The 111,096-nt window shown below is 62.8% G+C and carries 110 protein-coding genes and 3 tRNA genes (2 of these 113 running past the window's edge); 62 read left to right on the top strand and 51 right to left on the bottom strand.

Annotated elements, in window-relative coordinates:
- The 3 genes in view from AC3WLM_RS01265 to AC3WLM_RS01275 are tightly spaced (at most 3 nt apart) and all read right to left on the bottom strand, a layout consistent with a single transcriptional unit that may run on beyond the window.
- Nucleotides 1-2,008, bottom strand: the 5' portion of a protein-coding gene (locus tag AC3WLM_RS01265) for an error-prone DNA polymerase (RefSeq protein ID WP_492476364.1). Its footprint begins 1,409 nt before the window's first position; the window shows 2,008 of its 3,417 coding nt (coding positions 1-2,008); its start codon is at nt 2,006-2,008; its stop codon lies beyond the left edge, outside the window.
- A gap of 3 nt (nt 2,009-2,011) precedes the next feature.
- On the bottom strand, nt 2,012-3,445 hold the full coding sequence (locus AC3WLM_RS01270; protein WP_492476365.1) for a UdgX family uracil-DNA binding protein: 1,434 nt from the start codon (nt 3,443-3,445) through the stop codon (nt 2,012-2,014).
- Nucleotides 3,442-4,689 (bottom strand): putative DNA modification/repair radical SAM protein, encoded by a 1,248-nt coding sequence (locus tag AC3WLM_RS01275; RefSeq protein ID WP_492476366.1) that lies wholly within the window; start codon nt 4,687-4,689, stop codon nt 3,442-3,444. Before AC3WLM_RS01275 ends, AC3WLM_RS01270 begins: the two co-directional genes overlap by 4 nt.
- A gap of 124 nt (nt 4,690-4,813) precedes the next feature.
- Here AC3WLM_RS01275 and AC3WLM_RS01280 point away from each other — a divergent pair, with 124 nt between their 5' ends.
- The gene (locus AC3WLM_RS01280; RefSeq protein ID WP_492476367.1) at nt 4,814-5,710 is read left to right on the top strand and encodes an alpha/beta fold hydrolase; all 897 of its coding nucleotides are present in this window, start codon (nt 4,814-4,816) and stop codon (nt 5,708-5,710) included.
- Between the two features lie 4 nt (nt 5,711-5,714).
- Here AC3WLM_RS01280 and AC3WLM_RS01285 read toward each other — a convergent pair whose 3' ends face one another.
- Complete coding sequence (locus AC3WLM_RS01285) at nt 5,715-7,292, bottom strand: DUF6504 family protein (protein ID WP_492476368.1); 1,578 nt, start codon at nt 7,290-7,292, stop codon at nt 5,715-5,717.
- Nucleotides 7,201-7,968, bottom strand: a complete 768-nt coding sequence (locus AC3WLM_RS01290; protein WP_492476369.1) for a hypothetical protein — start codon at nt 7,966-7,968, stop codon at nt 7,201-7,203. The genes AC3WLM_RS01285 and AC3WLM_RS01290 overlap by 92 nt, the downstream gene beginning before the upstream one ends.
- Nucleotides 7,969-8,129: 161 nt before the next feature.
- Here AC3WLM_RS01290 and AC3WLM_RS01295 point away from each other — a divergent pair, with 161 nt between their 5' ends.
- Nucleotides 8,130-8,612: a pyridoxamine 5'-phosphate oxidase family protein gene (locus AC3WLM_RS01295; protein WP_039331070.1), complete on the top strand. Its 483-nt coding sequence runs from the start codon at nt 8,130-8,132 to the stop codon at nt 8,610-8,612.
- Between the two features lie 72 nt (nt 8,613-8,684).
- On the opposite strand, the gene AC3WLM_RS01300 is transcribed toward AC3WLM_RS01295, so the two are convergent.
- Nucleotides 8,685-10,205 carry an amino acid permease gene (locus AC3WLM_RS01300; protein WP_039331072.1) on the bottom strand — a complete coding sequence of 507 codons (1,521 nt, stop codon included), beginning with the start codon at nt 10,203-10,205 and terminating at the stop codon, nt 8,685-8,687.
- Nucleotides 10,206-10,410: 205 nt separating this feature from the next.
- Here AC3WLM_RS01300 and panB point away from each other — a divergent pair, with 205 nt between their 5' ends.
- A complete protein-coding gene (panB, locus tag AC3WLM_RS01305) occupies nt 10,411-11,280 on the top strand; it encodes a 3-methyl-2-oxobutanoate hydroxymethyltransferase (RefSeq protein ID WP_039331074.1) in 870 nt (289 codons plus the stop codon).
- Between the two features lie 32 nt (nt 11,281-11,312).
- A complete protein-coding gene (locus AC3WLM_RS01310; RefSeq protein ID WP_062344439.1) occupies nt 11,313-12,380 on the top strand; it encodes a DUF475 domain-containing protein in 1,068 nt (355 codons plus the stop codon).
- A gap of 4 nt (nt 12,381-12,384) precedes the next feature.
- On the opposite strand, the gene AC3WLM_RS01315 is transcribed toward AC3WLM_RS01310, so the two are convergent.
- The 6 genes from AC3WLM_RS01315 to AC3WLM_RS01340 all read right to left on the bottom strand — a co-directional run bounded on the left by AC3WLM_RS01315 (nt 12,385) and on the right by AC3WLM_RS01340 (nt 20,464).
- Complete coding sequence (locus tag AC3WLM_RS01315) at nt 12,385-13,446, bottom strand: CaiB/BaiF CoA transferase family protein (RefSeq protein ID WP_492476370.1); 1,062 nt, start codon at nt 13,444-13,446, stop codon at nt 12,385-12,387.
- Between the two features lie 73 nt (nt 13,447-13,519).
- Nucleotides 13,520-15,115, bottom strand: coding sequence for a tetratricopeptide repeat protein (locus AC3WLM_RS01320; RefSeq protein ID WP_492476371.1), 1,596 nt, complete (start codon nt 15,113-15,115; stop codon nt 13,520-13,522).
- The gene (gene prsR, locus AC3WLM_RS01325) at nt 15,081-16,457 is read right to left on the bottom strand and encodes a PEP-CTERM-box response regulator transcription factor (RefSeq protein ID WP_492476372.1); all 1,377 of its coding nucleotides are present in this window, start codon (nt 16,455-16,457) and stop codon (nt 15,081-15,083) included. Before prsR ends, AC3WLM_RS01320 begins: the two co-directional genes overlap by 35 nt.
- Complete coding sequence (gene prsK, locus AC3WLM_RS01330; RefSeq protein WP_039331080.1) at nt 16,457-18,592, bottom strand: XrtA/PEP-CTERM system histidine kinase PrsK; 2,136 nt, start codon at nt 18,590-18,592, stop codon at nt 16,457-16,459. The genes prsR and prsK overlap by 1 nt, the downstream gene beginning before the upstream one ends.
- A 12-nt stretch (nt 18,593-18,604) precedes the next feature.
- A complete protein-coding gene (locus tag AC3WLM_RS01335) occupies nt 18,605-19,990 on the bottom strand; it encodes a TIGR03013 family XrtA/PEP-CTERM system glycosyltransferase (protein ID WP_492476373.1) in 1,386 nt (461 codons plus the stop codon).
- Between the two features lie 201 nt (nt 19,991-20,191).
- Entirely contained in the window at nt 20,192-20,464 is a 273-nt protein-coding gene (locus AC3WLM_RS01340; RefSeq protein ID WP_230487827.1) for a hypothetical protein, read from the bottom strand.
- A 128-nt stretch (nt 20,465-20,592) separates the two neighbouring features.
- On the opposite strand from AC3WLM_RS01340, the gene AC3WLM_RS01345 reads away from it, so the two are divergent.
- Nucleotides 20,593-22,902 (top strand): patatin-like protein, encoded by a 2,310-nt coding sequence (locus tag AC3WLM_RS01345; protein WP_492476374.1) that lies wholly within the window; start codon nt 20,593-20,595, stop codon nt 22,900-22,902.
- Nucleotides 22,903-23,000: 98 nt separating this feature from the next.
- Here the strand turns inward: AC3WLM_RS01345 and dnaJ are convergent, their stop codons facing one another.
- Nucleotides 23,001-24,131 (bottom strand): molecular chaperone DnaJ, encoded by a 1,131-nt coding sequence (dnaJ, locus tag AC3WLM_RS01350; RefSeq protein WP_492476375.1) that lies wholly within the window; start codon nt 24,129-24,131, stop codon nt 23,001-23,003.
- A gap of 70 nt (nt 24,132-24,201) precedes the next feature.
- On the bottom strand, nt 24,202-26,109 hold the full coding sequence (dnaK, locus tag AC3WLM_RS01355; protein ID WP_492476376.1) for a molecular chaperone DnaK: 1,908 nt from the start codon (nt 26,107-26,109) through the stop codon (nt 24,202-24,204).
- Nucleotides 26,110-26,277: 168 nt separating this feature from the next.
- On the opposite strand from dnaK, the gene AC3WLM_RS01360 reads away from it, so the two are divergent.
- Entirely contained in the window at nt 26,278-26,829 is a 552-nt protein-coding gene (locus AC3WLM_RS01360) for a copper chaperone PCu(A)C (RefSeq protein WP_492476377.1), read from the top strand.
- Nucleotides 26,826-27,320 carry a vgr related protein gene (locus AC3WLM_RS01365; RefSeq protein ID WP_492476378.1) on the top strand — a complete coding sequence of 165 codons (495 nt, stop codon included), beginning with the start codon at nt 26,826-26,828 and terminating at the stop codon, nt 27,318-27,320. Before AC3WLM_RS01360 ends, AC3WLM_RS01365 begins: the two co-directional genes overlap by 4 nt.
- Here the strand turns inward: AC3WLM_RS01365 and AC3WLM_RS01370 are convergent, their stop codons facing one another.
- A complete protein-coding gene (locus tag AC3WLM_RS01370; RefSeq protein ID WP_039331092.1) occupies nt 27,321-27,581 on the bottom strand; it encodes a YMGG-like glycine zipper-containing protein in 261 nt (86 codons plus the stop codon).
- Between the two features lie 165 nt (nt 27,582-27,746).
- Between AC3WLM_RS01370 and AC3WLM_RS01375 the strand changes: the two genes are divergently transcribed.
- A complete protein-coding gene (locus AC3WLM_RS01375; protein ID WP_492476379.1) occupies nt 27,747-28,424 on the top strand; it encodes a cysteine hydrolase family protein in 678 nt (225 codons plus the stop codon).
- 108 nt (nt 28,425-28,532) lie between these two features.
- Here AC3WLM_RS01375 and grpE read toward each other — a convergent pair whose 3' ends face one another.
- Together grpE and hrcA are read right to left on the bottom strand one after the other, a co-directional pair.
- A complete protein-coding gene (grpE, locus tag AC3WLM_RS01380) occupies nt 28,533-29,108 on the bottom strand; it encodes a nucleotide exchange factor GrpE (RefSeq protein WP_427464903.1) in 576 nt (191 codons plus the stop codon).
- Nucleotides 29,105-30,169, bottom strand: a complete 1,065-nt coding sequence (gene hrcA / locus AC3WLM_RS01385; RefSeq protein ID WP_193828171.1) for a heat-inducible transcriptional repressor HrcA — start codon at nt 30,167-30,169, stop codon at nt 29,105-29,107. Before hrcA ends, grpE begins: the two co-directional genes overlap by 4 nt.
- Nucleotides 30,170-30,246: 77 nt before the next feature.
- On the opposite strand from hrcA, the gene rph reads away from it, so the two are divergent.
- From rph to AC3WLM_RS01405, 4 genes are read left to right on the top strand one after another with little or no spacing between them, the layout of a single operon-like run.
- Nucleotides 30,247-30,963: a ribonuclease PH gene (gene rph, locus AC3WLM_RS01390; RefSeq protein WP_144907197.1), complete on the top strand. Its 717-nt coding sequence runs from the start codon at nt 30,247-30,249 to the stop codon at nt 30,961-30,963.
- Nucleotides 30,963-31,637 carry an RdgB/HAM1 family non-canonical purine NTP pyrophosphatase gene (gene rdgB, locus AC3WLM_RS01395; RefSeq protein ID WP_039331102.1) on the top strand — a complete coding sequence of 225 codons (675 nt, stop codon included), beginning with the start codon at nt 30,963-30,965 and terminating at the stop codon, nt 31,635-31,637. The genes rph and rdgB overlap by 1 nt, the downstream gene beginning before the upstream one ends.
- Nucleotides 31,638-31,647: 10 nt before the next feature.
- Nucleotides 31,648-32,799, top strand: coding sequence for a radical SAM family heme chaperone HemW (gene hemW, locus AC3WLM_RS01400; RefSeq protein WP_492476380.1), 1,152 nt, complete (start codon nt 31,648-31,650; stop codon nt 32,797-32,799).
- Nucleotides 32,796-33,689 (top strand): tyrosine recombinase XerC, encoded by an 894-nt coding sequence (locus AC3WLM_RS01405; protein ID WP_492476381.1) that lies wholly within the window; start codon nt 32,796-32,798, stop codon nt 33,687-33,689. Before hemW ends, AC3WLM_RS01405 begins: the two co-directional genes overlap by 4 nt.
- Here the strand turns inward: AC3WLM_RS01405 and AC3WLM_RS01410 are convergent, their stop codons facing one another.
- The 3 genes from AC3WLM_RS01410 to AC3WLM_RS01420 all read right to left on the bottom strand — a co-directional run bounded on the left by AC3WLM_RS01410 (nt 33,690) and on the right by AC3WLM_RS01420 (nt 36,188).
- On the bottom strand, nt 33,690-35,018 hold the full coding sequence (locus AC3WLM_RS01410; protein ID WP_230487846.1) for a sensor histidine kinase: 1,329 nt from the start codon (nt 35,016-35,018) through the stop codon (nt 33,690-33,692).
- Nucleotides 35,019-35,100: 82 nt separating this feature from the next.
- Entirely contained in the window at nt 35,101-35,778 is a 678-nt protein-coding gene (locus tag AC3WLM_RS01415) for a response regulator transcription factor (RefSeq protein ID WP_039331476.1), read from the bottom strand.
- A 113-nt stretch (nt 35,779-35,891) separates the two neighbouring features.
- Complete coding sequence (locus tag AC3WLM_RS01420) at nt 35,892-36,188, bottom strand: PepSY domain-containing protein (protein ID WP_039331477.1); 297 nt, start codon at nt 36,186-36,188, stop codon at nt 35,892-35,894.
- A gap of 111 nt (nt 36,189-36,299) precedes the next feature.
- Between AC3WLM_RS01420 and AC3WLM_RS01425 the strand changes: the two genes are divergently transcribed.
- The 3 genes from AC3WLM_RS01425 (at nt 36,300) to AC3WLM_RS01435 (ending at nt 39,955) form a co-directional block, all read left to right on the top strand.
- Entirely contained in the window at nt 36,300-38,096 is a 1,797-nt protein-coding gene (locus AC3WLM_RS01425) for an ABC-F family ATP-binding cassette domain-containing protein (RefSeq protein ID WP_492476382.1), read from the top strand.
- 97 nt (nt 38,097-38,193) lie between these two features.
- A complete protein-coding gene (locus AC3WLM_RS01430; protein WP_039331111.1) occupies nt 38,194-38,766 on the top strand; it encodes a helix-turn-helix domain-containing protein in 573 nt (190 codons plus the stop codon).
- A gap of 1 nt (nt 38,767) precedes the next feature.
- Entirely contained in the window at nt 38,768-39,955 is a 1,188-nt protein-coding gene (locus AC3WLM_RS01435; RefSeq protein WP_492476383.1) for a glycosyltransferase, read from the top strand.
- Between the two features lie 35 nt (nt 39,956-39,990).
- Here AC3WLM_RS01435 and secF read toward each other — a convergent pair whose 3' ends face one another.
- From secF to yajC, 3 genes are read right to left on the bottom strand one after another with little or no spacing between them, the layout of a single operon-like run.
- Nucleotides 39,991-40,968, bottom strand: a complete 978-nt coding sequence (gene secF, locus AC3WLM_RS01440) for a protein translocase subunit SecF (RefSeq protein ID WP_039331115.1) — start codon at nt 40,966-40,968, stop codon at nt 39,991-39,993.
- Nucleotides 40,969-40,983: 15 nt separating this feature from the next.
- Nucleotides 40,984-42,591, bottom strand: a complete 1,608-nt coding sequence (gene secD / locus AC3WLM_RS01445) for a protein translocase subunit SecD (protein ID WP_492476384.1) — start codon at nt 42,589-42,591, stop codon at nt 40,984-40,986.
- A gap of 27 nt (nt 42,592-42,618) precedes the next feature.
- Entirely contained in the window at nt 42,619-42,948 is a 330-nt protein-coding gene (gene yajC / locus AC3WLM_RS01450; RefSeq protein WP_039331119.1) for a preprotein translocase subunit YajC, read from the bottom strand.
- A gap of 228 nt (nt 42,949-43,176) precedes the next feature.
- Between yajC and AC3WLM_RS01455 the strand changes: the two genes are divergently transcribed.
- The 6 genes from AC3WLM_RS01455 (at nt 43,177) to accC (ending at nt 46,681) form a co-directional block, all read left to right on the top strand.
- Nucleotides 43,177-43,253, top strand: a tRNA-Pro gene (locus tag AC3WLM_RS01455).
- A 116-nt stretch (nt 43,254-43,369) separates the two neighbouring features.
- Nucleotides 43,370-43,783, top strand: a complete 414-nt coding sequence (locus AC3WLM_RS01460) for a holin family protein (RefSeq protein WP_039331479.1) — start codon at nt 43,370-43,372, stop codon at nt 43,781-43,783.
- A gap of 81 nt (nt 43,784-43,864) precedes the next feature.
- Complete coding sequence (locus AC3WLM_RS01465) at nt 43,865-44,206, top strand: hypothetical protein (protein WP_039331121.1); 342 nt, start codon at nt 43,865-43,867, stop codon at nt 44,204-44,206.
- Nucleotides 44,207-44,281: 75 nt separating this feature from the next.
- A complete protein-coding gene (gene aroQ, locus AC3WLM_RS01470) occupies nt 44,282-44,734 on the top strand; it encodes a type II 3-dehydroquinate dehydratase (protein WP_039331122.1) in 453 nt (150 codons plus the stop codon).
- A gap of 101 nt (nt 44,735-44,835) precedes the next feature.
- Nucleotides 44,836-45,324 (top strand): acetyl-CoA carboxylase biotin carboxyl carrier protein, encoded by a 489-nt coding sequence (accB, locus tag AC3WLM_RS01475; RefSeq protein ID WP_039331124.1) that lies wholly within the window; start codon nt 44,836-44,838, stop codon nt 45,322-45,324.
- 10 nt (nt 45,325-45,334) lie between these two features.
- Entirely contained in the window at nt 45,335-46,681 is a 1,347-nt protein-coding gene (gene accC / locus AC3WLM_RS01480) for an acetyl-CoA carboxylase biotin carboxylase subunit (protein WP_492476385.1), read from the top strand.
- 55 nt (nt 46,682-46,736) lie between these two features.
- On the opposite strand, the gene AC3WLM_RS01485 is transcribed toward accC, so the two are convergent.
- The 3 genes from AC3WLM_RS01485 to gshB form a co-directional block, all read right to left on the bottom strand.
- On the bottom strand, nt 46,737-46,961 hold the full coding sequence (locus AC3WLM_RS01485) for a hypothetical protein (protein ID WP_492476386.1): 225 nt from the start codon (nt 46,959-46,961) through the stop codon (nt 46,737-46,739).
- Nucleotides 46,962-47,044: 83 nt separating this feature from the next.
- Nucleotides 47,045-47,647, bottom strand: coding sequence for a DedA family protein (locus AC3WLM_RS01490; RefSeq protein WP_492476387.1), 603 nt, complete (start codon nt 47,645-47,647; stop codon nt 47,045-47,047).
- A 63-nt stretch (nt 47,648-47,710) separates the two neighbouring features.
- Nucleotides 47,711-48,658, bottom strand: coding sequence for a glutathione synthase (gene gshB, locus AC3WLM_RS01495; protein ID WP_062347927.1), 948 nt, complete (start codon nt 48,656-48,658; stop codon nt 47,711-47,713).
- Between the two features lie 114 nt (nt 48,659-48,772).
- On the opposite strand from gshB, the gene AC3WLM_RS01500 reads away from it, so the two are divergent.
- A complete protein-coding gene (locus AC3WLM_RS01500; RefSeq protein WP_039331135.1) occupies nt 48,773-48,961 on the top strand; it encodes a hypothetical protein in 189 nt (62 codons plus the stop codon).
- 7 nt (nt 48,962-48,968) lie between these two features.
- Here AC3WLM_RS01500 and AC3WLM_RS01505 read toward each other — a convergent pair whose 3' ends face one another.
- Both AC3WLM_RS01505 and rsmI read right to left on the bottom strand, forming a co-directional pair.
- Nucleotides 48,969-49,325 carry a YraN family protein gene (locus AC3WLM_RS01505; RefSeq protein ID WP_492476388.1) on the bottom strand — a complete coding sequence of 119 codons (357 nt, stop codon included), beginning with the start codon at nt 49,323-49,325 and terminating at the stop codon, nt 48,969-48,971.
- Nucleotides 49,322-50,158 (bottom strand): 16S rRNA (cytidine(1402)-2'-O)-methyltransferase, encoded by an 837-nt coding sequence (gene rsmI, locus AC3WLM_RS01510; protein ID WP_492476389.1) that lies wholly within the window; start codon nt 50,156-50,158, stop codon nt 49,322-49,324. Before rsmI ends, AC3WLM_RS01505 begins: the two co-directional genes overlap by 4 nt.
- A 20-nt stretch (nt 50,159-50,178) precedes the next feature.
- On the opposite strand from rsmI, the gene AC3WLM_RS01515 reads away from it, so the two are divergent.
- Both AC3WLM_RS01515 and parE read left to right on the top strand, forming a co-directional pair.
- On the top strand, nt 50,179-51,375 hold the full coding sequence (locus AC3WLM_RS01515; RefSeq protein ID WP_492476390.1) for a penicillin-binding protein activator: 1,197 nt from the start codon (nt 50,179-50,181) through the stop codon (nt 51,373-51,375).
- Between the two features lie 80 nt (nt 51,376-51,455).
- The gene (parE, locus tag AC3WLM_RS01520) at nt 51,456-53,456 is read left to right on the top strand and encodes a DNA topoisomerase IV subunit B (protein ID WP_427464941.1); all 2,001 of its coding nucleotides are present in this window, start codon (nt 51,456-51,458) and stop codon (nt 53,454-53,456) included.
- A gap of 90 nt (nt 53,457-53,546) precedes the next feature.
- On the opposite strand, the gene AC3WLM_RS01525 is transcribed toward parE, so the two are convergent.
- Together AC3WLM_RS01525 and AC3WLM_RS01530 are read right to left on the bottom strand one after the other, a co-directional pair.
- Nucleotides 53,547-54,032, bottom strand: coding sequence for a cupin domain-containing protein (locus AC3WLM_RS01525; protein ID WP_492476391.1), 486 nt, complete (start codon nt 54,030-54,032; stop codon nt 53,547-53,549).
- Between the two features lie 77 nt (nt 54,033-54,109).
- The gene (locus AC3WLM_RS01530; protein WP_492476392.1) at nt 54,110-54,889 is read right to left on the bottom strand and encodes a hypothetical protein; all 780 of its coding nucleotides are present in this window, start codon (nt 54,887-54,889) and stop codon (nt 54,110-54,112) included.
- A gap of 268 nt (nt 54,890-55,157) precedes the next feature.
- Between AC3WLM_RS01530 and AC3WLM_RS01535 the strand changes: the two genes are divergently transcribed.
- Nucleotides 55,158-56,003, top strand: coding sequence for an AAA family ATPase (locus AC3WLM_RS01535; RefSeq protein ID WP_039331145.1), 846 nt, complete (start codon nt 55,158-55,160; stop codon nt 56,001-56,003).
- 11 nt (nt 56,004-56,014) lie between these two features.
- Complete coding sequence (locus tag AC3WLM_RS01540; protein ID WP_039331147.1) at nt 56,015-56,431, top strand: GFA family protein; 417 nt, start codon at nt 56,015-56,017, stop codon at nt 56,429-56,431.
- A 30-nt stretch (nt 56,432-56,461) separates the two neighbouring features.
- Here AC3WLM_RS01540 and AC3WLM_RS01545 read toward each other — a convergent pair whose 3' ends face one another.
- Complete coding sequence (locus AC3WLM_RS01545) at nt 56,462-57,217, bottom strand: glutathione S-transferase family protein (RefSeq protein ID WP_492476393.1); 756 nt, start codon at nt 57,215-57,217, stop codon at nt 56,462-56,464.
- Between the two features lie 92 nt (nt 57,218-57,309).
- Between AC3WLM_RS01545 and AC3WLM_RS01550 the strand changes: the two genes are divergently transcribed.
- Nucleotides 57,310-57,732: a GFA family protein gene (locus tag AC3WLM_RS01550; RefSeq protein ID WP_492476394.1), complete on the top strand. Its 423-nt coding sequence runs from the start codon at nt 57,310-57,312 to the stop codon at nt 57,730-57,732.
- Between the two features lie 3 nt (nt 57,733-57,735).
- Nucleotides 57,736-58,590, top strand: coding sequence for a DUF817 domain-containing protein (locus AC3WLM_RS01555; RefSeq protein WP_492476395.1), 855 nt, complete (start codon nt 57,736-57,738; stop codon nt 58,588-58,590).
- On the opposite strand, the gene AC3WLM_RS01560 is transcribed toward AC3WLM_RS01555, so the two are convergent.
- Complete coding sequence (locus AC3WLM_RS01560; protein WP_492476396.1) at nt 58,577-59,464, bottom strand: L,D-transpeptidase family protein; 888 nt, start codon at nt 59,462-59,464, stop codon at nt 58,577-58,579. The two genes, AC3WLM_RS01555 and AC3WLM_RS01560, sit on opposite strands and share 14 nt — an antisense overlap.
- A 136-nt stretch (nt 59,465-59,600) precedes the next feature.
- Here AC3WLM_RS01560 and AC3WLM_RS01565 point away from each other — a divergent pair, with 136 nt between their 5' ends.
- From AC3WLM_RS01565 to AC3WLM_RS01585, 5 genes are all read left to right on the top strand, one after another.
- Complete coding sequence (locus tag AC3WLM_RS01565; RefSeq protein WP_492476397.1) at nt 59,601-60,782, top strand: vWA domain-containing protein; 1,182 nt, start codon at nt 59,601-59,603, stop codon at nt 60,780-60,782.
- A 16-nt stretch (nt 60,783-60,798) separates the two neighbouring features.
- Complete coding sequence (locus AC3WLM_RS01570) at nt 60,799-61,578, top strand: enoyl-CoA hydratase (protein ID WP_492476398.1); 780 nt, start codon at nt 60,799-60,801, stop codon at nt 61,576-61,578.
- A 281-nt stretch (nt 61,579-61,859) separates the two neighbouring features.
- Nucleotides 61,860-63,248 carry a tetratricopeptide repeat protein gene (locus AC3WLM_RS01575; protein WP_039331157.1) on the top strand — a complete coding sequence of 463 codons (1,389 nt, stop codon included), beginning with the start codon at nt 61,860-61,862 and terminating at the stop codon, nt 63,246-63,248.
- 138 nt (nt 63,249-63,386) lie between these two features.
- A complete protein-coding gene (locus AC3WLM_RS01580) occupies nt 63,387-63,983 on the top strand; it encodes a twin-arginine translocation pathway signal protein (RefSeq protein ID WP_492476399.1) in 597 nt (198 codons plus the stop codon).
- 75 nt (nt 63,984-64,058) lie between these two features.
- Nucleotides 64,059-65,333, top strand: a complete 1,275-nt coding sequence (locus tag AC3WLM_RS01585; protein ID WP_492476400.1) for an MFS transporter — start codon at nt 64,059-64,061, stop codon at nt 65,331-65,333.
- A gap of 6 nt (nt 65,334-65,339) precedes the next feature.
- Here the strand turns inward: AC3WLM_RS01585 and AC3WLM_RS01590 are convergent, their stop codons facing one another.
- Nucleotides 65,340-66,554, bottom strand: coding sequence for an exo-beta-N-acetylmuramidase NamZ family protein (locus AC3WLM_RS01590; protein ID WP_492476401.1), 1,215 nt, complete (start codon nt 66,552-66,554; stop codon nt 65,340-65,342).
- The gene (locus AC3WLM_RS01595; RefSeq protein ID WP_492476402.1) at nt 66,551-66,892 is read right to left on the bottom strand and encodes a DOMON domain-containing protein; all 342 of its coding nucleotides are present in this window, start codon (nt 66,890-66,892) and stop codon (nt 66,551-66,553) included. Before AC3WLM_RS01595 ends, AC3WLM_RS01590 begins: the two co-directional genes overlap by 4 nt.
- A gap of 248 nt (nt 66,893-67,140) precedes the next feature.
- Between AC3WLM_RS01595 and tyrS the strand changes: the two genes are divergently transcribed.
- The 5 genes from tyrS to AC3WLM_RS01620 all read left to right on the top strand — a co-directional run bounded on the left by tyrS (nt 67,141) and on the right by AC3WLM_RS01620 (nt 71,928).
- On the top strand, nt 67,141-68,370 hold the full coding sequence (tyrS, locus tag AC3WLM_RS01600; protein ID WP_492476403.1) for a tyrosine--tRNA ligase: 1,230 nt from the start codon (nt 67,141-67,143) through the stop codon (nt 68,368-68,370).
- Between the two features lie 142 nt (nt 68,371-68,512).
- Entirely contained in the window at nt 68,513-68,851 is a 339-nt protein-coding gene (locus tag AC3WLM_RS01605) for a PilZ domain-containing protein (RefSeq protein ID WP_492476404.1), read from the top strand.
- A gap of 96 nt (nt 68,852-68,947) precedes the next feature.
- A complete protein-coding gene (locus tag AC3WLM_RS01610; protein ID WP_370584354.1) occupies nt 68,948-70,243 on the top strand; it encodes an MFS transporter in 1,296 nt (431 codons plus the stop codon).
- Nucleotides 70,244-70,300: 57 nt separating this feature from the next.
- Nucleotides 70,301-71,218, top strand: coding sequence for a cysteine synthase A (gene cysK / locus AC3WLM_RS01615; protein WP_492476405.1), 918 nt, complete (start codon nt 70,301-70,303; stop codon nt 71,216-71,218).
- A 5-nt stretch (nt 71,219-71,223) separates the two neighbouring features.
- Nucleotides 71,224-71,928, top strand: a complete 705-nt coding sequence (locus AC3WLM_RS01620) for a dienelactone hydrolase family protein (RefSeq protein ID WP_492476406.1) — start codon at nt 71,224-71,226, stop codon at nt 71,926-71,928.
- On the opposite strand, the gene AC3WLM_RS01625 is transcribed toward AC3WLM_RS01620, so the two are convergent.
- The 5 genes from AC3WLM_RS01625 to AC3WLM_RS01645 all read right to left on the bottom strand — a co-directional run bounded on the left by AC3WLM_RS01625 (nt 71,925) and on the right by AC3WLM_RS01645 (nt 77,375).
- Nucleotides 71,925-73,382 carry a phosphotransferase gene (locus AC3WLM_RS01625; RefSeq protein WP_492476407.1) on the bottom strand — a complete coding sequence of 486 codons (1,458 nt, stop codon included), beginning with the start codon at nt 73,380-73,382 and terminating at the stop codon, nt 71,925-71,927. The two genes, AC3WLM_RS01620 and AC3WLM_RS01625, sit on opposite strands and share 4 nt — an antisense overlap.
- Nucleotides 73,383-73,461: 79 nt before the next feature.
- A complete protein-coding gene (locus AC3WLM_RS01630) occupies nt 73,462-75,264 on the bottom strand; it encodes an acyl-CoA dehydrogenase C-terminal domain-containing protein (protein WP_062347884.1) in 1,803 nt (600 codons plus the stop codon).
- A 29-nt stretch (nt 75,265-75,293) separates the two neighbouring features.
- Nucleotides 75,294-75,770, bottom strand: a complete 477-nt coding sequence (locus AC3WLM_RS01635) for a MerR family transcriptional regulator (RefSeq protein ID WP_039331172.1) — start codon at nt 75,768-75,770, stop codon at nt 75,294-75,296.
- 31 nt (nt 75,771-75,801) lie between these two features.
- Nucleotides 75,802-76,137: a phosphoribosyl-AMP cyclohydrolase gene (gene hisI / locus AC3WLM_RS01640; RefSeq protein WP_039331484.1), complete on the bottom strand. Its 336-nt coding sequence runs from the start codon at nt 76,135-76,137 to the stop codon at nt 75,802-75,804.
- A gap of 446 nt (nt 76,138-76,583) precedes the next feature.
- Nucleotides 76,584-77,375 (bottom strand): double zinc ribbon domain-containing protein, encoded by a 792-nt coding sequence (locus AC3WLM_RS01645; RefSeq protein ID WP_492476408.1) that lies wholly within the window; start codon nt 77,373-77,375, stop codon nt 76,584-76,586.
- A gap of 122 nt (nt 77,376-77,497) precedes the next feature.
- Here AC3WLM_RS01645 and AC3WLM_RS01650 point away from each other — a divergent pair, with 122 nt between their 5' ends.
- Nucleotides 77,498-78,229, top strand: a complete 732-nt coding sequence (locus AC3WLM_RS01650; RefSeq protein WP_492476409.1) for a class I SAM-dependent methyltransferase — start codon at nt 77,498-77,500, stop codon at nt 78,227-78,229.
- Between the two features lie 69 nt (nt 78,230-78,298).
- On the opposite strand, the gene ppdK is transcribed toward AC3WLM_RS01650, so the two are convergent.
- The 3 genes from ppdK to AC3WLM_RS01665 all read right to left on the bottom strand — a co-directional run bounded on the left by ppdK (nt 78,299) and on the right by AC3WLM_RS01665 (nt 84,148).
- Complete coding sequence (gene ppdK, locus AC3WLM_RS01655; RefSeq protein WP_492476410.1) at nt 78,299-80,962, bottom strand: pyruvate, phosphate dikinase; 2,664 nt, start codon at nt 80,960-80,962, stop codon at nt 78,299-78,301.
- A 64-nt stretch (nt 80,963-81,026) separates the two neighbouring features.
- Nucleotides 81,027-83,246 carry a glycine--tRNA ligase subunit beta gene (glyS, locus tag AC3WLM_RS01660; protein ID WP_492476411.1) on the bottom strand — a complete coding sequence of 740 codons (2,220 nt, stop codon included), beginning with the start codon at nt 83,244-83,246 and terminating at the stop codon, nt 81,027-81,029.
- On the bottom strand, nt 83,243-84,148 hold the full coding sequence (locus AC3WLM_RS01665; RefSeq protein WP_062347963.1) for a glycine--tRNA ligase subunit alpha: 906 nt from the start codon (nt 84,146-84,148) through the stop codon (nt 83,243-83,245). The genes glyS and AC3WLM_RS01665 overlap by 4 nt, the downstream gene beginning before the upstream one ends.
- A gap of 141 nt (nt 84,149-84,289) precedes the next feature.
- Between AC3WLM_RS01665 and AC3WLM_RS01670 the strand changes: the two genes are divergently transcribed.
- The 9 genes from AC3WLM_RS01670 (at nt 84,290) to AC3WLM_RS01710 (ending at nt 89,361) form a co-directional block, all read left to right on the top strand.
- Nucleotides 84,290-84,493, top strand: coding sequence for a helix-turn-helix transcriptional regulator (locus tag AC3WLM_RS01670; RefSeq protein WP_039331181.1), 204 nt, complete (start codon nt 84,290-84,292; stop codon nt 84,491-84,493).
- Nucleotides 84,471-84,695 carry a hypothetical protein gene (locus AC3WLM_RS01675; RefSeq protein ID WP_492476412.1) on the top strand — a complete coding sequence of 75 codons (225 nt, stop codon included), beginning with the start codon at nt 84,471-84,473 and terminating at the stop codon, nt 84,693-84,695. Before AC3WLM_RS01670 ends, AC3WLM_RS01675 begins: the two co-directional genes overlap by 23 nt.
- A gap of 72 nt (nt 84,696-84,767) precedes the next feature.
- Nucleotides 84,768-85,130 carry a hypothetical protein gene (locus AC3WLM_RS01680; RefSeq protein WP_492476413.1) on the top strand — a complete coding sequence of 121 codons (363 nt, stop codon included), beginning with the start codon at nt 84,768-84,770 and terminating at the stop codon, nt 85,128-85,130.
- 60 nt (nt 85,131-85,190) lie between these two features.
- Nucleotides 85,191-86,108, top strand: coding sequence for a TraB/GumN family protein (locus AC3WLM_RS01685; protein ID WP_492476414.1), 918 nt, complete (start codon nt 85,191-85,193; stop codon nt 86,106-86,108).
- Nucleotides 86,105-87,022 (top strand): TraB/GumN family protein, encoded by a 918-nt coding sequence (locus tag AC3WLM_RS01690; RefSeq protein WP_492476415.1) that lies wholly within the window; start codon nt 86,105-86,107, stop codon nt 87,020-87,022. The genes AC3WLM_RS01685 and AC3WLM_RS01690 overlap by 4 nt, the downstream gene beginning before the upstream one ends.
- 31 nt (nt 87,023-87,053) lie before the next feature.
- The gene (locus tag AC3WLM_RS01695) at nt 87,054-87,380 is read left to right on the top strand and encodes a hypothetical protein (protein ID WP_492476416.1); all 327 of its coding nucleotides are present in this window, start codon (nt 87,054-87,056) and stop codon (nt 87,378-87,380) included.
- 139 nt (nt 87,381-87,519) lie between these two features.
- Complete coding sequence (locus AC3WLM_RS01700; protein ID WP_039331184.1) at nt 87,520-88,125, top strand: 50S ribosomal protein L25/general stress protein Ctc; 606 nt, start codon at nt 87,520-87,522, stop codon at nt 88,123-88,125.
- A 131-nt stretch (nt 88,126-88,256) separates the two neighbouring features.
- Nucleotides 88,257-88,826, top strand: a complete 570-nt coding sequence (gene pth, locus AC3WLM_RS01705; protein WP_492476417.1) for an aminoacyl-tRNA hydrolase — start codon at nt 88,257-88,259, stop codon at nt 88,824-88,826.
- Between the two features lie 154 nt (nt 88,827-88,980).
- Nucleotides 88,981-89,361, top strand: a complete 381-nt coding sequence (locus AC3WLM_RS01710; RefSeq protein ID WP_492476418.1) for a PEP-CTERM sorting domain-containing protein — start codon at nt 88,981-88,983, stop codon at nt 89,359-89,361.
- Between the two features lie 13 nt (nt 89,362-89,374).
- On the opposite strand, the gene AC3WLM_RS01715 is transcribed toward AC3WLM_RS01710, so the two are convergent.
- Nucleotides 89,375-90,889, bottom strand: coding sequence for a tetratricopeptide repeat protein (locus AC3WLM_RS01715; RefSeq protein WP_492476419.1), 1,515 nt, complete (start codon nt 90,887-90,889; stop codon nt 89,375-89,377).
- A 182-nt stretch (nt 90,890-91,071) separates the two neighbouring features.
- Between AC3WLM_RS01715 and AC3WLM_RS01720 the strand changes: the two genes are divergently transcribed.
- Complete coding sequence (locus AC3WLM_RS01720) at nt 91,072-91,788, top strand: cistern family PEP-CTERM protein (RefSeq protein ID WP_492476420.1); 717 nt, start codon at nt 91,072-91,074, stop codon at nt 91,786-91,788.
- 58 nt (nt 91,789-91,846) lie between these two features.
- Here AC3WLM_RS01720 and AC3WLM_RS01725 read toward each other — a convergent pair whose 3' ends face one another.
- On the bottom strand, nt 91,847-93,352 hold the full coding sequence (locus AC3WLM_RS01725; protein ID WP_492476421.1) for a tetratricopeptide repeat protein: 1,506 nt from the start codon (nt 93,350-93,352) through the stop codon (nt 91,847-91,849).
- A gap of 112 nt (nt 93,353-93,464) precedes the next feature.
- On the opposite strand from AC3WLM_RS01725, the gene ychF reads away from it, so the two are divergent.
- A complete protein-coding gene (gene ychF / locus AC3WLM_RS01730; RefSeq protein ID WP_039331193.1) occupies nt 93,465-94,565 on the top strand; it encodes a redox-regulated ATPase YchF in 1,101 nt (366 codons plus the stop codon).
- A 3-nt stretch (nt 94,566-94,568) separates the two neighbouring features.
- Here the strand turns inward: ychF and AC3WLM_RS01735 are convergent, their stop codons facing one another.
- Nucleotides 94,569-94,964: a MerR family transcriptional regulator gene (locus AC3WLM_RS01735; RefSeq protein ID WP_039331195.1), complete on the bottom strand. Its 396-nt coding sequence runs from the start codon at nt 94,962-94,964 to the stop codon at nt 94,569-94,571.
- A 44-nt stretch (nt 94,965-95,008) separates the two neighbouring features.
- Between AC3WLM_RS01735 and AC3WLM_RS01740 the strand changes: the two genes are divergently transcribed.
- The 3 genes from AC3WLM_RS01740 to AC3WLM_RS01750 all read left to right on the top strand — a co-directional run bounded on the left by AC3WLM_RS01740 (nt 95,009) and on the right by AC3WLM_RS01750 (nt 97,139).
- Entirely contained in the window at nt 95,009-95,770 is a 762-nt protein-coding gene (locus tag AC3WLM_RS01740; protein WP_492476422.1) for a MauE/DoxX family redox-associated membrane protein, read from the top strand.
- 63 nt (nt 95,771-95,833) lie between these two features.
- The gene (locus AC3WLM_RS01745) at nt 95,834-96,637 is read left to right on the top strand and encodes a DUF1206 domain-containing protein (RefSeq protein ID WP_492476423.1); all 804 of its coding nucleotides are present in this window, start codon (nt 95,834-95,836) and stop codon (nt 96,635-96,637) included.
- A 43-nt stretch (nt 96,638-96,680) separates the two neighbouring features.
- Nucleotides 96,681-97,139, top strand: a complete 459-nt coding sequence (locus AC3WLM_RS01750; RefSeq protein WP_492476424.1) for a MaoC family dehydratase — start codon at nt 96,681-96,683, stop codon at nt 97,137-97,139.
- Nucleotides 97,140-97,143: 4 nt separating this feature from the next.
- Here AC3WLM_RS01750 and AC3WLM_RS01755 read toward each other — a convergent pair whose 3' ends face one another.
- Nucleotides 97,144-97,644 carry a hypothetical protein gene (locus AC3WLM_RS01755; RefSeq protein WP_039331204.1) on the bottom strand — a complete coding sequence of 167 codons (501 nt, stop codon included), beginning with the start codon at nt 97,642-97,644 and terminating at the stop codon, nt 97,144-97,146.
- Complete coding sequence (mutL, locus tag AC3WLM_RS01760) at nt 97,644-99,443, bottom strand: DNA mismatch repair endonuclease MutL (protein ID WP_062347852.1); 1,800 nt, start codon at nt 99,441-99,443, stop codon at nt 97,644-97,646. Before mutL ends, AC3WLM_RS01755 begins: the two co-directional genes overlap by 1 nt.
- A 188-nt stretch (nt 99,444-99,631) precedes the next feature.
- Between mutL and AC3WLM_RS01765 the strand changes: the two genes are divergently transcribed.
- The 8 genes from AC3WLM_RS01765 (at nt 99,632) to AC3WLM_RS01800 (ending at nt 106,120) form a co-directional block, all read left to right on the top strand.
- Nucleotides 99,632-100,678 (top strand): rod shape-determining protein, encoded by a 1,047-nt coding sequence (locus tag AC3WLM_RS01765; RefSeq protein WP_039331208.1) that lies wholly within the window; start codon nt 99,632-99,634, stop codon nt 100,676-100,678.
- A 50-nt stretch (nt 100,679-100,728) separates the two neighbouring features.
- Complete coding sequence (gene mreC / locus AC3WLM_RS01770) at nt 100,729-101,661, top strand: rod shape-determining protein MreC (RefSeq protein WP_236727041.1); 933 nt, start codon at nt 100,729-100,731, stop codon at nt 101,659-101,661.
- Nucleotides 101,661-102,212: a hypothetical protein gene (locus AC3WLM_RS01775; protein ID WP_039331212.1), complete on the top strand. Its 552-nt coding sequence runs from the start codon at nt 101,661-101,663 to the stop codon at nt 102,210-102,212. Before mreC ends, AC3WLM_RS01775 begins: the two co-directional genes overlap by 1 nt.
- Before the next feature lie 2 nt (nt 102,213-102,214).
- Nucleotides 102,215-104,296 carry a penicillin-binding protein 2 gene (gene mrdA / locus AC3WLM_RS01780; RefSeq protein WP_492476425.1) on the top strand — a complete coding sequence of 694 codons (2,082 nt, stop codon included), beginning with the start codon at nt 102,215-102,217 and terminating at the stop codon, nt 104,294-104,296.
- Nucleotides 104,296-105,411, top strand: coding sequence for a rod shape-determining protein RodA (gene rodA, locus AC3WLM_RS01785; RefSeq protein ID WP_492476426.1), 1,116 nt, complete (start codon nt 104,296-104,298; stop codon nt 105,409-105,411). The genes mrdA and rodA overlap by 1 nt, the downstream gene beginning before the upstream one ends.
- A gap of 78 nt (nt 105,412-105,489) precedes the next feature.
- A tRNA-Lys gene (locus tag AC3WLM_RS01790) sits at nt 105,490-105,565 on the top strand.
- Nucleotides 105,566-105,611: 46 nt separating this feature from the next.
- Nucleotides 105,612-105,687, top strand: a tRNA-Lys gene (locus AC3WLM_RS01795).
- A gap of 91 nt (nt 105,688-105,778) precedes the next feature.
- On the top strand, nt 105,779-106,120 hold the full coding sequence (locus AC3WLM_RS01800) for a putative quinol monooxygenase (RefSeq protein WP_193828128.1): 342 nt from the start codon (nt 105,779-105,781) through the stop codon (nt 106,118-106,120).
- A gap of 70 nt (nt 106,121-106,190) precedes the next feature.
- Here the strand turns inward: AC3WLM_RS01800 and AC3WLM_RS01805 are convergent, their stop codons facing one another.
- Complete coding sequence (locus tag AC3WLM_RS01805) at nt 106,191-109,124, bottom strand: TonB-dependent receptor (protein WP_492476427.1); 2,934 nt, start codon at nt 109,122-109,124, stop codon at nt 106,191-106,193.
- A 370-nt stretch (nt 109,125-109,494) separates the two neighbouring features.
- Between AC3WLM_RS01805 and ribH the strand changes: the two genes are divergently transcribed.
- A complete protein-coding gene (gene ribH, locus AC3WLM_RS01810) occupies nt 109,495-109,914 on the top strand; it encodes a 6,7-dimethyl-8-ribityllumazine synthase (RefSeq protein WP_039331220.1) in 420 nt (139 codons plus the stop codon).
- A 4-nt stretch (nt 109,915-109,918) separates the two neighbouring features.
- Here ribH and AC3WLM_RS01815 read toward each other — a convergent pair whose 3' ends face one another.
- The 3 genes from AC3WLM_RS01815 to AC3WLM_RS01825 form a co-directional block, all read right to left on the bottom strand.
- Nucleotides 109,919-110,356: a DUF1254 domain-containing protein gene (locus tag AC3WLM_RS01815; RefSeq protein ID WP_492476428.1), complete on the bottom strand. Its 438-nt coding sequence runs from the start codon at nt 110,354-110,356 to the stop codon at nt 109,919-109,921.
- Nucleotides 110,357-110,442: 86 nt separating this feature from the next.
- Nucleotides 110,443-111,036, bottom strand: a complete 594-nt coding sequence (locus AC3WLM_RS01820; protein WP_492476429.1) for a DUF1214 domain-containing protein — start codon at nt 111,034-111,036, stop codon at nt 110,443-110,445.
- Nucleotides 111,029-111,096, bottom strand: the 3' portion of a protein-coding gene (locus AC3WLM_RS01825) for an Rv3169 family protein (protein ID WP_492476430.1). Its footprint extends 1,027 nt past the window's final position; the window shows 68 of its 1,095 coding nt (coding positions 1,028-1,095); its start codon lies beyond the right edge, outside the window; the stop codon is at nt 111,029-111,031. Before AC3WLM_RS01825 ends, AC3WLM_RS01820 begins: the two co-directional genes overlap by 8 nt.

The raw sequence follows: 111,096 nt of genomic DNA on the forward strand, positions 1-111,096 counted from the left end.
GGATCGGCCCCGGGCGGACAATGGCAACCTGAATCACGAGATCGTAGAACTGCCGCGGCCGCAAGCGCGGCAGCATGTTCATCTGCGCACGGCTTTCCACCTGGAACACGCCAAGAGAATCCCCCTTGCACAACATGTCGTAGACCGCCGGATCCTCGCGCGGGACTGTGGCCAGCGTCAGATCACGGCCATGGTGCGCACCCAGCAGATCAAGGCACTTGCGGATGCAGGTGAGCATGCCGAGCGCGAGCACATCGACCTTGAGGATGCCAAGCGCGTCGATGTCATCCTTGTCCCATTCGATGAAGCTGCGATTGGCCATCGCGCCATTGCCGATCGGTACTGTTTCCGTCAGTGGCCCTTGTGTCAGGATGAAGCCGCCAACATGCTGGGAAAGATGGCGGGGCATTCCAATCATTTGCTGGGCTATGCTGATCACGCGCCTGAGGTAGGGATCGGTGCCGTCCAACCCGCTTTCGTTGACATTCTTCTCGCCGACTTCGGTACCCCAGCTGCCCCAGACAGTGCGAGCGAGCGCGCTGGTCACGTCTTCGGAAAGGCCCATGGCCTTGCCTACCTCGCGGATCGCCATGCGCGGCCGGTAGTGAATGACCGTCGCGCAGAGGCCTGCTCGGGTGCGACCGAAACGGCGGTAGATATACTGGATGACCTCTTCGCGTCGCTCATGCTCGAAATCGACGTCGATATCAGGCGGCTCCTTGCGCTCTTCGGAGATGAAGCGATCGAACAGCAACGCATGCTTGGCGGGATCAACGGCAGTGATGCCGAGGCAGTAACAGACCGCGGAATTGGCAGCTGAACCACGCCCTTGGCACAGGATGGGTGGATCACAATTACGGGCAAAATCAACAATATCCTTGATGGTCAGAAAGTAGGTTGCGAGGTTCAGCTTGCCGATGAGGTCAAGTTCGCGACGCAAGGTTTCACCCACGCCATCGGGCACGCCTTCGGGATAGCGTCCGCGTGCCCCTTCCCAGGTTTGCATCTCCAGCCAGGATTGCGGATCGTGGCCCTCCGGGCAGATCTCCTCGGGGTATTCGTAGCGCAACTCCCTGAGATTGAACTGGCAGGAGTCCGCCAGATTGCGCGTCGCTGCGATCGCATCGGGCCAGCGTTCGAACAGGCGCACCATATCCTGCGGAGATTTCAGGTGCCGTTCGGCATTGGGTTGGAGCAAGTGCCCGGCCTTGGCAACGGTGGTCTTGTGGCGGATTGCCGTCATCACGTCTTGAAGCGGACGGCGGTTTGGTGTCGCGTAGAGCACTTCGTTGGTAGCCAGCAGGCCGAGGCCATTGCTCCGTGCCAGACCGTTCAACCTTTCGATCCGGGCGATGTCGTCGCCGACGTAAAGGTAGCTTGCAGCCAGATGGCGCATGGTCGGCAAGCTGTGGACAAGCCGGGGGAGAAAGTCGGGAAAAGGCAGGGAAAGGCTGTTCCTGACCTGTGGAAGAGCTGGGGACTCTGCTCCCGGAAAAGCATAGACATTGCTTTCGCTTTCCACCGTAAACATCTGATCCAGATCAGCAGGCGGCACGAGGATCAGGTGGATGCCCTCGGCATGGGCTGCCAGCATGGGCAGATCGATCTCGCAGGTGCCTTTCGCCTGCCACTCTCCGGTGAGCGTGCGCATTCGCCCTTCGGAGATGAGCCGACACAGCCGGCCGTACGCGGCGCGGTCCTGCGGATAGGCCAGAAAGACAAGGTCTTCGACGGTTTCGATCCGGCAACCGATAACCGGACGTAGCCGCGCAGCCTCGGCCTCGGTATGCAGGCGCACCACGCCAGCCATGGTATTGGCGTCGGCAATGCCAAGAGCATCGTATCCCAAGGCACGTGCCGTGGTGACGAGATCGATCGCGTCCGACGCGCCACGCAGGAACGAAAAGCAGGTCGCCAGGCCCAGTTCCACGAACGGTGCCGGCGGCAGGTCGCCCTCGTCCACCGGTTCGACATGGCGGCGGCGCGGTGTCAGCGGCTGTTCGGGCATGATTTATGCCGATAGTTCCGAAAGCCTCTGCGCTACCTTGCGCAAGTCTTTGGCAAACTTTGCCTCTTCCTCGGCACGACCGTGATCGTGCAGACGCAGCAGATAGCTGGGGTGCGTGGTGATCCACAGCTCGCTGCCATCTGCCAGCGCCTGAGGTTCGCCTCGCACTTTTTGCACGCTGACTGTTTTGCCGAGAAGGCTGCGTGCCGCGCTTGCGCCCAAGGCGAGAATGAGCCGGGGCTGGACCAGCGCGCGCTCGCCATCAAGCCACCAGCGGCAGATGTCGATTTCCTTGGCGGTGGGACTCTGGTGGAGGCGGCGTTTGCCGCGGGGGACAAACTTGAAGTGTTTGACCGCGTTGGTGACGTAAGTGCGTTCGTCCGAAATGCCTGCTTCTTCGAGATGCGAACGCAGCAGGCGGCCGGCCGGACCGATGAACGGACGGCCCTGCTCCTCTTCGGTATCGCCCGGCTGCTCGCCCACGATCATGAGTGCGGCGGATGAGGGCCCTTCGCCCATGACTGCCCGGGTGCCGTTGCAGCCGATCTCGCAGCGGCGGCAGCCGAGGATCGCTTCGCCAATCGCGCCAAGGCTTTGCGGCCGTTCGCCGAAGTCCTGTTCGCCCGCCTTCACCATCTGTGCCTCGCGTGCCTGCGCTCCGGCGATCAACTCGGGGATGAGCGCCGCCTCCGGCATGTTCTTCCAGTACTTGCGGGGCATTTCCTTGAGCATGGCCCCGACCTTCAAACGCGCAGGATTGAAGATCGACGCATAATACTTCCGCCACAGGGCCTCGACCGGATCGCCAGAGGGAGCATCGGCCCGGGTAGCCGGCGGGCCTTCCTGCAGCGCCTCGCCATCCCAGTGCAGGGTACCGCGCGGGGTGAGGATCGACCAGCGCATGGTGGTGAAGCGGCGCACGAAGAACCCGGCGTTGGCGCGCAGGATATGATGCTCGGGCTCGAACCAGGCGACATAGCGCTCGCTCCCCTCACCCTCGACGCTGCGGAAGCGGACGAAGGCGCGCATCTTGTGGATGTCGCGCCGGACCTGCCGCGCCAGATCCTCCATCGAGCGAACGTCAGGATCGGCCTTGTCTTCCATAAGGCGCGGGCGGGACTGCAGGCGCCATAGCACGCGATAGAGCAGGGAAAAACGCGTTGAATCAGAATGAAGGATCACGCTTTGGGCAAGCTGCAGGAAGTCTCGTGAAACGCGCGGTTGCGGGGCATCGGCAGGGGGCGACGGCAGGCGACGGTCCCCTTGGGCGAACAGGTCCGCTCCCGGATCGGCCGGCGATTCCCAGGTGATCCGGTCTGGCGGCACATCAGCGCGGACCATGCGACGGGCAGCATCACGCCAGCCTTCGAAATCATCGGGCGCGGCAAGCTGGATCCGGAACGCTTCGGCCAGGCGCATGTCGCGGAACGGCTTCATGCGAAGAGTTCCATCTGGGCAGGCTTGGTCGCGGGTACCAGAAGGCTGTGCAGATCTGCCCGGTCGGTCAGCATGACCGGCCGCCAATCCTCGGTGACGATGAACGGACGCACTTTGGCAATGGAGACGGTAAGCTTGCCGACATCGGCGAGACGCAGGCGGCGTTGGCGGCGCGCGGCGACGAGCGCGTTGACGGCTTTCACGCCCAAGCCCGGCACGCGCAGCAGCTTCTCGCGCGGGGCACGGTTGACGTCGACCGGGAAATCTCCGCGAAAGCGCAAGGCCCAGGCGAGCTTGGGGTCGATGTCGAGCGGAAGCATGCCATCGTTGCCGGCGGCCTGCTGCACCTCGTGCGGGGCAAAGCCGTAGAAGCGCATCAGCCAGTCGGACTGATAGAGCCGATGTTCGCGCATCAAGGGCGGACGCTTCAGCGGCAGGACTGCGCTGGCGTCGGGGATCGGGCTGAAGGCTGAGTAATAGACGCGGCGCAGGCGGAAGCGCTCATAAAGCGTGCTGGCGCGGCCGACGATATCGGCATCGGTCGCGGCATCGGCACCGACGATCATCTGGGTGGACTGGCCGGCGGGGGCGAATTTCGGCGCATGGCGGAAGCGCTTGCGGGCGTCCTTGGCCTCGACAATCGCTTCCTTCAGCGACCCCATGGCCCCTTCGATCTGCGGTGCGGACTTGTCGGGCGCGAGGCGGGTCAGGCCGGCTACCGTTGGCAACTCGACGTTGATCGAGACGCGATCGGCATAGAGCCCGGCCTGGGCGACCAGCTCGGGATCGGCTTCGGGAATCGTCTTGAGGTGGATATAACCCCGAAAATCGTGTTCTTCGCGAAGGATACGGGCGACTTCTATCAACTGCTCCATGGTGTGGCTGGAGCTTTTGACGATGCCGGAGGAGAGAAACAGGCCTTCGATATAGTTGCGGCGGTAGAACGACAGGGTCAGGTCCACCACCTCCTGCGGGGTAAAGCGCGCGCGGCGGGTGTTCGAACTCTTGCGGTTCACGCAGTAATGGCAATCGAACACACAGTGATTGGTCAGCAGGATCTTGAGCAGCGAGATGCAGCGACCATCGGGCGCATAGGCGTGGCAGATGCCCATGCCCTCGGTCGACCCGATGCCTTTTCCGCCCTTGCTGTTGCGCTTGGTGGTGCCCGACGAGGCGCAGGAGGCATCGTACTTTGCGGCATCGGCCAGGATTTCGAGGCGTTCGAGAACGGTAAGCTGCGACATTCGTTCCTTATATGTTCTTTCAGCCTCCAGTGCCAGCCCGTACCTGTGGGCAGACGGGCATCGGAACGCGAAACGGGACGAGCCGTTCAGGCACCACACGGGCGGGGCCTGAGGAGACAGTTTGATGCCGATGATCGAGACCCGGGATGGGACCCGCCTTTATGCCAAGTCGTGGGGCGATGGGCCGCCGGTGGTGCTGATCCATGGCTGGCCACTCTCTGGCGACAGCTGGGACCCGGTGAGCAACGCACTGGCCGATGAAGGCTTCCGTGCGATTGCCTATGACCGGCGCGGGTTCGGACGGTCGGACCAGCCTTCGGATGGCTATGACTACGATACCTTTGCCGACGATCTGGCTGACGTCATGGCAGCAATGAATGCCAATAACGGCGCGGCTCTGGTCGGATTCTCGATGGGCGGTGGCGAGATCGCGCGCTACATGTCGCGCTATGGCGGGCAGGGCGTTTCGCGCGTGGCGCTGGTGTCATCGGTCGTGCCCTACATGCTCCAGACCGACGACAATCCCGAGGGCGTGCCGCAATCGACGTTCGATGAGATGACCGAAGGCATGCTGGAGGACCGTGCGAAATTTTTCACCGGCTTCTTCCGCGATTTCTATGGCGTGGGCATGCTGAGCAAGCCGGTCAGCGACGAGACGCTGAAGCTGTCCTGGGCGACCGCCATGCAGGCAGGCCTGAGGCCCACGCTGCTTTCGGCGAAGGCTTTTGCCACCACCGATTTCCGGGGTGACCTGCCCTCGTTCAGCGTGCCGACGCTGGTGATCCACGGGACTTCGGACGCCACTGTACCGATCGAGGCAACCGGACGCGCCGTGGCCAGGGCCGTGCCGCACGCGACGCTGATCGAGTACGACGGCGAGCTGCATGGCCTCTTTGCAACGCAGACCGAGCGTCTGACCAAGGACCTGCTCGATTTTGTTTCCGGTCGTCCCGCAGAGACCATGCCGCAGGAAGTGATCGATACGCTGACGGCACAGACCATCGTGGCACCATCGATCTGATACTTCAGGCAAAGAGCCCCTGGATGAACCATTCGGGGGCTCCGCCGCGGCCATCGCCGATCACGCCGTGGCGATAGATCCAGTAACGGCGGCCGGCTTCGTCCTCGATCCGGTAGTAATCCCGCAAGCGCACGGTAGAGCGTTCGCGCCACCATTCGGGGGCAATGCGTTCAGGCCCCTCGGCGCGGACGACCTTGTGCAACTGGCCGCGCCATTGAAACTGGCGGGGTAGACCGTCCGGAGTTTCATAAATAACCGCAACCGACTCCGGTTTATCCAATATTTTCAGCGGCCTGTGATGAAAACGCAATTCTTCCTGTGAAGATGGCATATCTGCCAGTGGAGGCTGCCAGCGCTGGGCGCGTTCAGGCACATGGCTGCCATGAACGACCGGGCGGCGCACCGCTTCTGGCCCGAGCCGTACGGTCAGGCGATCGATACAGGCGGCAAGGCTGGTACCATGGCGCTCAGCCGCGGCATCGAGATCGGCCTGGGACAGATTCAGGGGTTCGGCCCATGGCACGCGCAGGCGCACGAGTTCTATCCCGAATCCGGCATCGAGATCATCGAGCCGCGCGGCAAACAGGCGGCAGATATGGGCCGGATCGCGCGAGGCGGCGGCCATCTCGAGCCGCCGCACCATGACCTCGCCATCGACCTTCCACATTCCGAGCTCGAGGCGACGTGCGCCCTGCCCCAGTCCTTCGAGCAAGCGCGCCAAGTCGGCAGCGAGGTCCTCGACCACGCGATCGAGCAGAGTGCGGTGGCGGATCGGTTCCATCAGACGGCGCTGAACCATCGGGGCGGGCACGCCCACGACAGGCAGCAGCGGTTCGGGCCGCAAACCGAAGATCTGATCAAGCCGCAACAGCGGGTTCGCTGCAGCCGATCGGTGGTTGCGGAAGCGACGGGCGAGGTTCTCGCGCGTCAGGCCTTCGATCTGACCCAATCGCTTGAGGCCGAGCCGGCGCAGCAGCAGGATCACATCGGCATCAAGACGCAAGGCGGCTACGGGCAGATCGGCGAGGAATGTGCGTGGGTCTGCCTCTGGGGGCTGGATTGCAGCCACAGGTCCGTGCCGCGCAAGCGCCCAAGCCGCGCCTGCAGTGGGGGCGAGCGCAGCACGGGCCGTCAAACCACGCTTGTTCAGCAGGGCCAACGTGTCAGCGATCAGGGCTTGCTCGCCGCCGAACAGGTGAGCCACGCCGCTGGTGTCGACGAGCAGGCCATCGGGGGGATCAAGCGCGCTCCATGGCCCCCAGCGTTGCGCCCACAGGGCAAGGTTTTCAAGAAAGGCGAGGTCGCCCGCAGCATCAGCGGGGCGCACGGCGAGCGCGGGACAGAGCGTACGCGCATCGGTGAGGCGCATTGACGGCACAGCCCCCGCGGCATGGGCAGCAGCGTTGGCGGCAGCAATGCGCGGGCCGTGGGCGGTATCTTCGATCAGAGCGAGCGGGGTGGCGTCGAGCCCTTCTCCGTGAGCCAGCCCCTCAACCAGTCGCCAGCGATCGATCGCCAGATTCGTGCACCAGATCGCCATGATCCGGCGTGAAGGGTTCGGCGACGAGGAGAGCGTCGTCATCGCACAAGATCCATTGTCCGGGGTGGAAGGTGTGGGCACGAAACAGATCGGCCCGCCATGTGGCGATGCCCGGCGCATGGGCATTCCAGCGCGGGCGTGGCGAAGGCGCGGGCGCAATCTCCCAGCGCATTCGCGCTGCGCCGAGATCGCGCCTGGCATCGAGCCGGACCAGCCATAACGGCACGCCATGCTTTTCCGCCGCGAGGCTGAGGCGGCGCGACGCGGTGAAATCGAGGGCGCGAGGATTGCCTGCAATCTCGCCAATCACGAAAGCCATATCGTGGCAGCGCAAGCCCTCTTCCAGCGCGAAGAGGGCATCTTCGGGCGTGGCGGCGGCAACGTGGACAAGGCGATGGCGCAAGTCGGCCGCCAGACCGGGCAGGTAAGGCCTGCCGGAAAGACGCAGCGCCGCCTTGTCCTGCACCCACAGGAAGGGGCGGCGATCGTGCAGCTCTGCGGCGCGCTGCTGGCGCAAGGCATCGCGGGCCATTGCCAGCGCCATTCCTGCCCCGCAGGCATCGCGGGCCCGCGCGAACAGTTCGACATGGGGGCAATCGAGGGCCAATCCCGGTGTCCAACGATGCGTCCGGTCCGACGCGCCGATACCGCGCACAAGGCCTGGAGCAAGAGTGCCGAGGGCTGCGACTGGATCGCGGATAGGGGCGTGTTCGATCATGCGATTCGTTCCTTTGTTCTTATTATGTTCTATTTTGAGGAACGCGCAATCCATGCATCCTTTCCCTTTTGTGCACAGCCTTGGGGAAAAACCTGGGGGGAACCTCACCCGCCTCGTCCCGTTCATCAGGCAACTGCCGACAAGCAAAGGACATTCCAGCGATGAAGTACGATCAGGGCAATCCCGAAGAGCTGCGCGAAAAATTCTGGAAGGCGATGTCGTCGTCGCCATATGTCATGCTCCAGCTCGACAACGATCCGGATTCGGCCGCGCCCATGACCGCGCAGCTCGACAAGGACGCCAACAGTGCGATCTGGTTCTTCACGAGCCGTGACAATCGCTTCGCCAAGATGGGCGGCGCCACCGCCACGTTCTCTTCAAAGGGACACGACGTGTTCGCCCGCTTCCACGGCATGCTGGTCGAGGAAACCGATCGCGCCGTACTGGAGAAGCACTGGAACAACTTTGTCGAGGCCTGGTTTCCCGGCGGGCCGGATTCGCCCAACCTGCTGTTCATGCGCATGAACCTGGGAGATGCATCGATCTGGGCTGGCGAAATGGGCCTGATCGGAACCGCAAAGATGGCGCTGGGCATGGACGTCACCAACGACGTCAAGGGCGGCTACACCGACACCCAACTCTAAGTCGTTCCATCGACAAAACGAAAAGGGCCGCCCCGGAAGGAGCGGCCCTTGTCATTTGCTCGAAGCAAAGGATCAGTCGATCGGCGGCACCGGCTGCGGCGGTGCGTCAGCGTCAGCTTCGTGCACTTCGACCGAACCGCGGCCCACGTGGCTGCGGCTGCGGCTGTAAGCATAATAGACCACCAGCCCGACCGCAGCCCAGATTACGAACAGCAGCTGGCTCTTCGCGTCGAGCTTGTAAAACAGGTAAAGGCAACCTGCGAACGCCAGCGGCGAAGTCAGGTAGATCGCCGGAGTACGGAACGGCCGATGACGGCCCGGTTCGCGGCGACGGATCACCAGAACCGCGATGGACACGGCGGCAAAGGCGAACAGCGTGCCCGAGTTCGAAATGTTGGCGAGCAGCCCGACCGGGAAGAACGCCGCGAACAGCGCCACGAAAACGCCAGTAATGATCGTGATCACGTGTGGCGTGTTGTAACGCGGATGAATCTTCGAGAACGAAGCAGGCAGCAGACCGTCGCGGCTCATCACGAAGAAGATGCGGGTCTGGCCGAACATCATCATCAGGATGACCGACGGCAAGGCAAGACCAGCGGCAAGGCCAATCAGGTTGCCGATCTGAGGCCAACCGATTTCACGCAGCGTCCATGCCAGCGCTTCCTTCGAGCAGACGACAGCCTGATCGCCCATGGCCATGCACTGCGCAGCAAGTTCCCGGCTCCCCGGCTCCATACCAAGACCGTTGGCGTCAAGCACAGGCTGTGCGCCGACCGAACCGATCACGCCCGCTGCAACCAGCAAGTAGAACACGGTGCAGATTGCAAGGCTACCGATCAGGCCGATCGGCATGTTGCGTTGCGGGTTCTTCGTCTCCTCCGCCGCTGTCGAGACAGCGTCGAAGCCAACGTAGGCGAAAAAGATCGAGGCCGCAGCCGCGCCGATCCCACTGAAGCCGAGCGGTGCGAAGGGCTCGAAGTTTTCCATCTTCATCACAGGCACGGCCAGAATGATGAACAGGGTGAGCGCCGAAACCTTGATCGCCACCAGCACCGCGTTGACCGAGGCGCTTTCCTTGGTGCCGATCACCAGCAGCCAGGTGACGAGCCCGGCAATCAGCATCGCGGGAAGGTTCACCACGCCGCCATCATAGGGCCCGCGCACCAGAAGGTCAGGTATGTCTATGCTGAAGGCGTTCTCGATCAGCCCGACGACATAGCCAGACCAGCCCACGCTGACCGCACCTGCCGCCACGGCATACTCGAGAATAAGTGCCCAACCTACCATCCACGCGATAAGTTCACCCATCACGGCGTAGCTGTAAGTGTAGGCAGAGCCCGAAACCGGGACCATCGACGCCATCTCGGCGTAACACAATGCCGCTACGGCGCAGACGAAGCCGGCGATGATGAAGCTGATCATCATCCCGGGGCCAGCCTTCTGCGCGGCCTCGGCCGTCAGCACGAAGATCCCGGTGCCGATGACAGCACCAACGCCGAGCATGGTAAGCTGGAAGGCTCCCAGCGAGCGATGCAACGATTTCTTTTCAGCAGTTGCTAGAATGGCGTCGAGCGGTTTGACGCGACCGAACATGAAATTCTCCCGCCTTGGTCCGGCACCTGAAACCAAAACGGTTGCGCCGGAAACCAGGTTATGGCGCGCAACGCTAGCGGGAACGTCCTTTCGCGCAAGCCATTTTTCCCCAGACTTGCATCAAAGATGTGCCACACATCGGGCCACCTTGCGGGTTTTCGACAAGCAAGTAGAAGCATCTGCCCGCTTCAGAGGATGCGCAACGATGTCCACGACCTTCCAGCTCGACACCGCCACCAGCCGCGCGAACCCTACGCCCGCACCGATGAAACGGCTGACGATCCCGGCGATCCGCCAGCGCAAGAAGGATGGCGTGACGAAGGAACCGGTCGTCATGCTCACCGCCTATACCGCGCGGCAGGCGCAGCTGCTCGACGCTCATTGCGACCTGCTGCTGGTGGGGGATTCGCTGGGCCAGGTGATCTATGGCTTGCCCTCCTCGGTGCCGGTCACGCTCGACATGATGGCCGCCCACGGCGCAGCGGTGGTGCGCGGATCCTACCATGCCGCTGTCGTGGTCGACATGCCGTTCGGTTCCTACGAAGCCTCGCCGCAGCAGGCATTCGAAAGCGCCTCAAGGCTCCTCAAGGAGACCGGTTGTGCCGCGGTCAAGCTCGAGGGCGGGGAAGCCATGGCCGAAACCGTCGCCTTCCTGACCAGACGCGGCATCCCGGTGATGGGTCACGTTGGCCTGACCCCGCAGGCGGTCAACGTGCTCGGCGGCTACAACGCGCGTGGTCGCAGCGAAGCCGAAGCCGCCAAGATCGTCGGCGATGCGCAGGCGCTGGCCGAAGCCGGCGCCTTTGCCATCGTGATCGAGGGCGTGGTCGAACCCATCGCCATCGCCATCACGCAGGCCGTGCCCTGCCCCACCATCGGCATCGGCGCATCGGCGCAGTGTGACGGACAGGTGCTGGTGACCGAGGACATGCTCGGCATGTTCGAGCGGGTGCCGCGCTTCGTGAAGATCTACGAGAATATCGCCGAGACCATCTCCGGCGCAGCCGCCCGCTATGCTGCCGAAGTGCGCTCTCGCGCGTTCCCCGGTATTGAACAGACCTATCAGCCGAAGTAACGCGCCGCGACACGCCAACAAGGGAATTCCGCTTGCTCCGCTTCTACAAGGGTTCGATCCTTTTCACGCTGGTCTGCCTGGCATTGGCCGTCGCCTATGGCTGGATGCAGACCGGCACCGCCAGTGGCACCATGTCCCTGCTATGGATCGTGTTCGTCCTTTCCATCCTCGAAATCTCGCTGTCGTTCGACAACGCGGTGGTCAACGCGGCCGTGCTCGAGGAAATGGACGAAATCTGGCAGAAGCGCTTCCTGACCTGGGGCATGATCATCGCCGTGTTCGGCATGCGCATCGTATTTCCGCTGGCCATCGTGGCGATTGCAGCGGGATTGGGGCCGGTAGAGGCCTTGAACCTCTCCCTGAACGATCCCAAGCGCTATGAAGAGATCGTCAGCAGCGCGCACGTTGGCATTGCCGGTTTTGGCGGCGCGTTCCTTGCAATGGTTGGCCTGAGCTTCTTCTTCGATGGCGAAAAGGAAGTGCACTGGATCCGCTGGGTCGAGGAAAAGCTCGCCGTCGTCTCCAACGTCAAGGCTGCCGAGATCGCGCTGCTGCTGCTCGGAATTTATGGCATCTCCCTGATGCTGCCTGAAGCCGAAGCCCTGACATTCATCGTCTCGGGCGTGCTTGGCCTGGTGACTTTCATCGCCGTCGAGGCGCTGGGCACCATCCTCGAGATGCGCGACGAGGCACAAAAGGCCGCAGGCGTGGTGGTGCGCTCGGGCCTTGGCGGTTTCCTCTACCTCAACGTGCTTGACGCATCATTCAGTTTCGACGGCGTGATCGGCGCATTCGCCCTGTCCAACAACATGGTCATCATCGCGCTCGGCCTGTCGATCGGCGCAATGTTCGTCCGTTCGATGACGATCATGCTGGTAAAGAAGGGCACCCTCTCGGAATACCGCTACCTCGAGCATGGCGCGTTCTGGGCGATCATCGCGCTCGGAGCGATCATGCTGCTGTCCGCGAAGTTCCATATTCCCGAAACGATCACCGGCCTGATCGGCGCAGCCCTTATCGGACTGTCGCTGTGGTGGTCGGTCCGCCACAAGCGCAAGTACCCGGACAGCGAGATCGACGCCGCCATCCGGGCAGACTGACCTCTCAGCCCCGCCCGGCCAGTGAGGGCTTGGGCGCGGGCGTACCGAGGAAACGCGGCGCCGGCGCAGGCATGGCCATCCCCTCGTCTTCGACGAACGTCTCGCGCGCGGTGTTGTGGGGATGCTTTGGAGCCTCGCGCAAGCTGAGAACCGGAGCGAAGCAGATGTCGGTGCCATCCATGATCGCGCACCATTCGTCTCGCGTCTTGGTCAGGAACAAGGCGGCAAGTCGCGCCTTCAGGTCCGGCCAGACGCGCGGGTCCATCTGCGGGGCAAAAGCGGGATCGTCCTTCAGGCCGGTCTTTTCCAGCAGCAGGGCATAGAACTGTGGCTCGATCGAACCGATCGAGATCCACTTGCCGTCGCTCGTTTCATAGGTGTCATAGAAGTGCGCGCCGCCATCCAGCAGGTTGACGCCGCGCTCGTCTTTCCACCGGCCAAGCCCCAGGAAAGTATAGGTCATGGCCGAAAGGATCGCCGCGCCATCCACCATGGCGCAATCCACCACTTGCCCCTTGCCAGTGCGCTGCGCCGAGAACACGGCGGCCATCACACCGAACGCCATCAGCATGCCACCCCCGCCGAAGTCTCCGACAAGGTTGATGGGGAACTGCGGCTTTCCGCCCGCCTGACCGAAGCTGTGAAGTGCGCCGGCCAGCGCGATATAATTGATGTCATGCCCGGCAAGCGGAGCCATCGGCCCTTCCTGCCCCCACCCGGTCATGCGCCCGTAGACCAGCTTGGGATTGTCGGTGAGCAACACATCCGGTCCCAGGCCAAGCCGCTCCATCACGCCGGGGCGATAGCCTTCGACGATGGCATCGGCGTCCTTCGCCATTTCGCGGATCCGGGCGATCGCGACGGGGTCCTTGAGGTCAAGCTCGATCCGTTCGCGATTGCGGTTCAGGATATCGCGGTTTCCGCTGTCCCCAACACGGTCACCCTTTGCCGGTCGGTCGATACGGATGACGCGCGCGCCATGGTCCGCCAGCATCATGCAGGCAAACGGTCCGGGGCCGATCCCTGCGAATTCGAGTACCGTCAGCCCTTCGAGCGCCCCTGCCATGATCCGTCTCCGCATTTAATCGTTCGGTTGAATTCGGATTAAGGTCATGGCGCTCCTCTGTCGAGGACAGAGTTCATGACGGATGGCGCAATGCTCGCTGCTGCAGGATGCCCTCGATCGCGTCCTGCCCGGAATTGTCACCCAATGCAGCGCGTCCCGCAGACAGCAGCTTCAGGGCCTGCGGACTGCCAGGGTTCTGCCGCAAGTAGCGGGCGAGAACGCCGTTTGCTTCCACGGGCTTACCAATTGCACGCAAGGCGTAGTCTATTCTCTGCAGTGTCGGCAGGTTGAAGCGAATGACCGCTGCCCGACCGTACTGGTCAAGCGCCCCGGCTTGATCCCCAGCCATGAGCCGGGCATCGCCTGCCAGCAGCCACGCCTCTGCTGCGCCGGGATTGGCAAGCCGGAGACGGTCCGCAACCGACACAGCCTGACCAGCATTGCCGCTCGCGATCAGTCCGCGGATGTAGGGCACGGCGTTCGCCGCAAAGTTTGGCGCATCGCCATACGCCAACGCGAGCACAGGCAATGGCTGATCTGCGGAAATAACCGTCGCAGTGCGTTGGCCAGTTGCCTTTGATCGTTCCCGGTAGGACGCGGCGGCGAGCTTGTTCCCAAGACCCGCCTCGGCATCGCCGGCGAGCACCAGCAGATAAGGCGTGGCAAAGTCCTGCTTCGCCCAGGCAGACGCAATCTCGCTCGCCTGCTGATGAAGGCCCTGTCGTTCCAGAGCCCGCACCAACAGCATTCGCGCCTGCAGGTTATCGGGCTGCACGCGCAGCAGCCGGTCGAAATGGCCGACGGCAAGGTTGGCGTTGCCGGCGCGATATTCGAGAATGCCGTTGAGCAGCATAGCCGCAGGCATGTCGCGCAAGGCAGTGCCAGTCTGCAGCAGGATCTTGCGGGCCAGATCGGTCTGCCCTGCCCTCGCCGCCAGGACCGCCTGAAGATAGAGCGCGCGGACATTGCCGGGATCGAGCTTGGCCAGCTTGCGGCAGACGACCAGCATGGCTCGGTATTGCCCCATGTCGCCAAGCGTTGCAGCATATTCGCCCAGCAGCCCCACGTCATTGGGCGCAGCGCGAAGCCCTGCCTCGAACCAGGGCAATGCAGCCTGCAGGCCAAACTGTTCGCGTATCAGCAACCCCCGCAATTCAAGCGCGCGTGGGTCTTGGGGCGCCAACTCTACCGCACGCTCTGCCGCCTCGATCGCCTGGGCCTGCTCGCCGCCGCTGAAACGCAGCCGTGCAATGTCGACCCACAACGAAGCATTGTCCGGCGAGAGGCGATAGGACTGGTCCAGCGCCTGCCCGGCCGCTGCCAGCCGGCCGTCCATTAGCTCGATGCGTCCGCGCAGTTGCCAGCCATGCGCAGCGCTTTCGGCCCGGAAGTCACCGCCGTAAAGCACCTTGCGCGCCTCGCGCCGGTCCCCTTGCAGGAGCAGTGCCTCGCCGAGTTCCGCTCGCACGTCATCGGGGGACGCTCCCTGCCGAATCGCCGCCCGTAACGGCGCCTCGGCTGCGATGCCGTCGCGCTTCGCGATGGCATCGCGCGCCTTGGCGAGCAGGTCCGCCGGCACGTCGCCCCGCACCGGTCCGCCAAGGACCAGTGCAACCAGCGCGGCTGCGGTGAACCTAGTTATGGAGATCGTACTGCTTGAGCAGGTCATAAAGCGTGGGCCTGCTGATGCCAAGCAGCCGCGCGGTGCTGGAGATGTTGCCCTCGCTTCGCGCAAGGGCATGGCGAATGACCTTGCGATCGGTCACTTCACGCGCAGTCTTGAGATTGAGAGGTGAGGCCTCCTGCGACTCGCCCGTCGGCAGATCGAGGTCGGCCGCAGAGACGAGCTTCCCGTCGGCCATGATTACCGCGCGCTTTACCCGGTTCTCAAGCTCGCGCACGTTACCCGGCCAGTTCCACCCATCGATGGCGGCCAGCGCATCGGGCGCGAAGCCCTTGACCGAAGGATTCATCTCCTTTGCAAAGCGCAGCAGGAATGACTTGGCGAGAAGCGTCGCATCGCCCGGACGCTCGGCCAGCCCCGGAATGCGCACGACGATCTCGGCCAGGCGATAGTAAAGGTCCTCGCGGAAGCGGCCGTCAGCTATCATTGCCTCGAGGTTCTGGTGCGTTGCGCAGACGATGCGCGTGTCGACCTCGATCGACCGCCGCCCACCGATCCGCTCGATGGTTCGCTCCTGCAGGAAGCGAAGCAGCTTCACCTGCAACTGCAGCGGGATGTCGCCGACCTCGTCGAGGAACAGCGTGCCACCGCTCGCCAGTTCGATCTTGCCCTCGGTCGTCTTTACCGCGCCGGTGAACGCACCCTTTTCATGCCCGAACAGTTCGCTTTCCAGCAGGTTTTCGGGGATGGCCGCGCAATTGATCGCGACGAATGCGCCCTGTGCCCGGCCCGAACAATCGTGCAGACCGCGTGCAAGAAGCTCCTTGCCGGTACCGCTGGCTCCCAGCAGCATGACCGAGACATTGGTGTTGGCCACGCGCTCGATCGTACGCGCCACCTTGATCATCTCCGGTGCAGCCGTGATCATGCGACCAAGCACCTTGTTGTCCGACGAGGCCCGCGTCGCCAGGACACGGTTTTCCGCTTCGATCTGGGACAAATGCAGTGCGCGCCGCACGATCAGGCCCAGCGCGTCGATGTCCACTGGCTTCTGGTAGAAATCGTAGGCGCCCTTCTCGATCGCCTTCAGGGCCGATTCCCGCGCACCGTGCCCGCTGGCGACAATCACCTTGGTCTGGGGACGCAGCGCCATGATCTCGTCAAGCACGGCAAACCCCTCGGTCGTTCCATCCGGATCGGGCGGAAGGCCGAGATCGAGGGTCACGACAGCGGGCTCTTCCGACCGGAGCAGCGTCAACGCCGTTGCCCGGTCGCCGGCGATGACGACCTCGAAGTCCTCGTAGGCCCATTTGAGCTGAGCCTGCAGACCCGGATCGTCCTCGACGATCAGCAGCACCGGTCGCTGTCCGGACTTTGCGTCACTCATCATGCCACCTTTTTCCCATGGGGGGTGCTTTCCCCCTCAATCGAACTGATCAACCCCTGCGCTGCCGCCAGCGGCAGGCGCACCGTAAAGCGGCTGCCCAGCCCTTCGCGGCTTTCAACCTCAAGCTTGCCGCGCATTGCCCGCACCATTTCGCGCGCTTCGTAGGCACCGATGCCGAACCCGCCTTGCTTGGTCGATACGAATGGCCGGAACAGCCGATTGCGGATGAATTCAGCGCTCATTCCGCAACCGGTGTCGATGACTTCGATCGTGCCGTAGAGCCCGTCGACGTTGCATTGCAGGAAAACTGCCATGCCCTCGGCGCTGGCGTCGATCGCGTTCTGCACCAGATGCAGGACCACCTGCTCGAGCACTTCACGGTTGGCCAGGACACGGCACGGCGCATCATGCGTGACGTGGACCTGCAACTGCCCCGGCGCATTGTAGCGATTGGCCACTGCGCGGATCACTTCGCTCGCATCGATGTCTTCGACGCGCTCTGCAGCATTGCCACCGTAGCGCGAAAGCCTGGCCAGAAGAGCGTTCAGCTTGTCGGCGGAATTGCGCAGCGTGATCAGCATGTCCGCCCGGAATGCCGGATTTTCCGCATGCTTCTCGGCATTGCGCGAAAGCAGGCTCAACTGGCTGGCAAGGTTCTTGATGTCATGCATGACAAACGCCATGCGACGGTTGAATTCCTCGAACCGGCTCGCCTCGAGCAGCGCCGACTGGCCCGCATGCTCGGCGAGGTAGCTGGCCAGCTGCATGCCGACGACGCGCAGCAGGTCGAAATCCTCCCAATCGAGCTTTCGCGCCACTTGCGGGCGCCCGAGCACCACCAGACCGACGAGACGATCAAAGTGAAGCAGCGGCACTAGAGCCCAGGCGGAATGCTCTTCCACCAGCCACTGGGGCACGGCAGCATCCTCGCCCTGATGGTTCACGCCGGCACGCAGTTCGTCGAGGTCGACAATGAACCCCCGTTTCTCGAAAAAGTCGACCCGGTCGATCGACAGCGCCTCGGCAGGAACGTCGGCAGTCGGCCATTGCCAGCGCGCGGAAAGCACCATCTCGCCATTCTCGCCCTGGCACAGAAGCAGGCCCGCTGAACTGTCGGTGATGTCGGCGACCGCCTGGACCACGCGCTCATGCAATGACGGCGCATGCGTGCCACCGCGGCCGATCGTTCGGGTGAAGCGCAGCCACTCCGAGCGATAGTCGTAGCGGTGCTGGAAGAAGTGCTTGGCGAGCATGACCTTCATCCAGCCACGCAGGCGCCCCGAGGGCAGAATGGCCAGCACGAGCACGCTGGTCACGAACACGAAGCCCAGCTGCGCAAGCTGCCCGGCGTCGCCGCCGAGCCAGGTCAGCGATTGGGCTGCGCCAACCATCAGGATCATGTAGGCGCCGATCACCAGCAGCGAGAGCGACTGGAACGCCACCGCGCGCGACGGTGAGAAGCGCAGCGCCGACCGTCCTCGCACCGCACCAATGGCAAGCAACAGGGCGACGCCGATCTGCGCCACGCCGCGCATGGCTTCGAGTTCGACCGGCAAGGTCCGCGCGAGATAAGCAATCGTGTAAAGGTTGAGGTCGTATCCCCAAACCGTTGCCATCGCGATGCAGCTCCAGCGCAGCGCCACGCGCTGTTGCGCCATGGCCCCGGCATAGAGGTTATGCACCAGCACCAGCGCGCCCGTTGCAACCAGCAGCCGGAACAGCATCGAGATCTGGAAGATCATCGCCTGAGCCGCAGCGTTGCCGCCATAACGCACATTCAGCATGAGCAGGATGAACTGCAGTGTTTCGACGAAGATCAGCGCCGCCATAACCGGCCTGATCGGCGCCACACTCGTATGGCGCCCATCGCGGGAAAACAGCACGAACGCGAGGCTGAGCCAGGCGAAAGTGCGGAAGCTTTCGAATACCTGCGCGACCAGCGTCGCATATCCGGTGCCTGCGACCACAAGCGCCCAGGCACCGCTTACGATGAAGGCACCAAGCTCTGCCCGGGCAGACCCCTCCTGCGCGTTACGCCGGCGCTCCCAGCGCCAGCCTGTCAGCATCAGGAAGCAGAACGCGGCAATGAGAAATGCCCATTGCCCGAAGCCCTGCCATGACAAGGGGGTCTGCATCACGGCGCCTCCTTACCTAGCGCCCTCGTGCCAGAGCACGACGCGCAGAGTCTGAAGAAGGATCAGCAGGTCCAGGAAAGGGGTGTAGTTCTTGGCGTAGTAAAGGTCGTACTCGAGCTTGTGCCGCGAATCCTCGATCGATGCACCATAGGGATAATTGATCTGCGCCCAGCCCGTGATGCCGGGCTTCACCATATGTCGCTCGGCGTAATACGGCAGCTTTTCCTCAAGATCCGATACGAACTCGGGCCTCTCGGGACGGGGGCCGACAAAGCTCATCTCGCCTTTCAAAACCGACCATGTCTGTGGCAGTTCATCGATGCGGACCTTGCGAATGAAGCGGCCGATCCGGGTCACGCGGGGGTCGTTCTCCTGCGCAAACTGCGCACCGTTCACCTCGGCATCGGTACGCATCGAGCGCAGTTTGATCACATCGAACGGCTCGCCATAGAGGCCGACGCGGCGTTGGCGGAAGAACGCCGGCCCCTTGCTGTCGATCTTCACCAACAACGCAAACAGCACGATCACCGGCAGGGTCAAGACCAGCAGCAGCAAGCTCGCCGTGATATCGAAGATACGCTTTGCCGCACTCGACAGCGCGCGGCCCGACGAAAACCCGTCCGAGAAGATCAGCCAGCTGGGGTTGACCGTGTCGAGATCGACCCTGCCCGTCTCGCGTTCCATGAACGTCGAGAAATCGTTGACGTGCACCCCCGTGGTCTTGATCCGCAGCAGATCCTTCAGCGGCAGCGCATTTCGGCGCTCTTCCAGCGCCAGCACGACTTCGCTTACACCCAGATTCTCCACATAGCGCGTGAGGTTGTTGATCGCGTCGCGGTGTATCGCTTCCTCGACAACCGGCGCGGCGCTGCTCATGCCGATGTACCCGACAATGGCGAAGCCTGCCTCGGGCCGCTCGCCCAGCTTGCGCAGGCGATCCGCTCGCGCTCCGGCGCCCAGCACCAGCACGCGCCGACGGAATGCCGATGTCCCGAGAAGTCCTCCCAGCAGCAGACGGATCAGGACCAGGAAGGCCATGGCGATGAACATTGCGTAGAACAGGTTCGATCGCCACAGCGTGCGCCCCGGCAGCATGAAGTAGACGACGGAAAGGGCGATGATCCCGAGGCTCACCGCCACCAGCAGGCGGGCCGTAGCGTAGCGCATCGAACGCAGCGCGTCCGAGCCATAGACACCGACTGCGATCATCGCGGTCTGCACCAGCACCGCAAACAGCAGCAATGGCGTCAACCGCATGGGCACCATGCCCGGGTCGATGCCGATCTGGTGCGCGCGCAGTTGCCACCCCAGTTCGCCGGCGCCGATCAACAGGACAAAGTCCAGCAAGCCCAGCAGCAGGATGGAATGCGGTATGTAATGCTTGAACAGGCGGATCATTTGCCCGGCACTCGTCACCCCACTCGGGCACGGAATGGCCCAGTGGGGCGGTCTTACACCGCAAAGGGTAAAGCGTCGGTTACTCTGACACCGGCAAGCTCATAATCCGGAGTTCACATCTATCTGAAATATATAGAGAAAACTCCGCCCACAAAAACAATCTGTCGGCGGAGTTTACATTCTTGGCTGATCCGAGCGGATCTATTTGCCGTCGGCAACGTCCTTCGCCGCGTCTCCAATGTCCTTGGCCGCGCTCCCTACGTTATCGGCGGCACGCTCGATCGCAGTGTCGCGGCTCGCGCGACTGTCCGCCATCTGCATGATGAAATAGCCACCAACGACCAGCGCGATCAAAAGGATAATGGCAACCAGCCAGCCACTGCCGCCGCTGCGCGGGCGTTCGTCATAGACTGTCGTATGCGTGTGTGCGGACCCGTCAGGTTCACGCACTTCTACCGTACGTTGCTCGACCATGGTTTCGTCCCTTCTGATGAAGCTTTTCCGTCCAACGCGCAGGCAAACATGACGTTCCTTTCATCCACATCCGCGCCTTCTCGCCAAAGCCTCTGGTTCGCGACGCGCTGGCGTGCCAATGTGCCTCAATGCGGCAGAAGGAACTGCGTCTCGCCCTCATCTGCTACGGCGGCATCAGCCTTGCCGTGTACATGCATGGAGTAACGAAGGAACTCTGGCACGCCACGCGCGCAAGCCGGGCATTCCACTGCCCGCATGAACCGAGCCCCGGTGGTGTCGAGGCGGTTTACCTGAGATTGTTCGAAGAGATTGCCCTGACCCGTGATCTGCGGCTGCGTCTTCTGCCCGATATCGTCTCCGGGGCCAGTGCCGGCGGGATAAACGGCGTGTTTCTGGCGCAGGCCATTGCCACGGGGCAAAGCCTGGAACCTCTCACGGCAATGTGGCTTGAACGCGCCGATATCGACGTCCTGCTCGATCCCGACGCAAAGCCGTGGAGCCGGTTCGCCAAGTTCTGGGCGCAACCTCTTGTCTGGTTCGTGCTGAAGCGGCCGGGAAATGTCGTCAGCAGTACTGTCGCGCCCGAGACTCGCTCCGAAGTGCGCCGCAAGGTCTCACGCCTGATCCGTGCGCGCTGGTTCGCTCCGCCTTTCAGCGGCATCGGCTTTTCCCGAATGATCGCCGATGCGCTCGACGCCATGGCAGCCACGCCGATGGGCGATCCGCTTTTGCCCGAAGGCCATCCCATGGACCTGCTGGTAACGGCGACCGACTTCAACGGCCATCTCGAAGAACTGCGCCTAAACAGCCCCGAAACGGTGGTCGAGAGCGAGCACCGCCTCTCGATAGGTTTCCGTCGATCGACCAGCAGGCATGGCAATCGGGACCTCGCACCATGCCCCGAACTGGTGCTTGCCGCCCGATCCACAGCCAGTTTCCCCGGTGCATTTCCGCCCCTAGTCATCGATGAGATCGATCAGCTCGTCGCCGAACGTGGCGCCACTTGGCCGGGACGCTCGCAGTTTCTCCAGCGCATCATGCCCAGCCATTGGAAGCGCGGCGACCTTGGCAGCGTGGCGCTCGTCGATGGCGCGGTGCTCGTCAATCGTCCCTTCGCGCAAGCCATCGGCGTCCTTCGTGACAGACCCGCGCGTCGTGAGGTCGATCGACGCTTCGTATATGTCGATCCCAGTCCCGATCACATGCGCATCGCGCCGAAGGGCGGGCGCACGATCGGCTTCTTTTCGGCCATCTTCGGCTCGCTATCCTCGATCCCGCGCGAACAGCCGATCCGCGACAACTTGGAATCGCTCGAGCGGCAATCACGACAACGGCAACGCCTTAGAACCATCGTCGATGCCCTTCGCCCCGAGATCGAGGAGACCGTGGAAGGGCTGTTCGGCCGAACCCTGTTTTTCGATCACCCCAACCAGCGACGGCTCACCGCATGGCGCAACAAGGCCCAGCAAGCTGCTGCCGAGCGTGCGGGATATGCCTTCCACGGCTATGCGCAAACCAAGCTGGCCGGAATCGTCACCGATCTTGCGGCGCTGATCCACGAAGCCGCGCCAGCTGCAGCCTCGCTTGACAAGGTCGAGGCTGCCTTGTGGGATCACCTTGCCAGTACGGGGCTCGACCGCCTGTCGGCCTTGCGGGGGGGCGCAACCGACAAGGCCATTGTTTTCTTCCGCACCCACGATCTTTCTTTTCGTATTCGCCGCCTCAAGCTGCTCGCCCGCCGCCTGACGCACGATTGGGAGGAAGGTGAGAACGTCAGCATTACCGACCGCGAGGCCGCGCGAGATGCTGTCTACCGTGCCCAGGCGCTCTACCAGGGTCGAGAGACTTTCGAGAGTCTCGGCCCGGGCTTTGCCGAAACAGCTGCCTTGGCCACGGTCGATCCCGGCGCGGTTCTCAACGCAATCGCCACGCGGCGCGATCTCGTCGGGCTGGACCTACAGGTCGATTCCATGCTCGTGGCCGCACTTGAAAAGATGGACAAGTCGCTGCGCCGCCGCTTCCTCCACGCCTATCTGGGCTTTCCGTTCTACGACACCGCCACTCTGCCGCTGCTGCAGGGTGAGGGGATGGGCGAGTTCGATCCGGTAAAGGTCGATCGCATTTCACCAGATGATGCCACGTCCATCCGCAAGGGCGGCACGTTCGCGTGTCTGCGCGGGGTCGAATTCTTCAACTTCGGCGCGTTCTTCAGCCGCGCCTACCGCGAGAACGACTATCTGTGGGGCCGCCTCCACGGCGCCGAGCGCGTGATCGACCTGATCTGCTCCACGGTGGAGAACCCGCTACCAGGCGAAGTGATCGCAGCCTTCAAGCGCGACGCCTTCCTGGCGATTCTGGAGGAGGAGCAGGGGCGGTTGACGGCCGAGCCGGGACTGGTGGACCGGGTCCGCACCGAAGTCGTTGCCGCATTTCAGTGAGCTGAACTGCGCCCCCGCGCAGGCGGGGGCCTCAGTCGGTTCAAGCAGCCGGTCTGTAACACCGCCCAGGTCCCCGCCTGCGCGGGGACGCGGCAAGCTTACTCCGTCAGATCCGTCCAGGCATCCTTGATGCGCTCGAAGAAGCCCTTTGACTGCGGGCATTCCTCACCGGTCTCGGTCGCCTGGAATTCGCGGAGAATTTCCTTCTGGCGCGCCGAAAGCTTGGTCGGGGTCTCGACGTGGATTTCGACGACAAGATCGCCGATGCCGCGGCCCTGCAGCACGGGCATCCCGCCGCCACGTTTGCGCAACTGCTTGCCCGACTGGATGCCGGCCGGAATTTCAATCGTGTGGACCTTGCCGTCGAGGCCCGGAATCTCGATCTCGCCGCCCAGCGCCGCGGTCGTGAAGCTGATCGGGCAGCGTGTCAGCAGCGTCGTGCCCTCGCGCTCGAACACCTTGTGGCGCTGGATATGCAGAAACAGGTAGAGGTCACCCGGAGGCGCGCCGAACGGCCCCGCCTCGCCCTTGCCGGCAAGGCGGATGCGCGTGCCATTGTCGACGCCCGCCGGAATGTTCACCTGCAACCGCTGCTCGGCATCTACCCGGCCTTCGCCGCGGCAGGCCTTGCATGGGCTTTCGATCACTTCGCCACGGCCATGGCAGTTCGGGCAGGCCCGCTCCACCATGAAGAAGCCCTGCTGCGCCCGCACCTTGCCGTGCCCGCCGCAAAGGTTGCAGCGTCGCGCCGAAGTGCCGGGTGTTGCGCCTGAACCACCGCAAGGGTCGCACTTCTGCGAAACCTCGACCGCGATCTCGGTCTCCTTGCCGTGGAATGCGTCCTCGAGGCTAATTTCCATGTCGTAGCGCAGGTCCGCGCCGCGCCGCGCCTGCTGACGGCCACCGCCGCCAAACGCACCGCCGAAGATCGTCTCGAAGATATCGCCGATATCGCCGAAGTCTCCACCACCGAAACCACCTTGGCCGCCACCTGCGCCCTGCTGGAACGCGGCGTGACCATAGCGGTCATAGGCTGCCCGCTTCTGCGGGTCGGAGAGGCAGGCATAGGCCTCGTTGATCTGCTTGAACTTGGCCTCGCTCTCGGCACAGCCCGGATTCTTGTCCGGGTGGAACTTCATGGCGAGTTTTCGGTATGCAGACTTCAGGAGCTTCTCGTCCGCAGTCCGCTCAACTTCGAGCAATTCGTAGAAATCGATCTCGGCCGACATTGCGCTTCCCTAACGCGAAGACCCGCCGCCAGCGCATTCGCGCGAGCGGCGGGCCGGTTTCATCGCAACATCACTTGTTGTCGTCGACTTCCGAGAACTCGGCGTCGACCACGTCGTCATCAGCCTTCGGAGCCTCGGCGCCCGGAGAAGCCGCAGCAGCCTGCTCCTTCTCGTAGATCGCCTGGCCCATCTTCATGGCCTTTTCAGTGAGCGCCTGGGTCTTGGCGGTCATCTCTTCCGAGTTACCACTTTCGACAGCCGTCTTGGCCTCGGCGATGGCGGCTTCGATCTCTGCCTTCAGCGATGCGTCGATCTTGTCGCCGTTCTCTTCAAGCTGGCGCTCGGTCGCGTGGATGAGGCTTTCGGCGTTGTTCTTGGCTTCCGCCTCGGCACGACGCTTCTTGTCCTCTTCGGCGAACTTCTCGGCATCGCGGACCATCTGGTCGATGTCCGCATCCGACAGACCACCAGACGCCTGAATGCGGATCTGCTGCTCCTTGCCGGTGCCCTTGTCCTTCGCGCTCACGTTCACGATGCCGTTGGCGTCGATGTCGAACGTCACCTCGATCTGCGGCACGCCGCGCCGGGCTGGCGGAATGCCGACGAGGTCGAACTGGCCGAGGAGCTTGTTGTCCTGCGCCATTTCCCGCTCGCCCTGGAAGACCCGGATCGTCACCGCCTGCTGATTGTCCTCGGCAGTCGAATAGACCTGGCTCTTCTTGGTCGGGATCGTGGTGTTGCGGTCGATCATTTTGGTCATGATGCCGCCCAGCGTCTCGATACCCAGCGAAAGCGGGGTCACGTCGAGCAGCAGCACGTCCTTGACGTCACCCTGCAGAACGCCAGCCTGGATTGCGGCACCCATGGCGACGACTTCGTCCGGGTTCACGCCGGTGTGCGGATCCTTGCCGAAGAAGTCCTTCACCACTTCGCGGACCTTGGGCATGCGGGTCATGCCGCCGACGAGAACGACGTCATCGATGTCCTTGGCCGAAAGACCGGCGTCAGCCAGAGCCTTCTTGCAGGGGTCGAGCGTGCGCTGGATCAGGCCTGCGACCAGCTTTTCAAGATCGGCGCGGGTGATCGTCTCCACCAGATGGAGCGGGGTGGTGCTGCCACCTTCCATGCGGGCGGTGATGAACGGCAGGTTGATTTCGGTCGTCTGGGCAGACGACAGCTCGATCTTGGCCTTTTCCGCGGCTTCCTTCAGGCGCTGCAGGGCAAGCTTGTCGCCGCGCAGGTCCATGTTTTCCTTCGACTTGAACTTGTCGGCAAGGAATTCCACCAGCGCCGTATCGAAGTCCTCACCACCCAGGAACGTGTCGCCATTGGTCGACTTTACTTCGAACACGCCATCGCCGATCTCGAGGATCGAGATGTCGAAGGTCCCGCCACCGAGGTCATAGACCGCGATCGTCTTGCCGTCCTGCTTGTCGAGGCCATAGGCCAGCGCCGCAGCCGTCGGCTCGTTGATGATGCGCAGCACTTCGAGACCCGCAATCTGCCCGGCGTCCTTGGTCGCCTGGCGCTGCGCGTCGTTGAAGTAGGCCGGCACGGTGATCACCGCCTGCGTCACGGCCTCGCCGAGATAGGCCTCGGCGGTTTCCTTCATCTTCTGCAGGGTGAAGGCCGAGATCTGCGACGGGCTGTAGTCCTGGCCACCGGCCTTGACCCAGGCATCGCCGTTCTTGCCCTTGGTGATGGTGTAGGGGACGAGTTCCGTGTCCTTCTGGGTCAGCGGATCGTCAAAGCGGCGGCCGATCAGGCGCTTCACCGCGAAAATCGTGTTGTCGGGGTTGGTCACCGCCTGGCGCTTGGCCGGCTGGCCGATCAGGCGCTCGCCATCCTTGGTGAATGCGACGATCGACGGCGTGGTGCGCGCACCTTCCGAGTTTTCAATGACCTTGGGCGTGCCCCCGTCCATAACAGCAACGCAGCTGTTGGTCGTGCCAAGGTCGATGCCGATAACTTTAGCCATGAGTTCCCCAGTTCCTTCCATTCAAGACACCGCGTGGGAAAGCGATCCCCCTGCCGGGCAGACCGCCATGTGCGGCTCGATTGTCCGCGATATAGGTGCGCTTCTTCTTGGCACAAGGCCCCCACGCGCTTACCTCGGGACACATATTGGCAACAGGAGTCGCCCTTCATGCGCAAGCTTGCAATCATTGGACTTTCCGCCCTCGCCCTGTCGCTCGGCGCCTGCGGCCAGAAGGCAGAAGATCCGACGGATCAGGCCAGCAGCAGCGCCGCAGCCGGTCCCGAAAGCGCACCCGGCGTCACGGTGACCGACGCGATGGTCCGCCTGCCCGCAGTGCCGGGCACGCCGGGCGCTGCCTACTTCACCGTCTCGCAGGGCAGTGGCGCGCCGCGCAAGATCGCCTCGGTCTATGTCGAAGGCGCGCAGCGCGCCGAGATGCATGAAACCGTCACGAAGAACGGCATCTCCTCAATGCAGCAGGTCAAGGACGTGCCGATCGAAGCGGGCAAGAGCGCGGAGTTCAAGCCGGGCGGTCTCCACGTAATGCTGTTTGACGTGGCTGACAGCCTCAAGGCCGGCGGCACCACGGAACTCACGATCACGCTCGACAATGGCGACAAGGTCAGCGTTCCCGCCAAGGTCGAAGCGCTCGGCGGTGGCAGCGACGCCGAGGCGATGGAAGGCATGGACCATTCCGGCCACGACATGAGCAAGATGTGAGAGAAGCCGACGCTCCCTGCCCGCCTGGCGGGGAGCGCCGCCTCACGCCAGGCGAATGCGCGCTGGTTTTCGAAGTGTTTGGCGCCGCCGTAGACACCCGACCCGTCCGCATCCGCCGCCGCCGCTGGTTTCCCTTCCAGCCGACGGCCACGGTCATGGCCCCGATGGGGCACCTCCACTTCGCTGCCGCCAGCCCGCACTACGAGCACGACTTCGCAGATGCACCGCTTCCGGCCCAAGGGCTGTTCATCCATGAAATGGTCCACGTCTGGCAGGCCCAGACACGCGGCCGATGGTGGCTCCCGCTGATGCGCCACCCGTTCTGTCGCTACAGCTACACCTATGATCCCGGCCGCCCGTTCGAACGCTACGGCATCGAACAGCAGGCTGAGCTTGTCCGCCACTGGTTCATGGCAAGACGGGGCGCACCGTCACCGGCCGCCCCGCCATTGCAAGCGCTCGACGCGCTTGTTCCGTTCAATCCAGGCTGATCAGCAGCGGACTTCGTATTCCCGGCCATAGCGATCGACCTGATAGCAGCGATTGTCGCGCTTGCGGATCTGCGAACCGCCAACCGCGCCAACCGCGCCACCGATGGCCGCACCCTGCACAACGTCGCCGCCAGTCGCTGCGCCGATTCCTGCACCAACCGCGGCGCCCACAGCAGCACCCTCGCCTGCATAGTTCCTCGCGCAGCCGCCCAAAGTGACGGCCGAACCCATGATAAGCGATGCAATGATGATCTTGCGCATAATATATCTCCGTTTCCCGGAGACGACGCGCCGACCTTCTTCGCGTTCCATGCCTTGCGATGAAGCGTTTTATCCAGCGTTTCTCCTGCCGAAACCGCGAAAGCCTGTTGAGGACAGTCGGCATGCGAACAGGCAAGATGGCCGGCAGCAGGAGATCTGACCGCCATGCCTCATGCCGTTGACCATCGCGCCATCCTTGCCCGCTTCGCCCCCACGCGCGGTGGTGATGGCAATATCTTCCAAGATATCGAACCCGCGCGGCTCGCCCATATCGTCGTCGACATGCAGAACGGCTTCATGGAGGAAGGCGCGCCGGTAGAAGTGCCGATGGCCCGCACCATCGTCGACAATATCAACCGCATCAGCGCCGCAATTCGTGCCGGCGGCGGCCACAACGTGTTTCTCCGCTACACCACACCGCCCGATGGCGGCCCGAGCTGGTCGAATTTCATGGTTCGCATGGGGAGCAAGGCGCAAGGGCACCAGGAGGCCTTCACCCCGGGCGCGCATTACTGGCAGCTCTGGCCAGCGCTCGAAGTAGCCGCGAACGATACGGTGATCGACAAGCACCGCTTCAGCGGTTTCACGCCCGGAACCTGCATGCTCCACGCCGTCCTGCAGGATCGCGGCATAGATACGGTGCTGATTACGGGCACCCTCACCAACTGCTGCTGCGAAAGCACTGCCCGCGACGCGATGCAGCACAACTACCGCGTGCTGATGGCGGGCGATGCCATGGCCGCACTGTCAGACGAGGAACACGCTGCGACGCTCCACAACATGGCCTTCGTATTCGCCGATCTCTATTCGACGGATGAAATTGTCGGATTGCTCGGAGGGTAAAAAGCTCTGCGCCCCTGCGAAGGCGGGGGCCTCGGTGTTTTCACGAACCATCAAAGCAAACCGGCTGAGGTCCCCGTCTCCGCGGGGACGCATCAGCGTGTGATAAAATCAGTCCGGCTTCTTGGCCACTGCCACCATTGCCGGTCGCAGCAGACGGTCCTTGATCATATAGCCTGCCTGCAGCTCCGAGATCACCGTGCCCGGTTCGGCATCGGCCGAGGGCATCTCGATCATCGCCTGGTGCTGGTGTGGATCGAGCGGGAGGCCCATTGCGGCGATGCGGGTGATGCCGTGGCTGCCGAACACCTTCTCGATCTCGCGCCCCGTGGCTTCAAGCCCGGCGACGAGGTTCTTGAACTTCTCGTCCTCGCGCAGGTCAGCCGGGATCGATTCCAGGGCGCGCGCCAGATTGTCCGCTACCGAAAGGATATCGCGGGCAAAGCCGGTCGCGGCATAGGCGCGGGCGTCGGCGATGTCCTTCTCCATGCGACGGCGCACGTTCTGCGTTTCGGCCTTGGCATAGAGCACGTCCTGCTTGGCCGCCTCAAGCTCCTCGCGCAGCCTGGCCGCTTCATCGCCTGAAGAGGAATCCTTGGCGGAAGACTGGTCGATCATGTCCTCGGGCACACCCTTCAGTTCCGCCTCGACTTCAGCGTCAGTGGGGCGCGTCTCGTTATCGCTCATTTTCTCGAAAATCCGTCTTGTCCGATGAATCTGCCCAGCGTCTGGGCGGTGAAATCAACCATGGGGACGACGCGCGCATAATTCAACCGCGTTGGGCCGATCACGCCGACCACGCCGACCACCCGCCCCTCGCTGTCGCGCCATGGTGAGGCAATGACCGACGACCCCGAAAGCGAGAACAGGCGGTTCTCGCTCCCGATGAAAATACGCGTCGCTTGCGCCTCGCGCGCGGCATCCAGCACCCGCGCGATCGCCTCGGCGCTCTCCAGTTCGTCAAGTAGCTGGCGGACGCGTTCGATATCGCTCAGCGCCGCTTCGTCGAGCAGGTTGGCCTGCCCGCGCACGACCATCACTGGTCGCGCCGCGGCATCCTGCGTCCACACCACCAGCCCGCGCTGCACCAGATCGGCACTGGCTGCATCCAGCGCCGAACGTCCCCCATCGATCTCCGCTCGCACCACGCCAGACGCTTCGCCAAGCGTGCGACCCTGCAACCGGCTCGTCAGATAATTGCCAGCCTGCTCAAGCACCGCAGCACCCACCGGCTCGGGCAAGTCTATCACCCGGTTCTCGATCCCGCCGTCCTCGCTGACCAGCACGGCGAGCGCCCGCACGGGCGAGAGCGGCACGAACGAAATCTGCACCAGCCGGGGCTCGCGCTTGGGCACCATGACCACCGCAGCCCCCGCTGACAGTTCGGACAGCGCCGAGCTGGCCGCTGCCAGTGCATTCTCGATGGTTCCGCCATGAGCGAGCCCGCGCTCGATCTGCGCCCGCTCGGCCACGGTGGGCTCGGCCACCTGCATGATGCCGTCGACGAAGAGCCTCAGGCCCACCTCCGTCGGCATCCGTCCTGCACTGGTATGCGGCGCAGCAAGAAGCCCGGCGTCCTGCAGTTCCTGCAATACAGAGCGGATCGAAGCGGGCGACAAGTTCACGCCCCCCGGCCCCGCCAGTGCCTTGGAGCCCATCGGCTGTCCACTGGCGATATAACCCTCCACGACGAGACGGAAAATCTCGCGTGCGCGGTCGGTCAGATCGGAGAGCGTTGGGCCGTGCATGGTGACAATCTAATCCACGCTCTTGCAGGCTCAAGCCCGATGCGCCAGAGGCTGGCCAAACTTTTGAGGGAAAATCCATGCGACCTTCCGGCCGTGCGCCCGATGAAATGCGCCCCATCGTCATTGAAACCGCCTTCACCAAGCACGCCGAAGGCTCGGTCCTGATCTGCTTCGGCGATACCAAGGTGCTCGTCACCGCCTCGGTGGAAGAGCGCGTGCCGCCATTCCTTCGCGGCAAGGGCGAAGGTTGGGTTACGGCGGAATACTCGATGCTTCCCCGCGCCACCCACACCCGCGGCAGCCGCGAAGCGGCCAAGGGCAAGCAGTCCGGCCGCACGCAGGAAATCCAGCGCCTGATCGGCCGGAGCTTACGCGCCGTCACCGATCTCAAGAAGCTGGGCGAGCGCCAGATCACGCTCGACTGCGACGTGATCCAGGCCGACGGCGGCACCCGCACCGCCTCGATCTCCGGCGCTTGGGTCGCCCTGCGTCTCGCCGTACAGAAGCTGCTTGATAGCGGCGCGATCAAGGAAGACCCGCTGACCGAAAAGGTCGCCGCGATCTCCTGCGGCATCGTCAATGGCCAGCCGGTGCTCGACCTTGATTACATTGAAGATTCCTCGGCAGATGCCGACGCCAACTTCGTCCTGATCGAAGGCGGCAAGATCGCCGAGGCGCAGGCCACGGCCGAAGGCGCGACCTACGACGAAGAAGGCCTCCTGCGCCTCCTCCGCCTCGCCCGCATCGGCTGCAACGAGATCTTCGCGGCGCAGGAAAAGGCGGTTCGCGGCTGATGTCTTCGCCCCGTCTCGGCACCGGCAAGCTGGTCATCGCCACGCACAACGCCGGAAAGCTCAAGGAAATTCAGGCCCTTCTCGCCCCCTACGGGATCGAGTGCCTGTCCGCCGGCGCACTCGGCCTGCCGGAGCCTGCCGAGACGGGCACGACCTTCGTCGAGAACGCGCTGATCAAGGCGCGGGCAGCGGCGGAGGCTTCGCAGATCCCCGCCCTCGCCGACGACTCCGGCCTCTGCGTCGACGCCCTCGGAGGAGCACCGGGGGTCTACACCGCGGATTGGGCCGAGGCGGACGTGTTCGAGGGAGGGCCCGGTCGCGACTGGTACATGGCGATGGGCAAGGTTGAGGGAAAGCTCGCGGGAGTTGAGGCTGAGTTCGCGAGAGTTGCGGCAGAGTCCGGGGAGAGTGCCCCAGAGTTGGAAAGAGGCTGCCACTTTGCCTGCGTGCTCGCCATCGCGTGGCCAGACGGCTCCCACGCGGTCTACGAAGGCCGGGCGCATGGCACTCTCACCTGGCCTCCGCGCGGAACAATGGGCTTCGGCTATGACCCGGTGTTCGTGCCCGTGGGCGACACTCGCACCTTCGCAGAACTCGATCCGGCCGAAAAGCACGCGATCAGCCACCGCGCCGACGCCTTCGCCAAGCTGGTAGCGGACCAGTTTTCGGCCTAAGGCTCCGGCCATGGCCCTAGCGCTCTACATCCACTGGCCGTTCTGCCTCGCAAAGTGCCCCTATTGCGACTTCAACAGCCACGTCCGTGATCGGACGGACATGGCGGCTTGGGCCGAGGCGCTGCTGGCGGACATGCGCCATGAAGCGCAGTTGACGCCGGGCCGGAAGCTTACCTCGATCTTCTTCGGCGGGGGCACGCCTTCGCTCATGCCGCCAGCGCTGGTCGAAACGCTGCTGCGTGAGGCACAAGGCCTGTGGGGCTTTGCCCCCGGTATCGAGATCACGCTTGAGGCCAACCCGAGCTCGGTCGAGGCTTCCAATTTCGCTGCGCTGGCAAGCGCTGGGATCAACCGCGTTTCGCTCGGCCTGCAGGCGCTCGACGACAAGACGCTAAAGTTTCTCGGCCGACTGCATGGCGTCACGGAGAGCCTTGCCGCACTGGACCTGGCGCAGTCCCACTTCAGCCGCGTCAGCTTCGATCTGATCTATGCCCGCCCTGAACAGACGCCAGCGCAATGGCAGGCAGAGCTGCAGCGCGCGCTGGCCTTCGGAACCGGCCATCTCAGTCTTTACCAGCTGACCATCGAACCCGGCACCCGCTTCGCCACGCTGGTGCGCGAAGGCCATCTCACACCACTCGACGACGATCAGGCCGCCGACTTGTTCACGCTCACCCGCGAACTGACTGCCACTGCCGGCCTCCCCGCCTACGAAACCAGCAACCACGCCCGCCCCGGCGAGGAAAGCCGCCATAACCTCACCTACTGGCGCTATCAGGACTACGTCGGCATCGGCCCCGGTGCACATGGGCGCAGGCTCGGCGCGGCGACTGTGCGGCACAAGAAGCCTGAGAACTTCCTGCGCGCGGTAAGCGAGCAGAAGCACGGCATTGCCGAGGAGCGGCATCTGATCCCCTCGGATCAGGCAATGGAAGCGGTGCTGATGGGCCTGCGACTGGCCGAGGGTATCGAGCCGGTGCCCCTCGCTGCGCGGTTCGGCTTCACTGCGAATGATCTTATCGACCCGGCAAAACGCGATTTCTACGTGCGGCTGGGCCATCTTGCCGAGGACCGCGGACGCCTGAGCGTCACCGAACAGGGCGCGCCGCTGCTTGAAGCCCTGCTCGCGGAACTCGTGCCGGCGGCGCTGGTCGGCGCATGACCACGGCGGACTTTCTCGAGGCTTGGCACAATCACTTAGCTCTCGGCCGCCGTCGCTCACCCCATACCGTGCGCGCCTATACCGCAACCGTCGCGCGCCTGCTTCATGCCTTGCCCGAAGGCCAAAGCTGGTCAACGCTCGCGCGGATCGACGCTACAACCTTGCGCAATCATCTGGCCGAGCGCCGCGCCGATGGCCTGGGCAATGTTTCTGCGGCGCGCGAACTTTCGGCGCTCAAGTCCTTCATCGCCTTCGCCCGCGAGCAGGCTGGAGATGCTGACACCAGCCGCCCACGATTGCGAGGCCCGCGCGTAAAGAAGGGCTTGCCGCGCCCCGTCACGCCAGACGAAGCGGTCAATCTTGCCGAAATGGTCACCGATGATGCGAGCCTACCATGGATCGCCGCGCGCGACCGTGCCGTCCTGCTTCTGCTCTATGGTGCCGGAATGCGCATTGCCGAAGCGCTGGCGCTGCCCGCCTCAACCTTGCCGCTGGGCGAAACTGTCGTGATCACCGGCAAGGGCGGTCGCCAACGCGTCGTTCCCCTGCTGCCGATCGTGCGCGAGGGTGTTGCCGACTATGTGGCGCAATGTCCTTGGCCACTTGCCAAGGACGAACCGCTGTTTCGCGGCGCGAAGGGCGGTCCCTTGGCGCAGGGCATGGTGCAACGTGCGGTGGCAAGGGCGCGCACTGCGCTAGGTTTGCCGGCCACGGCGACGCCGCACGCCCTGCGTCACTCCTTTGCCACGCACCTGCTAAGCGCCGGGGCCGACTTGCGCTCCTTGCAGGAACTGCTCGGCCATGCGAGCCTGTCATCAACCCAGATCTATACCCGGGTCGATGCGGCAACGCTGCTGGACGCCTACCGGAATGCCCATCCGCGGGCGTGATCACTGTTTGGCAGTGGCACTCCGTGGCAATCGCAGCACCGACAGCAACCCGCCGAGGTCTTCACTTTCCCTGAGTTCGACGCTGCCGCCGTAGATTTCTGCAACATCCCGCACGATAGCGAGGCCAAGGCCGGTCCCGGGCTTTCCGGTATCGAGCCTGGCGCCACGATCGAAGATACGCTCGCGGGACTCCTCGGGAATGCCGATGCCATCGTCCTCGACCCAGATTTCGCAGAACTTCGGATCGGCGGGTGCAGCGTCGATGGTAATGAAGACCGATCCGCCGCCGTACTTGGCCGCATTCTCAATCAAGTTGCCAAGGATCTCGTCGAGATCCTGACGCTCGATCGATACCTCGGCGGTGCGATTGCCGTCCATGTCGAAGCGCACGTTCGGGTAGAGGCGGACAACAGCCCGTTCCACTGCTTCGGCGCTTTCCCACACCTGGGCGCGTGACATGCCCACCGCGCGGCGACCGACAGCGCGCGCGCGCGCGAGGTGATGGTCGACTTGACGGCGCATGACCGCAGCTTCGCGGATCACCGTATCGGCAAGATCATCGGCCTTGGCGGTTGCCGCATTCATCACCACGGTGAGCGGGGTCTTGAGGGCGTGGGCAAGATTGCCTGCATGGGTGCGCGCCTCTTCGGCCTGGCGCTCGGAGTGTTCGAGCAGGGCGTTGAGTTCGACCACGAGTGGCTGGACTTCGAGGGGCAAGGGTTCGGTGACGCGGCTAGCCCCGCCCTCGCGCATGCGGGCTATCGCCAGCCTCACACGACGCAAGGGGCCAAGACCGTAGAACGTCTGCAGTCCCGCCATGGTGAACAGCCCGAGGCCGAGTGCGAGGAAAGACCAGATCAGGATCGAGCGGATGCGCCGGATCTGTGCGTCGATCTCGCCACGGCTGGCGGCGACCTGAAATTCCCACAGCGTGTTGGCACCCGGCAGGATCACAGAGCGCTTGATGATGCGCAGGCGCTCACCCTCGAACTGGTCGCTGTCGTCGATCTTCGGGTCGACATAGTTCTGATCGGGATCGGTGCGGAGCGAACGGTCCCACAGCGAGCGCGAAGGGAAGTCCTCGTGCCCTTGCCCGGAGATTTGCCAGTAAAGGCCGCTGTTGGGCTCAAGGAAGCGCTGGTCGCCGAGGGGGCGGTTGAAGAAGACTTCACCGTCCGGCCCGATCTCGGCCGAGGCGACCATTGCGGTCAGCATATAGCCGAGTTGTTCATCGAAATTGCGGGTGACCAGCCCAGTCAGCGTCTGGTCGAGCGCCAGACCACCGCCGAGCAGGAGGACGCTGATCCATCCTGCCGCGATAAGCAGCATTCGCCGCGCCAGCGAGCCGGTATGCGGCGCTGGCTGCGGCGTGTCGTTGCTGCCCTTCTCCGGCACCTATTGCCTGCGCGGATTACCCACGACCGGGTTCGGCCGGATCATCGAGGCTGTACCCAAGACCGCGGATCGTGGTAATCACATCGGGGCCCAGCTTCTTGCGGATACGGGTGACGAAGACTTCGATCGTGTTGGAATCGCGGTCGAAATCCTGATCGTAGATGTGTTCGATCAGTTCGGTCCGGCTGACCACCTTGCCCTTGTGGTGGAGTAGATAGGACAGGAGCTTGTATTCCTGCGCTGTCAGCTTGACCGGTTCGCCGTTAAGCGTGACGCGGCCTGAACGCGTATCGAGGCGCACGTCGCCAGCGGTGAGTTCGGATGAGGAATTGCCGGAGGCGCGGCGGATCAGCGCACGCAGGCGGGCGATCAGTTCCTCGGTCTGGAAGGGTTTGGCAAGATAATCGTCAGCACCGGCATCGAGCCCGGCAACCTTGTCGGACCAGCTGTCACGCGCGGTGAGAACGAGGACGGGGAACTTGCGCCCCTCCTTGCGCCACATGCCGAGCACTGTCAGGCCGTCGATCTCGGGCAGGCCGAGGTCAAGGATGACGGCGTCATACTCTTCGGTAGAGCCCATGAAATGCCCGTCTTCGCCATCGACCGAAAGATCGACGGCATATCCGTTCTGTTCGAGCGTGTTCTTGAGCTGCTTGCCGAGAGTGGGTTCGTCCTCGACGATCAGAATGCGCATCATTTGCCCCTTACTGCACGCCGCACGGGCGCGAACACTTGCAGGGCTAGATGGGGCGCGAAACCTGAACGGTCAAGGAACTGGCGCGAAAGCCACCGTTCACCAACAGGCTCTCATCGACTTTCGCCGAGAACCTGACCGGTGCGGGCGTCAACATCCACGAACATGACCCGGCCATCACGGATGAACTTCAGGCGATAGACCATCGCGGATGGATCGTACTCAGGGCCGAGATACTGCATTCCCGGTTTGGTCGGCAGCACGCGGCGTTCGATATCGCGGAGCGAACGCACGTTGCCGGCGCGAAGGTCGCGGCGGGCCTCGTTCTGCTCGTCGGGCCGCTGCTGGGCGTGCGACGTTACGGGCAGGAGAGCCAGTGATGCGGCAAGAAGGGCAATGGCACGGTTCATGATGTGCGCATGCATAAGCCGAGGGCATTGAACAAGCGGTGAATGCGAAGCCGCGTTATCGTTCAGCGTCGGGCGTTGCGCGAGGGCAACGCTGCGGCTAAGCGGCAGGCCATGGCGGCACCGATACTCAGCTGGGAAGGCCTCGGCCTCGTCCAGGGCAATGGCTGGCTCTTTCAGGATCTCGACATCCATATCCAGCAGCGCGACCGGCTCGCGCTGATCGGGCGCAATGGCGCAGGTAAGACAACCCTGCTCAAGCTGTTGGGCGGGCACGTGGATGCGGACAAGGGCACGCGCTCGATCCAGCCGGGGACAAAGATCGTCACGCTGGAGCAGGACCCGTTCTTCACCGGCTTCGATACGCTGATGGACTTTGCGCTATCCGGCAAGGACGCCCCTCCCCGTCACGAAGTCGAATCCATTGCCGGGCAGCTCGGCATCGACATGAACCGCAAGGCCGATAGCGCCAGCGGTGGCGAGCGGCGCCGCGCCGCCCTTGCCCGTGCGCTGGCTAGCGAGCCGGACCTCCTGCTGCTCGACGAGCCGACCAACCACCTTGATCTTGCCGCGATCGACTGGCTGGAAGACTGGCTGCAGCGCTATCGCGGGGCGTTCGTGGTCATCAGCCATGACCGCACCTTCCTAGAACGGCTGACCAAGGCGACGCTCTGGCTTGATCGTGGCTCGCTGCGCCGGAAGGATATCGGCTTCGGCGGATACGAGGCGTGGATGGAACAGGTCTATGCCGAGGAAGCACGCGCCGCCGACAAGCTCGATGCCAAGCTGAAGATCGAGGCGCACTGGCTCGAGCGGGGGGTTACCGCGCGGCGCAAGCGCAACATGGGACGGCTGGAAAAGCTCTACGAGATGCGCGCGCAAAGAGCAGCCATGCTCTCTCCGCAGGGCACTGCGAAGCTCGCCATCGCCAGTGACGATGCCAAAAGCAAGGCAGTGATCGTTGCGGATCACGTCAACAAGTCGTTCGGCGATCGCCCCATCGTCAAGGACTTCACCCTGCGCATCACGCGCAAGGACCGCATCGGCGTGGTCGGCTCGAATGGCGCGGGCAAGACCACCTTGCTCAAGCTGCTGACCGGTGAACTGGAGCCGGACAGCGGGACGATCACCCTTGCCAAGACGCTGCAGGGGATCATGATCGATCAGCAGCGCAGCCTGATGGCGCCCGACAAGCGCGTGCGCGACGTGCTGGCCGATGGCAGCGACTGGATCGACGTGCGCGGTGTCCGCAAGCATATCCAGGGCTATCTCAAGGACTTCCTGTTCGATCCGGGGCTGGTCGAAGCACGCATCGGCACGCTTTCCGGCGGTGAGCGTTCGCGCCTGCTGCTGGCACGCGAGTTTGCGCGCTTTTCAAACCTGCTGGTCCTCGACGAGCCGACCAATGACCTCGACCTCGAAACGCTCGATCTCTTGCAGGAAGTGATCTCGGACTACGACGGCACGGTACTGATCGTCAGCCATGATCGTGACTTCCTCGATCGCACGGTGACCATCACGCTGGGAATGGACGGCTCGGGCAAGGTCGACATCGTCGCGGGCGGGTACGCTGATTGGGAGAAGATCCGCAAGCAGAGGCAAGCAGGCAAGCCAGTCGCCCGGTCTGCAGGGGCGGACAAGCCAGAAGCGGCAGTGGCAGCGCCCGTCCAGCCTGCAAAAAAGGGCAAGCTTTCGTACAAGGATCAGCGCGATTACGAATTGCTGCCCAAGCGGATCGAGGAACTCGACGCTGCGATTGCACGCGGCGAGGCTCAGCTGGCCGATCCCGATCTCTATGCCAAGGACCCCAGGAAGTTCGATGCTTTGATGGCTGCGCTGGAAAAGGTCAGGGCCGAAAAGGACGCCGCTGAAGAGCGCTGGCTGGAACTGGCGGAGATGGTCGAAGGCTGAGGTCCCGCCGCGCAAAGCCCTTGCTTCGGCCTGCAATTTGTAGGTAAGCAAAAAATCACCGTTACGGTTAAGACGGTCACGAACAGGGGTCGCGCGCATGATCAATCGAATCCGCGATATACGCCGCCAGAAGGGCATGACGCTGGCCGATGTGGCTGCGCGCTGCGATCCGCCGACCACCGCGCAGACGATCGGCAGGCTTGAAACCGGCACGCGCAGCCTGTCGCTGACGTGGATGAACCGTATCGGCGCTGCGCTCGGGGTTGAGCCGCAATTGCTGGTCAAGGCCGAGGAGGATACCCCTACCCACCTCGTTGCCCGGCTCGGACCGAACGGCGCCGAGGCTCTTGCCAAGCCGATGGATGCCATCCTCCCCGTGGCCCTTGACGGTTCTGCCCGCCTCCTCGCGCTGGCGGTTGAGGCAAGCGCGGGCGAGTATCGCGCAGGCGATCAGGTGTGGTTGCGCCAGATCGATCCGGAGGACTTCGCCCGCGCCTTCAACCGTGATGTCCTTGCTCCACGCACTGCCGGTCGCTTTGCTTTCGGCCGCTTGATCGATCAGCGCGACGGACGTGTTGCGCTGCTTCCACCGGGTCCTGGCCAGAGACAGGTGGTGATCGATCGGCCGGCATGGCTGGGCGTCGCCGAAATGCTCGTGCGCAAACTTTGACGTGAAGCGCCTCCTCTCGATCTCCACGCTTTATCCCGCAACAGGTCGTCCCGGCTTCGGCCGCTTCGTCAGCCGCCAGATGCAAGCCTTGGCCGAACGGGGGGACTGGGACGTGACGGTCGTCAACCCGATCGGCATTCCACCGGTGCCAATGAAGCGCTACGCCACGCTCAAAGGTGTGCCGGAAGTTCAGGAACAGGGCGCGGTGACAATCCATCACCCGCGTTTTCTCCTGATTCCCGGTCTATCCGGACCGATCAACCCGGCGCTGATTGCCCACGCGATCCTGCCGCTGGCAAAACGGCTCCATGCCGAACGGCCGTTCGACATGATCGATGCGCAGTTCTTCTATCCTGACGGACCTGCCGCGGCCAAGGTCGCGCGCGCGCTTGAAGTGCCGCTGGCAATAAAGGCGCGCGGGTCGGACATCCATCTGTGGGGGCAGCGGTCATGGCCGCGCCACCAGATGATCGAAGCCGCGCGCCAATCGGCCCTTCTGCTTTCCGTTTCCCAAGCGCTGGCAAACGACATGATAGCGCTGGGCATGCCCGCTGACCGTATCAGAGTTCATTACACCGGACTCGATCGATCGCGCTTCCGCCCGCTCGAGCGCCAAGCAGCGCGACAGTTGGTATCAGCTTTGCCGTCGCTTCAGATCTGGCCCGAGGGCCGTCTGCTGCTGTGCGTTGGCGCGTTGATTGCGATCAAGGGGCAAGCGCTGGCAATCCGTGCGATGGAGCTGCTGCCGGACGACGTCCGGCTCGCCATTGCAGGCACCGGCGCGGATGAAACCGGTTTGAAGCGGCTGGTCCAGCAGCTTGGCCTGGAATCGCGAGTCCACTTCTTGGGTTCGGTGGAACACGACATCCTTCCGCATTTGCTCTGCGCGGCGGATGTCATGGTTCTGCCCTCTGAACGCGAAGGGCTTGCCAATGCCTGGATCGAATCGCTCGCCTGCGGGACGCCGGTCGTGATCCCCGACATCGGCGGCGCGCGTGAGGTGGTGGCCGATGTAAGCGCCGGGCGGATCGCGGAGCGCACACCTGAAGCCATCGCCGAGGCCGTGAGCGAACTGCTCCAATCACCCCCGACGCAGGATGCGGTTGCGGTAAACGCCGCACGGTTCAGCTGGGAAGCCAATGCCAGTGCGCTCGCCGCCATGTACGAAGAAGCGGCGACGAAGCGTTAGACTTCGCCGCCGCCAATCGGTTTGCCTACGCGGGATCAAACGCCTTCGCGTGCAATCCGCTCCTGCTTTTCGAGTGCCGTCTCGGTCGGCACGAAGCTGTTCGGGTTTACCTTCAGCCAGATCAGGATGGGCGCCGCCATGTAGATCGAACTGTAGGTACCGACGAAGATGCCGAGCGTGATGGCCGCAGTGAAGCCGAAGATCACGTCAGGCCCCAGCAGCAGCAAGGCCACCAGCGTGATAAGCATCGAGAGCGAGGTCACGATCGTCCGGTGCAGCGTCTCATTGACCGAGAGGTCGAGCAGTTCCGGCATCGGCATCCGGCGATACTTCTTCATGTTCTCGCGGATGCGGTCATAAACGACAATGGTGTCGTTCAGCGAATACCCGATAAGCGTGAGCAGCGCGGCCACGATGTTCAGGTCGAACTCCATGCCGGTGACGGCAAAGAGGCCTAACGTCAGGGTCACGTCGTGCACCAGCGCGAATAGCGCGCCCACGCCAAACTGCCATTCGAACCGCAACCAGATGTAGGCCGCAACCGCCAGAGACGCGAGGCCGAGCGCCTTGAACGCATCCCAGCCCAGTTCCTTGGAGACCTTGCCCGATACCGAATCGACGCCGTCGATTCGCGCGTCGGCATGGTTCTTCTTGATGTCTGCGGTGATGGTGCGGGCCATCTTGTCGGCAAGAGCCGCTTCCTGGCCTGCGCCTTCCGGCAGCTTCATGCGGATCGAGATTTCGTTGGGCTTGCCATAGCGCTGGATGATCGGTTCGCCGTAGCCAAGCTTGCCGACTTCTTCGCGCAATTCACCGACTGGCGCTTCGGCGCTGCGTTCGAAAGTCACGCGGATCATCTGACCGCCGATGAAATCGACGCCCAGGTTGAGGCCCTTGGTTAGCACCAGTCCCCAGGAGGCCGCCATCAGGATGATGCTGATGACGTAGAACGGCACACGCCACTTGAGGAAGTGAATGTTGGTGTTGTCGGGTACGAGCTTGAGGAGTTTCATCGGTCTGTCCTCCTCTTAAAGGGCAATGTCGGTGGGGCGCGCACGGCGAAGCCACTGTGCGACCCACATGCGCGTCAGGGTGACGGCGGTGAACACCGACGTCGCGATGCCGATCATGAGAACCACGGCAAAGCCCTTCACCGGTCCCGAGCCGAAGGCGAACATCAGCACGGCGGCAATGACGTTGGTGATATTCGCATCGAAAATAGCGCGGCTGGCTTCCTTGTAGCCAAGCTCCACCGCCTGGACGACCTTGCGGCCGCGGTGTCGCTCCTCGCGGATGCGCTCGTTGATAAGCACGTTGGCGTCAACCGCCGCGCCGATTGTCAGCACGAAGCCGGCGATGCCCGGCAGCGTCAGCGTGGTGCCGATTATGCCCATGATGCCAAGGATCATGATCACGTTGATGATCACGGCGAGGTTCGCGTAGACGCCAAAGCGGCCATAGGTGACGAGAATGAACACCGCGAGGGCCAGCGTGCCGACGCCCATCGCGATCACACCCTTGCGGATCGAGTCCGCACCAAGGTCAGGCCCAACGGTGCGCTCTTCCACGACCTTCAGATCCACTGGCAGCGCGCCCGAACGCAGCGAGATCGCCAGCGCGTTGGCGCTTTCCGTGGTAAAGCGGCCAGAAATGATCGCGCTGCCGCCAAGGATGGGCTCGTTGATCGTCGGGGCGGAAAGGACCTTGCCGTCGAGAATGATGGCGAATTGCTTGCCGACATTCTGCGTGGTCAACTTCGCGAACTTAGCGCCACCGTCGGTGTTGAAGGTGATGTTGACGACCGGCTCGTTAGTCTGCTGGTTGTTTGTCTGCTGGGCGTTGGTCAGCTGATCACCACGGATGCCACCAAGACGCTTGACTGCGATCGACGGTACGCCGCCGCCTTCTGCAGGGCTGACGAAGGGCACGATCTCGCTGCCCGGGGGCGCGATGCCTTGCGCCACGTCAGAAGGCAGGGCCGAAGTATCGACGAGCTTGAACTCGAGCTTGGCGGTCTGCCCAAGCAGGTTCTTGAGCGCCTGCGGATCCTGCAGGCCAGGAACCTGCACGACGATGCGCGTCGGCCCCGAACGGATGATCGTTGGCTCCTTCGTGCCGAGTGCGTCGATGCGCTTGCGCACGACTTCGACCGCCGTGTCCATCGCTTGGGCAACGGCCTGCTGGATACCGGCGTCGGTCGGCTTCAGGACGAAGCGGTTGCCATCGACGACGTTTATGTCCCAATCACGTTGGCCGGTGAGCCCTGCCCCGTTGGTCAGCGGCAGCACCGCTTCGCGCACTGCATCGACTTGCGAGGCATCGGCGACAACGAAAGTCAGCGCACCATCGCGGTTGGAAATATCGCTGATGCGGATGTCTTTGCCATCCTGCTTCAGCTTGTTGCGAACCGATTCCTCCATGCCTTCGATGCGCTGCTGGCGCACCTGCGAGGGATCGGCTTCAAGCAGGATGTGGCTGCCGCCTGCAAGATCGAGGCCGAGGTTGACCTTGGGCTCGGGCAGTGCACTCGGCCAACCAAGGCCCATGGTTGCAGTGAGCGACGGGATGGCGGCTGCAACGCAAACCAGCGTTATCAGCCAAAGCCAGATCACCTTCCAGCGCGGAAATTCGAGCATGGGCGTTCAGCCTTCAGGAAAGTGAGATCAGTCGTTCGCAGGCGAAGAGCCGACAGGCGGCACGATGTCGCCAATTGTGGCGCGCACGGCCTTGACCTTGACGTTCGGGCCGAGTTCCAGTTCGACGTAGTGATCGTCGAGCTTGATCACCTTGCCGATCAGTCCGCCGGCAGTGACGACCATGTCGCCCTTCTTCATGCCTGCGATCTTTGCCTTGTGCTCCTTCTGCTGGCGCATCTGCGGCCGCAGGATCAGGAACCAGAAGATGAAACCCATCGCCACCAGCGGCATGAAAGTCATCCAGGCAGGCGGCTGGCCGGCATTTGCTGCGGCGGCGGAAAGAGTGCTGAGCATCATGGGTCCGTTTCTGGGATCGCAAGGCAAGGATTACAACCGGGCCGACTGCGGTTATCCCGCATTTACCGGCCCCGGCATGAACAAGCGGCGCGGTTAGCAGTTTGAACTGCGCAAGGCAATCTGACGCGCTGGCCGAGAGGCTGGGCACGCCGCAGCCGATCCTCCGAACCTTTCGCCAATCTCGCGCTTGCCATCCTCAAAAGTGCTGCCTATAGGCGCGCTTCCGGTCGGGACGTAGCGCAGCCTGGTAGCGCATCACACTGGGGGTGTGGGGGTCGGAGGTTCGAATCCTCTCGTCCCGACCAATTCAAAAGGCCCGCGAAGCGCATTGTGCTCGCGGGCCTTTTTGCTGTGTTCGTTTTCCTACATCGCGTCTTGTGGTTATATGCACCCGCGTCCCGCAACCTGGAAGGACGCAAGCATGGCAAACTCCGAAGCCCTGATTTCATCGGTTTCTGCGATTATCGACAAGATCATCCCCGATGCTGCCTCACGCGATCAGGCAAAGCTCGAACTGCTTCGCCTTGAGAGCGCACGAGAATTGAAGCCGCTGAAGGCGCGCATCTCGGCGACCCTCGCCGAATCCCGCGCTGACGATCCGTGGACTCGCCGGGCGCGCCCTGCCTTTCTCTATGTGATGTACGCCGTGATCCTGTGGGCCTTGCCCATGGGCCTGCTGGCCGGGCTCGATCCGGCTGCTGCGCGGGCGATCATGACCGCGACGAGCGCCTATCTCAACGGCTTGCCCGAACCGCTCTATGCCTTGTTCGGCACCGGCTACCTTGGCTATACTGCGGCACGGCAGTGGGGAAAGGCGCGAGGAACGGACCGCTGAATGCGCAACGCCTTGGTTAGTTTCTGGTAACCTCCGCCTGATATGAAAGCAGGCATGAGAACGAGGTCGGACCGCTTTTTGATGCCTTTGCTGGCCGCAGGCAGGCGCGCGCCGCTTGTGGCCAGCCTTGCTCCGCTTGGCTTGATCCTTGCGCTCGGCGGCTGCGGATCCTCCGACAACGAAAAGCTCGAAGCGCGGATCGCAGCGCTGGAGGCGAAGGCAGACGCGGCCGACAAGCGCTCGCGGCAAGCGTTGAGCATGGCGGCCACCAGCAACCCCGCGCCAGTTGTCGAGAGCGGCACCACCGACAGCTTCGGCGAGCCCTCGCTGTCGGATGAAGTCACCGACGGATCCGCCGACAGCGCGATATATGAAAACACGATCGAGGCACCTGCGGGTCCCCCCATCGCCCCCGGCTTTTGATAATCACCTCCCTCTTGCCCTTGCGACTTTGCCCGCATTGTCTATCACGACAGGCATTCGCGATCGGGGGATCTGATGACACAAGCTTCCGGCCAGGGCACGACCGTCTATGTGCTCAATGGCCCCAACCTCAACCTGCTCGGCCTGCGCGAACCGGAAATCTACGGTTCGCAGACGCTCGACGACATCGCCGGCATGCTCGAAGATCGCGGCCGTGAACTGGGTCTTGAGATCGACATGCGCCAGTCCAACCATGAAGGCCATCTGATAGACTGGCTCCATGAGGCGCAGGCCGAGGGCGTAAAGGCCGTGCTGCTCAACGCCGGTGCCTACACCCACACCTCGGTGGCGATCCACGATGCGATCAAGTCGATCAAGGTGCCGGTGATCGAGGTTCACCTGTCGAACCCGCACAAACGCGAGGCTTTCCGCCACCATTCCTATGTCGGCATGGCCGCGCTTGGCACTGTCTGCGGCTTCGGCGCAAACAGCTACCTTGCGGCATTGGACGCCGTTTCGCGCCTTTGAAACAGGCGTTTTTCCACTTTCACTGATCGCTGCCACTTGCCAGTCCATCGCGTTGGGGGCATGGCGCGCGGTCAGAATTCATACCCCGCGAGGAAATTCAAATGGGTCACGAACGCGGCGACAAGGCCGAAAACATGGCGATCGACGGCAAGCTTGTACGCGAACTGGCAGAGCTTCTTGCCGAAACCGGGCTGTCTGAAATCGAGGTCGAGGATGGCGAGCGCAAGATCCGCGTAGCCCGTCAGCTGACTGCTGCGCCGGTCGCTCAGGTTGCGGTTGCAGCCCCGGCCCCGGTCGCTGCACCTGCCGCGACGGCAGCACCTGCTGCGCCTGCCGCTGCTCCTGCAGAAGACCATTCCAACGCCGTGAAGTCACCCATGGTCGGGACCTGCTACCTCGCCGCCGAACCGGGCGCTGCCAACTTCGTCACCGTCGGCCAGAGCGTGAAGGCGGGCGAAACCCTGCTGATCATCGAAGCGATGAAGGTGATGAACCCGATCACCGCGCCTGCCGCAGGCGTGGTAAAGGCGATCCTGGTCGAGAACGCGCAGCCGGTCGAATTCGACCAGCCGCTGGTCGTGATCGCGTAAAGGTCCGCTGATGGCCATCAAGCGCCTGCTTATCGCCAACCGCGGCGAAATCGCGCTGCGCATCCACCGCGCCGCGCACGAAATGGGCATTGAGACGGTCGCGGTGCACTCCACCGCCGATGCCGACGCGATGCACGTGCGCCTCGCCGATCATGCGGTGTGCATCGGTCCGCCCGCAGCGAAGGATAGCTACCTTAACGTCGCGGCGATCATTTCGGCAGCCGAGATCACTCACGCTGACGCGATCCACCCGGGCTACGGCTTTCTTTCGGAGAATGCCAAGTTCGCCGAGATCGTCGAAGCCCACGACATCACCTGGATCGGCCCCAAGCCCGAACACATCCGCACGATGGGCGACAAGATCGAGGCCAAGCGCACCGCTGGCGCACTCGGCCTGCCGCTGGTGCCGGGTTCGGACGGCGCGGTTTCGGATCTCGAGGAAGCCAAGGCCATTGCCGAAAAGGCCGGCTATCCGGTCATCATCAAGGCAGCATCGGGCGGCGGCGGTCGCGGGATGAAGGTCTGCAACAGCCCTGAACAGCTTGAAACCCTGATTCAGCAGGCTGGCAGCGAAGCCAAGGCCGCCTTCGGCGACGCGACGGTCTACATCGAGAAGTACCTCGGCAACCCGCGCCACATCGAATTCCAGATCTTCGGCGACGGCAATGGCAATGCCATCCACCTCGGCGAACGCGACTGTTCGCTGCAGCGCCGACACCAGAAGGTGCTTGAAGAAGCGCCCTCGCCGGTGATCTCGACCGAAGAGCGCAACCGCATGGGCGGCATTGTCGCCAAGGCCATGGCTGACATGGGCTATCGCGGTGCGGGTACGATCGAGTTCCTGTGGGAAAACGGCGAGTTCTACTTCATCGAGATGAACACCCGCCTGCAGGTGGAGCATCCGGTTACCGAAGCAATCACCGGCGTCGATCTGGTGCGCGAACAGATCCGCATTGCCGATGGCAAGCCCCTGTCGGTCAGCCAGGACGAGATCGAGTTCAAGGGGCACGCGATCGAGTGCCGCATCAATGCGGAGGATCCGTTCACCTTTGCCCCTTCGCCCGGCCTGGTTAAGAGCTATCACGCCGCGGGCGGCATGCACGTACGGGTCGATTCCGGGCTCTATGCCGGGTACAAGATCCCGCCGTACTATGACTCGATGATCGCCAAGCTGATCGTCTACGGTCGTACCCGCGAAGGGTGCATCATGCGCCTCAAGCGCGCGCTTCAGGAAATGGTGATCGAAGGACCCAAGACCTCGATTCCGCTTCACCAGCGCCTTTTGAACGAGCCTGATTTTCTCTCTGGCGACTACACCATCAAGTGGCTGGAAGAGTGGCTGGCCAAGGACGCCTGATCCGCCATCTGCCCAAACAGAAAGCCCCCGCATTGCGGGGGCTTTTCCGTTCTGCTCAGTCCATGACCGGCAATCTTGCACGAATGGCCCGCCAGGCCGGCTCGGGCCGGTCGTTCTTCACCAGGATCGCTTCCACCTCGTCGAATTCCTCGAGTTCGAGCGCCTCGGTTACGCTGAGCGGAAAATAGACATTCTCGTCGTTGTCCATCCGCACGGCATAGGCGCCCCGCCCTTCCTCGCTTTTCGTAACGATGCACATCGCCTTCACTGCCATGGACAATACCTTTTATTTCGTAGCGTTACATAATACCGCCAATCCGGCAGGCTTCGAGACAAAGCCCGCAAGGCGCCGCATAGTCAACCCTAGCGCTCGCGCGGCTTCCACGTAAGTACGCGCCAGACATAGCCGATAAGCACGATGACCAGCGTCGCAGTTGCGATCGGCCCGGTGTACTTCTCGATCTCTCCAAAGTTGCGCCCGAGGTAATAGCCCGCGCCACTCAGGATCGCATTCCAGATTGCAGCGCCAGCGAAGGTGAACAGCAGAAACCGTACATGCCCCATGTGCGTAAGACCGGCTGGCAAGGAGATCATCGTGCGCATGAACGGGGCGAACCGCACAGCGAAGACTACCCACTGGCCATGCCCACGAAAGAACCGGACAATTGCCTCCACGTCCTCCCATTCGACGGTAAGCCAGCGCCCGAAGCGACCGACAAAGGGGCGCAGTCTCTGATAGCCCAACGTCCGGCCGAGGAGATACCAGCAATAGTTGCCCAACGTCGATCCGACAGTGCCTGCCAGCATCAGCGGCCAGAATTCCATTCGGCCCCGCGCCACGGCGATCCCGCCCAGCCCCATGATAAGCTCGGATGGAATTGGCGGAAACACGTTTTCGATGACCATCAGGAACGCGATGCCCCAATAGCCACCGCCTTCGATCAGGTGGACGATCCAGTCATTCATGAGAAGGGTAACGATTCCAAACGGCCAAAAGCTCCTGCTTCCGATGGAGAAGCCCGGATGCCCTTACAGCCGCGCTTCGATCGCGTCCCAGATCATCCCCGGCGTATCGGTGCCGTTGAACTTGTCGATCGCGACAATCCCGGTCGGCGAAGTTACGTTGATCTCGGTCAGGTACTTGCCGCCGATCACGTCGATGCCAACGAAGATCAGGCCAAGACGCTTCAGCTGCGGCCCGAGCGCTGCACAGATTTCCTGCTCTTCCGCCGTCAGTTCCGTCTTTTCGGCATAGCCGCCGACCGCAAGGTTCGAGCGGAACTCGCCCTCACCCGGCTTGCGGTTAATGGCGCCGGCGATCTCGCCATCGACCAGCACGATGCGCTTGTCGCCCTTGGCAACCTCGGGAAGAAACGCCTGCACCATGTGCGGCTCGGGCCAAGTCTGGTTGAACACCTCAAACAGCGCGCCAAGGTTTTCGCCTTCGGGCGCGACGCGGAAAATGGCCTTGCCGCCATTGCCGTGTATGGGCTTCACGACGATCGCGCCATGCTTCTTCTGGAACAGCCGCACTTCCTCGACCGAGCGGGTGACGATCGTTGGCGGCATGAAGCGCCGATAATCAAGCACCATGACCTTTTCAGGCGCATTGCGAACGCTCCGGGGATTGTTGACGACCAGCGCCTCACCCTCGATCCGCTCGAGCAGATGCGTGGCCGTGATGTAGCCCATGTGGAACGGAGGATCCTGCCGCATGAGGACCACGTCGATATCGCGCCCAAGGTCGAGCCGGCGCACGTCGCCGGTCTTGTAGTGGTCGCCCTCCACGCGCTGCACCGTCACCGGACGGGCATGAGCGATCAGCCGGTCATCCTCGTCCAGCGTCAGCGAGCCAACGTCGTAATGGTAAACCTCGTGCCCGCGCTCCTGCGCCGAAAGCATGAGTGCGAAGCTGGAATCTCCAGCGATATTAATCGAGTGGAGCGGGTCCATCTGGACCGCAACGCGAAGAGTCATGCTTGCACTGATCCTCAGGGGTTTATCTCAGGTGCGCCTTAAAGCCGATTTGTAGCTTGTGCGACCATTTTCAGATCGCGCCTCCAGGGCGCCCCCAAATCCAAGGAGCCATTAATGCGCAAGCTGTTCACCGTTGCCGCTGCCGGAATCGCCGTTCTCGGCTGGTCGTCACAGGGCGTTGCCAACCCCGACCCGCACCCCACCAGCGCCCCGAAGGACGATCACAAGGGCGACAAGAAGGACGAGCATCACGACGAGCACAAGGACGGCGAACACAAGGAAGAGCACAAGCCCGCCCACTAAGCGTCGGTCAGGTGCCGGGTTGCCAGGCGTTGGCAATCCGGTACGGCCACTTTCCCTGTGCCATCAGGATAACGTCAATTCGGACGTCATCGCCAGGCCTTGCATACTTTCCGGCAAGCATTTCCGCCGCCCTTGCCACGCGTCGCAGGCGGTGAGCGTCAACCGCGGCGCCCAGTTGCCGGGCATCCTTGCGCCATTTCACTTCGATGAACGCAACCGTTCGCCCTTTTCGCGCGATCAGGTCGACCTCGCCTGCCTTGAGCTTCACCCGCTGCGCCAGAATGCGCCAGCCCTGAAGCCGCAGCCACCACGCTGCCAGCCATTCGGCCCGCCGTCCTTGCTGCTCAGCCTCGGCACGCCTCATTCCTTGAGTGCCATGGCCCGTGCGTAAAGCACCTTGCGATCCAGCCCAAGCGCCTTTGCCACCTTGCCTGCCGCTTGCGATGTAGACATCTCGGCCAGCGCCGCGCGCAGTTCCGCGTCGATGACGTCGTCCTCGGGCGCTTCGGCCTCTCCGGGTGGCGCAATGAGAAGCACGATCTCACCTTTCGGTGGCTGCGCCGAGTAGTGCGCCGCAAGTTCCCCTGCAGAGCCGGAACGGCACTCCTCGTGCAACTTGGTCAGCTCCCGCGCGACCGCAACTTCGCGCCCGGGCAAACGCTCGGCGATTGCTTCCAGCGAAGCCACGAGGCGGGGCCCCGTTTCATAGAACGCCAGCGTGGCCGGGACGCCGGATAGTTCGGTCAGGACATCGCCCCGCGCCTTCTCCTTGTTCGGCAGGAAACCGGCGAACAGGAACCGATCCGTCGGCAACCCCGCCATGGACAAGGCGGTCACGACCGCGCTCGCACCGGGCAACGACGTCACCGGTATCCCCCGCGTCCGCGCTTCTCGCACCAGCCTGTATCCCGGATCGGAGATCAGCGGCGTTCCGGCATCCGATACCAGTGCGACCGCCTTCACCGCCATTTCTGCCAGCAGCGCTTCCCTCGCGCCGTCGCTGGCATGATCGTCATACCGTCGCATCGGCTTGTGAAGGCCCAGCAGATTCAACAATTTCCCTGTCACCCGCGTATCCTCGCAGGCTACCAGATCGCAGCGCCCAAGCGTGTCTGTGGCGCGACGGGTCATGTCACCAAGATTGCCAATAGGCGTGGCAACAATATAGAGACCGGGTGCAAGAGGCGAGGTATCCATGGCTTTTCCATGGACCGGCGATGACAGAGCGACAAGAGGGTGTGCAGGGAATGATCGAGGGACAATCGGGCGACTGGCGCGAAACTGGCTTGCGCCGCTCCCGCAGATGGGTTGTGACCGGCACGCTGGCCCTTCTGGCAGGTTGCACCGTCATCCCCAAGGGCACCGGCCCGATCGCAGAACCGACCGAAAAGGCTCCTGACGCAAACGTCCTGCCAACCGATGCCGGCCGCCATCGTGTCGCGCTGCTGATACCAATGACAGGGCCAAACGCATCGGTTGGTCAATCGATAGCCAATGCTGCAACGATGGCCGTGCTCGATACCAGCGCGGCAAACCTGCGCATCACGACATATGACACAGCAACGGGCGCTGGCAGCGCGGCCGCCCGCGCCATTGCCGACGGCAACAAGCTGATCCTCGGCCCCCTGCTGTCCGATGATGTCGTTCTGGTCTCAAATGTTGCGCGCCCGGCCAAAGTCCCGATGATTACCTATTCGAACGACAGTGCCGTCGCTTCGCGAGATGTCTTTGTCATGGGTCAGGCCCCCGGCCAATCGATCACGCGCGTTCTCGGCTTCGCCAAGTCGCGTGGGATCAAGTCCGTTGCCGCAATCATCCCGACCGGTGATTACGGGCAGCGGGCGACCGCAGGGTTGACCGATGCCGCGCGGGCGAACGGCGTCGCCGTCACCGCCATCGAAACCTATGATCGCGGTAATACGTCGGTCGCCAGCGCAGTACGCCGCGTCAAGGACAAGGGCCGTTTCGACGCGCTGCTGATCGCGGATGGCAGCCGCATCGCGCTTCAGGCGGGTCCGCTGGCGGGCAAAGGCGTCAAGCTTCTGGGAACCGAACTGTGGAGCGGTGAAGGCGCGATCGCGAAATCTGTCGCCATGCGCGGCGCATGGTTCGCTGCCGTCTCCGATCAGCGCTTCGGTCAATTTGAAAAGAGCTACGCCACACGTTTCGGCGCGACGCCATCGCGGCTTGCAACGCTGGGCTACGACAGCGTCCTGCTGACGCTCAACATTGCCCGAACATGGAAGCCGGGCACCACCTTCCCAACGGCGAAGCTCTACGATCCGCAGGGCTTCATCGGCCTTGATGGCGTCTTCCGCTTCACGGCAAGCGGCATGGCCGAACGGGCGATGGAGGTGCGCGAGGTTGGCACCGGCACCTTCACCACCGTATCGCCCGCTCCGGCAAAATTCTGATAGGCCGAAAGCGGGGGATTTCGCCGGATAAGGCGGCATCCCCGCTTGCGCCGGGATTCCCGTGTTCTATACCCGTTCGCATGTCCGACGACCTTTTCGACAAGCTCCCCGCCACCAGCGCAGCCGAGGCCTATGACGGCTCCGCCATCGAAGTTCTCGAGGGCCTCGAACCGGTCCGCCGCCGCCCCGGCATGTACATCGGCGGCACGGACGAGCGCGCGCTGCACCACCTCGCCGCCGAAGTGCTCGACAATGCGATGGACGAGGCGGTCGCCGGCCACGCCAACCGCATCGAGGTCATGCTGGAGGAAGGCAATCGGCTGACCATTTCGGACAATGGCCGGGGTATCCCCGTTGACGAACATCCGAAATACCCCGGCAAGTCGGCGCTGGAAGTCATCCTCACAACGCTTCACTCCGGCGGCAAGTTCTCCGGAAAAGCCTACGCAACCAGTGGCGGTCTGCACGGCGTCGGCGTTTCGGTGGTCAACGCGCTTTCCTCGCTCACCCGGATCGAGGTGGCGCGAAACAAGGAGCTATACGCGCAGGAGTTTTCGCGCGGAAATCCGACGACCAAGCTGTTGAAGATCGGCAATGCCCCCAATCGGCGCGGCACGCAGGTCACGTTCATCCCCGATCTCGAGATATTTGGCGAAGACGCGAAGTTCAAGCCTGCCCGCCTGTTCCGGCTGGTCCGATCCAAGGCCTATCTCTTCGCAGGCGTCGAAATCCGCTGGAAGTGCGCTGCCTCGCTTGCCAGCGAGGAAGTGCCGGCGGAAGCCGTCTTCCAGTTCCCCGGCGGCCTTGCCGATCATCTCGCGGAACAGGTCTCGGGCCGCGAATGCGTCACCTCCGTGCCTTTCGCCGGCCGACAGGACTTCCCGCTCGGCCCCAATGGCGAAGAGAACGGCCGCGTAGAATGGGCTATCGCCTGGCCACTGTGGTCCGATGGTTCCTATTCGTGGTACTGCAACACCATCCCCACGCCCGATGGCGGCACCCACGAACAGGGCCTGCGTGCCGCGCTGACCAAGGGCATCCGCGCCTTTGCCGAACTGATCGGCCAGAAGAAGGCCAAGGACATCGCGCCAGAGGACATGATCACCGGCAGCGAGATCATGCTTTCGGTCTTCATCCGCGATCCGCAATTCCAGAGCCAGACCAAGGACCGCCTGACTTCGCCAGAGGCAGCGCGCATGGTCGAAGCTGCGGTGCGCGACCATTTCGACCACTTCCTCACCGACAACATGGAGCGCGGCAAGGCGTTGCTCGGCGCGGTGATGGAGCGCATGGACGAACGCCTGCGCCGCAAGGCGGAGCGCGAGGTCAAGCGCAAGACCGCCACCAACGCCCGCAAGCTGCGCCTTCCCGGCAAGCTCACCGATTGCTCGGGCGAAGGTGAAGGCGAGACCGAACTGTTCATCGTCGAAGGCGATTCCGCAGGCGGCAGCGCCAAGCAGGCGCGTGACCGCAAGACGCAGGCAATCCTGCCAATCCGCGGCAAGATCCTCAACGTCGCCAGCGCCACGGCCGACAAGATCCGCGCCAACCAGGAAATCGCGGACCTCGCACTCGCACTCGGCTGCGGCATGCGCAAGGACTGCAACCCGGACGCGCTGCGCTATGATCGGGTAATCATCATGACCGACGCCGACGTCGATGGCGCACACATCGCCACGCTGCTGATGACGTTCTTTTTCCAGGAGATGCCCGAGCTGGTCCGGCGCGGCCACCTCTACCTCGCCCAGCCTCCGCTCTATCGCCTGACCAGCGGCAGCACCTCCGCCTACGCCAAGGACGACGCCCACCGTGCCGAGCTGGAAGCAACTAAGTTCAAGGGCAAGAAGGTTGAAGTCGGTCGGTTCAAGGGCCTTGGCGAAATGAACCCGCAACAGCTGCGCGAAACCACGATGGCGCCTGCCACCCGCAGCCTCATCCGCATCACCCTGCCGCCTGAATACGAGGGCCGAGCGGCGGTGAAGGAACTCGTCGACCGTTTGATGGGCCGCGATCCCGCCCAGCGCTTCATGTTCATCCAGAACCGCGCGAGCGAGATCGATCCGGAGTTGATTGACGCGTAACCTCCCGGAAGGCGTCGTCGGCGTCATCCAAGCAGCCACTATAGAAAATGGCTGCTTACCGATCGATACGCCTAAACAAACGCGCCAGCGCTAGCCATGCTTGTCCTGCGCGGGTTTGGCAGGTTGAACAGTCCATTCAGGGGGCGTATCGTTCGGCTCATCGGCTTCGGCTGCCTCCTTCGTAGGATGCACGCGCGCTGCGGCATGGTGGACAGGCGCGTAAATCGTATAGAGCTGGATAGGCTCGTCGCCGATGTTCGTGACGTTGTGCCAGGTGCCAGCGGGCACCAAAACGCACCAGCCATCCGACACTTGCCGCTCGAACGTCAGCTCATGCTCGGTTGGCCCCATCTGCACCAGGCCTTTTCCCGCGTCGAGCCGTAGGAACTGGTCCGTCTCGGGATGTGCTTCCAACCCGATGTCTCCGCCGACAGGAATCGACATGAGCGTTACCTGCAAATAGCGCCCCGTCCAGGCGACCGAGCGATAGTCGCCATTGGTCTTGGTCGCCACTTCGATATCGAAGGCTTGGGGTTGCGGGCCGATATCCTGAACGCGTTCTCCACTACTTGCCATGAAACGATCCCTTCGCAGTTTACAGTGATCGTTACCCGCCACGGGGATTATGTTTCCGCACCACTTCCCATTCGGGTTTAGCCAGCAACTTGACGATCAGGATCGCCCTTTTTCGCTCGGAAATCAAACCGTATCCGCACCCACTCCCCGATCTGAGGCTTTCCATTGACCCTGGGTGGTCGCACCAAAAACTGCCAGCTCGCCTGCCGGATCGCGCGGGCAAGGCCTGATCCCGGCGGGCTTTCGCCAAGTTCCTGGCAATCCTCGACGTGGTACTGCTCCACCGTCCTGCACGCGATCATCGCCCAGTCCCCCTGCATCCGGCGCTGGGGCAGGTAGGGGCCGATCTCGGCATCGGTGGGTTCGCGATACCATTGCGCGGCAAAGAGCCGCACGCCGCCCGGTCCTTGCCCTACGCTGGCGGAATCGCCCGGACTGCCCGCGCCCACCTGTTGCGCCCCGCCGGACTCTGCCCGCTTCATGTTGCTGATGTCGGTCGCGCGGTAGTCGTTGCGCGACAGCTCGATGAATCCTTCGGGCCATTCGACCTTGCCAGGCACTGGCACTTGAGGCGGCGCAGCCACCGGCTGGCTCACAGCGGCTTCGGCGGATTCCGCCTGCTTCTGCCGCTTCTGCTCCTGCTTTTGCGCCTTCTCTTCGTCCTGCCCCTGAGCGGATAGGTCGATCGCGGTCAGGTGCGTGCCCTTCCCATCGCCGAAGCCGGTAACCGCGCCCATTCGCCACATGATCAGGAACACCAACAAGGTTGCGACTGCGGCAAACGCCATTGCTCCGGCCCGCTCGCGCGACGATGCCTGATAGCCTTGCTTCGCCATGACATTGCGGGGTGCGACCATTTCCGCGTCGCTACACGGCGGTTTCGGGCACTTCAATCGCCGAGACGGCCAAGCATAAGTTAGCGACAATTTGACACGACATACATGACGGATGCGTCACCAACCGAGTTCAAAAATGACGCGTGCGTCATCAACATGCTCCGAAACTGACACGTGCGTCTAACTATGAGTTCGAAGATGACGCGGCCGTCAGTTCAGCAACCCCCTTGCGCCGCACTCTCCGCCGCCTTATCGCTTAACCGAACGATTAAGCACACAGGAACCGCCGATGCGCTTTGAAGGCACCAGCAATTACGTCGCTACCGAAGATCTCAAGGTCGCCGTCAACGCAGCCGTCCTGCTGCGCCGCCCTCTTCTGGTAAAGGGAGAACCCGGCACCGGCAAGACCGTGCTCGCTCATGAAATCGCGAAGGCGGTGAACGCGCCGCTTATCGAATGGAACGTGAAATCCACCACCAAGGCTCAGCAAGGCCTTTACGAATACGACGCAGTCGCCCGCCTGCGCGACGGCCAGCTCGGCGATGAACGGGTCCACGACATTCGCAACTACATCAAGAAAGGCAAGCTGTGGGAGGCCTTCACCAGTCCCACCCTTCCCGTTCTGCTGATTGACGAGATCGACAAGGCGGACATCGAGTTTCCGAACGACCTCCTGCAGGAGCTCGATCGCATGAGCTTCGACGTGTACGAGACGCAGGAGCGCATCGAGGCGCGTGAACGCCCGATCGTCGTGATCACCTCGAACAACGAGAAGGAACTGCCCGACGCCTTCCTGCGCCGCTGTTTCTTCCACTACATCAAGTTCCCGGACCGCGACACGATGCAGGCAATCATCGACGTCCACTTCCCCGGTATCCAGAAGACCCTGGTGAGCAAGGCGATGGAGGTGTTCTACGAGATCCGCGAAGTGCCCGGCCTCAAGAAGAAGCCCAGCACTTCCGAACTGCTCGACTGGCTCAAGCTCCTGCTGAACGAGGACATGCCATTGGACGTCCTCCAGAACCGCGATCCGACCAAGGCGATCCCGCCGCTGCACGGCGCGCTGCTCAAGAACGAGCAGGACATCATGCTGTTCGAGCGCCTGGCGTTCATGGCCCGGCGTCCGGGGAACTGAGGAAGATTGCCATGCCCCATGTCGGCGGATGCCTTTGCGGCGCGGTTCGCTACACAATCTCCGCCGACCCACTGGGCGCCCGCATGTGCTGGTGCCGAGATTGCCAACGCATCGCCAGCGGATCGGCTACGGTGAACGTGCTTTTCCCGGAAGCCGCCGTGGCGATCGAAGGCAAACTCGGAACCTTCGTGATGATTGCCGACAGCGGCAATACAGTCGAACGTGGCTTTTGCAATGTTTGTGGCGCGCAAATCTACAGTCGCACCGTCACGCCGACAGGCCTGCCGATGCGCGTTCGCGCGGGAACACTCGACGACCCCGAACTCGCGCCGCCAACGGCAGTCATCTGGGCGGACAGTGCGCCGAGCTGGGCTCCGCTACCCGGACATCTCCCGCGCCATCCCAAAGGTCCGCCGCCCGCCAGTTGAGCGTGCGGACCTTGCCGATGCAAGGGCGTCTCACTCCCGCGGCCCAAGCTTTTCCAGCTCTACCTGCGCGAACATCGCCTTTACCGCCGGCCGCTCGTTGATCTGTTCGATCCAGCGCACCAGGTGAGGCGTGTCCTCCTTGTTCACCAATTCCTTGAAGCCGAACGACATGCCGTTGGCGATGGCGAAGTTGCAGATGTCGGCCAGGGTGTACTGCCCCGGCACCAGCCATTCATGGTCGGCAAGGTGGTCGTCCAGCTTTCGCACTGAGTAGCCGATCTTGCGCATTTCCTCGTCGAGCATGTCCTGCGGGAAGCCTTCGCGGGCGCGCCGCCACTTCACCTGCTGCTCGACCACCGGGATCGCTTTCACCTTTTCCTCGAACTCGGCGTCAGTAAGGCCCTTGACCATGTTGCCGACATAGCGATGCCAGCCAATGGTCGAGACGCACCAGCAGAAGTATTCGTCCACCCACTTCGTCCAGATGCGCATCTGTGCGCGCCCGAAGCTGTCGGCTGGGCGGAGCGAGACTTCCGTCGGGTATTCGTCCTCGAGATACTCGCAGATCACGGTTGATTCAGTGATGACCTTGTCGCCGTCCACCCCAGAGTCGACCAGCGCCGGCACCTGACCGCGCGGATTGATCGCCTTGAACCAATCGGTGTGATGCTCGAACTTTGCAGGATCCAGCCGATGCTTCTCGACATCGAGGCCCTTTTCGAACACCGTCAGCAGCGGTTTCATCGAGTTGGCAGCCGGTCCGAAACTGTAGAGCTTGAGTGTCATGGCGTTATCCTCTCCAAGTGGCAGCACCATAGACAATTGTATGTAACACTAACAATACCCAATTACTGAAAGCCTGAAGGAAGCTTTTTGCCATGCCCTATTCCGGTCAATGTGCTTGCGGTTCCGTCCACCTCGAGATCGCCGGGGAGCCAATTGCGACTCGCCAGTGCTGGTGCCGCCAGTGTCAGCAGATTGCGGCCGGTGGCCCGACCAATAACGCGATCTTCAAGGCGGAAGACGTCAACATCACCGGCACCCTGGCCCATTCCGAATGGACGGCGGCCAGTGGCAACACCCTGACGTTCCACTTCTGCCCCGCCTGCGGCACGCAGATCTTCGCGCAGAGTTCTGCACGCCTTCACCTGAAGACAGTGCGCTTCGGTGCCCTTGACGCAGGCCACGGCCTGCGCCCCGAAGCGATCATCTGGACCGAGGATGCACCGCCCTGGGCTCAGTTCCATCCTTCTCTCGAAAGCTGGCCGCAACAGCCCCCTGCCCCGCCGCCCGTCAGCTAAGGCATGAGCGACCTTGCGCCGAGGCCCACCGCCCATACGCGGTTTGCCGCCATTCGCGCGCGGCTGGAGGCCATCGATCCAGCGCCGGGGCCGACGGCGTGGATCTACGAATTCCTGCTGTTCGGCTTCAAGCAGGGGTGGGCCTGCCTGTTCGGTGGCCTGATGCTGGCGATGCTGCTGGGTACGCATCTGTTCTGGCCGACGGATGCACCGATCGCCCGCTATGACGCGCTGACGATCGGTGCAGTCGCGATCCAGATCACCATGCTGCTGCTCCGGCTTGAGACTCTGTCAGAGGCCAAGGTCATCCTCGCCTTCCACGCGGTCGGCACGATCATGGAACTTTTCAAGACCGCCTACGGGTCATGGACCTACCCGGAACCAAGCCTGCTGCGGATCGGCGGCGTGCCGCTGTTCTCCGGATTCATGTACGCCTGCGTCGGAAGCTATATCGCCCGTGTCTGGCGCATCTTCGATTTCCGCTTTCCGCATTATCCGCCTGCCGCGTGGAGCTACGCACTGGCAGTTGCTGTCTACGTGAACTTCTTTGCGCATCACTGGCTGCCAGACGTCCGCCTGCTTCTCTTCGCGGCGATGGGCCTGCTCTTCTGGCGCACCCGCGTGATCTTCCGCGTGTGGCGGGAAAACCGTTCCATGCCGTTGCTGCTTGGCTGGTTCCTCGTGGCGCTGTTCATCTGGTTGGCGGAGAACATCGCCACTTTCTCACGCGCGTGGATCTATCCCAGCCAGGAGGCCGGCTGGACCCTTGTCTCCCATGCAAAGCTCGGCGCTTGGTACCTTCTGATGTACATCTCGTTCGTGCTGGTTGCGGCCGTGCACCGGGTCAGATCACGTTGAAACAGTCCTGCCCCGAACGCTTCAGCACGCCGCACAGCGCATGGGCGCCGGGGGCGCTGGCGCGCAACCGCCAATAGCGGCGCTGGCCGACCACCGCAGGGACAACGGCCTTCTCGAAACTCGCTAGTTGCGGGTACATCGCGACCGCGCCCTGCCAATGCGCCTCTGCTTCGGCAGGGCTCAGCGCCGCAGCAAGCTGGATCGTCTGGACCGACGTCGCGGCAGCCATCACTACGCCATTGCCTGCTGCGGGCATGGCAGCGGGAGCTTGCGAATTGAGCGCCAGAGTCACCGCCCCCTGCTCTGAACGCAGCGGAGCATTCGTCACCACCACCGTCGTCCGGTCTGCCTTCGTCAGGTCGAACAGCGCCTTGGCAAAGCTGCGCGGCAAGCGGATGCAGCCGTGGGAGGCCGGATAGCCCGGGACATACCCGGCATGGATCGCAATGCCGCGCCAGGTCAGCCTCTGCATGTAGGGCATCGGCGCGTTGCTATAGAGATTGGAACGATGGAACACCCGCTTCTGCAGGATCGGGAATACACCGGCCGGGGTCGAATGTCCGCGCTTGCCTGTAGAGACCGGCGAGGAGCCCCAATGCGAGCCATCCTTGAACACGTGCATCCGTTGCGACGCCTTGCTGACCACGACCAGCACACCCGATTGCAGAACGTCCGCAACCGGCGGGGGCAATTGTGGGCGGACAGGCTGCGCGACTAGCGGGGCGACCTGAGGGGCAACCGGCGGGGGCGCGATCTGCTGGATCACGGCCTCCTGCACATCAGCCCGCGCCTCCCGCGCCGACAGCGCCAAGCCGAGGCCCGCCAAACCAAGCAGAAGCACAAAGATCGCAAGCAAACCCGTAGCGCGACTCATGGTAAACTGCCCTTAACCATGTTTCCTCATGGCTTAACCGTTTGTCGCTTCCGCTCAACCGCCTATCGCGCAACAGCCCTTGCCGATCGCAGCGGCAGCGCTTAATCACTCGGTTAAGTCAGAGGAGCCGCAGCCCGTGTTTTTCAATTTCGTCGACGAGTTGCGTGCCGCAGGCATTCAAGCCAGCTTCAAGGAGCACCTTATCCTGCTCGAAGCGCTGGACAAGGACGTGATCGAGCAGACACCGGAAGCATTCTACTATCTTAGCCGCGCGACCTTCGTGAAGGATGAAGGTCTGCTCGACCGCTTCGACCAGGTGTTCAACAAGGTCTTCAAGGGCCTGCTCACCGATTACGGCCAGCGCCCGGTCGACATCCCCGAGGACTGGCTCAAGGCCGTGGCCGAAAAGTTCCTGTCCGAAGAAGAGATGGAGAAGATCAAGTCCCTCGGCTCGTGGGAGGAGATCATGGAGACGCTCAAGAAGCGTCTCGAAGAGCAGGAGAAGCGCCATCAGGGCGGCAACAAGTGGATCGGCACGGGCGGCACCAGCCCGTTCGGCAATTCCGGCTACAACCCGGAAGGCGTCCGCATCGGCGGCGAGAGCAAGCACAAGCGCGCGGTAAAGGTCTGGGAAAAGCGCGAATTCGCAAATCTCGACAACACTCGCGAACTCGGCACGCGCAACATCAAGATCGCCTTGCGCCGCCTGCGCCGCTTCGCCCGCGAAGGGGCAGCAGACGAGCTCGATCTCGACGGCACGATCGAAGGCACGGCGCGCCAAGGCTGGCTGGACATCCGGATGCGGCCGGAAAAGCGCAACGCGGTCAAGCTCTTGCTGTTCCTCGATGTCGGCGGATCGATGGACCCGTTCATCAAGCTGGTCGAGGAACTGTTCAGCGCGGCAACCGCAGAATTCAAGAACATGGAGTTCTTCTACTTCCACAATTGCCTGTATGAAGGCGTGTGGAAGGACAACAAGCGCCGCTGGTCGGAACGCACCAAGACCTGGGACATCCTCCACAAGTTCGGCCACGATTACAAAGTGGTGTTCGTTGGCGACGCGGCAATGAGCCCCTACGAGATCAGCCATCCCGGCGGCAGCGTCGAGCATTTCAACGAGGAATCGGGCGCGGTGTGGATGCATCGCGTGGCGCAGACCTACCCCGCCACGGTCTGGCTCAATCCGGTGCCGGAAAAGCAGTGGACGTATTCGCAGTCGACCAAGATGATCAAGGACCTGATCGGCGGCAGCATGTACCCCCTGACTCTCGAGGGACTCGACGGGGCCATGCGCGAACTCACTCGCAAGAAACACTGACTCCGGGGGGCAGGCAATGGGCAAGACGATCCTCGCGCAACGGACGGCAGAGGGTCGACACGACCTGCTGCTGAATCGACCTGACAAGTTCAATGCCCTGTCGCAGGCCGTCCTCGCCGAACTGCTGGCCGAACTTTCGGACATCGCGAGCGACAATGAAGCGCGCATCGTGGTCCTTGCCGGAGCGGGAAAGGCCTTCTGTGCCGGACATGATCTTGCCGAGATGCAGGCTGACCGCAATCTCGACGCCTACCACAGGCTTTTTGCTGCCTGTACCGACGTGATGGAGGCGATTGCTGCTCTCCCTGTTCCCGTCATTGCCAAGGTCCATGGCGTTGCCACCGCCGCAGGTTGCCAATTGGTCGGCGCCTGCGACCTTGCCGTCGCTTCCGAAGACGCGCGCTTTGCTGTTTCAGGAATCAACGTCGGCTTGTTCTGCTCAACCCCTGCCGTGGAGCTCAGTCGGAATGTGCCTGCAAAGCGTGCTTTCGAGATGCTGGTGACCGGGAAATTCATCGATGCCCGCACCGCCGCCGACTGGGGCCTTGTCAATACCGTCGCTCCGGCCGAGGCGCTTGATGCCGCAACCGATGATCTCGTCGCCACGATACTCGCCAAGAACCCCGATGCGATCCGCCGTGGCAAAAAGCTTTTCAACACCCAGCGCGAGTGCTCCCGCTCCGAAGCATATGCTCTCGCTTGCGAAGTCATGGCGCAGAACATGATGGACGAAAACACCGACGAGGGGATCAATGCCTTTCTGGAAAGGCGTGCTCCAGTCTGGCGGACGGCCTGACGGATAGAAACAGTTCATATTCTCGGCAATTAGTATTGTCCGTTCCAGAAACCCCGCTAGTCATCAGCTGACGTTGGGGGGATTGCCATGAATTTGAAGAATGCTCTTGCCGGGCTCACGGCTATATCGCTTGTGCTGCAGCCCATCACAGCATTCGCAGCAGACCAACCGACACCAGCTCAACTGCTCCAGTTCCTGCTGCCCCAATTCCTAATGGCAAAGCTCCCGCCGGTCCATCGGCCTTTGTCCGCTGCGACGGCTTCCCGAACAAGGCCTCTACCTTGGGCACGGTTGCCCGGCTTGTGGCGATCACTGCCGTGATCGGTCTGCTCCTTCCTCCGCGCGAAGGCTATGATCCCAAGAAACGCGCCAACGGTGTGGACGGCATCAAGGCTTGTGACGAAGCCCTTTCCGGTCCCGAGCCTGCAAAGGACGGCGGTCGGCGCATCGAGCTGATCTTCGGTCGTGCAATTCACCGGATGGAAATGCAGGACTGGGACCGCGCCATTGCCGACATCCGCTCGGTCACGACGGACCAGCCCGATCTCACTGCCACGCTTGCCTACAAGCAAAGCCTGGGCCTCACCGCGATCGAGCTGCAGGCCATGGCGCTGACCGGCAAGGGCGATTACGCAGGCGCCCACGCACTCGGCCTTGAGCTGGCCAATCAGGCGCCCTTCGATATCAAGGCCCAACTCTCCGCGATGCAATATCTCGCGATCGCCAGGGCTTACGGTAGTGCCGAAGCGGCTGTTTTCGATCAGGCGGTGCGTGTCTACCCGCTCGCCGTGCTCGAACGCGCTGCAGCACGGGCCGTCGATGGACGTTTTCTTGAAGCAGCGTCCGACTATAAGGCCTTTGCCGATCTTCTCGGCACCGTTCCCAAGGTACGCGGCTATTCCTCGCTGGCACGCGCCGCTGTCGCGTACCGTCTCGGCGGGAACGTGGCAGAGGGCGATCGACTGATGAAACTGGCACTCGCCGCAGCAGAAGCCGACACGGCCCAGGGCAAGACTGACTCACCGGTAACTGCAACAAACGAAGCCAATGACCTCTACGCCATCGTTGTGGCGCTCGATTCCGGACAGGGCATGCGCGCCCGCACGCTGTTTTCCGCGCGTTCGCGCTGGCCGACGATCAACGCCGGGCTGGTTGCCGGAGTGGCCCGAAAGCTGGAGACGGTGGGCACACCTGCGGAACGCGCCAACACGCCAATTCCGACAGCCAAGGAGGTTCTGGCAGCGGAGGAGACACGCATCGCCGCCCAGATAAACAATACTGGCGATGACAATTCCGATCGGTTCGACACTTTCCGTCCTGCCTTCGCCCAGACCGAATTCGCCAAGTTCGCCGCGAACGTATGGAAGACGGACAAATCGAAATACGTGACCACGCCGAAGACCGACATCGAGTATGGCGAGTTTGTCGACACTTCGCGCAATGGCACCGGTACACCCGGCACCTATGCCTTGCTCCTGCATCTTGCACTGCTGACCAAAGCCCGGGGGCATAGCCACTTCATGCTCATGCCTGCCCAGACCTCCCTCTATCGCGCCAGATTCCGCACCGGCACGCCAGGTGACGGGAAAGTCTTTGCGGAAATGGCATTCGAGCCCGAGGCGGTCATTGCCTCGCTGGCGCCGCTGATCCCTCAGCCCCTCAAGAAGTGACGGCCTGAGGAAGCGAGAGCTTTGACATCGAGGGCGCGACCTACCATCTGACCCTCGCGCAAATCGCGTATTGCGCGACAGGTCGAGGGTAGCCCAGTCTCCGGCAAGAGGTTCGGATCTTCCGGAGACAAAGGACCAATGCCCTTGAAGCTTGCAGCAGTTTGTCTGGCGGTTTCGGCACTATCGCCCGCAATCGTGGCGTCGCCAGTGCTCGCCGCCGAGAACGGTAAGGCCCAGCTGCCCCTCGTTCCCGCCGAGTTCGGCGTGCCTACCCTCGTCGAAGCGCCAGCCTTCAAGCTGGTTCCGCTGGGTCCTGAACTCGTGAAGATCGACTATGACGCTTACATGTCGTCGATCGACCATTTGCAGAAGACCTTCACGCGCAGCACGTCGTGGCCTCATGCCGGGATAACCGACGCCGAGGCGATGGCCGACATGCAGGCCGAGCAGGCCCGTTTTGCCCAGCGCAAATCATTTGCCTATGCCGTGTTGACGCCCGACGGCAAGCGCGAGCGGGGCTGTGTCTATGTGCAGCCAAGCCCGGTCGCAGGTTACGATGCCGTGGTCCTGATGTGGGTAACCAAGGCAGAGCATGACGCCGGCTTCGACAAGGAGCTGCAGGCGTGGGTGAAGAAATGGATTGCCAGCGAATGGCCGTTCAAGAATGTTGCCTATCCCGGTCGCACAATTAGCTGGGACACATGGGACGCGCTTGTTCCTGCCAAGGCGTACTGACGCCGCCAGCGAAATCCTTGACTCCCGCCCTGCATCTGCCAGCCTTGACCGCGGGTTCGATCAACGGGAGCGATCGTGTCAGGGCATACCGTAGAAGAGCGTAAGCTTGCCCGACGCGCGGTGATTGCCGCCACAACCGGCAATGCGCTGGAATTCTACGATTTCATCACCTTCAGCTTTTTCGCGATCCAGATCGGCAAGGTATTCTTCCCTTCGGAAGATCCGTTTGTCAGCCTGATGGCCTCGTTGGCGACTTTCGGCGTCGGCTTTATTGGTCGCCCGCTTGGCGCATGGGCGATCGGCGCATGGGCAGATCGGCACGGACGCAAGCCGGCGATGCTCATGAGTATGACCCTGATGGGCGTATCGGTCGCGGTCCTCGCGCTCACGCCGTCCTATGCCGCCATCGGTGCCGTTGCGCCAGTGGTCGTGGTGCTGGCGCGCCTGCTGCAGGGTTTTGCTTTGGGCGGCGAAGTGGGCTCGGCCACGACCTACATGCTCGAAACCGCGCAGGATCATCGGCGTGGCTGGTCGATCAGTTGGCAAGGGGCGAGCCAGGCCATCGCATCATCGGCCGGATCGCTGGTCGGCCTCTGCCTCAGCCTTGCCCTCACGCCTGACCAGTTGACTGCCTGGGGCTGGCGAGTGGCCCTGCTGCTGGGCACGGTGATAGTGCCGTTCTCGCTGTGGATCCGCCGGTCCCTGCCTGAAACGATCCATGCGCCGGACCACCTGCCCACCGGTCACGTTCCTGCCGGAGTCTGGCGCACCGTCATTCTCGGGATGATGATGATCTCGGGCGCGACCATCGCCACCTACCTGTTCAACTACATGGCGACCTATGGCCAGAACACTCTGGGCTATTCTGCCAGCATCTCGCTGGGCAGTACGCTGGCGGTAAATGTCGCGCGGTTCTTCGCGATCCTGCTCGGCGGCTGGATGAGCGACCGGTTCGGGCGGCGGCCACTGATGATCTGGCCGACATTGGCTTTCACGCTGGCGATCGTGCCCGCTTACGTCACGGTGACTGGCACGCACGATCCGGTGATGTTCATTGCCATCAACGGCTTGCTGGCCTTCGTGTCGACCTTGCCGAGCGGTGCCGTCTATGCCGCAATTGCCGAAAGCCTGCCCAAGGCAAGCCGCGCCCGCACCTTCGCACTGGTATATGCCCTGCCCGTCACGTTCCTGGGCGGATCGACGCAGTTGGTGATCACCTGGCTGCTGAAGATCACCGGAAATCCGATGGCCGTCGCCTGGTACATGGTCTCGGCCGCCGCCGTGGCCCTTCTGGCAATGGCCTTGATGCACGAAAGCGCCCCGCGGGGGACACAGGCAGCCTCAGCCTGAGGTTCGTCAGTAAAGCAGGAAGCGCGCCCGCTCTTCGATCCACTCCGTCTCATCGGCTCTCGCCAAGGTGTCGAGATCGTCCGCAGTGCTGGCCGCATCGTCCACCCACTCGCGCAGCGCAGTGCCGCCATTGATCACGTCGATCGCCAGCTTGTCGAAAACGTACTCGTAAGGAAAATCGCGCCAGATCGGGTAATCCGGATAGAGCCTGCGGATGGCCTTGAAGGCCAGCGCCTGCAGCCGCCACGGACGGAAAGCGTGGTGGTCGTAGAACGCGCCCTCGGCATGGATCATCAGCGCATTGCATAGTGTTTTCGCATGCTTGTGGAAGGTCGGCTCGAACCAGCATTCGCGGATGGCGCATCCCTCCATCCATTGCGGCGCGAAACTGCGCATTTCGGCAAGGACAGCCCTGGCGTCAACGTCGGGCGCCCCGAACAGCACTTCCAGCGGGCGCGTCGTGCCACGCCCTTCGGACAAGGTCGCGCCCTCGATCATCACGGTCCCGGCATAGGCTCGCGCCATGTTGAGACTGGCGGCGTTGGGGGACGGGTTGATCCAGATCCTCCTCTGCGGCCAACCGAAGCCGGGCCCTTCAGGCTCCCAGCCCTCCATGGTGATCACGCGGTAGTCGACGTCGAGCTTGAAATGCTCCACGAACCATGCGCCCATCTCGCCCAGCGTCATTCCATGCCGCATCGGCATCGGGCCAGCACCAACGAAGCTTTCCCAGCCCGGCAGCAGCGTGGTGCCTTCGACAGGGCGGCCCGCGGGATTGGGCCGGTCAAGCACCCATACCGCCTTGCCGGTGCCGCCATCCCTGTTGGACTCGGACGCGGCCTCAAGCAGATAGAGCAGCGTGGTAACGAAGGTGTAGATGCGGCAGCCGAGGTCCTGCAGGTCGAACAGGAACACCTCCGCAGTGTCCATCATTGCTGCGGTCGGCCGACGCACCTCGCCATATAGGCTGAACACGGGGATGCCGTAGATTGGGTCCAGCTCGTCGGCAGTCTCGACCATATTGTCCTGCTTGTCGCCCTTGAGGCCATGCTGCGGGCCAAGGGCGGACGTGATGGTGATGCCGCCGGCGATCAGCGCATCGAGCGAATGGACCAAGCCTTCGGTGACCGAGGCCGGATGGGCCACCAGCGCGACGCGCTTTCCTTCGAGTGGCTTCCTCAGGGCGGGGTCGGCAAGCAGCCGGTCGATACCGAATTTCATGGCTGGTGCGGTGCCTCAAGGCGGCTCGCGAAGCAAGACTCGTGATGGAAGTCTGGCCGGTCTTCACGGTGGGCCATCGCCCAGTATGACTTGTGCCCGCCCTCCTCCTCGATCACCGCAGTCAACCCGTACACGAAAGGAAGCGCGGGCAAGGCCGCCGTGGGCAGCGCGACGTCGAAGATCAGCACTGACTGCCCCCGGCGCGGCGTACAGACCGGTGGACGAGGCATCGCACGCTCAACCATCCCCTCGCGATAGCCGCAAAAATCATAGGCCGCCCACGCCTGCGAAGGCGAGAAGTTGAACTCGACATACTCGTCGCGATGCTGAGGCCTCATGAAAAGCTCGAAGCACGTCGTCTGCCAAAGGCCATCAGCCCGGACCTTGCCTGCAAACGGTGGCAACACGATGCGCCCTGCGCCCTCCACCCGCCAGCGCAAGGTCAACCATCGCGGCTCGAACGCAAGTATCCGCGCACAAAGTCCGGTAACGCCAAGCGGCGGCGTCGTGGGGTGATGCACAAGCTCGAACGTTTCCAAGCGCTGTTCTCCGTGCTAGGCGCGCCGCCACAGGAAAGAAGGCTCCGATGACCCAGTACCAATCCACCCTCCTCCGCCTGCTTGACGAGCGCGGCTACATTCATCAGCTGACCGATGCCGAAGGGCTCGACAAGCTGGCCAGCGAGGGCGTGGTGCCGGGCTATATCGGCTTTGACGCCACTGCGCCATCGCTCCACGTCGGCAGCCTCGTGCAGATCATGATGCTGCGCCGCCTCCAGCAGGCCGGGCACAAGCCGGTGGTGCTGATGGGCGGCGGCACGACCCGTATCGGCGACCCGACGGGACGGGACGAGAGCCGCAAGATGCTGTCGGACCAGACGATCGAGGACAACATCGCCTCGATCTTCACGGTGTTCTCGAAGCTGCTCACGTTCGGCGATGGACCTACCGACGCCGTGATGGTCAACAATCACGATTGGCTGGGAAAACTGGGCTACATTGAGTTGCTCCAGGAAGTCGGCACGCACTTCACGGTCAATCGCATGCTCACGTTCGATTCGGTAAAGCTGCGGCTCGAGCGCGAGCAGCCGATGACCTTCCTCGAATTCAACTACATGATCCTGCAGGGCTACGATTTCCGCCATCTCAACAAGGCGATGGGCGTGCGCCTGCAGATGGGCGGCTCGGACCAGTGGGGCAATATCGTCAACGGCATCGAACTCACCCGCCGCAAGGATGGCAAGGAAGTCTTCGGTCTGACGACGCCGCTGCTCACCACCGCCGATGGCAAGAAGATGGGCAAGACTGCGGCCGGCGCGGTGTGGCTCAACGAGGACGCGCTGCCCGCGTGGGATTTCTGGCAGTTCTGGCGCAACACGGATGACCGCGATGTCGGCAAGTTCCTGCGCCTGTTCACAGATCTCCCTCTCGACGAGATCAAGCGGCTCGAGGCCCTGGAAGGTAGCGAGATCAATGCCGCGAAAGTCGTTCTGGCCAACGAGGTAACCCGGCTTGTGCGTGGCGAAGAAGCCGCCAAGGCGGCCGAAGCCACCGCCTCGGCGACCTTCGCTGGCGGCGGGCTCGGTCAGGACCTGCCCGTTTTCGAATCAGCCGAAGACAGCATCGGAATCATCGACGCGCTTGTCGGGCTTGGCTTTGCAGCCAGTAGAGGGGAAGCGAAGCGCCTTGTCGCCGGCGGCGGAGCAAAAGTTGCGGGCGAACCGGTCACCGACGAAAGCTTTCGCATTGCCCTGTCCTCCGAAGAGATCCGCATCTCTTCGGGCAAGAAGAAGCACGGCATCCTTCGGCGCGCCTGACATGCGTGCTCTCGTCAATCTTACGTGATCCATAACGGCAGAGGCCTGCCGGTTCCGGCAAGCCTCTGCCGCAGCTTTACGAATTGTTCGCCATTTCGGTCCTATATCCTTCGGCATAGTCACTCATGCGCCAGGAGGAACGATGCGCGGCGGAGCCCAGCTTTCAGTCACCGATCTGCGTCGTTCCACCCGGCACCCGGTCAATTTGCCCGTGATCGGGCAACATCGCGCACGGGGCGACATCATGCTGCAGTTCGCCAATATCTCGACAACCGGGTTCATGGCCAATGGCTGCGGCGATCTTGGCCGAGGAGAACGCGTTACAGTGCGGCTGCCGGTCATCGGACGCATTGAGGCCTTTCTCGTGTGGACCGACGGCGATCGTGCCGGTTTCCAGTTCGAGCGAATCATCCGCCTTGATGATTTCAACAAGCTGATCCGCGCCATCCAGCCCGGACCCCGGTCGCGCAGTCAGGGCTGACGCTCCGCGCATGGTCCTTGCCGCAGCCCAGTTGCTGCGCCAGCCCCAAATTTTGCTTTCTTGGCATCGTCCCGGTCGGCTGGCATTGCACCGGCCGTGACCACAGCTCCTCCTGATTCCCCGACTTCGGCTTCGCCCTCCTCGCCGCTTGCCATTCCCGATTACCGGCGATTCTGGATCGCCCGCTTTTTTTCGGTGCTTGCGACATCGGGAATGGTAGTGATCCTCGGGTACCAGCTTTATGACGTTGCCCGCGGACAATACGGGATGTCGATCGCCCAGGCCGCATTCCAGCTTGGCTTGCTCGGCCTTGCGCAGTTTCTGCCGCTGTTTCTGCTTACTCCCGTAGCCGGAGTGGTCGCCGACCGGTTCGATCGGCGCAACGTTGCGGGGCTTGCGATGTGCATCGACCTGGTTGTCGCCCTGTCACTCGCGATCTGCACTTATGCCGAGGCCCTGTCGTTACCTTTGCTGTTCGGGCTTGGCGCTCTCCACGGAACCGCGCGCGTCTTTATCGGCCCTGCGCTATCCTCCATTGCACCCAATGTCGTACCTGCAGAACTGATGCCAAAGGCGGTGGCGATCAATTCGATGGCATGGCAGACCGGCTCGGTGGGAGGCCCGGCCATTGCTGGCCTGCTTTTCGCAGGGCACCCGTCCCTGCCCTATTGGTTGTCGACCGGGTTGCTGGCGCTGGGCGCTTTCTGCATCTTTGGCATCCGCAGGATTCCGCCGCCGGAAGGCAACCGCAACGCGCACCCCTTGCGCCAGATTCTCCAAGGCCTCTCGTTCGTGTGGAACGACCGATTTCTGCTCGGTTGCGTCACGCTCGATCTATTTGCAGTGCTCCTCGGCGGAGCCACCGCACTGTTGCCGGTTTTCGCCCGCGACATTCTCTTCATCGACGGACGACCGGTCGGCGCCGATGGCCTCGGCTTGATGCGGGCAATGCCAGGCCTCGGTGCTGCGCTTGTCGCGTTCGTCCTGGCCCGCAAGCCAATCACGCAGAATGTCGGTAACAAGATGCTATTGGGCGTGGTGATCTTCGGCCTCTTCACCATCGGCTTCGGACTATCGACGAACTATTACCTGTCGCTGCTGATGCTGGTCGGCATCGGCGCGGGGGATATGGTTTCGGTATTCATCCGTAGCACGCTCGTGCAGTTGCACACCCCGGATGACGTTCGCGGACGTGTCTCCTCCATCTCCGGCCTGGCCATTTCGGCATCCAACGAACTGGGCGAAATGCAATCGGGCGTGGCCGCGGCCCTGATCGGTGCTGTCGGCGCCGTGATCTTCGGCGGCATCAGCGCCATTGCCGTGACGGCGGCGTGGTTTTTCCTTTTCCCGGAACTGAAGAACGCGCGAACCTTTGCAGCGCGGTACAGATAGTCCTAGGCTGTCCCCCAAGACTCCATCCAATCCCTTCACCAAGAGGAGCCAAGCGACATGAGAGCGGATTCCATCCTCGCCACTATCGGCAACACACCGCACGTTCGCCTGTCCCGCCTGTTTCCCGACCACGAGGTATGGGTGAAGAACGAGCGCGCCAATCCCGGCGGCTCGATCAAGGACAGGATCGGCCTCGCCATGATCGAGGCAGCAGAGGCTGATGGCAGCCTCAAGCCCGGCGGCACGATCATCGAGCCGACCTCGGGCAACACTGGTATCGGTCTTGCCATGGCCGCAGCGGTCAAGGGCTACAAGCTGGTCCTCGTCATGCCCGAATCAATGTCGCTCGAACGCCGCAGGCTGATGCTCGCCTATGGCGCCACCTTCGACCTCACCCCGCGTGAAAAGGGCATGAAGGGCGCCATCGAGCGCGCCCGCGAACTCGTCGAATCGACCGAGGGTGCATGGATGCCCCAGCAGTTCGACAATCCTGCCAACGTCGCCGTCCACGTACGGACGACGGCCCAGGAAATCCTCAAGGATTTCGCCAGCGAACCGATCGACGTGCTGATTACCGGAGTCGGCACCGGCGGCCACCTCACCGGCTGCGCCGAGGAGTTGAAGAAGCACTGGCCCTCGATCAAAGCCTACGCGGTCGAGCCGACGCTTTCGCCGGTCATCTCGGGCGGACAGCCGGCCCCTCACCCGATCCAAGGCATCGGCGCCGGTTTCATTCCCGGCAACCTTCACACCAAGTCTATCGACGGAGCCATTACCGTCGATCCGGCCGATGCCAAGGAAATGGCGCGGCAGTGCGCGGCCAAGGAAGGCATCCTCGTCGGCATTTCCTCAGGCGCGACCTTGGCGGCGATTGCCCAGAAGCTTGAAACCCTGCCCGCCGGCAGCCGCGTGCTCGGCTTCAACTATGATACCGGCGAGCGCTATCTTTCGGTTCCGGACTTCCTGCCGGAGTAAGCGCGATGGCGGTCGAACAGGTCGATTACGCCGACGGTGACTTGGCCCTCACCGGCTTTCTGGTGAAGCCTGACGGGCCGCCCCGCGCCGCCGTGCTGGTCCTGCCGACGATCGCCAACTGCAATGCCCCGATGATCCGCCGCGCCCACATGCTGGCGCAGGCGGGTTGTCTGGCGATGGTCGCCGATTTCTACGGCGTACAGGTCCGCGATTTCGACCACGCGCGTGAACTGGCGGGGCCATTGCGCGCAAGCGCGGAAAGCTACCGCCAGCGCCTGCACGCCGCCCTTGCTGCTCTGACCGGGCGAGCGGAAGCGCAAGGTCTGGCCGTTGCCGCGATCGGCTACTGCATGGGCGGACAGGCCGCACTCGAGTTGGCGCGCGACGGGGCGGAACTCGTCCTGGCCGCCAGCTTCCACGGCCTGCTCGACACGCAGACCCCCGCTTCACCCGGTGCCGTGAAAGCCCGGATCCTGGTCTGCCATGGCGACGCCGACCCAATGGTTCCGCGCGCGCAAGTCATGGCATTCTGGGAAGAAATGGACGCTGCCGGAGCCAACTGGCACTTCCACAGCTACAGCGGCGTCCGCCACGGCTTCACCGATCCGGGCAGCGACGAGCGGGGCATGGCCGCCATCGGCTATGACGCCAGCGCCGACCGCCAGAGCTGGGCTGCGTTGATGGAACTGCTTGACGAAGTCCTCGGCTAGGCCAGACCCCAGTCCCGCAGCGCTGCAACATTGCGCTCGGCAAGGGTCAGCAGCAACCGATCGCCGTGATCGCTCTCCGGCATGGCGAGGATCGCCCCTACCGTGAACTGCAAGGGGACCGGCAAGGCCATCGCATATTCGGCCCGCGCCTGTTCGAGTCCCCACTCGGGTGCAACCTCCGCCATCGCTGCAACATGGCGTTCAATCAGCGCGGCCTCGCAAGCCCGGCGATCCTCAGGCGAAAGTGAACCCGACAAGAAATAGGCAAGGTCGAACATCGGACTGCCGCGCGCGGCAAATTGCCAATCGATCAGCCAGGCGCGTGGGCCCTCTGGCGTATCCTCGAACAGGACGTTGTCGACGCGGGGCTCGCCATGCACCAGCGCATGCCCCTCCGCCGCAGCTTCGATATGCCCGCGAATGCGCGGCACGAAACTCTCTATTGCGTCGATCAGCGCGGGCTCTGCCCTTCCGGCAAAGCGCCGCTTCCACTCCGTCACAGCGAGCGCGAACCCCTCGGCAGACCGCCCTGCAAGCGCCGCTCGATCAAACAGCCAATCGGCTGCATCCAAGCGAGGATCACCCCAGGTTGCCGCATGCAGCGCTGCGAGTTCGCGTGCCACCGCCTCGGCTTCGGCCACGCTGCAGCCGGCGATCTGGTCTCCCGGACGGGCGCGCTCTGAAAGGTCCTCGAGCACGAGATTGATCGTGCGACCGTCTGCGCCGGTCCTGGCCCAATAGGCGCGTGGCGTAGCGAGCGGCGGCACAGGCCCAAGGAACCGGTAGACCTCGCACTCCCGGTGATAGACGCCATAATCGCCCGCCACGGACACGGCCTGCGGAATGCCCGATGTGATCTTGCAGATGACGGACCCAACCGCATCCGCCGCGTTCGCATTGTAGGTTACCGCCGCCCGGATCGTCTGCGACAGATTGCCGTGTCCGATGGGTTTTGTGGCAACGAGGCTCACCCTCGGCGCAGGCACATCTCCATGCTGGAACACCGCCTGCAGCCATGTGGGCGTGATCCCGTCCATCGTGGCAACAAGCGCAGGTTCGGGCAGGTCCTGCGGCACCGAGGCGTCGCCTTCACGCCCCCAGCGACCGGCAACGTAGCTCGAATTCCAGCAGTCGGTGAACTTGCCGTCGATCGCCTTGAACACTTCGATTCCGCAGAGTTCGATCCGCTCACCCTTGCGGGTGTGCATGTTCCACACCGAGGTCACATAGGTATCGTCGGCATGCAGCACTTCGTGCTCGAAGTACGGCTCAGCCTTTTCGCTCTGCTGACGCACCCGCGCAATCTGGTCCTCGAGCGACAGCGCCGACACACCGCCGGGATCGTGACGAACAATCGGATCGGCACAGAGCTCTCGAATGAGTTCGGCGTTGCGGTTGTTCCAGACTTCCGTCCAGTAGAGCTCGATAAGCTCCTTGGGGCTGCGCCTGATCATGCCTGTCTCCCATTATCGGCAGAACTAGGCCTCAGCGAGGCGCAGCCCGTCAAGCGAGCCGACTTGTCAGATCACCGCATCAGGCGATGGCGAGCTGCTCCGGCGTCAGCGCCATGATCGTATCGCCACCGGCCTCCACCTGGCGGCGCAGCGCCCCGGCTTCGGTGGTATAGCGCGTTGCCCAATGGCGGGCGCAGGTCAGCTTGGCCTCGTAGAACGCCTTGTCTTCGGTGCCATCTGCCAGGGCAGCAGCCGCAACCTTTGCCATGCGCAGCCACATCAGGCCGAGGGACACGATGCCCGTCAACGTCATGTAGGCATAGGCGCCGGCGCCAAGGTTGTTCGGGTTGGCCATGGCGTTCTGCATGAACCACATCGTCGCGGCCTTCAGTTCGCCGTTGGCCTTGGCGAGACGTTCGCCGACGAGCTTTACCGTCTCATCCGAGGACTCTTCGGCACACTCGGCATCGATCAGCGCAAAGAACGCCTGGATCGCGCGCCCGCCGTTCAGCGCCAGCTTGCGCCCGACAAGGTCCATCGCCTGAACGCCATTGGTGCCTTCGTAGATCATCGCAATGCGCGCATCGCGGACAAACTGGTCCATGCCATTCTCGGCAATATAGCCGTGACCGCCCCAGACCTGCTGCATGTCGGTGGCCACCTTGTAGCCCATGTCGGTGCCATAGCCCTTGATCACCGGGGTGAGCAGGCTGATCAGGTCGTCAGCCATCTGGCGCTCCTCTGCCGTCGCCGCCTTGTGCGACAGGTCGACCTGCAGCGCGCCCCACAGGCACAGCGCGCGCATGCCCTCGATGAAGGTCTTGGCGTCCATCAGCATGCGGCGCACGTCGGGGTGGACGATGATCGGATCAGCCTTGGCCTGCGGATCGGCCGGCCCCGTCAGAGCGCGGCCCTGGCGGCGGTCAAGCGCATAGGCAAGGCCGTTCTGATAGGCGACTTCGGCCTGCGCCAGCCCTTGCATGCCCACGCCAAGGCGCGCGGCGTTCATCATGATGAACATGGCGGCAAGGCCCTTGTTCTCCTCGCCGACCATCCAGCCTTTCGCCCCGTCATAATTCATGACGCAGGTGGCGTTGCCGTGAATGCCCATCTTTTCCTCGATGGACCCGACCGAGACGCCGTTCTTCTCGCCCAGCGAACCGTCGTCATTGACGATGAACTTTGGGACAATGAACAGTGAAATACCCTTGCTCGATTCCGGGGCACCCGGCGTCTTGGCGAGAACGAGGTGGATGATGTTCTCGGTCAGGTCATGATCGCCCGCCGAGATGAATATCTTGGTGCCGGTGATGGCGTAGGAACCATCGGCCTGCGGTTCGGCGCGGGTGCGGATCATGCCGAGGTCGGTGCCGCAATGCGGCTCGGTCAGGTTCATGGTTCCGAGCCATTCGCCGGTGACCATCTTGGGCAGGTACTTGGCCTGCTGCTCGGGCGAGCCTTTGGCGATGATTGCCGAGATCGCGCCATTGGCAAGGCCGGGGTACATCGCAAATGCCTGGTTGGCCGTGGCAAGGTACTTTTCCATGATGAAGCCCATCACGTGGGGGAGCCCCTGACCGCCGTAGGCTTCGGGCGCGGAGAGCGTCCCCCAACCCCCTTCGACATACTGGCGATAGGCGTCCTTGAAGCCGGTCGGCGTGGTCACGCTGCCGTCGGGATGGCGAGTGCAACCTTCCCGGTCCCCGGAAAGGTTGAGCGGAGCGATGACCTCGGAAACGAAGCGTCCTGCTTCCTCGATGATCGCATCGGTCATATCCGGCGTTGCGCTTTCGAAGCCCGGCAGGTTGCCATAGCTTTCAAGGCGGATCAGTTCGTTGACGACGAAACGGGTGTCGCGGGTCGGCGCGTTGTAGATCGGCATTTGGTCCTGTCCCTTTAAGCGTTCGGCTTTCAGACCGTTGGATCGCGGCCTTCAGACCGCTCCTTGGCGATGACGAGATCGACAAAGCTGGTCAGCTCGTCGATGGTCGCAGCAATGTCCGCCTGTTGGCGACGCAGGTTCTCGATCCGCTCACGACACTTGGCAATCGTGACGCGGCGCTGCTCGGCGCGCCCGTCACCCATGTCGTAAAGATCGATCATGTCGCGAATCTCAGCGAGGCTGAAACCCACGTTCTTGGCGCGCATGATCCAGGCGAGACGCGCGCGGTCCCGCTTGGAATAGATGCGTGACAGCCCGATCCGTTCGGGCGCGATCAGCCCTTCGTCTTCATAGAAGCGCAGTGCACGGGCCGTCACCCCGAACTCGTTGGAAAGATCGGAAATGGTGAACTGGTCACGCTTGAGCGCATCGGGCTGATCGAGATGCCCGGTGTGCTCGTTCTGTGCAGACGGATCGCGAGTCGCTGTGGCGGCATGCTGTGACATGTCGCCAAGCTAACTAACCTTTACGTAAGCGTCAATCGACGATGCGTTGCAACGAGCCTTCCGGAGTAATGCGACGATAGAAGCAGGTCGGCGCCAGCGTGTGACACGCTGGACCCGCCGGTTCGACCCGAAGTTCCAGCGCGTCCTGATCGCAATCCACCCTGATCTCGACGATCTTTAGCACGTGGCCTGAGCTTTCACCCTTCATCCACAGCTTGCCGCGCGAACGTGAGAAGAAGTGCGCAAAGCCGGTCTCGAGCGTCCGCTCCAGCGCCTCGCTATTCATGTGCGCCAGCATCAGTAGAGCCCCGCTCGCATGATCGACGGCGACAGCGGTGAGCAGGCCGTTCGAATCGAATTTCGGCATGAGTTGGTTGCCCTGCTCGCGCAGCCCGGCATCGCATGAAGATGACAAAGTGGGGGTTGCCTTCCTGAAGGTCACTGTGTGTGGCGGTTTTGTTGCACGATAACCACACAATGCTGCAAAAGCCATGGCCGCAGAACAATCTGCTTCCGTCCAAAGCATGAATGGGTGATGAAGACGCAGCGGTTTGAGGGAACCGTCAACTGAACCGCCAGCCCGCAACCGGGCGGCAGTGGACGTAGCGCCAATGTTCAGGGACACTTGATGAGGGGCCGGTTGGCTGCCTCGCAGCAGGCCCAAAGGGGCCGCGCGAAGCGAGACCGGATGGTGAGGGTAAAAGCGGGACGGTCAGGGGGCCGTCGGTATCGCGGTCAACGCGGACGCCGCAAGAATTTCGTCACGAGGGCGCCCGGAACTTCGGTTCCGGGCGTTTCCTTTTGTCGACGGCATCAGCCCTGCACATCCGGCTCCGGGAGAGCGCGCAGATCATCAAGGGCTTCGTCGAGAACCCGCGAAAAGCAGGCAATCTTCACCTCGGCCACCTTGGCCTTGCGCAGTGCCACCATGCAGGCATCCGTCGTCGCGCCGCTGGTCATCACGTCATCGACCAGCAAGACGCGCGCTCCTGACAAGCGCGAAGCGAGGCGCGGATTGGGCTGGATCGCACCGGTAAGCGCGCGAGCTCGAGCCTTGCGGTTCAGACCGCCAAGTGACGGCGTCGCCCGCGGGCGAAGCAGTCCATCAACCATGAGTTGCTGGCCGGTCAATCTCGCAAGTTCCCGCGCCAGAAGAGCCGACTGGTTGAATCCGCGCCGCATCAGCCGCCAGCGGTGGAGCGGCACCGGCACAACAAGCCATTCTCCTTCAAGTCCGGCGAGCCTTGGCAGAATCATCCGGGCCATCATCGGCACAAGCCCGATTCGCCGTCCATGCTTGAGAGCCAGCACCAGCGCGCGGGACGGCTCGTTATAGAGCGTCGCAGCGGAGATACCGGTGTGCCTGGGTGGCTCTGCCATGCACGGCGCGCAGAGCAGGTCGGCCTCTGCCCCGTGCTGTTCCCCCATCGGGCGTTGACAGAGCTTGCAGCAAGTGCCCGACGGGACGACGATCTTGCCCCAGCAGCCCAGGCAAAGCCCACCATGCGCCGCCACGGGACTGCCACACAGCGGGCAGCGGGGCGGGAACACGAAGTCGACGATCGGCGTCAACACGGCGGAGAACTGCGCAGCAGACAAAGGCATTGCCGCATCGTCGCACGAATGCCCCTCTTGGCAAGACCGGCGGACACGGGCACTGCCCGGAAATGGCCAGTACTCCCCCCGTTATTTTTGCTCGAAATCGGCGGAATGCCGTCCGCCGCCGCATGGCGCATCTGCAAACGCCTCCGGACGCGCCGCGCTATATCGTCGATGACATGGTCGAGGACGTGATCGAGCGCCTGTCCTTCCTCCGCCACGAACCACGGCGGGCTCTGGTCATCGGTGACTGGACCGACGCGATTGGTGCGGCTTTGGCGGCCTCGGGCGCCACTGTTGACCGCCGCGATCCTGCATTGGGAGACGTGCTGGTCGACGAAGAGGCGCCCTACCCTGCCCCTGCCGGGTACGACTTCATCGCCAGCCTCGGCACACTCAATACCGCCAATGATCTGCCCGGCGCGCTGGTGCACCTGCGCCGCGCTCTGGCCGATGGTGGGTTGATGATTGCGTGTTTCCTCGGGGCGGGGTCGCTACCGGCGTTGCGCGCGATCATGCTCGAAGCCGATGGTGACCGCCCTTCCCCGCGCATCCATCCTCAAGTCGACGTGCGCGCTGGCGGGCAGCTGTTGCAGCGGGCCGGTTTCGCCGACCCGGTGATCGACAGCCATCACGTCGACGTACGGTTCAGCTCGTTCGCCGGGATGATCGCTGACTTGCGTGGACAAGGTCTTAGCAACTGCCTTGCCCGACCCGGCGCACCCTTGGGGAAAGCCGCGCTGGCCCGCGCACATGCAGCTTTCGACGCTCGCCGGGATTCCGACGGCAAGGTTAACGAAAGGTTCGAGATTCTGACGCTCAGCGGCTGGGCGAAGGCCCTGCGCCCGCCCAAGTTCTGAGCCGCCCACAAGGCAAGTTCGACGCACCAACGTGGAGTGTTTCCCCGGGGAAACACTCCAGATAGGTTATCAGCCCAAAGCCGCCTGGGCCGCCGCGAGCCGTGCAATCGGCACGCGATAGGGGCTTGCCGAGACGTAATCGAGGCCGGTCTTCTCGCAGAACGCGATGGAAGCCGGATCGCCACCATGCTCGCCACAGATACCGAGCTTGATGTCCGGGCGCGTCTTGCGGCCACGTTCTGCTGCCAATTCGACGAGTTGGCCGACGCCTTCAATGTCGAGACTCACGAACGGATCGCGCGGGTAGATGCCCTGGTCGACGTAGGGGTTTAGGAACCGCGCTGCGTCGTCACGGCTGACGCCGAGCGTGGTCTGGGTGAGATCGTTGGTACCGAACGAGAAGAACTTGGCTTCCTCGGCAATCTCGCCTGCCATCAGTGCGGCGCGCGGCAGCTCGATCATGGTGCCGACCATGTATTCCAGCGTCCGCCCCTTCTCGGTGAAAACCGAGAGCGCGACCCGGTCGATCAGCGCACGCAGGATTTCGAGTTCCTTGCGCGTGGCGACCAGGGGGATCATCACTTCGGGAATCGGTGCATCGCCGCTCTTCTCGGCAACGTCGCAGGCCGCCTCGAAGATGGCGCGGGCCTGCATCTCGTAGATCTCCGGGAAGGTAATGCCGAGGCGGCAACCGCGGTGGCCCAGCATCGGGTTGAATTCGTGGAGTTCGCCCGCCCGGCGCTTCAGGTGTTCGACGCCAAGCCCGGTGGCTTCGGCAAGTTCGGCAAACTCGGCATCGGCGTGGGGCAGGAATTCGTGCAGTGGCGGGTCGAGCAGGCGGATCGTGACGGGCAGGCCCGCCATGACCTCGAAGATCGACTGAAAGTCGCTGCGCTGTTCGGGCAGCAGCTTGGCAAGGGCAGCGCGGCGGCCCTTCTCGTCCTCGGCCAGGATCATCTGGCGCACTGCGCTGATGCGGCCTGCTTCGAAGAACATGTGCTCGGTGCGGCACAGACCGATGCCTTCGGCCCCGAACTGGCGCGCGACCTGGCAATCGAGCGGCGTTTCGGCGTTGGTGCGCACCTTCATGCGGCGGTGCTTGTCGGCCCAGGTCATCAAGGTGCCGAAATCGCCAACGAGTTCCGGCTCCACCGTCGGCACGAGACCGGCCATGACATCGCCGTTCGAGCCATCGAGAGTGATGACATCGCCCTCCTTGATCTCGCGGTTGCCGATCTTCGCGGTGCGGCTGGCCATGTCAATCGACACGCCCGACGCGCCCGAGACGCAAGGGCGGCCCATGCCACGCGCGACGACGGCAGCGTGGCTGGTCATGCCTCCGCGAGCCGTGAGGATGCCCTTGGCAGCGTGCATGCCGTGGATGTCTTCGGGCGAAGTTTCGACGCGGACGAGGATCACGGCGTCACCACGCTCGGCGCGGGCTTGCGCGGTATCGGCGTCGAACACGACCGCGCCCGAAGCCGCGCCCGGTGATGCCGGCAGGCCCTTGGTCAGCACGTCGCGCTGCGCCTTGGGATCGAGCGTGGGGTGCAGAAGCTGATCGAGCGCCATCGGATCGATGCGCTTGATGGCGGTGGCTTCATCGATGAGGCCTTCAGCCACCATGTCCACCGCCATCTTGAGGGCGGCCTTGGCGGTGCGCTTGCCCGAGCGGGTCTGCAGCATCCACAGCTTGCCCTGCTCGACGGTGAACTCGATGTCCTGCATGTCACGATAGTGCTTTTCGAGCAGCTCGAACACAGCGGCGAGCTCGGCATAGGCGCCGGGCATCGCCTCTTCCATCGACAGCGGCTTGGCGCCTGCCCGCTCACGTGCGGCGCGCGTCAGGTACTGCGGCGTGCGGATGCCGGCGACGACGTCTTCGCCCTGGGCATTGACCAGCCATTCGCCGTAATAGGCCTTCTCGCCGGTCGCCGGGTCGCGGGTGAAGGCGACGCCAGTGGCCGAAGTATCGCCCATGTTGCCGAAGACCATCGCCTGCACGTTGACGGCGGTGCCCCAGTCATGCGGAATGTCGTTGAGCTTGCGGTAGACCTTGGCGCGGTCGGACTCCCAGCTGTCGAACACGGCGCCGATGGCGCCCCACAGCTGTTCGTGCACGTCCTGCGGAAACGGGCGGCCGAGCTGGTCTTCCACGATAGCCTTGTATTCGCCGACGAGCGCCTGCCAGTGTTCAGCACCAAGCTCAACATCGTTGAAGAAGCCGTTGTCCTCCTTGACGATTTCCAGTGCGTCCTCGAAGCGGTGATGGTCGAGGCCAAGCACCACGTCGGAATACATCTGTATGAAACGGCGGTAGCTGTCCCAAGCGAAACGTGGATCGCCCGAACCGGCGGCGAGACCTTCAACGGTCTGGTCATTGAGGCCGAGGTTGAGGACGGTGTCCATCATGCCCGGCATCGAGACGCGCGCGCCCGAGCGGACCGAAACGAGCAGCGGGTTCGACGCATCGCCGAAGGTGCGGCCGGTGGCCTTCTCTATATGCGCAACGCCGTTGGCGACGCCTGTGCGCAAGGCATCGTCAAAGGCCTTGCCGCTGGCGTTGTAGGCGGTGCAGACTTCGGTGCTGATGGTGAAACCCGGAGGCACCGGCAGGCCGATCCCGGCCATTTCCGCAAGGTTCGCGCCCTTGCCGCCGACGATGGTCTTGTCCTTGGCCCGCGCGTCCGAAGACGATGCGCCGCCGCCGAAGTGGAATACGTATGCGCTCATGCCGCCAACGAGGCTCCCTGCGTAAGTCTGTTCTTGCCGGAACGGGCCCGGAGTCGGCCCGCTCTTAGCCTTCTATGCGTGAAAAGTCCGCAACTTTGTGCACTGCAGCACGGAAGCGGTCAAGCAAGGCCAAGCGACTGGAACGCTTGTTAGCGTCCGCATCATTGACCGTAACCTGATCAAAGAACGCATCGATGGGCGCGCGCAAGGACGCCAATGCCGCCATAGCCGCGGTGAAGTCCTCGGCCGCAATCGCGCCTGCCGCCTGCGGTTCTGCGGAATTGAGCGCATCGACCAGCGCCTGTTCGGCAGGTTCGCGGGTGTAGTTGCATTCGGGGTGCGAGAACTGCGCAGCGACGCCCTTGAGCGCGGGGTCGTCAACCAGCACAAGCGGGTCTTCCTCGCCGGTCGGCGGGACGACGCCCTCGCCTTCGGACCCGGCGTTGGGGTTGGTGGCGAAGCCTTCCTTCTTGAGGATGTTGGCCGCGCGCTTGTAGCCCGCGAGCAGGTTGGTGCCGTCCTCGGTTCCGACGAAGGCCTGCAGCGCGTGGACGCGGGCGAGCAGGCGGACGAGATCGTCCTCTTCAAGTGCAATGACGGCATCGATAAGGTCATGCCGGACACCGGCGTCGCGCTGCTGAACCTTGAGGCGGTCGAGGATAAATAAATGAAGGCCCGCCGAGCCCGATGCGATCTCGTTCAGTAAAAGCCCATTCAAAGCGTCGCGACGAGCCTGATCCTTGTCATCGTCAGGGCGCCTCATCGAAATCACGTCAGTCATGGTTTCCAGAGAGCCATCGACCGAGAATCGGAGCCCATTGTCGAGAACAAGCCTTATGACGGCGAGCGCTGCCCTTCGCAGCGCAAATGGATCCTTCGAGCCCGTCGGTTTTTCATCGATGGCAAAGAAGCACATCAACGTATCCAACTTATCCGCCAGCGCTACGGCCACCGTCACCGGCGCGGTCGGCACGTCATCGCCCTGTCCGACCGGCTTGTAGTGATCGCGGATCGCGTCGGCTACGGCGTCGGGCAGGCCTTCGGCGCGGGCGTAGTAGCCGCCCATAAGGCCCTGGAGTTCGGGGAATTCGCCGACCATCTCGGTGACGAGATCGGCCTTGCACAGTTCAGCAGCCTGCCGCGCCAGCGCGGGATCGCAGTTCGGCACGATACCTTCGCTTGCCAGCCATTCGGCCAGCTTGGCGACGCGTTCGACCTTGTCGGCCACCGTCCCAAGCTTTTCGTGAAAGGTGATGCGCGACAGCTTCTGCGCCTGCTCGGCCAGCGGCTTCTTCTTGTCCTGCTCCCAGAAGAAGCGGGCATCGGAGAGACGCGCTGCCAGCACCTTGCGGTTGCCGTCGACGATGGCGGTGCCGCCGTCCTTGGCCTCGATATTGGCGGTGCAGACGAAGGCGTTAGCGAGCTTGCCAGCAGCGTCGCGGCAGATGAAGTACTTCTGGTTGACGCGCGCGGTGAGCTGGATGACTTCGGGCGGCACGTCGAGGAACGCCTCGTCGAAGCGGCCCAACAGCGGGACCGGCCATTCGGTGAGGCCGGCGTTCTCGATCACCAGACCTTCGTCCTCGACCAACACGAGACCGGCGGCCTCAGCTGCGGCCTTGGCCATTTCGCGCACCATCGCCTCGCGCTCGACATGGTCGACGATGACGTGGCAGGCGCGCAGCTTTTCGGCGTAGTCACTCGCGCCACCAATGGTAATCTCGCCAGCGTGGTGGAAGCGGTGGCCAAGCGTCGCATAGCCCGACTTCACCCCGCCGATCTCGCACTCGACCAGATCCTCACCCAGGATGGCAACGATGCCGGAGAGCGGGCGCACCCAGCGCAAGCTTTCGGTGGAGAGCGAGGCTGCGCCCCAGCGCTGGCTCTTGGGCCAGGGGAAGGCGCGGATGATGGCGGGGATGGCTTCGGCGAGCACGTCCCTGGTGGCGCGGCCGGGCTTTTCGGTGATGGCGAACCAGACGCCATCGCGCTCGGTCAACTGGTCACGGGTGAGGCCGGTCTTGCGCAGGAAGCCTTCGAGGGCCTGTTCGGGGGCGGAAGTCTTGGGGCCCTTGGTTTCCTCGGACACGGCCTCGGTTGCCAGCGGCAGGTCGCGGGCGATTAGGGCGAGACGGCGCGGGGTGGACCAGACGGTGATCTCGCCAGCCTTGAGGCCGGCAGCGTCAAGCTGCTTGCGGAACAGCTTTTCGAGATCGGCGCGGGCGCCTGCCTGCATGCGGGCCGGGATTTCTTCCGAGCGCAGTTCGAGGAGGAAATCGCTCACTTGCTCCACTCCGGATACTTGGCCGCCCACTGATCGGCGTTCTTTTCCATGTAGGCCTCGCAGGAACCACGCGCGAGATCGCGGACGCGGCCCATGTAGCTGGCGCGCTCCTGCACCGAGATCACGCCGCGTGCCTGCAGCAGGTTGAACAGGTGGCTGGCCTCGATCGCCTGCTCGTAGGCGGCGATGGGCACGCCGGCCTCGAGGCTGCGGAGGCATTCGGCCTCGGCACGGCGGAACCCTTCAAACAAGCTGTCGGTATCGGCGACCTCGAAGTTCCACTTCGACATCTGTTTCTCGTTCTCGAGAAACACCTCGCCATAGGTGACGCCGTGGCTGTTGAACTTCAGGTCATAGACGTTGTCGACGCCCTGGATGTACATGGCGAGGCGCTCAAGCCCGTAGGTCAGCTCACCCGCGACGGGCTTGCAATCGAAGCCGCCCATCTGCTGGAAGTAGGTGAACTGGGTGACTTCCATGCCATCACACCAGACTTCCCAGCCGAGGCCCCAAGCGCCCAATGTGGGAGATTCCCAGTCGTCTTCCACGAAGCGGATATCGTGGACCAGCGGGTCGATGCCGATCTCGACGAGGCTCTGCAGGTAGAGTTCCTGCAGGTTTTCGGGGCTCGGCTTCAGGATAACTTGATACTGGTAATAGTGCTGCAGGCGATTGGGGTTCTCGCCATAGCGTCCGTCAGTCGGGCGGCGGCAGGGCTGCACGAAAGCGGCGTTCCACGGTTCCGGCCCGAGCGCGCGCAGTGTGGTGGCGGTGTGGAAGGTCCCTGCCCCCATGCGCATGTCGTAAGGCTGGAGGATCAGGCAGCCCTGCTCGCTCCAGAAAGCATGAAGGCGCAGGATCATGTCCTGCAGGCTGAGGGGCGTTGTAGCAGTATCGGCCATGGTCGCGCGGCTTTGGCCGATGCGCCCGGCAAATTCAACCGGCAAGCGCGGTTTTCGCCACCATGTAAGGTCTTCTTGACATAGTCAGAGAATCGCGACATATTGTCAGCATAACCTGACATATGGACAGGTCAGCATGACATGAACAACCGATTGAGAGTTTTGCGCGCCGAGCGACAGTGGAGCCAGGCCGATCTTGCCCTGAAACTCGACGTGTCACGCCAGGCGGTGAACGCGATCGAGACGGGCAAGCACGATCCTTCGCTCCCCCTTGCCTTCCGCATCGCACGCCTGTTCCAACTTCGTATCGAGGAGATCTTCGATGATGGTTTCCAACATGACTGACGACCGGATCGACCAGCCCGCCATGAGCCTCGGCAAGCTTGCCATGCGCATGTTTGGCGCGACGGTGGCGGCGGTGTTCTTCTCAGGCGCTGCTGCGGGCCTTATCGGTGCGCTTGGCAAGGAAGAACAGGTCAAGCCGATCGGATGGGTCATCATGGGCGTGTTTGCCTCCCTGACGCTCGCCGCATTATGGTTCGCATGAGTCAGCGCGCGCCGTTACTATCGCGAGAACGGTCCGCTTTCGCCCCGTGCCCGCCGCGCCACGATCAGCGCTGTGGTCGCAGGCGGACTCGGCCTCGTCATGGGGGCGTGGATGAGTATTGCCGGCGACGCGCCGGGACAGCCGTTCGACGTGGCCAATGGCCCCCTTCCCGCAGGCGTTGCCGCCGCACTTATCGCCGTCATCGTGCTCGTCCTCGCACCGGTCACGTGGTTCTGGCATCGCAATATCGACGAGCACGAAGAGCAATCCTACCGTACCGGGGCCTTGGTCGGGCTCTACTTCTATAGCGCAGTGGCACCGATCTGGTGGCTGGGCCATCGCGGCGGGTTTCTGCCGGCGGTTGACGGCATGACGATCTACCTTGCCACGATGGCCGTGTGGGGCGTGATCTGGTTCCGCCAGCGCCACCTCTGACGCCACACTCACAAACCTTCATTTCCCTGCAACCTGTTTACGGGCACAAGGAGCCTGATGATGAAACGCGCCTATCGTACATTCGCCGCCACGGTTGCCCTGGCCGCCTTCGCCTTTGCCGGAGCGGTCCACGCCGAGGCGCCTGCTGCCAAGCCTGCTGCGGAGGCACCAGCGCCGAGGCAGTTGAAGCCTGCGCTGTGGAAGGTGGCGGACGCCGACACAACGATCTACCTGTTCGGCACGATCCATGCGTTGCCAAAGGGTCTTGTCTGGCTTGACGGGCCAGTGGGACAGGCGCTCGACGGGTCAGCCGAACTCATTACCGAGATTCCGGAAGTGCCGGCGGCAGAGCAGCAGAAAACGGTGATGGCTGTCGGCCTGCTCAAGGGCGAGACGCTGCGTTCGCTGATGCCTGATGCAGATCGCGTAGCTTATGAGGCGCTGCTGGCGAAGCTCAAGATTCCGGCGGAGGCGTTCGATCCGCTCGAACCTTGGCTGGCCGGAATCACCTTGGGCGTCATGCCCTATGCCATGGCCGGATATGGGGCCGACAGCGGCGTGGAAGCAGTCCTGCGCAAGGCCGCTTTGGCCAAGGGCAAGAAGCTCGGCGCACTGGAGACGGTCGAATACCAGCTGGGCCTGTTCGACCAGTTGCCGCGCGAGGCGCAGCTCAAGTTCCTTGGTGAAGCGGTGCGGGATTTCGACAAGAGCTTTGCCATCATCGGCACGATGACTGATGAATGGGGTTCGGGCGATCCGGAAGGGCTCGGCAAGCTGATCAACGAGAACATGGACGATCCTGAACTGGCTGAGACGCTGCTTTACCAGCGCAACCGTAACTGGGCTTCGTGGATTGCCAGGCGGCTCGACCAGCCGGGTACGGTGTTCATCGCAGTGGGCGCAGGGCATCTGGCCGGCGTGCAGAGCGTGCAGGATATGCTCAAGGCCCAGGGTCTGACGGCGACGCGGGTGCAATGAAGCAGCTGACTCGCTTCCTGCCGCGCCTGTTGTGGGCCGTGGTCCCGGCATTGCTGCTGGGCATGGCCATGGCTTGGCTGGAGCGCGGGAAACCTGCGCCGCTGCCGGATACGCGCGTGGCGCTATGGCAGATCGAGGACAGGACCGGGGCGGTGCGCGGCTACATGTTCGGCACCGTCCATGCACTGCCGCCTGATACGCAGTGGTTGCGGCCCGCCATTGGTGAGGCTTTGGCGCAGGCAGACCGCCTGGTGCTGGAGATCGCCGAGCCGCTGAACCAGAAGGTGGCGGGGGAGGCCCTGGCGGAACTGGCCGGGACCGAGGGCCTGCCGCCGCCCTCGCAGCGGCTTGCGCCTGCCTATCGAGCCAAGCTGGCCGAGGTCTATCGCAAGCTCGGTCTTTCCGATGCGGACTTTGCCGATACCGAAAGCTGGGCGGTGGCGCTGCAGCTTGCGGCGATTGCCGGGCAGAAGGCGGGTGCCGATCCGGATAGCGGCGCGGAGCCTGCCTTGCGCAAGCTGGCTGGCAACAAGCCCGTCGCCGGGTTCGAGACAATCCACAGCCAGTTCGGCGTCTTCGACGCCCTCCCCGCGCGCCAGCAACAGGTGCTGCTGCAGGAAGTGACGGTCGAGGCGGCGAGCGACAAGGACGAGGAGGCCGACATGGTCTCGCTATGGCTGCGCGGCGATGACCTTGGCATAGCGCGCGAGGCGAATGAGGGGTTTCTGGCCGACGCGGGGCTGCATCAGGCTCTGTTGACGGACCGCAATCGGGCTTGGGCGGATCAGCTGGATGCGATGCTGAAGACGGGCGCCAAACCGTTCGTGGCAGTTGGCGCGGCACATCTGGCGGGCTCTGACAGCCTGCAACGCCTGATGATGGCGCGTGGGTGGACGATCAGGCGGGTGCCTTGAGAGAAACCGAACTCAGTGAGAGAAGCCTTGGATGACACATATTCTTTTTGATGACGAGATGTCTGGCCATGACTCCCGGTTCGATAAGTTAGACATTGATCCCGTAAGCCAAACCGTGACGGTGCTTTTTCATAGCTACCCTACATTCCAGTCGCGCGATCGGATCCCCGTAAAAGTGGTTTTTTCAGAGGTAACTTCCGTCAATACGATTCTCGACTTCAAAGAAATTGCCAGCCACCGCGCGCCCGGGAATGTCAATCATTGGCACATCTCCGAAGGACCGGGAATGTCGTATATCTACTTGTGTGGCGGATGTATCGCCATCACGGCTTCGGCATCTCCCCTGTTGGTTGAGTGAAGAAGTCAGAAAGCCCTCAAAACCCCACAACCCTTGCATTTCCCGGCAAACCCGCTAAGGGCCGCCGCTTCCCTGTCATGGTCATCCCTGGAGGCGTGGCGGAGGAAGCGTGATTTAACTTAGCTGAAGGTACTGACACATGAGCGAGACGCTTACGCTGTCGGCCGAGACGCGCGATCGGGCAGGCAAGGGAGCCTCCCGTGCACTGCGTCGCGAAGGCCGCACCCCCGCCGTGATCTATGGCGGCAACGAAGAACCCATCGCGATCCACCTTGAAGAAAAGGCGCTGAACAAGGCGCTGGGCACCGGCCACTTCTTCAACTCGGTCGTCGAGCTCACTGTCGGTGGCCAGACCATCCGCACCCTGCCCAAGGACGTCGCCTTCCACCCGGTGACCGACCGTCCGCAGCACGCAGACTTCCTGCGCGTTTCGAAGGACTCGGTCGTCCACGTCGACGTGCCGGTGGCCTTCATCAACGAAGAGAAGTCGCCGGGCCTCAAGAAGGGCGGCATCCTCAACATCGTTCGTCACGAACTCGAACTGATCTGCCAGCCTGACGCGATCCCCGACGACATCATCGTCGACGTTGCCGGCTACGAAGTCGGCGATTCGATCCACATCAGCGCTGTCACCCTGCCCGCAGGCGTGAAGCCCGCGATCTCGGACCGCGACTTCACCATCGCGACGATCGTGGCCCCCTCCTCGCTGAAGAGCGAAGAAGGCGACACCACCAAGGAAGGCTGATAGCCCGACTTGGCCCTGCTCAGGCAGGCGCGCTTATAAGACACCCCTTCCGCGACGTGCGGGAGGGGTTCTTTTTTTGCACCGTGTTATCTGGCAAGGCGCAGGGCCTCGCAACCAAGGAATTTCCGCACATGCAACTCTGGGTCGGCCTCGGAAATCCCGGACCGCAATATGCGCTTCACAGGCACAACGTCGGCTTCATGGCACTCGACACGATTGCCGAGGTCCACAACTTCGGGCCAGTGCAGAAGAAGTTCCAGGGCTGGCTGCAGGAAGGCCGGATCGGCAATCAGAAGGTCCTGCTGCTCAAGCCTTCGACCTTCATGAACGAGAGTGGGCGTTCCGTCGGCGAAGCGATGCGCTTCTACAAGCTGGGCATGGACGCACTGACAGTGTTCCACGATGAGCTCGATCTTGCGCCGTTCAAGGTCAAGGTGAAGCAAGGCGGCGGTACTGCCGGCCACAATGGCCTGCGCTCGATCGATCAGCATCTTGGGGCCGATTTCCGGCGAGTCAGGCTTGGCATCGGGCATCCGGGCCACAAGGAGCGCGTCACGGGTCATGTCCTGGGCGCATTCGCCAAGGCAGAGCAGGACGAGCTGATCGAAATGCTGGGAGCAGTCGCTTCCGAAGCGGGCTGGCTTGCTTCGAAAGATGACGTTCGTTTCATGAACGATGTTGCCTTGCGGCAGAATGGCTGACGTTCCGGAAACGAACGGGAAACACTATTCGTCGCCTTGCTTTACATCGGCCTTGGCGTCAGCGAAGGTTAACCACGTAACACCCTGCAATTTCGCAGTTGGCACCGGTTTTGCTTAGCCAAGTACAGACTGCGATTAACCAACGGGGGTTAACATGAACATTCGCTCAATCTTCCTGGCCATGGCAGCAACTGCGGTTCTGTCAGCTGCTTCGCCAGCCAACGCAACCTGGTGGCTGACTCACAAGCACTACTGCAACTGCGGACACAGCGGTGGCTCGTCGCTCTGTGGGGGTACGACGTCTTCAGGCGGCACGACCACCACTTCGGGTGGCACCACGACGACTTCTGGTGGCACCACCACCACTTCGGGCGGTACGACCACTACCTCAGGTGGAACGACGACGACGTCCGGTGGCACGACCACCACTTCGGGCGGCACGGCTGTGCCGGAGCCGGGCATGCTGGGCATGATGGCTCTCGGGCTTCTCGGCATTGGCTTCGCCCGCTCACGCAAGACCAAGCCCCGCGCCTGACTCAATCCCGCTATCAGGCGCCCGTCTGCGTCTGATAGCGGGCCAGAGTGTTGCGAAACACCACGTTCGTCGGTTCGGCCGAGCTCGCCTTGCGGAGAAGGGTGATTGCTTTCGGCAGGTCCGTTCCCATCCGGGCGCGAACCAGACCGGCCATGTACAACGTATCAGGATCTTCGGGGCGCAGTGCGCGCGCCTTGTCGGCCGCCCTGATCGCCTCTTCGCCCTTCCCGGCATGGCTAAGCGCAAGCGCCAGTCGCTTGAGGACCTCCGGGTCATCTCCTGACTGCGCAAGTTGTGCATAGGCCTGTGCCGCAGCGCTCCAGTCTTCGCGTGCCAAGGCGGTCTGGCCTTCAGCTGCCAGTGATTGGGCTTGTCCTGCCTGAGCGGTACGCAGCCGCGCGCGCAACGGCGTTGCATCGGGCAGGCCCGCGGCGTCGGCCGCCTTTACCGCCAACTCGAGTTCCCGCGGGCCTGCCAACTGGCTGGCTGCAAGAGGGCGTACCGTACCGAAAGCGGCAAGGGAGTCCCCTGTCGCCAGTTGCGCTTCTGCCAACATGATGCGCGCAAAAGGATTGTTAGGTGAGCGCGTGAGCGCCCTTTGGAACATCGCCCGTGCCTGTTCAGGATGTCCGGTCCGCAACATCGCCTCGGCATAGCTGAGCCCATTGCCAGACAGGGGATCGAGATCGCGCTCCTGCCTGGCCAACAGCGATCGGACCTTGTCCCATTCGCCCTTCATCGACGCAAACTGCACCTGCAGATCCCGAACGCGCGGATCATCCGGCGCGATTGCAGCTGCCCGCGAAGTCATTGCCAAGGCATCGTCAAGCTTGCCCTGGAGATCAAAGGCATTCGCCTTTGCCAGCCATGGGTCAGGCACGCGCGGGTACTTCTCGGCCATCTGTTCTAGAACTGCGTGCGCTTCGGCAAACTGTCCACGCCTCACCGCGATATCCGCGCGAATCAGCGCTGCGTGGAATTTTCCGGCCGGAAGTCGCGACAGGGCTTCAACCTGCCTTGATGCCGCATCGAGATCCTGCGCCGCTATGAGGAACCGCGCGTAGTCGCGCAGGAGGAGCGGATCGCCTCCTGATGCTGCGCCCCGCTGCAGAGCTGCGAAGGCACCCGCTGTGTCTCCCTTGGCGGACAGCGCGGCGGCCCTGACCCGCTCTGCAGCAGGCGAGGCATCCTGCCCCAGAAGTGCCAACGCCTGGTCCGAGTTGCCCCGCAGGACGGCCGCCTCGGCACGGATCAACGCCAATTCGGCTTGTGATCCGCCCGAGCGTTCAAGCCGGGAAGCCGTGGCGGCTGCACCATCGCCATCGCCCAACCGGAGCTGCACCGCTGCAAGCATGCGAAGAATTGCCGGATCATCACCCGCGTCGGCCAGAGCTGCAGTGAGGTCGACCTTGGCCGCGCCCAGTTCCATCCCGGCAATTTCACGCTCGGCGCGAGCAACACGCTCGGCGGCATCGTCACCACAACCTGTCAGGGCAAGAAGAAGGGCTAGTGCAAGACGGGATGTCATGGGCACTGGATGCCACGTACGCCTGAATCATTGGTGAAAGCGGAGCAACTTCGTCTGCGAGCATGTCGAGAAATCTTACGACCTCAACATTATTAATCATTACAAATGGCTGAAATCCGTAATTGGCACAGGGGTTGCTTACCTAACAATTAACCGACTTTCGGTTCAGGGGAGCAGTTTCGATGACCTTCAGAAAAGTTCTCGCGGGCCTCGCTGCCAGTGCAGCAATGATGGCAGCAGCACCTGCCTTTGCCGATTCCGTCACGCTCGGCTCGGGCGATATCGGCAGCAGCTTCACGCTGAACTATGACGGCTTCTCGGGCGGAACGTCTATCGACGGGCTGACCGGCTCGACCACGTTCAAGCTGACCGGCATTTCCGGCAATGACTACACGTTCGACTACAGCGTTTCCAACACCAGCTCCGCGCCGGTTACGGATTCGCGTATCTCGAGCTTTGCGTTCAACACCGATCCCACCATCTCGTCGGCCACGAGCACCGGTGCATTTTCGTACACGACGCTGAACTCGAACTATCCGAACGGCATTGGCACCGTGGACGTGTGCTTCAAGGATGCCCAGACCGGGAGCTGTGCAGGAGGCGGAAGCGGCGGCCTGACACTTGGCGAAACCGGCACCGGTTCGTTCACGCTGAGCTTTTCGCAGCCGGTCAGTTCGCTGACGCTCAGCGACTTCTATGTGCGCTACCAGTCGATCAGCGGCGTGCCGGGAATCAGCTCGGCCAGCGGTTCGGGCACGATCAGCAGCACTGGCGGGTCAACTGGCGGTACGCCTGTCCCGGAACCGGGCATGCTCGGGCTGTTCGGTATCGGTCTTGTCGGCCTTGCCCTGGCGCGCCGCCGTCAGACTGCGCCGCGTCGCCTGGCTCTCGCAGCCTGATCAAACCGGAAATTCGAGGAAGGGAGCCTGCACCCGTGGGCTCCCTTTTTCCTTGCGCTCAGCCCTTTTCGGCGCTGCGCAAGTGCCCTGCGATCGTCGCATTGCCGGGGGCCTTGGCGGCAGCTTGGCGCAGCAAGGTTAGGCCGCGCGACCGGTCCTTGCCGCTTTCGACGAGAAGCCAGCCAAGCGTATCAAGCACCGAAGCGTTTGTCGGGGCGGCCTTGTATGCACTCTCGGCAAATTCCAGTGCCTTGGCCTTGTTGCCAACCATTCCCTGGGCATAGGCCATGTTATTGAGAACCAGCGGGTTCTTTCCGTCAGTCACGGCAAGCAAACGCTCATAGGCGGCAATGGCATTGCCCCAGTTGGACTGCTTCATTGCCGTGTCGGCCTGAGCCAGCGTAGCCGCCAGCGCCTGCGCTGACGGGAATTTCGCCTTCTCTGCCAGCCTCGCCGCTTCGGGATCGCCCGAAGCCTCTGCAGCCTTTGCCAGAAGGCGCAGATCCTCGGCATCGGCTGTCTGGACCTCGGCGAACGGGCGCATCGTCTCGACTGCACCGCGCGCATCGCCAGCGGCGAGCTGCGCCCTGGCAAGTTCGCGGCGGAGCGTTGCACTGCCGGGGTTACGGGTAAGCAGAGGCTGGAGCTTGGCCCGAGCCTGCTCAGGCTGCTTCAACGCTACGAGTGCCTGCGCATAGAGAACCGTCGCCTCATCCTTGTCGGTCAGTTGCGCTTCGTTTGCCTGGAGGACGCTTCGAACGGTAGCCCAATCGCCACGCGCTGCGGCAGCGCGCGCCTGAAGATAGGCGACCTGCCCCCCGCCCTTCACTTCTGCAAGCGATTCAAGGACCTTGTCCATCTCCTTGGTCCGTCCGAGATCGCCGAGCACGGCGGCCTTGCCGGCCAAGGCGGCCAGATTGCCAGGGTAGGACTTTGCCGCCGCATCGTATGCCAACAGGGCTTCGGCCAGGCGGCCTTCGGCGGTCGCGACTTCGGCATCGGCCAGCAGCGCATCGATCATCGCCGCGTCTGCCGCCTTCGCCCGGTCGGCCAAGGTACGGGCCTGCTTTATATCACCACGCATGAGACTGAAACGCGCATAGTTGGCCAGCAAGCGCGCATCGGCCTTCCCGGCAGCACCAGCGGCAAAGGCCTTTGCGGCCCCTTCGCGATCGTCCTTGGCAAGCAGGGCAAGAGCGCGGATGCGGTGAGCCGCGGCTGACGTGTCCGTGCCCAAAGCCGAAATTGCATCTTCCGGCAGGCCACGCAGCAGCAGCGCTTCTGCCGAAAGCTGTGCGAAGTCGGCCGGTCGCCGACCTTCGGGAAGCTTTGCAAGGGATGCACCTGCGGCAATGCCGTCTCCCATGGCAAGGGCATTGCGGGCATGGAGTTCAAGCAGCGCGGGATCCTGCGGGTTGGCCTCCAGCGCAGCGGCCAGATCCACCTGAGCGGCGCGATAGTCGTGCGCAGCGAAAGCCTTGCGAGCCCGATCGGCGCGCTCCTGCGGGCTGTCGGTACAAGCCGCCAGCAGCAGCGGCAAGGTCAGGAAGGCCAGCTTCTTCATCGCAATCTCTCCACGGATGAAGCACTTAGTGCCTTCAATCCCTGAAATTTCCGTGAAGGTTTCCAAATGCTGCACGCCCGGCTAAAGGCGCGGCCAGCCAAGGAGTTTGAAGATGGGTTTTCGTTGCGGGATCGTCGGCCTTCCCAACGTCGGCAAGTCGACGCTGTTCAACGCGCTGACCGAGACACAGGCGGCGCAGGCGGCGAACTATCCGTTCTGCACGATCGAGCCGAATGTCGGCAATGTCGGCGTCCCGGACCCGCGTCTCGACACTCTCGCCAAGATCGCGGGCAGCCAGAAGATCATCCCGACCCAGCTTGGCTTCGTCGACATTGCCGGGCTCGTCCGCGGCGCGTCGAAAGGCGAAGGCCTTGGCAACCAGTTCCTCGGCAACATCCGCGAAGTTGACGCCATCGTCCATGTGCTGCGCTGCTTCGAGAACGATGACATTCAGCATGTCGACAACAAGGTCGATCCGATCTCGGACGCCGAAACGGTCGAAACGGAGCTGATGCTCTCGGACCTTGAGAGCCTGGAAAAGCGCGTGCCGGCCGCCGAGAAGAAGGCCAAGGCGGGCGACAAGGAATCGAAGGTCATTGCCTCGGTGCTTGGCCAGGCTCTGGAACTGCTTCGCGAGGGCAAGCCTGCGCGCCTGACCCAGCCGAAGGATGACGAGGAAGCGCGCGTGTTCAGGCAGGCCCAGTTGCTGACCGCGAAGCCCGTGCTTTATGTCTGCAACGTCGAGGAAGAGAGCGCAGCGGAGGGCAACGCCTTTTCGGCCCGCGTGTTCGCAAAGGCCAAGGCCGAGGGCGCCAATGCGGTGATCGTTTCGGCGGCGATCGAATCCGAACTGGTCGGCATGGATCCGGAGGAGCGTTCGGTTTTCCTTGAGGAAATGGGCCTGCATGAGACCGGCCTCGCCCGCGTGATCCGCGCCGGTTATGACCTGCTGCATCTCATCACATTCTTCACCGTCGGCCCAAAGGAGGCGCGCGCCTGGACCGTGCATCTTGGCGCAAAGGCTCCGGAAGCGGCGGGTGAAATTCACTCCGACATGCAGCGCGGCTTCATTCGCGCCGAGACCATCGCCTATGACGATTTCGTCAGCCTCGGAGGCGAAAGCGCAGCGCGCGATGCGGGCAAGCTGCGGCAGGAAGGCAAGGAATACGTGGTGAAGGACGGCGACGTCCTCCACTTCAAGTTCAACGTCTGAGCCTCAGTTCTCGAAGGCGGCGATGATCGGACACGGTCCGGCGTCGCCTTTTGCACATTCTCGGGCAAGCTTGCGAAGCGATTGTCGCGCCGTCTCAAGGCGCGCGATCTCCTGATCGATCGCCTCCAGACGTGCTTTTGCCATCTGTCGGGCGCGCGGTCGGTCATGCCCGGCATCGAGTGCGAGCAATTCGGCGATTTCCGAAAGAGTGAAGCCGGCGCCTTGGGCGCTGCGCACAAAGCGCAGACGCCGCAAATCATCGGGGCCATAGTGCCTGCGCCCCTCCCTTCCGCTGCGGGCTGGCCGGGGATCATCCAACAGGCCTTTGCGTTGATAGAAGCGCACCGTCTCGACCCCGACGGCTGCGCTTCTGGCGAGTTCGGAAATCGTCATCGCCATATCGCTTGACTCCGTACCATGGTACGCAAGTTATAGGCAGCTTCATGACAAAAGCATACACCCCGAATCGAACCGCCGTGCTGCATCGCATCGTCATGCCAACGCACATCTGCCCTTACGGCGTGAAGGTGAAACATCTTCTCGAACGCCAAGGCTATAAGGTCGAAGACCACTGGCTCCGCACCCGAGAAGAGACCGACGCCTTCAAGCAGGCTCATGACGTCAAGACTACGCCGCAAGTGTTCATCGACGGACAACGCATTGGCGGGCATGACGATACGCGGCGCTTCCTTGGCCTGAAAGTCGCCGATCCTGATGCCACGAGCTACGTTCCTGTTCTGGCCGTTTTCGCGATCGCCGGAGCGCTGGCGCTCGCGATAAGCTTTGCGACGTTTGGCACGCCGTTCACTGGAAGGGCGATCGAATGGTTCATCGCCTTCGCCATGGCGCTTCTGGCCATGCTCAAGCTGCAGGACGTCGACCGGTTTGCGACCATGTTCCTTGGCTACGACCTGCTCGCGAGGCGCTGGGTTCCCTATGCCTATCTCTATCCATTCGGCGAGGCCTTGGCCGGCGTGTTGATGGCAGCGAGGGCACTGCCTTGGCTATCCATCCCGATTGCCCTGTTCATCGGCACCATCGGCGGCATCTCGGTCTTTTACGCAGTCTATGTCCAGAAGCGCGAGCTCAAGTGTGCCTGCGTGGGCGGATCGGGGCGCGTCCCGCTCGGTTTTGTGTCGCTCACCGAGAATGTCGTCATGGTCGGCATGGCCCTGTGGATGCTTTTCATGCCGACAATGAACTGACCGGCCCGGCACCGGTTGGCCTCCGGCGCGTTCCATGCCCGAACTGGAAAGAGGAACGCGCTGGTGGTCGACAAGTCGGAGAAAGTGGTGTGGCTGGCGCGAGTGGGATTTGCTGCACGCGGCCTTGTCTATGTCCTGCTTGGATACCTTGCCCTGACTGCGGGAAAGTCTGACATTGACGATGGTGCCGGCGACATCTTCCGCGTGCTGAATGCCATTCCGGGTGGACCGGTGGTCCTTTATGTCGCATCCGCAGGTCTGGTCGGTTACGCACTCTATCGCCTTTCCGCAGCCCTGTTCGATATCGAGCGCAAGGGCACCTCGTGGAAGGGGCGCGCATCGAGAGTGGGTTATCTCGCCAGCGCCGTGATCCATCTGGGCCTTGCCTGGACAGCCGCACGGATAGCCAGCGGCGCCCGTGGTGCAGGTGAAGATTCGTCCGCCGAGATGGCTAGTGGCGTGCTTGATTTCCCCTTTGGCAGCACTCTTCTGGGGATTATTGGCGTAGCTATCCTGATTGCAGCAATATTCCAGGCACGCAGCGCCGTTACGGCGGGCTTCATGCGCCATATTTCTTCGCGAGCGCCTCGCTTCACGTGCTGGATCGGCCGTGCCGGCCATGCTGCACGGGCTGTGGTGATGGCCCTGATCGGGTGGTCACTGCTCCGCACCGCATGGTTCGGCGAGAGCGAAGAGGTCGTCTCGCTGGGCAAAGCCATCAACAATTTGCGAGACATGGAGACTGGCTTCCAGTTCGTGGCAGCAGGGCTTCTGCTCTTCGGCGTGTTCAGCATCATCACTGCGCGGTACCGGATCATTCCGGACCCTACCCCGCCAGCCAAGGGTTTGCGGGCAATCAGCATTTAATCGCGCGATTGACTTTATGGCTAGACGCAGCGAACCTGACCGAATGATGTACTTCGAAGATATCGAGCCTGGCGCGATCCAGCGGTTCGGAAGCTATGCCGTCAGCCGAGAGGAAGTGATCGATTTTGCGTCAAAGTACGACCCGCAACCGTTCCACCTGAGCGACGAGGCGGCGGCGCAGACCCATTTCGGTCGGCTGTCTGCCAGCGGCTGGCATACTTGCGCGATGACCATGGCGATGCTGGTGGAGAATTTGAAGGAACGAAAGCAGGCTGGCCTCGGGTCACCCGGGCTTGACGAGATACGCTGGCTGAAGCCTGTCTATCCGGGTGACACGCTTTCGGTCGAAACGGAAATCGTCGACAAGAAGCGGAGCGCGTCGCGTCCGGAAATGGGGAGCTTCCGCTCGAACGTGCGCGTTTATAATCAGGACGGTGTGGTCGTGATGACCATGAAATCCATCGGACTGATCCGCGTACGGGACCAGAAGGCTACTACCTGACGGGTCAGATCGCCTTGCATTGAACGTCACCAGTCGCTTCATAGACCGGGCGCTCGAACGCGTCGGTCACGATCATCCTGCCCTTGAACTGTTCGGTCGTGCCTACGGGTGTGACCGGGCCGTCAGCCGTTAATGTGACCGCATTTTCCTTGCCGGTATAACGCGAAAAGCTGCCCTTCGGCATCCTTGCAGAACCGGCATCAGGCGCAAGAACCTGGATGTGGTCGCCATATTTGATAACTCCGCGCTTATCCTGCGCCAACAGGACAGCCCCAAGGCCGCCGCCTTCGGCGACGAATGCACAGCCGGTGCCGTGGAGCTTGTTCTGGCTGATATCCGGGTAGAGGATTGGCTGCAGCGCCAATGGCTTGACCGGTGGCTTGCCGTCCTGCGCTGCCTCCACTGCGGCAATCGCCTCGGCATCGGTTGGCTCCTTGTCCGAACAAGAGGCAAGTCCGAGAACCATGGCGGACAACACGGCAATCTGCGCCTTAGCGTGCAGCATCACTTTCTCCCGAACAGCTTTTCTATGTCGGCATGGGCCAGCTTGACCCATGTTGGACGGCCATGGTTGCACTGCCCCGAGCGGGGTGTCACTTCCATTTCGCGCAAGAGGGCATTCATCTCCACGACGGACAATGTCCGCCCTGCCCGCACCGAACCGTGGCAGGCCATCGTCGCCAGGACGAGATCGAGCTTTTCTCCCAGGAGCAAGGCATCGCCATGGTGCGCTAGGTCATCTGCCACATCCGCCACGAGTTGTGCCGGATCCCCCTTGGCCAAGGCCGCAGGGACGGATCGTACCAGCATCGCGCCAGGCCCGAAGCGCTCCAGCGCGAGACCGAACTCGGCAAGCTTGGGCGACGCTTCTTCCAGCCGGTCACACGCGACTTCTTCAAGCTCGACAACTTCCGGGATCAACAACGCCTGAGCGGGCGCAGTGCCCTGCCCTGCCCCGGCAGCACGCAGCCGTTCGAGGACGAGACGTTCATGCGCCGCATGCTGATCGACAATCACGAGACCGTCTTCCGCTTCTGCAACGATATAGGTGTTGGAGATCTGTCCACGGGCAACGCCAAGGGGATGCCGTGCAGATTCAGTGACCGGTTCGACGGCGACTTCGGCTCGCGCCTGAGGCGGCGCCAGCACGGATTGCTCGTAGCCACGCCACGCTTGCCCAGCCTCGCTCACGCGCGTCTCGGGGCGCCATTGCTGCGAGAACATGCTTCCCTGCGCACCGGGCGAGGGTGACGGCACGATCGGCTCTGCCTGCCAAGCCGCCATTGCGCTTGCCGAAGGAGCTTGCGCACTGCGCTGATCGCCTGTGGACAGCGCATGGCGCAGGCCAGAGACAACCATGCCGCGCACGAGGGCCGGATCGCGGAAACGGACTTCGGACTTGGCGGGATGGACATTGACGTCAACTTCGCTCGCCGGGACCTGCAGGAACAGGGCAAGGACTGCATGGCGATCGCGTGCCAGCATATCGGCATAGGCACCTCGCACCGCACCGATCAGCAGGCGATCCTTCACAGGGCGCCCATTCACGAAGAGATATTGGTGATCGGCAACGCCGCGATTGTAGGTTGGCAATCCGGCTATCCCGGTGAGGTGATAATCACCCCGGTAGAGGTCCACCTCGACGGAATTTCCGGCCAGTTCACGGGCAACGAGCTGAGCGACCCGCGCCTCGAGCGTGTCTCCGGCCTGCACATGAAGCGCGCGGCGGCCATCATGTTCCAGGGTGAAGCCTATGTCAGGCCGGGCCATGGCGAGGCGGCGAACGACGTCGGAAGCGGCCGCCCATTCCGAACGCGGGCTGCGCAGGAACTTGCGGCGCGCGGGGATCTTCTCGAACAGTTGTTCCACCCGGACGCGCGTCCCCGGGGGAAGCGCAGCAGGTCCTTCTGACACGAGAACACCGTTATCGACCACGCGCTTCCAGCCATCGGCGGTGCCTTGCGGTCGGGATTCGATGGTGATGCGAGCGACGGAGGCGATTGATGGCAGGGCTTCTCCACGGAAGCCGAGGGTTTCGACCATCTCGATCGCCTCGTCTGGGAGCTTGGACGTGGCATGACGTTCGAGCGCGAGCTCGATCTCGTCGGGCCGCATGCCGCACCCGTCGTCCGACACCTCGATCATCGCCAGCCCACCTTCGGACAGGCGCACGTGGAGGTGGCTTGCGCCGGCGTCGATGGCGTTTTCAACCAACTCCTTGAGCGCGCTTGCAGGGCGCTCGACCACCTCTCCGGCGGCGATGCGGTTGATGAGCGTTTCGGGAAGGCGGCGGATGACTCGCATGGTCCTGACACGACTAGCGCCGAAGCCGATTTATTTCGAGACAAGTGGTGAAGTTATCCGTCCAATCCCGCACAAACCCATGGGCTTTGCGCCAAGCGCCTGCTAGGAAGCCGCCTTCCCGGGCGCACTTTCTGGAGGGGTCTGGCGCGTGCCCGTGCGCCAAACCGCAGATTATCACGGATTCTTAGATGGCTTCGATCTTTTCCCGATTCTTCAAGTTCGGTTCCCAGAACATCGCGATCGACCTCGGCACGGCCAACACGCTGGTTTATGTGCAGGATCGCGGCATCGTTCTGAACGAACCTTCCGTCGTCGCCATCGAGACGATCAACGGGATCAAGCGGGTCAAGGCCGTGGGCGACGATGCCAAGATGATGATGGGCAAGACACCTGACAACATCGAGGCGATCCGCCCGCTTCGCGACGGCGTGATTGCCGATATCGAAGTGGCCGAGGAAATGATCAAGCACTTCATCCGCAAGGTTCACGGATCGAAGAGCCTCCTGCGCTATCCCGAAATCGTAATCTGCGTGCCCTCGGGTTCCACCAGCGTCGAGCGCCGCGCCATTCGCGACGCGGCCAGCAATGCGGGCGCCAGCCAGGTCTACCTCATTCTTGAACCGATGGCTGCGGCGATCGGCGCCGACATGCCGGTCACCGAACCGGTCGGTTCAATGGTGGTCGACATCGGTGGCGGTACGACCGAGGTTGCCGTCCTTTCGCTGCGCGGCCTTGCCTACACCACCTCGGTGCGCGTGGGTGGTGACAAGATGGACGAAGCGATCGTCTCCTATGTCCGCCGTCATCATAACCTGCTGATCGGTGAAGCCACGGCGGAGCGTATCAAGAAGGACTACGGTATTGCCACGGCCCCGGCCGACGGCATCGGCGAGACGATCCACATCAAGGGACGTGACCTGGTCAACGGGGTGCCGAAGGAAATCACGATCACGCAAGCAAACATTGCTGAAGCCCTGTCCGAACCGATCGGCGCGATCGTTGAAGGCGTACGCATCGCGCTTGAAAACACGGCGCCTGAACTTGCTGCCGACATTGTCGACCAGGGCATCGTGCTGACCGGTGGTGGCGCGCTGATCCGCGGTCTCGACGAGCATCTGCGCGAGGAAACCGGCCTGCCTGTCAGCGTCGCCGAAGATCCGCTGTCGTGCGTGGCGCTCGGCACCGGTCGCGCCATGGAAGACCAGATTTACCGCGGCGTGCTGATGACCGCCTGAGGCATTTCGAGTATTGCTGAGGCACACGGGTTGCATCGCGGCGCGGTTCCATGCGTCGGATTGAAGGGGTTGAACGGATGGCGCGGTCGCAGGACCGGCGCCCGGGCTATTCGCGCAGGGCGCAGTACGGAATCTTCACCGGCTACGTTGTCGCCATTCTGGGCGTCGTGGCCGGTGTTGCCGTGCTCATCACTTCGCTCGTAAATCCGGATGCATTCTCTTTTGCGCGAAGCGCGGCTGCCGAAGTCGCCCGACCGGTCGGACGGGCCGGCGCGACCGGGCGGACTACCGGCCAAGGCGTGTTCGCTGCGATCGGAGCCTACTTCAATGCCGGCCGCCAGAATGCCGAGCTTCGCCGGGAGGTAGAGGCGGCACGTGCCAACGCGGTGTCGATGCAATCGCTGCAGAATGAGAACCGCAGGCTCAAGGCCCTGCTCGGTATCGTCGATCCGCAACGCAAGCCGATCGCCACTGTGCGACTGATCGGATCGACCGCTGCCAGTACGCGGCGCTATGCGATCATCGACGCCGGAACATCGAGCGGTGTCCGGCCAGGACTCCCGGTGCGGGCGGCGTCAGGCCTGATCGGCCGCGTTGTTGAAGCAGGTCCAGGAACGGCACGCGTGCTGCTCGTCACAGATCCGGAGAACGTCGTTCCCGTAAAGCGAGCCCGCGATGGGCTGACGGCATTTGTTCAAGGGGCCTCCAACGGCCGCATAGACATCCGCCTGATCAACCAAGGCATCAATCCGGTTAAGGCTGGCGATGTGTTCGTGACGTCGGGGTCCGGCGGGCTTTATCCGCCCGGCATCCCCGTGGCGGTGGCAACTGACCCGCATCGCGACGGCGCCATCGGCCATCTCGCCGCAGATCCTGCGGACAACGAATTCGTCATCGTCGAGCCCGCCTACAGCGCGGCAGCTCGTACAGAGATGGAGGCAATCGAGGAACGTGGCGCCAAAACCGCCGCAGGGGAGCCGTAATGCTCGGCCCGCTGCGCGGAACGCCGGAAGAGATCGCGCGAAAGCGGATCAATCGCGAGCCTTGGCCAGTCCTTGCAATCGGTCTTCCATGGGCCACGATCATGCTGGCATCGATGGCGAGTTTCTCACCGGTGATAGCCTCTGCCCCGGTGATGCCGCCATTCGCCTACATGATGCTGCTTGCCTGGCGCATGATGCGCCCCGGCATGTTGCCGCTATGGGCCGGCCTGCCGCTGGGACTGTTCGATGATCTTTACTCGGGCATGCCGTTCGGATCGGGCATCGTTCTGTGGTCTGCGACGATGCTCGTCATGGAGCTGATCGACGAAAAGTTCCTGTGGCGGGGCTTCGTTCAGGACTGGCTTGCAGCCAGCACGCTGATTGCTGCCTATCTTTTCCTCACATCCACACTGGCGGGGCTCGCGGTGGCTTATCCCCTACCCACGGTGATCGTGCCGCAGTTGCTGATTTCGGTGGTGCTCTATCCGGTCAATACGCGACTGGTGGCTCTGCTCGACCGTATCCGCCTGCTTCCGCTGAAGAGGATCTGACCATGCGGCAAAGGCTGCCGGTCACCTCGGCGATCCTGACCAATCGGTTCGAGAGACGCAGCTTCGTGCTGGGTGCGCTTCAGGGCGGCGTGGGCCTGCTTTTGGCAACGCGGCTTGGCTATCTTGCCGTAGCGCAGAACGAGAAGTACCAGGCCGCATCCGAGAGCAACCGCGTGAACCTCACGCTCATTCCACCGCGCCGGGGTTGGGTGCTGGATCGATTTGGCAAGGCGCTTGCCGCAAATCGCGCTGATTTTCGCGTCGATCTTATTCCTGACCGGGTCGACGATCCGGACAGGACAATGGCCACCTTGGCAGGCTTGCTGTCACTTGCCCCCGACAAGGTGCGCGATATCCGCGACAAGCTCGACAAGGCACGGGGGTTTCAGCCCGTTGAAGTCGCCTCGAGTCTGGACTGGGACAAGTTCGCAGCGGTTTCGGTCCGTCTGCCGGAACTGCCCGGCGTCATCCCGCAACGAGGCTATTCTCGGTACTATCCAGCCGGCGCGTCAGTAGGACATCTTGTGGGCTATGTGGGTGCGGCATCAGCCGAAGACTACGAGAAGGAACGCAATCCACTCCTGATCACCCCCGGCTTCAAGATCGGCAAGGACGGGCTGGAGAAGCACTTCGAGGCTCGGCTGCGCGGGGTGCCCGGAGCCCGCCGTGTCGAAGCGACCGCCTCTGGGCGTATCGTTCGCGATCTCGGCACTCGCGAAGACGTGCCGGGCAAACCGATTGCCCTGACGATAAACGCGGGGCTTCAGGACTATGCTGCCCGACGCATCGGACTGGAATCAGGCTCCGTCGTGGTCATGGACTGCGAGACCGGCGACATTCTTGCCATGGCATCGATGCCGAGCTTCGATCCCAACAGCTTCTCCGACGGCATTGGCCGTGTCGAGTGGAAGATGCTGTCCGAGGATGACCACGTGCCGCTGCGCAACAAGGTGCTACGAGGATTGTATCCGCCGGGATCGACCGTCAAGCCGATGGTGGCACTATCGTTCCTTGAGGCCGGGCTCGATCCCAATGCGAGCGTTGGGTGCGGTGGCGGCCTTCGCGTCGGCAATCGCGTGTTCCACTGCTGGAACCGGCGCGGCCACGGCACGGTCGACATGGCCAAGGGTATCTACCAGTCCTGCGACGTGTACTTCTACCATTTCGCCCAACAGATCGGGATGGACAAGATCGCCACGATGGCACGCAGGCTGGGACTTGGGCAGGAATTCCCGATGCCCTACCCCGGCCAATCCTATGGTACGGTTCCCGATCCCGCGTGGAAGCTTCGCAAATACAAGAAGGAATGGGCCCTCTACGACACCGTGAACGCGACGATCGGCCAAGGGTATATGCTGGTCAATCCGCTTCAGCAGGCCGTCATGGCTTCGCGCATTGCATCAGGGCGTGAGGTCATGCCGCGGCTGTTGCTGGATCGTAATGCGCCACCTGTGAAGTCAATGGGTTTCTCGCAGGAGCACCTCGATTACATCCACGCTGCCATGAGCGAAGTAGTCAACGGCCGTGGCACGGCTGGCAGAGCACGGCTGCCGGTTGACGATGTGCTCCTTGCCGGCAAGACCGGCACAGCGCAGGTCGTCGGTCTCAACATCGCCAATGGGAAGAGCGGGGCATGGAAGTACCGCGACCATGGGCACTTCATTTGCTTCGCACCGTTCGACAAGCCGAAATACGCCTGCGCAGTGGTGATCGAACACGGCGGCGGTTCGGCGGCTGCCTATCCCATCGCACGAGACGTGATGACGTACATCTTCGCCCCGGACAAGGCGATGGCCGTGCTCGAGGAATTCGAGAAGCAGTGGGGTGGCAACGTGCAACAGCGCATGGCTTCACGATACAACGCGTTTGCCGCCAAGTATGGTGAGACCGCGCCGAAGACCGTCCCGGACGACGAATCGTTGACCGAGCGGGTAGAGGACGACCGAAAGACAGCGGAAGAACCAGCAACCGCACAGACTGACGCTGCGGCGCCCCGGCCTGAACCTGAACAACCGCCGCCCATTGTCGTCCTGCAACCGGCTGCGCCGAATACTGCGCCTTCCGTATCCGCGGGTGGGCAATAATGCCGCGCGCCTACGTACCGGCGGCGATAGCCAGACAGCCTTGGAGCGTCCTGCTTCCCCTTATCGCGCTGGTTGCCTTTGGTGCGGCGGTGCTGGATTCGGCTGCGGGCGGACGCTTCGAAATCTGGTCGATGTCGCATTTGCTGCGCTTTGCGGTTTTCCTGGTGATGGCGATGGTCATTGCCCGTCTGCCACAGGAATTGTTCAGGCGCATGGCCATGCCGGTTTACGTGGTTCTATGCCTGCTGCTGGTCCTCGTCGAGCTGATCGGCGGCGTCGGCGGTGGCAGCCAGCGCTGGCTGAACCTTGGCTTCATGACGTTGCAACCCTCGGAACTGATGAAGCCCGGCATCGTGCTGGTCCTGGCGTGGTTCTATTCCGTTCTGCCCATCGGCGAAACCCAAGGCTGGCGGGGACTCCTGCCCGCAGTGATCCTGCTTGCCGTTCCGGCAGGTCTGGTCATGCTGCAGCCCGATCTGGGCACGGGCCTTGCGATCAGTTTCGGCGCGGTGATGGTGATGTTTCTTGCAGGCCTGCCGTTGCGTTGGTTTCTTGGCGCGGGTGCCGCTGGCCTGATCGCTGCGCCCCTTGCCTTCTTTTTTCTGCTTCACGACTACCAACGTAATCGCGTGCTGGTGTTCCTCGATCCGGAAAGTGACCCGCTTGGCACCGGATACCACATCACGCAGTCGAAAATCGCAATCGGTTCGGGCGGGATCATTGGCAAGGGGTTCGGCAACGGATCGCAGAGCCACCTGAACTATCTGCCCGAAGCGCACACGGATTTCGTGTTTGCGACGATGGCTGAAGAGTGGGGCATGGTAGGCGGCCTCTTCGTGCTGATCGTGTTCGGCCTGATCTTCCGCTGGGGCCTGAAGGTCGCCAACCGGGCACCGGATCGATTCTCACGCCTGCTGGCAGCGGGCATGACCATGACGATCTTCTTCTACATGTGCATCAACCTGATGATGGTCATGGGCCTCGCACCGGTGGTCGGTATTCCCTTGCCCTGGATGAGCCATGGCGGATCCTCCATGATGACAAACATGATCTGCATCGGATCGATCATGGCCGTGGAGCGCTGGAGCCGGTCAGGCCAACGAAGCCTGTCCTGAAAAACGCAAATTTGGGGCTTGGCAGGGCCGAAAAAATGGCTATTGGGGCGGCTCCCGAACGGGAATGCCTGATGGCATGGACGCATAGCTCAGTTGGTAGAGCAGCTGACTCTTAATCAGCGGGTCCTAGGTTCGAGCCCTAGTGCGTCCACCACCATCGCCTTCCCCTCGCCGCCACCAAGCGGCCCCTTGCCGGGTACGGACGCATAGCTCAGTTGGTAGAGCAGCTGACTCTTAATCAGCGGGTCCTAGGTTCGAGCCCTAGTGCGTCCACCACCTCCCAATCAGCCAAACCTGATGGAAACGCCAATTCCGCCTTGGCGTATGCGCGCCTAGCTTTTTGTCATCACGAACAAGGAGAGCAGGCGTGGAGAGGGTGACACTGTGGGGATGGATCGACTTTGAAGGCAAGGATGCGGCAGCGATTGTTCGCGGTGGCGCGCAATTCATACTGCCGACGTACGAGGAGCGCGGATGCATCCACTATGTCTGGAATGCCGATCCGCTCAAGCCTGACCGTATCTGGGTGTTTGAGGAATGGGACAGCATCGAGGCGCTGGCCGAACATCTCGAAGGGCCACTTTACCGCGCCATGGCCGGCTACCTTGCAGAGGCCGGCATGACCGGTGCAGAGGTCGACAAGTATCGCGTGGTCCAGAAGCAACCGGTGTACGACGGCAGCGGGGTCCCTCAGGCGGCGTTCGACTGACTTGACATAAAAAGCGCCGGAACCCGAAGGCTCCGGCGCAAGGTTTTCGCGTCTGGTTCGACGTCGGAGGTCAGAACTTGAAGCCGGCAGCCACACCGTAGCGGCGCGGCTCCAGAGTGAAGATGTTGGTGAACAGCCCCGAAGACTGGTCCGTCACGTACAGACCGGTCGTTGCGTTGTTATTGGTGATATTCTGGATGTAGCCACGCAGGTACCAGCGATCATCGCGGCCGTTCAGCTGGATCTGGGCGTTCATGACCTCGTAGCCCTTGATCCGGTTGATGTTGCCATTGAAGATCGTGCCGTAGCTTTCACCGGTGTAGTTGATGTCGAAACGCGGTACGATCGACATGTCGCCCATCTCGATGGTGTACTGGATACCAGCCGACCACTTGAACTCCGGCGCCTGCGGCAGTTCGTTGCCCCGGACGTTCTTTTCGATGCCGGAACTGACCCGGATGCCACCGAAGGCGGCACCAGCGGCGCCAGCCGCCTGCGCTGCAAGCGCACCGCAGATAGAGAACGCGCCAGTGGTGTTCGTGCCGGGAATCGGGGTGGTCGGACGCAGGCCGACACCGGCGTTGATGGCGTTTACGAAGCCATTTGCCGCCGCAGCGCTGACGCCGGTTACGGCGCAGTTCGAACCAAGCGTGATGTCCTTGATGATCACGGTGTCCGAGCGCCCCGCCGACACGTCACGGGTATCGACGAAGAATTGATCGCCTACCACCTTGGTCTTGAGATAGCTGGCCGACAGGTTGACCAGCAGGTTCCGCGTCGGAGCCATGATTGCTTCTGCTTCAACGCCATAGATATTCGCGTCAATGTTGTCGTTGACCGAAGTACGCGCGGTGATGCGGCTGAGCTGCAGATCCTTGTAGCGATAGTAGAACGCCGAGAGGTTCAGTTGCAGGGCGCCAAAGCGGTTCTTCGACCCGATTTCAAAGGAATCGACCGATTCCGGCTTGAACGAGTCATTGACCGAGCCGACCGAAAGCGGCGGGTTGATACCGCCTGACTTGTAACCGCGCGAGTATGACAGGTAAATCAGGTTGTCCGGGCTGATCTGGTAATCGAGCACCGCACGGCCGGTGAATCTGCCAAAGCTGACCGAGCGTTCCTGGAATGCCTGCACGCCAGCAGTACCCTTGTCGAAGTCGCCAGCCGTTGCATAGTTCAAGGCATTTTCGAGCGCTTGTGCCCCCACGGGAGCGTAGATTGCACCACCGCCAGCGAACTCACTCGACAGGCCGTTGCTGAGCAAGGTGGTGCGTGCCCGGGTGAACTTCTTGTCGTGGTTATAACGCAGGCCAAGCGTCAGCTTAACCTGGTCATTGAACTTGAAGTAGGTCTCACCGAAGATGCCGTAGCTGTCGAGCGTACCCCGCGCCGTGTTATTGCGGAAGAAGGGCGAAGGACGGAATACAGCTTGGGGACCGAATGCACCAGTTGCTGCTGCCGCCGCGCCGAGAAGGCCCGCCGCATAATCGAGACCGAATGAATTGACGTAGTAATTGTTGTTCGTCGTGATGCCACGCAGGTAATTTGCGCCGATCAGGAAGTTGAACATCCCGTCAAAATCGGAGTCAATGTGCGCCTCGGCAGCGTACTGCTTGTATTCCTGTCCGGACTCGTCGAAATCAAGCGACGTGTTGGCGCAGACTGCCTTGTTGCCAGCACCATAGACGCCGACGTTGTTCGGATCGATGTCGGACTGACAGATCTTTCCGGTGGGACCGTTGGGGATAAGCCTTGCCGCAATAGGGGCGAAGGCAAAGCCCAGCGTCGGGCTTTGTGCGAATGCAGCTAGAGCGGCCAGACCTGGGTTGCCGACCAGGCTGCGCTGCGTGGCGAGGTTGTAGTCAGAACGGCTGCGGACCGTATTTCGCGAGAACCCTGCCGTGACGTTCAGCGTCAGGCCGGTGCCAAGGCTTTGCTGCAGCTTGCCCTGGTAGACTTCTTCCTGCGCGAAATAGGTCGGCAGGTAATCGATATCGACAGTGCGGACGTCTGCCGGGTTAACCACACCGGTATTGGCGTCACCGTCGTTGCTGTAGATGCTGCCGAGGCCAAGCGCAGCAAACGCTGGTGAAACGGCAATGCCAAGGAATTCCCGCGAAGAGAGCAGCGAGGCGAGGGTCGAGTCTGCGTTTGTCGTCTCGTTTGCAAGCTTGTCGGGCAAGCACCCCAGAACCCCGGTCGGATCACGATGACAAAGCTGCTTCTGGATGCGGCTGCGATTGTCGTTTTCGCGGAAATAGTATGCCGAAAGATCGATGGTTGTATCGGGGCTTGGCTCCCAGCGGAGCGAACCACGGAATGCGTACATGTCGCGACCGTCGATACGGCTGTTTGTGCCGATGTTGTAGGTATAGCCGTCACGACGATTATACATGCCGGCCACGCGGACGCCCAGCGTCTCGCCCAGTGGGACGTTAACCATACCTTTCAGCCGGACAGAGTTATATTTTCCGTAGTCAGCCTCGCCTGCAGCACCGAAGCCTGACAGGTCGGGCTTCGCTGTAATGATGTTGACCACGCCCGATGTCGCATTTCGCCCGAACAGCGTCCCCTGGGGCCCGCGAAGCACCTCGATACGCTCGAGATCGAAGAATTCGGTTTCGAAAAGTCGGCTGGAAACCATCGGCATGTCATTGAGATGGATTCCAGTCGCGGCGTCGCAGGAGACGCCGACGCACAAGTCACCGATACCGCGGATGGTAAAGCTGGAGGACGTGAAGTTCGTCTTCGTGAATGTCACGTTTGGCAGCGAAAGCTGCAGGTCAGTCGAGTTCTGGATCTGCTGTTTCGTCAGGTTTTCAGCTGAGAATGCAGAAACCGCGATCGGCACGTCTTGCAGTGACTGGGCCTGGCGCTGCGCAGTAACGATGATTTCCTGCAAACCAATGCCTTCATCGGCGGATTGCGGCGCACTCTGGGCGAAAACCGGTGTAGCGACGGCTGCGGCGCACACGCCCGCAAGCAGGGAAAGCTTGCCCCTCATAGTCAGACCTCTCTCTCCAGCGGCCCCCGTCATTAACCGCGGGTGACCTGGAGACAGGACATAACTTCAGCAATTCTTTGTCAACCGGATAATTAAAAGTGCGGGTTTCCGTAGGGGAATGCCGTTGCAGAAGAGACCATTCTGGCAAGGTTTGCATGAAAATGCATGACATCGTAATGGGGAAATCTATGCATGATGCGACATTCTAGTGTGCATTATGCTGAATTAGATCGCTATTTTCCGTCACCAGCGAATCGGATGCAAGAATCACCGGCCCAACCATCTCGCCCATGGCCTTCCGGCCAAGCTCGCACTATGGCGGGCGCAAACGCGCCCTGCGGATGTGCAATCACTGAAGGATCAAGTTCCAATGGCCAAGTTTCTGATCGTCGAAGCCAGGTTTTACGATCACCTCAACGACATGCTGATCGCCGGTGCCACGGCCGCTTTAAAGGAAGCAGGCCATAAGGTGGAAGTACTCACTGTACCCGGCGCCCTCGAAATTCCCGGCGCCATTGCCCTCGCAGATGAGTCAGGCGATTTCGACGGCTACGTCGCCATCGGTGTGGTCATTCGGGGCGAAACCTATCACTTCGAGATCGTAGCCGGGGAAAGCGCACGCGGCATCATGGCGCTGACAATGGATGGCGTCGCTATCGGCAACGGTATCCTAACCGTCGAGAACGAAGCGCAGGCCATCGTGCGCGCCGATCCTGCGCAGAAGGACAAGGGTGGCGAAGCAGCGAAGGCTGCACTCGCCCTGCTTGCACTTCGCGAACGCTGGGCCTGACCTATCAGCCAACCGGCGCGCAGCGATCGTCGCGGCGCGCCTTGTCTGCCAGATCAAATTCCTTCTGGGTAGGCGCCAACCTACGATCGAGAATGATGCCCCGCTCCGTTGGCGTGTAGATGACCGGCAGTTCGACGGGGTGAACCAGCCCACCTTCCTTTTGAATGATAAAGCGGATGCCGTCCGGGCTGCGCAGTGAATCCATCACCGCCACGTTGTCTGTATTCGCCGCGAAGACCGATACCGATACGTAGCCCTTGTTTGGGCTGGGCGGGACATCGACAAGTATCGGGCCGGCAGACAAGTCATAGACGCAACTGGCGTAGGCAAGGTCTGGCGACGGACGAACGATCTGCCGGGAAGCTGCGGTCGTGCGATCTGCGAAGCGGAAGACGTTTACGCTTTCTCCGTCGCCGGAGAGCCTCCGCATCGCGATGTGCATTATGACTTGAGGCGCTGCCAACATCGTTGCCATGTGACCGACAGCCACTGCCGCGATGAAGGCAACGCCAAATAGCACCCTGCCCCTCACCGGCTTTCTCCGCACGAAATGCGCTCGACCTTCGGGAATGCGATCGAAGCAAAATCCCGCTGTGCTTGCGAAGCAGGATTGTAGATTCGCAGCGTCAGGTCGAACTCGCCCGCTTGCCTGGTTGACAGCCACGGCATGGCCGGATTGGCCGACGGGCCGACTTCCGCCTCCCAGATGCCACGCTGGTCCGGCGTGACTTCCGAGGCGTCGACAGAAAGCGCGTCGTCCTTGTTCTGCGGAAGGTAGTCGTCAGAGGCGTATGCGGTGATTGACCACCACTTCCCCGGCAACGGCCCGCCGACCAGCCGGTAATGGCAGTCCTCTCGCAGAGGTTCGCCAAGATCATCGACCCTGCGGGTGAAGTAGATTGCCTGGCTGCGGTTGAGCGCCAGCAGTCCTGTCAGCGCCACTCTGGCACGCAGCAAGGGCCCCGCCTCGGCCGATCCGGTTACGCGGCTGCCACTCCAACCGCTGTACTCCTCGCCTCCCATGCCGACGTGCTTCAGCGCAATGATCGCCGATGCAGCACCGACAACGAGGCCGATCGCGACCACAGCAAGCACGCCGACAGCCTTTGCGGGGCTACGCACCGACATCGAAATATTCAGTGAGGCCCCACGGGCCATATGGGCCGATAACAAGCTGCTCGA

This window comes from Novosphingobium sp. FW305-C-30-35 (assembly GCF_058783135.1).

Coding starts and splice junctions, on each gene's coding strand:
- AC3WLM_RS01270 (WP_492476365.1), bottom strand. CDS start 3,445: ATGAAGCCGTTCCGCGACATGCGCCTGGCCGAAGCGTTCCGGATCCAG.
- AC3WLM_RS01275 (WP_492476366.1), bottom strand. CDS start 4,689: ATGTCGCAGCTTACCGTTCTCGAACGCCTCGAAATCCTGGCCGATGCC.
- AC3WLM_RS01280 (WP_492476367.1), top strand. CDS start 4,814: ATGCCGATGATCGAGACCCGGGATGGGACCCGCCTTTATGCCAAGTCG.
- AC3WLM_RS01285 (WP_492476368.1), bottom strand. CDS start 7,292: ATGACGACGCTCTCCTCGTCGCCGAACCCTTCACGCCGGATCATGGCG.
- AC3WLM_RS01290 (WP_492476369.1), bottom strand. CDS start 7,968: ATGATCGAACACGCCCCTATCCGCGATCCAGTCGCAGCCCTCGGCACT.
- AC3WLM_RS01295 (WP_039331070.1), top strand. CDS start 8,130: ATGAAGTACGATCAGGGCAATCCCGAAGAGCTGCGCGAAAAATTCTGG.
- AC3WLM_RS01300 (WP_039331072.1), bottom strand. CDS start 10,205: ATGTTCGGTCGCGTCAAACCGCTCGACGCCATTCTAGCAACTGCTGAA.
- panB (WP_039331074.1), top strand. CDS start 10,411: ATGTCCACGACCTTCCAGCTCGACACCGCCACCAGCCGCGCGAACCCT.
- AC3WLM_RS01315 (WP_492476370.1), bottom strand. CDS start 13,446: ATGGCAGGGGCGCTCGAAGGGCTGACGGTACTCGAATTCGCAGGGATC.
- AC3WLM_RS01320 (WP_492476371.1), bottom strand. CDS start 15,115: ATGACCTGCTCAAGCAGTACGATCTCCATAACTAGGTTCACCGCAGCC.
- prsR (WP_492476372.1), bottom strand. CDS start 16,457: ATGAGTGACGCAAAGTCCGGACAGCGACCGGTGCTGCTGATCGTCGAG.
- prsK (WP_039331080.1), bottom strand. CDS start 18,592: ATGCAGACCCCCTTGTCATGGCAGGGCTTCGGGCAATGGGCATTTCTC.
- AC3WLM_RS01335 (WP_492476373.1), bottom strand. CDS start 19,990: ATGATCCGCCTGTTCAAGCATTACATACCGCATTCCATCCTGCTGCTG.
- AC3WLM_RS01340 (WP_230487827.1), bottom strand. CDS start 20,464: ATGGTCGAGCAACGTACGGTAGAAGTGCGTGAACCTGACGGGTCCGCA.
- AC3WLM_RS01345 (WP_492476374.1), top strand. CDS start 20,593: ATGCGGCAGAAGGAACTGCGTCTCGCCCTCATCTGCTACGGCGGCATC.
- dnaJ (WP_492476375.1), bottom strand. CDS start 24,131: ATGTCGGCCGAGATCGATTTCTACGAATTGCTCGAAGTTGAGCGGACT.
- dnaK (WP_492476376.1), bottom strand. CDS start 26,109: ATGGCTAAAGTTATCGGCATCGACCTTGGCACGACCAACAGCTGCGTT.
- AC3WLM_RS01360 (WP_492476377.1), top strand. CDS start 26,278: ATGCGCAAGCTTGCAATCATTGGACTTTCCGCCCTCGCCCTGTCGCTC.
- AC3WLM_RS01370 (WP_039331092.1), bottom strand. CDS start 27,581: ATGCGCAAGATCATCATTGCATCGCTTATCATGGGTTCGGCCGTCACT.
- AC3WLM_RS01375 (WP_492476379.1), top strand. CDS start 27,747: ATGCCTCATGCCGTTGACCATCGCGCCATCCTTGCCCGCTTCGCCCCC.
- grpE (WP_427464903.1), bottom strand. CDS start 29,108: ATGAGCGATAACGAGACGCGCCCCACTGACGCTGAAGTCGAGGCGGAA.
- hrcA (WP_193828171.1), bottom strand. CDS start 30,169: ATGCACGGCCCAACGCTCTCCGATCTGACCGACCGCGCACGCGAGATT.
- rph (WP_144907197.1), top strand. CDS start 30,247: ATGCGACCTTCCGGCCGTGCGCCCGATGAAATGCGCCCCATCGTCATT.
- rdgB (WP_039331102.1), top strand. CDS start 30,963: ATGTCTTCGCCCCGTCTCGGCACCGGCAAGCTGGTCATCGCCACGCAC.
- hemW (WP_492476380.1), top strand. CDS start 31,648: ATGGCCCTAGCGCTCTACATCCACTGGCCGTTCTGCCTCGCAAAGTGC.
- AC3WLM_RS01405 (WP_492476381.1), top strand. CDS start 32,796: ATGACCACGGCGGACTTTCTCGAGGCTTGGCACAATCACTTAGCTCTC.
- AC3WLM_RS01410 (WP_230487846.1), bottom strand. CDS start 35,018: ATGCTGCTTATCGCGGCAGGATGGATCAGCGTCCTCCTGCTCGGCGGT.
- AC3WLM_RS01415 (WP_039331476.1), bottom strand. CDS start 35,778: ATGCGCATTCTGATCGTCGAGGACGAACCCACTCTCGGCAAGCAGCTC.
- AC3WLM_RS01420 (WP_039331477.1), bottom strand. CDS start 36,188: ATGAACCGTGCCATTGCCCTTCTTGCCGCATCACTGGCTCTCCTGCCC.
- AC3WLM_RS01425 (WP_492476382.1), top strand. CDS start 36,300: ATGGCGGCACCGATACTCAGCTGGGAAGGCCTCGGCCTCGTCCAGGGC.
- AC3WLM_RS01430 (WP_039331111.1), top strand. CDS start 38,194: ATGATCAATCGAATCCGCGATATACGCCGCCAGAAGGGCATGACGCTG.
- secF (WP_039331115.1), bottom strand. CDS start 40,968: ATGAAACTCCTCAAGCTCGTACCCGACAACACCAACATTCACTTCCTC.
- secD (WP_492476384.1), bottom strand. CDS start 42,591: ATGCTCGAATTTCCGCGCTGGAAGGTGATCTGGCTTTGGCTGATAACG.
- yajC (WP_039331119.1), bottom strand. CDS start 42,948: ATGATGCTCAGCACTCTTTCCGCCGCCGCAGCAAATGCCGGCCAGCCG.
- AC3WLM_RS01460 (WP_039331479.1), top strand. CDS start 43,370: ATGGCAAACTCCGAAGCCCTGATTTCATCGGTTTCTGCGATTATCGAC.
- AC3WLM_RS01465 (WP_039331121.1), top strand. CDS start 43,865: ATGCCTTTGCTGGCCGCAGGCAGGCGCGCGCCGCTTGTGGCCAGCCTT.
- aroQ (WP_039331122.1), top strand. CDS start 44,282: ATGACACAAGCTTCCGGCCAGGGCACGACCGTCTATGTGCTCAATGGC.
- accB (WP_039331124.1), top strand. CDS start 44,836: ATGGGTCACGAACGCGGCGACAAGGCCGAAAACATGGCGATCGACGGC.
- accC (WP_492476385.1), top strand. CDS start 45,335: ATGGCCATCAAGCGCCTGCTTATCGCCAACCGCGGCGAAATCGCGCTG.
- AC3WLM_RS01490 (WP_492476387.1), bottom strand. CDS start 47,647: ATGAATGACTGGATCGTCCACCTGATCGAAGGCGGTGGCTATTGGGGC.
- gshB (WP_062347927.1), bottom strand. CDS start 48,658: ATGACTCTTCGCGTTGCGGTCCAGATGGACCCGCTCCACTCGATTAAT.
- AC3WLM_RS01500 (WP_039331135.1), top strand. CDS start 48,773: ATGCGCAAGCTGTTCACCGTTGCCGCTGCCGGAATCGCCGTTCTCGGC.
- AC3WLM_RS01505 (WP_492476388.1), bottom strand. CDS start 49,325: ATGAGGCGTGCCGAGGCTGAGCAGCAAGGACGGCGGGCCGAATGGCTG.
- rsmI (WP_492476389.1), bottom strand. CDS start 50,158: ATGGATACCTCGCCTCTTGCACCCGGTCTCTATATTGTTGCCACGCCT.
- AC3WLM_RS01515 (WP_492476390.1), top strand. CDS start 50,179: ATGACAGAGCGACAAGAGGGTGTGCAGGGAATGATCGAGGGACAATCG.
- parE (WP_427464941.1), top strand. CDS start 51,456: ATGTCCGACGACCTTTTCGACAAGCTCCCCGCCACCAGCGCAGCCGAG.
- AC3WLM_RS01525 (WP_492476391.1), bottom strand. CDS start 54,032: ATGGCAAGTAGTGGAGAACGCGTTCAGGATATCGGCCCGCAACCCCAA.
- AC3WLM_RS01530 (WP_492476392.1), bottom strand. CDS start 54,889: ATGGTCGCACCCCGCAATGTCATGGCGAAGCAAGGCTATCAGGCATCG.
- AC3WLM_RS01535 (WP_039331145.1), top strand. CDS start 55,158: ATGCGCTTTGAAGGCACCAGCAATTACGTCGCTACCGAAGATCTCAAG.
- AC3WLM_RS01540 (WP_039331147.1), top strand. CDS start 56,015: ATGCCCCATGTCGGCGGATGCCTTTGCGGCGCGGTTCGCTACACAATC.
- AC3WLM_RS01545 (WP_492476393.1), bottom strand. CDS start 57,217: ATGACACTCAAGCTCTACAGTTTCGGACCGGCTGCCAACTCGATGAAA.
- AC3WLM_RS01550 (WP_492476394.1), top strand. CDS start 57,310: ATGCCCTATTCCGGTCAATGTGCTTGCGGTTCCGTCCACCTCGAGATC.
- AC3WLM_RS01555 (WP_492476395.1), top strand. CDS start 57,736: ATGAGCGACCTTGCGCCGAGGCCCACCGCCCATACGCGGTTTGCCGCC.
- AC3WLM_RS01560 (WP_492476396.1), bottom strand. CDS start 59,464: ATGAGTCGCGCTACGGGTTTGCTTGCGATCTTTGTGCTTCTGCTTGGT.
- AC3WLM_RS01570 (WP_492476398.1), top strand. CDS start 60,799: ATGGGCAAGACGATCCTCGCGCAACGGACGGCAGAGGGTCGACACGAC.
- AC3WLM_RS01580 (WP_492476399.1), top strand. CDS start 63,387: ATGCCCTTGAAGCTTGCAGCAGTTTGTCTGGCGGTTTCGGCACTATCG.
- AC3WLM_RS01590 (WP_492476401.1), bottom strand. CDS start 66,554: ATGAAATTCGGTATCGACCGGCTGCTTGCCGACCCCGCCCTGAGGAAG.
- AC3WLM_RS01595 (WP_492476402.1), bottom strand. CDS start 66,892: ATGAGGCCTCAGCATCGCGACGAGTATGTCGAGTTCAACTTCTCGCCT.
- tyrS (WP_492476403.1), top strand. CDS start 67,141: ATGACCCAGTACCAATCCACCCTCCTCCGCCTGCTTGACGAGCGCGGC.
- AC3WLM_RS01605 (WP_492476404.1), top strand. CDS start 68,513: ATGCGCGGCGGAGCCCAGCTTTCAGTCACCGATCTGCGTCGTTCCACC.
- cysK (WP_492476405.1), top strand. CDS start 70,301: ATGAGAGCGGATTCCATCCTCGCCACTATCGGCAACACACCGCACGTT.
- AC3WLM_RS01620 (WP_492476406.1), top strand. CDS start 71,224: ATGGCGGTCGAACAGGTCGATTACGCCGACGGTGACTTGGCCCTCACC.
- AC3WLM_RS01625 (WP_492476407.1), bottom strand. CDS start 73,382: ATGATCAGGCGCAGCCCCAAGGAGCTTATCGAGCTCTACTGGACGGAA.
- AC3WLM_RS01630 (WP_062347884.1), bottom strand. CDS start 75,264: ATGCCGATCTACAACGCGCCGACCCGCGACACCCGTTTCGTCGTCAAC.
- AC3WLM_RS01635 (WP_039331172.1), bottom strand. CDS start 75,770: ATGTCACAGCATGCCGCCACAGCGACTCGCGATCCGTCTGCACAGAAC.
- hisI (WP_039331484.1), bottom strand. CDS start 76,137: ATGCCGAAATTCGATTCGAACGGCCTGCTCACCGCTGTCGCCGTCGAT.
- AC3WLM_RS01645 (WP_492476408.1), bottom strand. CDS start 77,375: ATGCCTTTGTCTGCTGCGCAGTTCTCCGCCGTGTTGACGCCGATCGTC.
- AC3WLM_RS01650 (WP_492476409.1), top strand. CDS start 77,498: ATGGCGCATCTGCAAACGCCTCCGGACGCGCCGCGCTATATCGTCGAT.
- ppdK (WP_492476410.1), bottom strand. CDS start 80,962: ATGAGCGCATACGTATTCCACTTCGGCGGCGGCGCATCGTCTTCGGAC.
- AC3WLM_RS01665 (WP_062347963.1), bottom strand. CDS start 84,148: ATGGCCGATACTGCTACAACGCCCCTCAGCCTGCAGGACATGATCCTG.
- AC3WLM_RS01670 (WP_039331181.1), top strand. CDS start 84,290: ATGAACAACCGATTGAGAGTTTTGCGCGCCGAGCGACAGTGGAGCCAG.
- AC3WLM_RS01675 (WP_492476412.1), top strand. CDS start 84,471: ATGATGGTTTCCAACATGACTGACGACCGGATCGACCAGCCCGCCATG.
- AC3WLM_RS01685 (WP_492476414.1), top strand. CDS start 85,191: ATGAAACGCGCCTATCGTACATTCGCCGCCACGGTTGCCCTGGCCGCC.
- AC3WLM_RS01690 (WP_492476415.1), top strand. CDS start 86,105: ATGAAGCAGCTGACTCGCTTCCTGCCGCGCCTGTTGTGGGCCGTGGTC.
- AC3WLM_RS01695 (WP_492476416.1), top strand. CDS start 87,054: ATGACACATATTCTTTTTGATGACGAGATGTCTGGCCATGACTCCCGG.
- AC3WLM_RS01700 (WP_039331184.1), top strand. CDS start 87,520: ATGAGCGAGACGCTTACGCTGTCGGCCGAGACGCGCGATCGGGCAGGC.
- pth (WP_492476417.1), top strand. CDS start 88,257: ATGCAACTCTGGGTCGGCCTCGGAAATCCCGGACCGCAATATGCGCTT.
- AC3WLM_RS01710 (WP_492476418.1), top strand. CDS start 88,981: ATGAACATTCGCTCAATCTTCCTGGCCATGGCAGCAACTGCGGTTCTG.
- AC3WLM_RS01715 (WP_492476419.1), bottom strand. CDS start 90,889: ATGACATCCCGTCTTGCACTAGCCCTTCTTCTTGCCCTGACAGGTTGT.
- AC3WLM_RS01720 (WP_492476420.1), top strand. CDS start 91,072: ATGACCTTCAGAAAAGTTCTCGCGGGCCTCGCTGCCAGTGCAGCAATG.
- AC3WLM_RS01725 (WP_492476421.1), bottom strand. CDS start 93,352: ATGAAGAAGCTGGCCTTCCTGACCTTGCCGCTGCTGCTGGCGGCTTGT.
- ychF (WP_039331193.1), top strand. CDS start 93,465: ATGGGTTTTCGTTGCGGGATCGTCGGCCTTCCCAACGTCGGCAAGTCG.
- AC3WLM_RS01735 (WP_039331195.1), bottom strand. CDS start 94,964: ATGGCGATGACGATTTCCGAACTCGCCAGAAGCGCAGCCGTCGGGGTC.
- AC3WLM_RS01740 (WP_492476422.1), top strand. CDS start 95,009: ATGACAAAAGCATACACCCCGAATCGAACCGCCGTGCTGCATCGCATC.
- AC3WLM_RS01750 (WP_492476424.1), top strand. CDS start 96,681: ATGATGTACTTCGAAGATATCGAGCCTGGCGCGATCCAGCGGTTCGGA.
- AC3WLM_RS01755 (WP_039331204.1), bottom strand. CDS start 97,644: ATGCTGCACGCTAAGGCGCAGATTGCCGTGTTGTCCGCCATGGTTCTC.
- mutL (WP_062347852.1), bottom strand. CDS start 99,443: ATGCGAGTCATCCGCCGCCTTCCCGAAACGCTCATCAACCGCATCGCC.
- AC3WLM_RS01765 (WP_039331208.1), top strand. CDS start 99,632: ATGGCTTCGATCTTTTCCCGATTCTTCAAGTTCGGTTCCCAGAACATC.
- mreC (WP_236727041.1), top strand. CDS start 100,729: ATGCGTCGGATTGAAGGGGTTGAACGGATGGCGCGGTCGCAGGACCGG.
- AC3WLM_RS01775 (WP_039331212.1), top strand. CDS start 101,661: ATGCTCGGCCCGCTGCGCGGAACGCCGGAAGAGATCGCGCGAAAGCGG.
- mrdA (WP_492476425.1), top strand. CDS start 102,215: ATGCGGCAAAGGCTGCCGGTCACCTCGGCGATCCTGACCAATCGGTTC.
- rodA (WP_492476426.1), top strand. CDS start 104,296: ATGCCGCGCGCCTACGTACCGGCGGCGATAGCCAGACAGCCTTGGAGC.
- AC3WLM_RS01805 (WP_492476427.1), bottom strand. CDS start 109,124: ATGAGGGGCAAGCTTTCCCTGCTTGCGGGCGTGTGCGCCGCAGCCGTC.
- ribH (WP_039331220.1), top strand. CDS start 109,495: ATGGCCAAGTTTCTGATCGTCGAAGCCAGGTTTTACGATCACCTCAAC.
- AC3WLM_RS01815 (WP_492476428.1), bottom strand. CDS start 110,356: ATGCACATCGCGATGCGGAGGCTCTCCGGCGACGGAGAAAGCGTAAAC.